The organism is Mesorhizobium sp. Cs1299R1N3 (assembly GCF_037179625.1).
Classification (GTDB): domain Bacteria; phylum Pseudomonadota; class Alphaproteobacteria; order Rhizobiales; family Rhizobiaceae; genus Mesorhizobium; species Mesorhizobium salmacidum.
This window is the reverse complement of sequence record NZ_JAPYKQ010000006.1, coordinates 1-110,548: the sequence shown is the minus strand read 5'-3', so window position 1 is coordinate 110,548 and position 110,548 is coordinate 1. Positions and strand designations below refer to the sequence as shown.

Sequence of the window (110,548 nt, the reverse complement as noted above, 5' to 3'; positions counted from 1 at the left end):
AAGGTGGTGCGGCTCAAGTTCAAGGACGGCAAGCCGACCGGCGAATATGAGGATTTCATGACCGGCTTCGTCGTTTCCAATGGCGAGGTCTGGGGCCGGCCGGTTGGCGTGGCAGTGGCCAAGGACGGATCGCTTGTCGTGACCGAGGACGGCAGCGGCACGATCTGGCGCGTGACTTACGGTGACGGCCGGTCCTGATCCCTTGCGAACCGGACATTGCTGCCTGGTGCAAGCGAATCCCGCGCTCAGGGCGTTCTCCCGGAGGCCGCCTCGTGCGACAAGGGCGTGACCGCCCTTGGACGCCAACGCCATGACCCTCACCGGCTTTCTCGCCTACAGCGCCGCTCTCGGCGTCGCCGCCGCCATCCCAGGCCCCGGCGTCACGGCGCTCGTCGCACGTGCGCTGGGCTCCGGCTTTCGCTCTTCGCTCGCCATGTCCTTCGGACTGATGCTTGGCGACCTCACTTATCTGACCGCCGTGGTGCTGGGCCTGGCCTTCGTCGCGCAGGAGTTCGGCATGGTTTTCCTGGCGATCAAATGGGCCGGCGTCGCCTATCTCGCTTTCCTCGGCTGGCGCTTCTGGACCGCCGGCATCACGCCCGAAACCATCGAGGCCAGGAAGGGCAAGGGCGGCTTGCTGTCGAGCTTCATTGCCGGCCTCACGGTGACTCTCGGCAATCCAAAGACGATGATCTTCTATCTCGCCATCACGCCGACCATCGTCGACCTGAAGACCATCACGCTTGCCGACTACGGCATTCTCGTCGCGCTGACGGTCGTCGTCCTGTTCGTCGTGCTGGTGCCCTACCTGGCGCTGGCGGCCAAGGCGCGCTGGTTCCTGAAGTCGCCGCGCGCGCTAAAGGTGCTGAACCGCACCGCCGGCGCCTTCATGGTTGGCGCGGCGGCGGCGATCGCTGCTCGCCAGTAGGACGTTTCTGCCAAACCATTCCCTGGCCCGGCTGTTTCGAGAAATGCTTTTCCGAGGGCCAGGCGTTTTCAGCACAGGCCCCACTCGGATATTTTCCAGCCGCAGCCTATCTTGCGCGGCTGAAAGCCCTATTCTGTCGGCTACTGCCAATTGCCTGAAATCCAGGGAGCGAAACCAATGAACAAGCCCGTCACTTCAGCCCGCGTGCCCGGCCGTGGCCGTATCTACAATTCCATCACCGACACGATCGGCGATACGCCCCTGGTACGGCTCGACAAGTTCGCGAAGGAGAAGGGCATCGTCGCCAATCTGCTCGCCAAGCTCGAATTCTTCAATCCGATCGCCTCGGTCAAGGACCGTATCGGCGTGTCGATGATCGAAGCTCTGGAGGCAGCCGGCAAGATTACCCCCGGCAAGACCACGCTGATCGAACCGACATCCGGCAATACCGGCATCGCGCTTGCCTTCGCCGCCGCCGCCAAGGGCTACAAGCTGATCCTGACCATGCCGGAGACGATGTCGGTCGAGCGCCGCAAGATGCTGGCGCTGCTCGGCGCCGAGCTGGTGCTGACAGAGGGGCCGAAAGGCATGAAGGGCGCCATCGCCAAGGCCGACGAACTGGCCGCGACGATCCCCAACGCCATCATTCCGCAGCAGTTCGAAAACCCGGCCAATCCGGAAATCCACCGCAAAACGACAGCGGAGGAAATCTGGAACGATACCCAGGGCGAGATCGACATCTTCGTCGCCGGCATCGGCACTGGCGGCACGATCACCGGCGTCGGCCAGGTCTTGAAGAAGCGCAAGCCCGCGCTGCATGTCGTCGCCGTCGAGCCGGATGCCTCACCGGTGCTGTCGGGCGGCCAGCCCGGCCCGCACAAGATCCAGGGCATCGGCGCCGGCTTCGCGCCCAAGATCCTCGACACCACGGTCTATGACGAGATCGTCAAAGTCTCCAACGAGGATTCCGTCGCCAATGCGCGCCTGATTGCCCGCCTCGAGGGCGTGCCGGTCGGCATCTCGTCGGGCGCGGCCCTGCAGGCGGCAATCGTCGTCGGCTCGCGGCCCGAAAACAAGGGCAAGACGCTGGTGGTGGTCATCCCCGACTTTGCCGAGCGGTATTTGTCGACGATCCTGTTCGAGGGGCTGGGGGCTTAACCCTCGCATTCTTCCCTTCTCCCCTTGTGGGAGAAGGTGGATCGGCGCGTAGCGCCGAGACGGTTGAGGGGTGTTCCAGCGGAGTGAGGCGTTGGTGTTCCCTGGAGCACCCCTCATCCGACCTCGCTTCGCGAGGCCACCTTCTCCCACAAGGGGAGAAGGAAAGGTCCCGCGAGCGCCTGGCCCGCTGAAAAACTCCTCGTGGCCGTCGGCGCGCAGCTTGAGCCGACCCCTACTTCCGGTTCATATCACCCCCGGCCCGCGCACGACTGGCCGGGGAGGATTTCATGTACAAGCTCTATACACGTCCCGGCAGCGGCGGCTTCGTCGTCGAGGCGGCGCTGGCGCTGATCGATGCGCATTTCGAACAGATCGACGTGCCGAAGACCGAGGCGCCCGATCCGGCCTTCCTCGCCATCAGCCCGTTGAACCAGGTGCCGGTGCTGACCTTGCCGGACGGACGCTCGATCACCGAATCGGCGGCGATCTGCATCCTGCTCGCCGAGCGCCACCCGCGGGCCGGCCTGGCGCCGGCGGCCGATGAACCGGCGCGCGCCGAGTTCCTGCGCTGGATGGCGTTCATGTCGTCGGCCCTCTATCCGGCGATCCTGCGGTTCTACTATGCCCATCGCTACACGGCGGATGCCGAAGGTACCAAGGCGGTGAAACAGGCGGCGGTCGCCGAGATGGACCGCGGTTTTGCCGTCGTCGATGCCGCCTTGCGCGGCCGTGACTGGCTCGCCGGCGACAAGATGTCGGTGGCCGACATCTATCTCGTCATGCTGGTGGCCTGGCATCCCGACATCGACAGGGCGCGGGCGGCCTGGCCTGATATCGAGCGCCTCTGGGCGCGATTGCGGGAGCATCCGCTTATGAAGACGCTCAACACATCGCACGAGATGTGGCCGGCCTGAACGGACGGACCGAAAAGCCGGCCGCGCTCCGGGATCTCACTGCACGAGCGCGGTGCGTTTTTCCTGCAGGAACCGGCGCACCGCCGGATCGCGCTCCAAGCCGATCGCGCGATCATAGGCTTCGACAGCCTGCGGTCCCTGGCCGAGCCTGGCCAGCAGGCCGGCACGCGCGGCCCAGTAGGGCTGGTAGTCATCGAGCCGCTTGTCGTCACCCAGTACGTAAAGGGCCGCCAATCCCGCCACCGCGCCCTCGGTCTCGGCGATCGCCACCGCGCGGTTGATCGCCACCACCGGCGACCCCGCGATCGAAAACAGCGCGTCGTAGAGCTCGCGGATCGCGATCCAGTCGGTGCGGCCGGTCAGCCGCCGCGCCGTATGGACGGACTGTACCGCCGCCTCCAGTTGGTAGCGGCCGATGACGCCCTTGGTCGCGGCGCCGCGAAGACATGCTTCGGCCTCGTCGACCAGGGCATGGTCCCACAATGCATGATCCTGCTCGGCAAGCGGCACATAATCTCCGGCCGGGTCGCGCCGCGCCGCGCGGCGCGCCTCCGCGAACAGCATCAGCGACAGCAGGCCCAGCGCCTCGGGTTCGTCCGGCAGCAGCGAGGCAACCAGCCGGCCGAGCCAGATCCCTTCGGTGGCGAGGTTGCGGCGCCGCGTCTCGGTACCGGCCGGGTCGGACCAGCCCTCCGCGAAAGCGGCGTAGATCGCCTCCAGCACCGCGTCCAGCCTTTCACCGAGTTCGGTCCGCTCCGGCACGCGGAACGGAATGCCGGTCTCGCGGATGCGGCTCTTGGCGCGCACCAGGCGCTGGCCCATCGTGGCCGGCGAGAGCAGGAAGGCGGAAGCGATCGTCGCGGCATCGAAGCCGAGGATGGTCTGCAGGATCAGCGGTGCCCGCACGCCGGATTCGATCGCCGGATGGGCGCAGGCGAACATCAGCCGCAATCGTTCGTCCGGCAGGTCCTCGTCGGTCATGCGTGCCTCCGCTTCCTCGGCAATCAGCTTGAGATGGTCACGGCCGGCTTCGCTGGTCAGCCGCCGCCGCACCGCATCGACACGCCGCCGCCTGGCTACGGCGAGCAACCAGGCTCCCGGCTTTTCCGGCACGCCGGTGCGCGGCCAGCGTTCGAGCGCCGCCGCAAAGGCGTCGGCCAGCGCATCCTCCGCGGCGGCCACGTCGCGCGTGCGCGCGGCGAGCCAGGCGACCAGCTTGCCATAGCTTTCCCGGGCGGCGGCCTCGGCGGCCGCCCGGGCGATATCCGGGCGACTGTCCATCACGCCGTCATTTCTTGGGCATATAGTCGGCCATTTCCCAGATCGGCCGCAACTCGACCGTGCCGGTGCTGGCCGCCGGACAGCGCGCCGCCCAGTCGATGGCGGTATCGATATCGGCCGCCTCGATCATGTAGAAGCCGGCAAGCTGCTCCTTGGTGTCGGCATAGGGACCGTCGATCACGTTGGTTTTGCCATCGGCGATCCGCACCGAGGTCGTCGCCTGGGTCGGGCGCAGCCTTTCGCCGGCCAGCCACGCACCGGACTTCTTCAACGCTTCGGTATAGGCGGCATAGGCCGCGCTCATCTGCTGGGCTTTCTCGACCGGCGTGTTCGCCAGCGCGGCTTCATCGTTGTTGATCAAAAGCATGTATCGCATGGGTCTTCTCCCGTGGTTTGGAAGGCCGCTTCGTTGCGGGCCGAACGTATGTCGCGCGTCGGCGACCGATTTCGACAGGTTGCGGAAAAAACTTTCGGCTCCGGCCGCGCCTTGCGCAAGCGGGTATGTGTTTGGCGACCTCTCAACCATTCGTCTAACGCGTGGAATTGCGGGTTGGCATTTCTCTTTCGCTGCCTAAACTCGCCTCTGTCCGTGTCAGGGAGGTGATGCGGCCACTATTTCAGGGAGGAAACCAGATGTTGAATTTCAGAACGAAATTCGTTGCTGCCGGCGCGATGGCGCTCTCACTTGGCCTTGGTGCGGTGTCGGCCAAGGCGCAGGAATTCATCAATGTGCTGACCGGCGGCACTTCGGGCGTCTATTATCCGCTCGGCGTGGCGCTGTCGGAAATCTACGGCAAGGGCATCGAGGGTGCCCGCACGCAGGTGCAGGCGACCAAGGCCTCGGTCGAGAACCTCAACCTCCTGCAGCAAGGCAAGGGCGAGATCGCGTTCGCGCTCGGCGATTCCGTCAAGATGGCCGCCGAAGGCAACGCCGAGGCCGGCTTCCCCGGCAAGCTCGACAAGCTGCGCGGCATCGCCGCCATCTATCCCAACTATATCCAGATCGTCGCCAGCCAGGAGTCCGGCATCAAGACGCTCGCCGACCTCAAGGGCAAGAGCCTGTCGGTCGGCGCGCCGGCCTCCGGCACCGAGCTCAACGCGCGCGCCATCTTCGCCGCCGCGGGGCTGAAATATGAGGACCTCGGCCGCGTCGAATACCTGCCCTTCGCCGAATCGGTGGAGCTGATCAAGAACCGCCAGCTCGATGCCACGCTGCAATCGGCCGGGCTGGGCGTCGCCTCGATCCGCGACCTCGCCACCTCGGTGCCGATCAATGTCGTTGCCGTGCCGCCCGAAGACGTCGCCAAGATCGGCTCGCCCTATCTGTCGGTGGTCATTCCCAAGGGCACCTATGAAGGTCAAAGCGAGGATGTCGCCACGGCCGCCGTCGGCAATTTCCTCATCACCCGTGCCGATGTCTCGGATGAGACCGCCTACCAGATGACCAAGCAGCTGTTCGAGCATCTCGACCAGCTCGCCGCCGCGCACGCCGCCGCCAAGGCGATCGATCCGGCCAAGGCGCTCGACGGCATGCCGGTGCCGCTGCATCCGGGAGCCGAGCGCTATTACAAGGAAAAGGGGCTGTTGAAGTAAGGTATCGCGGCAATCCGACATGTCTTCGCGAGGCATTGCAATTCGCCTGCTTGGGAGCGCATCCAATGAGCGAAACACCGTCTGGAGCGATAGCCGACGGCAAATCGTCCCTCTCCCATCTCCCCCCGGGCGAAGAGCAGGTCGAAGGGTTGCCGCCGGGCTTCGGCGACGGCATCGCCGGCAAGGCGGCGTTCGCCATCGCGGTCGCCTTTTCCGCCTTCCAGATCTACATCGCCGCCTATGGCAGCCTTCCGAGCCAGGTGGTGCGGGCCATGCATGTCGGCTTCCTGCTGCTGCTCGGCTTCGCCCTGATTGCCAATCTGCGCGCCACCAGCCTGCCGGCCAAGGCCGCGTTCTGGGCGCTCGGTGTGCTCGGCTTCGGCACCGGCCTCTATAACTGGGTGTTCTATACCGACCTCATCCGGCGCTCCGGCTTTCTGACCACGCCGGACCTGATCGTCGGCGCGGTGCTGGTGGTGCTGGTGTTCGAGGCGGCCAGGCGGCTGATGGGCCTGCCGCTGGCGGTCATCGCCTTCATCTTCCTTGCCTATTGCTTCGTCGGCAACCATCTGCCGCCACCCTTCATCCATCGCGGCTATGATTTCGCCCAGCTCGTCGACACCTTCGCCTACGGCACCGAAGGCATTTACGGCACGCCGATCTATGTCTCGGCCGCCTATATCTTCATCTTCGTGGTATTCGCCGCCTTCCTCGAACGCGCCGGCATGATCGCGCTGTTCAACGATTTCGCTCTCGGCCTGGTCGGCACCTGGCGCGGCGGCCCGGCGCAGGTCTGCGTGCTGTCTTCGGCGCTGATGGGCACAATTTCCGGCTCCGGCGTCGCCAATGTGGTGGCGAGCGGCCAGTTCACCATCCCGCTGATGAAGCGCTTCGGCTTCCGCTCGGCCTTTGCCGGCGCCGTCGAGGCGACGTCCTCGATGGGTGGCCAGATCATGCCGCCGGTGATGGGCGCGGTCGCCTTCATCATGGCCGAGACGCTGAACATCCCCTATGCCGACGTGGTCAAGGCAGCGATCATCCCGGCGCTGCTCTATTTCGGCGCCTGCTTCTGGCAGGTGCATCTGGAGGCCGGCAAGGCAGGCCTGCGCGGCATGGCCAAGGCGGACCTGCCAAACCCCTGGGACGCGGTGCGACAACACTGGCCGCTGGTGCTGCCGCTCGCGGCACTGATCTACCTGCTGTTCGCCGGCTACACGCCGGTCTTCGCCGGCACGATGGGCCTCGCGCTGACCATAGTGCTGATCCTCGGTACGCCGCTGGCAGCGCTGATCGGGCCGCTCGCCTTCCGCGTCGTCTTCTGGCTGGCGCTCGGGCTTGCCGCCGCCTCCTTCATGAAATTCGGCATCAACATCCTCAGCCTTGTCATCGCGGCACTCGTCATTGCCTGCCTTGCCTTCAAGGGCGGCCGCGAGACGCTGCAAATCTGCATCGACTCTCTTGCTGAAGGCGCAAAGAACGCGCTGCCGGTGGGCATCGCCTGCGCCATCGTCGGCATCGTCATCGGTACGCTGACGCTGACCGGCGTGGCCTCCACCTTCATCGGCTGGATCATCTCGATCGGCGAGAACAATCTGTTTCTGTCCCTGGTGTTGACCATGTTGACCTGCCTGGTGCTGGGCATGGGCATCCCGACCATCCCCAACTACATCATCACCTCGTCGCTGGCCGGGCCGGCGCTGCTGTCGCTCGGCGTGCCGCTGGTGGTCAGCCACATGTTCGTCTTCTATTTCGGCATCATGGCCGACCTGACGCCGCCGGTGGCGCTGGCCGCCTTCGCCGCGGCGCCGATGGCCAAGGAGAGCGGCCTCAAGATCGGCATCCAGGCGACCAAGCTTGCCATTGCAGGCTTCGTCGTGCCGTTCATGGCGGTCTACACGCCGGCTTTGATGCTGCAGGACGCCGGACCGATCGCCGCGCAGTTCGGCTATCCCGTCGAGGTCGCCTACATCGTTCTCAAGGCGTGCATGGGCATCGTGCTGTGGGGCGCCGCGGCGGTCGGCTTCCTTTCCACGCGCATGGCCTGGTGGGAGCGGCTCGTCGCCTTCGCCGCCGGCGTGCTGCTGGTGGCGGCGGTGCCGTTGACCGACGAGACCGGCTGGGCGCTGTCGCTGGCCTGGGTCGGCTGGCATGTCTGGCGTGCGCGGCAGGCGCCGGCCAGGGCATGATCCCGAACCGAAGGTCAGCGAACGCAAAAAACGGGGCCCGGTTTTCGCAGGAGATCCTGCTCAAACGAGGAACCGCATGAGCCTGTGCATCCTCGCCGCCGGCAAGACGGTGACGCTTGGCGTTGCCGCCTTCACGCTGGCCTGGACCCATTCGGTGGAACGGACGCGCTGGGAGGAGGACTGGACGGTGCAGCCCTCCGGCCTGCAGGTGATAGAAGCCCGCATCAAGGGCTCGGGGGCCGGCATGGAGCCGCCGGAAGGTGCCGAACTGCGCGACGGCTGGTGGGTCTATGCGCCCAAGGTGGGCGCGCAGCGTCGCATCCTGCTCGCAGCCTCCGGCGCGACCGGCGATGGCTGGACGCTGTGCACGGTTCAGGGCTGCCTGGCACTCGGCAAGACGGCGGGCGAGACGATCTCGCTTGAGCCATGCGAACCCACAGGCTTCAGCCAGCCGCGATAGCGCACGATCAGGCCGGTGAGCGGGTGTGAAATCTCGACATGGAAGCGGAATTTTCCGTCCTCGACGGTCTCGAAGGAGGTCGAGCGCGGGCAGAGCCACATCGGCAGTGGCAGGCCGAGAATGCTCCAGCGCCGCAGGATCAGCTTCAGCTTGTGGCCTTCGGCCACCAGCGCCATGGCGAAGGTCAGCGGGCCGAAGCGCTCGCATAACAGGCGCTCAGCAAGCCCACGTCCCGCGAACTGGCGGCTGGAGAAGCTGCGCGCGCCGAATGTCCGCGTCCAGGTTTCTCCATCCGGGTCGACGTCGAAACGGACACGAACCGGGATGTCGGCGGCAGGCCCTGGGAACCCGACCAGCCATGCCGTTAGCCGACCAAGAATGTTGCGTCCGCGCTCGACGCGGGCACGGCCTTCGGCCATTCCAGCCCGATCATGCATGGCTTGGATTTCGCCGGGCAAACCTTGCCAGGCGTCGCCGAGCAGATCGGCATAGAGCGGCCTGTCGGTATCGCCGCTGTCGTCGCGAAAGCCGGGATAGATCGCCCTGCCGGCGAACAGGGCCTCGTAGTCGGCAAGCTCGAGGTCGTTGACGGCGGCCCTTGCTCCGGGCGCCGGCGGATGTCCGTCGAGCGCCTTGCGAACCAGCGCCTCGACAGCCATTGACGGGATCAGCGGCCCGTCATCGCCTTCCGCCAGCAGATGCCAGGAGCGCTTGACCAATGCGCCGGTCGGGTCGGCACCCTCGACGGCCACGAACATGCCGCCGCGATGCTCGCCCCAGCGCAGGCGATTGGACGCCCAATGCATCAGCGGGGCGAGCGGCGACAGCGAGCGGACCAAGCCGATGCGCGCCAGCCAGGCAAGGCCGATCAGGGCGCGGTGCAGGGTTTCGGGAACCGGGCCGGCGCCCATCCAGATGGTTTTGGTCTGCGGCCACAATTCGCCCAGCGCGCGCAGGTCCGGCACGTCGACCAGCGAGAACAGCGTGTTCCCCAGCGGCACGCGTCCCGGCGGCGCGATGGTGGTGCGCATCTGTTCGGTCAGCGGATGGCCCCGCGCCTTGACGCCGCCGCGCAGCAGCGTGACCGGCTGTCCGGCGTAACCCGCGATGGCGCGGATGACGTTTTCGCCGACGCCGGCATAGGGCGACGGCGCGATGCCGCCCCTGATCGTGTCGACCCGCGCCATCCCGGATGAGAGCCGGCGCACCACCGCAGCGGTGAGCACCGGGAAGCTGGAGACGCCGGACAGCACGAACAGCCCTGCCCGTATGGCGGCCGCGTCGAAGGCCGGCATGCCGGCGACGAAGTCCGACCCGTCGGCGAGATCGAGATAATTGACGCCTTGTTCGATACAGGCCTCGACCAGCCGGTAGCAGCCCTCGCCATAGGCCTGGAACGGGCCGCTAGCGTCGACCAGCGTGTCGGGGCGCAGCGACGCCAGTTGCGCGGCGAGATCGCCATCGCGATCGAACACGGCCGGCATCAAGCGCGCGGTGACTGAACCGCGGTGTCCGCACCAGGCCGCGGCCTTCGCCAGCGAACGGCCGGCGACCATGATGATCAGCCGGGGCTCATTCTCCAGGAGCTGGACGATGCGGCCGCCGAAGGTGCCGTAGCCGCCGACGATGAGAAGCTTCATGCGCTTGCCCCCAAGCCAGTCTTACTTACAGCTTCTGATTTCATGCATGTCGTTGTCCCGGAACCGAAGACGCTTCCGGGCGACATGCATTAGCCGATCAACCGCCCGCGCAGTTCGGCCGGCGGGACGTCGCAACTGTCCTTCCTGCCGAACAGGGCATAGCGATTCCTGGCGATGCGATCGTAGAGCCAATCGCGCAGCGGGCGCGGCAACAGCAACAAAGCCCTAGCCGCCCGCCAAGGCCAGCCAAGCTCGGCCATCACGGCGACAAAACTGTCGAGACGGGTGAAGGGAACGCCGCCGACAAGGACGAGATTGGTTTCGTAGCTGTTGGTCGTCAGGTTGTATTTGCGGAACAATGCCTCGCCGAGCGGCGATTGCGCGGTGGCGAAACGGAAGCGCGCCTTGCGGTCGAGGCGCACCACCATGCGCACGAAGCCTGAACAGAACACGCAGGCGCCGTCGAAGACGATCAGCGGATGGCTTGCATCAAAGGCTAGGGAAGGCGGCTTGGGACGGTCGGTCACGCTGGCCTCGGCTGCTTATGTCCCCAGGACACTAAGCCAGCCGATGGCGACGTCAAAGACGCGGCGATGTCGCACGCCGTCTGTCGGCGAAAGTCGGGCGATAGGCGGTGGCGCGGGTCTCGACGCCCGGCCTGCAGATGCGGCTGTTGTGGCGGCTTTCGAAGGTCATGGTCAGTGCGCGCCCAGCGACGTGCCGCGACGGGCGCAGGCCGGACCCGGGCCGCGCATGTAATAGCGCTCGGGCCGATAGGTCGGCGCGACGAATTCGCGGATGGCGGCGACATAGCCGATGAGGTGCGTGAGGAAATTCATTTTACCTGGTCCCTGTCCCGATTTTCGGATGTCCCTTCCGAATTGCGAGAACGATAGCATCGAGGCGTGAATACTCAGTGAACGTGATGTTAATTTCTGGTCGAAAACCCGTCGCTTCGTGGCCGGAATGCGGCTGATTCGGGGTGTTTCGGTGCCTTTTGTCGCCATTTCGTCCGGTGTGACTTTTGCATCACATATGTTTCGTTTGAATGTCGCCTTGGCGCGCTTGTGTTTCAACTTTCGTGCCGCCCTTGGAATTTCCTTACCGGTTGGCCGGCAGGCCCGGAACCGCCCCGCGCAGCGGACGTTGGGATCACAGGACCGGCATTGCCGGCTTAGAGGCATTGCCACTGGCAGGCCGCAATTCTGGACACAAGCAAGAGCAATGGAAAGGCTGAAATCATGGGTTTCTTTTCGAAGGACATCAAAACGCTGGACGATCTCTTCGTGCACACGCTGCGCGACATCTATTATGCCGAGAAGCAGATCGAGAAGGCGCTGCCGAAGATGGTCGGCAAGGCAACCGATCCGCAATTGAAGGCCGGCTTCGAAAAACACCTCGAACAAACCAAGGGCCATATCGAACGCGTCGAAGAGGTGTTCGAGCTGCATGGCGTAAAGGCCAAGCAGGTGAACTGCCCGGCCATTGACGGCATTCTCGAGGAGGCCGACGACGTCAGTGGCGATGTCGACGACAAGGATGTTCTCGACGCCGCGCTGATCGCCTCCGCGCAGGCGGTCGAGCACTATGAGATGACCCGCTACGGCACCCTGATCGCCTGGGCCAAGCAGCTCGGCCGCAGCGACTGCGCCAATGTGCTGGCCAAGAACCTTAGGGAAGAGCAGGCGACGGATCGCAAGCTGACCGAAATAGCGGAAAGCAAGATCAACCTGCAAGCCGCCGAATAGGGGCTGACAGCCGGGGCCGGCGGCAACCGCGCCGGCTCCAGCCGGGCAGGATTGGAACCCATCGGGGTGGTCGTCCGTTGCAGCTGATCTTTGTCAAGGGAAATCATCATGGCGCCGCGCCCGGCCTGGAAAGGCTATCTGAAGCTCTCGCTGGTCACCTGCGCCATCGAACTGACCAATGTCGTCACCCATGCCGATAAGGTCTCATTCCACATCCTGAACCGCAAGACCGGCAACACGGTGAAGCGTATCTATGTCGACGCAGAGACCGGCAAGCCGATCGAGGAGGGCGACGAGATCAAGGGGTACGAGATCGACAAGGGCGATTTCGTCCATATAGAGGAGGACGAGATCGAGGCGGTGCAGATCGAAACCTCGCACACGATGAGCCTCGACGGCTTCGTCGACAAATCCTCGATCCGGCAGATCTATCTCGACACGCCCTACTATGTCGCGCCGGCCGACAAGGTTTCGGAAGACGCTTTCGCCGTCATCCGCGACGCCATGGCGGGCAAGAAGATGGCCGGGCTGGCGCGCATCGTTCTCTACCGCCGTGAGCGTCCGGTGGTCATCGAGCCGCTCGGCAAGGGCATGGTGCTGACCACGCTGCGCTACGACAATACGGTGCGCCAGCCGGAGACGGTCTTCGGCGACATCGAGGCGGTGAAGACCGATCAGGAGATGACCGACCTTGCCGAGCTCATCATCGACAAGAAGAAGACGAAGTTCGATCCTTCGAAATTCGACGACAAATATGAGGAAGCCCTGCTCGAACTGATCCGCGCCAAGAAGGCGGGGCACAAGGCGCCGAAAGCCAAGGCGGCGCCCAAACCCTCCAACGTCGTCAACCTGTTCGACGCGCTGAAGAAGAGCCTGTCGTCGGATTCAGGACCGACGAAGCCATCCTCGGCGAAAGCCAAGCCGGCGGCCAAACGCGCCAAGGCGAAAAGCGCTGCGCCGAAGCGCAAATCGGCCTGAGGATACGAGATGGCCAGCAGCCTCGAACAGTACCATTCGAAGCGCGACTTCAAGAAGACGGCCGAGCCGGCCGGCAAGGTTGCGCGCGGGAAGAAGCACGGCGGCATCTTCGTCATCCAGAAGCATGCCGCCACAAGGCTGCATTACGATTTTCGCCTAGAGCATGACGGCGTGCTGTGGAGCTGGGCGGTGACGCGCGGTCCCAGCCTCGACCCGCACGAAAAGCGGCTGGCCGTGCATGTCGAGGATCACCCCATCGACTATGCCGGCTTCGAAGGCACCATCCCCAAGGGCGAATATGGCGGCGGCTCGGTCCTCGTCTGGGACGAGGGCACCTGGACTCCTGAGGGCGATCCGGCCCAGGCGATGAAGAAGGGGCATATCAATTTCGCGCTCGAGGGCCATAAGCTGCGTGGCAAATGGCATCTGGTGCGGCTGCGGCCGCGCCCCGGCGAGAAACGGGACAACTGGCTGCTGATCAAGTCCGACGATGCCGCCGCACGCCCCGGCGAGGACATTCTGAAGGACGAGCCGAAGTCGGTGAAATCAGGCCTGACGATCGAGGAGGTCGGCGAAGGCAAGGCGGCCAAGGGCGAGAAGCCGAAGGTCTGGCACTCGAACAAGCCGGCCGCCAGCAAGGCGAAAGGCACGGCCAGGAAGCTCGACTTCATCGAGCCGCAGCTGGCCACGCTGGAGCGGGACGCGCCGCCCGGCCAGGACTGGCTGCATGAGGTGAAGTTCGACGGTTATCGCATGCAGGCGCAGATCGCCGGCACCGAGGTGCGGCTCTTGACCCGCACCGGCCTCGACTGGACGGAAAAATTCGGCGGCGAGATCGCGGCCGAGCTCGCTGGGCTGAAATGCAGCGATGCCATCATCGACGGCGAGATTGTCGTGCTGGCCGACAGCGGCGTGTCGTCCTTCGCGCTGCTGCAGCAGGATCTGTCGGCGAAGCGGACAAACCGCTTCCTCTACTATGTCTTCGACCTGATGCGGCTCGACGGCAAGGATTTGCGCCGTGAACCCCTGGTCGAGCGCAAGCACGCCTTGCAGGACCTGCTCGGCGAGCAGGCCGACAATGCGGCGGTGCGTTTCTCCGACCATTTTACCGAACCCGGCAAGATCATGCTGGAACATGCCTGCCGCATGGGGCTGGAAGGCGTCGTCTCGAAACGCGCCGATGCGCCCTACCGCGGCGGACGCGGTCCGACATGGGTCAAATCGAAATGCACGGCACGGCAGGAATTCGTCATCGGCGGCTATCTGCCGTCGGACAAGACCGGACGCGGCCTGCGCTCGCTGCTCGTCGGCTATTTCGAAGACGGCAGCCTGCACTATGCCGGCCGTGTCGGCACCGGCTTCTCCACCAAGGGCGCCAACGACCTGAAGAAGAAGCTCGACGCGCTGAAGGCAGACGCCTCGCCTTTCGATGCGGCCGTGCCGAAGGGCAAGGGCCTGGTCTGGGTCAAGCCGGAGCTGGTCGGCGAAGTGGAATTTCGCAGCTGGACGTCGGACCGTATAATACGCCATGCTTCGTTCCAGGGGCTGCGCGAGGATAAGCCGGCGGAGGAAGTCGTGCAGGAAAAGCCGAAGCCAGCGACAGATAAGGCAGCGACAGGCAAGGTCCCAGCCAAGGCCAAGCCGGCGGCAAACGCCAATACGGCGGGAACGGCGGCGAAAACCACCGTGAAGCTGTCCCACCCGGACAAGCTTCTGTGGCCCGACGAAAAGATTTCCAAGCAGGCCCTGCTCGATCATTACGCGCTGGTATGGCCGCGCATGAAGCAGTTCGTGGTCGAGCGCCCGCTCAGCCTGGTCAGGGCGCCGGATGGCGTCGGCGGCCAGCGCTTCTTCCAGAAGCATGCCTCGGCCGGCATGCATGCGAAGATCGAGAAGACCAAGGATCCCACGGATGGCGAGGAAATCCTGTTCATCCGCGATTTCGACGGCATCGCGGCGCTGGTCCAGCTCGGTGTGGTCGAGATCCACATCTGGGGCTGCACGATCGACAAGCTAGAACAGCCGGACCAGATCGTCTTCGACCTCGATCCCGACGAAGGCGTCGATGTGAAAGCGGTTCGCGAGGCGGCGCTCGACATCAGGGGCAAGCTCGACGAGCTGTCGCTGCCCAATTTCGTCAAGACATCGGGCGGCAAGGGCTTTCATGTCGTCGTGCCGCTGAAACCGGCGGCGGATTGGGCCGAGGTCAAAGGCTTCGCCCATGATTTCGCCAGGGCGCTTGAGCAAGGCGCGCCGGACCGCTACACGGCGACGCTGTCGAAGAAGGCGCGCACCGGAAAGATCTTCGTCGACTATCTGCGCAACGGCAGCGGCGCGACCACCATCGCACCATACTCGTCGCGGGCCAAGAAGGGCGCGACGGTGTCGATGCCGGTGACCTGGGCCGAGATCGAGGCCGGCCTGCCGCCAAACGCCTTCCCGATCGGCGACAAGACGACGCTGAAGCGGCTTTCGGAAGCCGATCCGTGGGCGGATTTCTTCAAGAAGGGCAAGGTGCTGAAGCGGGGGTAATTCGACTTCGACGCCGTGGGGCATCACTCCTCTGGCCTGCCGGCCATCTCCCCTCAAGGGAGATCGATGTCACGATGGCTTTCGCTAATTTCCAACATCGGAAAGAAGGTGCCGGCATCGAAACTGCCAATCTCCCCCCTCGAGGGGGAGATGCCCGGCAGGGCAGAGGGGGGCGCTGTCCCGCCGGCATCGCGAAAGGACCGTCGCCGGCCTCCTCTCACCCCAAAAACACCCTCTCGAACGCCTGCTTGCCCGGCGGCGAAAACACCACGGCGCGGCTGTCCTTCTCGCGGCGCGCCCATTTCTCGGCAAGGATCTTGTCGAGGATGGCGGCGCCCAGCGTCCCGGCGAGGTGCGAGCGCCGCACGCTCCAGTCGAGGCAGGCGCGGCACACCGGCCGCCGCGGCTTGGTGTAGACATCGATGCCTATCGCCGCGAAGTGCGATGCGGCGGAGGGTCCGAGCCTGATCTCCTTGTCGTCGCGGACCAGGATGTTTTTCTCGACAAGGCGATCCAGCATCGCAACGGCCTGCTCGCCGGCAAGGTGATCGTAGCAGACGCGCGCGATGCGCATCGCGCCGTCGCGAGGACCCGGCCGCACGCGCTTGGGGCCAACGGCTTCGGCCACGCCGGTGATGGCTTCGATCATGCCGGCCACTTGCGGGCCAGCCAGCCCGTAATAACGATGCCGGCCCTGGCTGGCCAAGGTCAGCAACCCGCCCTCCATCAGTTTGGACAGATGCGAGGAGGCGGTCGGCAGCGACACGCCGGCCTCCAGCGCCAGTTCGCTCGCGGTCAATGCCGTGCCGCCCATCAGGGCGTTCAGCATGTTGGCGCGGGCCGGATCGCCGATCAGGCTGGCGATGCGGGCAATATCTGGTCCTTCACGCATGGTTTGATCCTCATCGAAGCATTCTTGTCAGGTAAACATTATTCTCCGACCAGATCAAGGAGACGACGATGGCCGCACGAACCGCTTTCACCCCCGCACCGTTGCCCCGCCGCCAATCGTTCCCGTTCATCAGCTGGGTCCGCTCGCGGCTGCCGGCCCGCTGGTATGACCGCCACTTGCAGCGCCGCGACCTCCGCGAGATCGACGACCATCTGCTGCGCGACGTTGGCCTGACACGGGAAGATGTACGCCGCGAATGCGCGAAGTCCTTCTGGCAGGCGTGATGTCAGGACATTTGCCTAGCAGATCGGACGACACAACGGTTCGACGCCGCTCGAACCATCGACGCGATAACACTCTTCAAGGAGAGACCGAGATGACCATAACCTGCTTCATCCGCTATGAGATCGACCCGTTCGGCAAGGCCGCCTTCGAGGAATATGCCCGCAACTGGGGCCAGGCCATTCCGCGCTGCGGCGCCGATCTGATCGGTTATTTCGCGCCGCATGAGGGCTCGGCCACGACGGCCTATGCCGCCTACAACATCGAGAACCTGGCCGCCTACGAAGCCTATCGGGCCCGGCTTGCCGCCGACCCCGCCGGCAAGGCAAACTACGAGTTCGCCCGCCGTGAACGCTTCATCCTCAGGGAGGACCGCATGTTCCTGAAACTGGCTTCCGGCCCGCACGCGCCACTGGTGAAGCTATGATCGCCGTCATCTTCGAGGTGCAGCCCGCACAGGGCCGGCGCGAGGCTTATCTGAGCATCGCCGCCGATCTGCGGCCGCTGCTCGACGGCATCGATGGGTTCATCTCCATCGAGCGCTTCCAGAGCCTGGCCGACCCGAACCGGATCCTGTCGCTGTCGTTCTGGCGTGACGAGGAGGCGGTCAAGGCCTGGCGCAATACCGAAGAACACCGACAGGCGCAGAAGGCAGGGCGGGGCGGCATCTTTGCCGGCTATAGATTGCGGATCGCGCATGTGGTGCGGGATTACGGGCTGACGGAAAGAGACGAGGCGCCGGCGGACAGCCGGGCGGTGAATGGGTAGCGCGACGCTTCTTCCTTCTCCCCTTGTGGGAGAAGGTGGCCTCGCGAAGCGAGGTCGGATGAGGGGTGTTCCAGCTTGGCTCGTAAATTTCGTCCAGCACGGACGCATAGCGAGAACTTCACAAGCGTCTCACTCCGCTGGAACACCCCTCATCCGTCTCGGCGCTACGCGCCGATCCACCTTCCCCCACAAGGGGGGAAGGGAGGCAAGGGCAGCGCTCAAGCATTCCCGATCAGCACACCCGCCGCGAACACCAAGGCACCGCCGAGAACCACCTGGAAGGCGGCGCGCAGGAACGGGGTCTGCATGTAGCGGTTCTGGACGAAGGCGATGGCCCACAATTCGAAGAACACCACCACCGCGGCAACGCCGGTCGCTGTCCAGAAATGCGGGATGAGGTAGGGCAGCGCGTGGCCGAGGCCGCCCAGCGTCGTCATGACGCCGACGGTCAGGCCGCGCTTGATCGGCGAGCCCCTGCCCGACAGTTTGCCGTCGTCGGAGGCCACTTCGGTGAAGCCCATCGAGATGCCGGCGCCGATCGAGGCGGCGAGACCGACCAGAAGCGTCTGCCACGTATCATGCGTTGCAAAGGCGGCGGCGAAGATCGGCGCCAGCGTCGACACCGATCCGTCCATCAGCCCGGCCAGACCCGGCTGCACATAGGTGAGAATGAACTGGCGCTGCTCGGCGGTCGCCTCCTCGACCCTGACTTCGCCCGGGACATGTTTCTGCTCCAGCGCATGCGCCGAGCTTTCATGGCCCTGTTCGGCCGCGGCCAGGTCGTTGAGCAGTTTTCGCGTCGAGGCATCGCTGGTGCGCTTGGCCGCCTCGACATAGAACAGATAGGCTTGCCGCTCCATCGCCTCGACCTGGCCGCGCACGGCCTCGATGCCGAGCGGCCGCACCAGCCAGTCGGGCTTGCGCTCATAGTAGCCCTTCACATGGTCACGGCGGATCAGCGGAATGCGCTCGCCGAAGCGCTTGCGATGGAGCTCGATCAACGAGTCGCGATGGCCGTCCTCCTCCTTGGCCATCGCCTCGAACAGTTTGGCCGATTGCGGGAAAGTCTCGGCCAGTCCGTCCGCATAGGCCCGGTAGATGCGCCCATCATCTTCCTCCGATGAAATGGCCAACGCCAGGATCTCTTGTTCGGAGAGCGATTCGAAGGAGCGGCGGCCGAAGCCGAAAACACGGGAAAGCATGAGGAAATCACCCTAGTTTAGAATCGTTCTAAACTAAGGTTTACGGCGCCCGTGGTCAATCACGCGCTTGGCCACGGTCAAGAATAGTTGAAGCCCGGCCTTGGGCATCGCCCTTCAGTATTGCCGAATGTTCACCTATATATGGCACCAAGCCAAAGAAAAGGAAGAGCTGATGACGGCCAAGAAGCCTCCGCACGCCTATGACCCGAAACCGGCCCTCGATCTCATCGCCAGCATCGAGGCCGACCTGCAGCGCCTGAAGGGGCTGGTCGAGCAGCAGGTCGAGAAATTCGACCCCGCCAATCCGCACAACAAGGCGCCCGACGGCAAGCTGACCGAGGAAGGCGTCGAGTGCTGCTACCGCATGTTCGATGAAGGCAAGTCGCGCTATTCGGTGGCCCAGCAGATGAAGATCTCGTTTGCCGCCGCCACGCATCGGTTCAACAGCTGGCGCAAGGCGGGTGGGGCCAAGCGGCAGCGGACGTTGCTTGGCTAGGATGGGCAGAACGGCCCGGCAGGCAGGTGAGGGGCAGCGCCGCCCGTGGGGTTATGGCCCGTCAACTTGTAATGGTCACATTTTTCCATTGGTGCGCCACGTGTCTTTACGGGCATTATAAGAGGATATCGCCCCTCTTGCTGGACCTCGCATGACCGCTACCACCCCTCCCGGCATCGCCGATATCCACGCCGCCGCCGCGCGCCTCTCGGGGCTGATCGTCGAGACACCGCTGATCGAATCGCAGGAGCTGAACAGGCGCTTCGGCGGCCGCATCCTGTTCAAGCCGGAGACGCTGCAGCGCACCGGCTCGTTCAAGTTCCGCGGCGCCTACAACAAGCTGTCCTCGCTGACCGAGGCGGAACGCAGCCGTGGCGTCGTCGCTTTCTCCTCGGGCAACCATGCGCAAGGCGTGGCGGCTTCGGCCGCGATGTTCGGCGTCAAGGCGGTCATCGCCATGCCGGCGGATGCGCCTGACATGAAGATCGCCAATGTCCGCAGGATGGGCGCCGAGGTGGTGCCCTTCGACCGTTTCAAGGACGACCGCATGACGGTGGTTCGCCCGTATCTCGACAAGGGCATGGCGTTGGTGCCGCCCTTCGACGATCCGGCCATCATCGCCGGCCAGGGCACGATCGGTCTGGAATTGATGCGCCAGGCAAAGGCGATCGGCGTCAGCCTCGACGCGGTCGTCATTCCCTGTGGCGGCGGCGGCCTGACCAGCGGCATTTCCGTCGCGGTCAAGGATGTCTCGCCCGCCACCGCGATCTGGGCGGTCGAACCCGAGCATTTCGACGACACCCGCCGCTCGCTGGCGGCGGGTGCCAGGGTTTCGAACGAGCCGGGCCACAGTTCGATCTGCGACGCCATCCTGACCGCCGAGCCGGGCGTCATCACCTTCGAGATCAACCGCCGCAACCTCACAGGCGCCATCGCGGTTTCCGACCAGGCGACCGCGCAGGCGATGCGCGACGCCATGGCCCATCTGAAGCTGGTGGTAGAGCCCGGCGGCTGCGTCGCGCTGGCGGCGCTGTCATCGGGCGAGATCGAGCTGTCAGGCAAATGCGTTGCCGTGGTGCTGTCCGGCGGCAATGTCGATTTCGGCACTTATGCCGGGATCATGGCGGTCGCGTAAATCGGCTTCATCTGCGATTGGACAAGCTGAAGGCGCTCGATTACTTTGGCAGGTGCTAGCATTGCGGCGATGTTCAGCGCGGCGAACGCGGTTTCGAGTAATTATGGCCCTTTCGATCTACCTTGCCACGAGGCGGAAACTGACACTCCGTGGCGTAAAGAATACATACGATAGCAATCCCATCCTTATCGACAAAGATCTATTCCTACTGTTCGTCACACTTGAGCGAGCACTGCGCTCGAAATCTTTTGACGCCGTTCAGGCGGCAGTCCAGGCCATCGAGAGTTATGCAACCTCCATCGGCAAGCGATATCTGGTCCTTTTTGCGTATTGGTATATCCGGTTTTCGGATGGAACGCCGAAAATGACCACAATCGACAATGGCTTGGAGGGCGGAGGTATGAGGATAACAATGGAATACAGGCGCGCGGTCACGGACGAAGAGATCGCTATCGCTGCTTGGGCCAAGGTCAAGTTCAGCCGATACGGGGATAGTTTCTTCCGCGTGTTGTATTCCAATCAACTTTAATCCAGCGTGCGCCTGAACCGCACCAGGGCCACGCCGGCGAACAGCGCCACGAACGCCGCCAGCCAGCCGATCTCGATCGCCACCGCCGGCAGCTGGGCTCCCTTCAGCATCACCGCGCGGGTGATGCGCAGGAAATGCGTCAGCGGAAAGATTTCGCCGAAGGTCTGCGCCCAGCCCGGCATGCCGCGATAGGGGAACATGAAGCCCGACAGCATGATCGAGGGCAGGAAGAAGAAGAAGGTGAGCTGAAGCGCCTGCATCTGCGTGCGCGCGATTGTCGAGATCGTGTAGCCGAGCAGCACCAGGGACAGCACGAACACCAGCACCGCCGACAGAAGCAGCGTCATCGAGCCGGTGAAGGGGATGGCGAACAGAAGCTTCGACGCCGCCAGCACCACCACCACCTGCACCGCGCCGACCGCCAGATAGGGCAGCACCTTGCCCATCATGATCTCCAGCGGGCTCGACGGCATCGCCAGGAGATTCTCCATCGTGCCACGCTCGGTCTCGCGCGTCAGCGCGATCGAGGTCATCATCACCATGGTCATCTGCAGGATGACGCCAAGCAGGCCGGGCACGATGTTGTATTGCGAGATGCCTTCGGGATTGTAACGCCGGTGCACAACGACATCGAGCTGGCCCCTGGCGGCCTCGGCGGCGGCTTCCTGCATGCCCTGCGCTCTCAGCAGCGCCTGGCCGGCGATGGTGCCGAGCGTCGATATCGCGCCGCTGGCGACCGCCGGATCGGTGGCGTCGGCCTCGATCAGGATCTGCGGCTTGTCGCCGCGCTCGACACGCCGGGCGAAATCGGCGGGGATGGTGACGACGAAGGCGACGTCGCCGCGCGCCATCAGGAACTCGGCCTCGTCAGCGCTTTGCGCGACATTGTCGAAGCGGTAATAGCCCGTGGTCTGCAGCGCCGAGACCATGGCGCGGGTATAGGGATCGCTGCTGGTCGCCACCAGCGCCGCCGGCAGGCTTTTCGGGTCGTTGTTGATGGCGTAGCCGAACAGGACGAGCTGTATCAGCGGCACGCCCAGCATCATGGCGAAGGTGATGCGGTCGCGTCGCATCTGGATGAACTCCTTGATCAGCAGGGCGCCGAGCCTGGCGAAGGAAAAGACGCTGTTCATGCCATATTGTCCTTCGATCCCGACATGAACTGGATGAAGACATCCTCCAGGCTGGTTTCGCCCGGCATCACCGTCACGCCCTTGTGCTCTCTCTCGATATCGCCAAGCGCTGCTTCGAGCTTCTTGCGGTCGGAACCGACGACATGTAGCGTGGCGCCGAACGGCGCCACCTGGTCGACGCCGGGACGGCCTTGCAGCGCTTGGGCCACCTCGTCGAGCCGCGGACCCTGCAGCACGAAAGTGGTCAGGCCCGCATTCTTCACCACCTCGGCGACGGTACCGGTGGCCAGCATCTTGCCGTAGGAGATATAGCTGATGCGGTGGCAGCGCTCGGCCTCGTCCATGTAATGAGTGGAAACCAGCACGGTGAGCCCGCCGCTGGCCAGGCGATGGATCTCGTCCCAGAACTCGCGCCGCGCCTTCGGGTCGACGCCGGCCGTCGGTTCGTCGAGCAGCAGCAGTTTCGGCTTGTGCATGATGCAGGCGGCCAGCGCCAGACGCTGCTTCCAGCCGCCGGACAAGGTGCCGGCCAGCTGGTTGCGGCGCGTCGCCAGGCCGAGGTCCTCCAGCGTGCGCGCGACATATTCCTCGACCGGCTTCAGCCGGTAGAGCCGAGCCACGAATTCCAGATTCTCGCCAATCGTCAGATCCTCGTAGAACGAGAATTTCTGCGTCATGTAGCCGACTTCACGCTTGATCCTGAGCGCATCGGTGCGGATGTTGAAGCCCAGCACCGTGCCTTCGCCCTCGTCCGGCGTCAGCAGGCCGCACATGATGCGGATGGTGGTGGTCTTGCCCGAGCCGTTGGGGCCGAGGAAGCCGACGATCTCGCCCTCGGCGACCGACATCGTCACATGGTCGACGACGGTCTTGTCGCCGAAGCGCTTAACCAGGCCGTGAACGTCGATGGCGTTCATTTTCCCATATCCGCGAGATCGACATCGACGATCTGGCCGGGCTGAAGCGGCCCCGCATCGCCCTCCGGCCGCGCCTCGACGAGGTAGACCAGCTTCTGCCGGTTCTCGAGCGAATAGATCACCGGCGGGGTGAATTCGGGATCGGGCGAAACGTAACTGACGCGCGCCTTCACGTCCGGGCCGCAGCCGTCGCAACGGACGCTGAGCAGGCTGCCGACCTTGACCGAGGAGAACGCGCTTTCCGGAATATAGACGCTGAGCTTCACCGCGCCGTCGGGAAGCACCGAGATGACAGGCGCGGTCGGGCCCGCCGTGTCGCCGGGATTGCGGATGACGTCGTTGACGCGGCCGGGCGAAGGGGCTGCGAGCGTGCGCTTGGACAGGCGCCATCGCGCCTGTTCCAGTTCCGCCTGCGCCTGCTTGACCTGGTTGTCGGCGGCCTTGATCGTCTCGGGCCGCGCCGGCAGGCCGCCGACGGCGAGATTGGCCTCGGCCTGGCCAACCTGGGCATTGGCGGTTTCCAGCGTCGCCGAAGCGGTGTCATAGTCCGCTTGGGTGCCGGTACCGCGCTTGAACAGATCGGAGGCGCGGTCGTTCTTTCGCTTGGCGTCGGCGGCCTGTGCCTTGGCCATATCGACCTCGGCCTTCAGCACGGCGATCTCTTCCGCCCGTTTGCCGACCTGGAGGTCGGCAAACTGTGCCTGCGCCTGTGCAAGGGCCGCCTGCGCCTGCGCCACCGCGATCTTGGCGTCGGCATTTTCGAGTGTCACCACGGTGGCTCCCGGCGTGACGCGATCGCCGCGCTTCACTGTCACCGTCTCGACCTGCGCCACCTCGATCGGCGCCAGGAGCACATAATCGCCCTCGACATAGCCGACGGCGAGCGGTGCCGCCGGGGCGCAGGCAGCGAACAGTTGGGCAGCGAGCGGCAGCGAACACAAAATGCTCATTGTCTTGATCCCTTCATCCCTGCCTCTTTCGGGCGGCCAGTATGGCGCCGAGGTTGTCCGCTGTGACCGCCACCACCTTGGCGGCCTCGGCGGCACCGATGTCGTGCCAGCCCATGCGGCGCATCACCGCCTCGCGGCCGATGCGGAAATAGATGACCTGGCCGATCAACGTGAACACGGTGAGCCGGGTCCGTTCGCTCTCGGCCGGCTCGCCGGTGGCCTGCTCCCAGAGCAAACACAAACGACGATGCGCCGGATCGAAGACGCCTTCATAGATGCGGTCGAGCGCCGCCGTCGGATGCGACAGTTCGCGCAGAACGAACTGCACGATCTCTCCGGCCTGCGGACTGGCAACGACAAAGCCGACCATCCGCTCCAGGGCCGCGAAGAGCTGCGCGCGCGCCGCCTCCGGATCGCCAGCCGTCGCGACCTGTTCATTGAGCGCCTGACCGGCGACGGCCTGAATGGTCTCGACGATAAAGTCGGCGGCAGCTGCGCGAAGACCTTCCTTGCCGCCGAAATGATAGGCGATCGAGCCGATATTGGCCCCCGCCTCGGCCGCGATCTCGCGCGTCGAGGTGCCGTCGAAGCCTTGCCGCCCAAACAGTTTCAGCGCCGCCCGGACGAGCGCGGCGCGCGTCAGCTCTGCCGGGGATGTCTCGCGGCGGGGCGTCTTGGCATCTGGCAGTTTGGTCATGCTGAATACGTTAATCAATCGATTGATTAACGTCAACTTCCGCGCGGCTCAGTCTTGCCATCGCGCGCGGCAAACGCTTTAGTGCGCGGCCATGGGCAAGGAAGTCGAGCGTAAATTCCTGGTCTCCAGCACCGCATGGCGGGATCTGGTGGAAGCGGACATCCGCATCCTCCAGTTCTATCTCGCCATGGCACCCGGACGAACCGTCCGCATCCGCATCAGCGACGGAGCCTCGGCCAAGCTGACGCTCAAATTCGGCAGCAGCGCGCGCGAGCGCGACGAATTCGAATATCCGATCCCGCTGGCGGAGGCGGTGGAGATGCTGGACTTCGCCATCGGACGTGTCATCGAGAAGACACGTCACCATGTTAGGCATCGCGGCTATCTCTATGAAGTCGATGTCTTTGGCGGTGCACTGGCGGGACTTGTGGTGGCCGAACTCGAGACTCCGGAAGACGTTCCGGATGAAATGCTGCCGGACTGGCTCGGCCATGAAGTCACCGGCGATCAGAAGTTCTACAACGCGTCGCTCGCCCTCGGGGGGATACCGGAGATCGCCGCATGAGCTTTCGCATAGACCCGCGCATGCCGCTGACCGGCGAGGTCAGACGCATCCTTGCCGAGGAGATCGGCAAGGCCCTGCTGCATCTGGATGCGGCGCGCACACGGCCGGACCAGGGGCTGCACAAATGCCGCAAGCGGCTGAAGAGCGTGCGTGCCTTGCTGCGCCTCGTTCGTTCCGGCGACGAAACATTCTGTGCCACGGAAAACCAATGCTATCGCAATGTGGCGGCGCTGCTTTCCGGCGCGCGTGAAGCGACGGCGCTGATCGAGACCATCGACCGGCTGGCGGCGCGTTTCGCGAAGGAGAGCGCCGATGGCGGGCTCGATGCCGTGCGCGACAGGCTGTTCGCGCGCCAGCATGATTTGCACGAAGGCGCCGGGCTGCAGGCGGCGATCGGCGCGGCGACCGCCGCGTGCGAAGACGGCATGAGGCGCATCGAAACCCTTGCCCTGCCCGACCAGCCGGAACAGGCCGCCGACGTGCTCGCCGAAGGCGCGCGCGCCACCTTGCGCCGTGCCAGGAAGGCGCTCGACAAGGCCGGCGCTCATGGCAAGGCCGACGATTTCCACGACCTGCGCAAGGCGGCCAAGACGCATGGCATGCACTTGTCGCTGCTGGGCAGGCTGTGGCCGACCCCGATCAAGGCGCGGCGCAAGGCCGTCGATGAACTGGGCGAGCAGCTTGGCGAACTGCATGACGTGTTCGTCATGCGCGCGCTGCTCGAGGCGGACAGCGAGCCGCTTGGACCACCCGAGGACACGAAACTTCTCGGCAAGCTGCTCAAGCGCTCGGAAAAGAGCCTGAGGAAGGCGTGCCTTGCCGACGCGGCCGAACTGTTCGGCGACAGCCCGAAGCGCTCGACGAAGAGGCTTGCCCGCAAGGCCCGCGACGATCTTGCCGGCTCGGCCGAAGACGCCGGCGCACTTGCGGCCACCGGCTGATCCGGACCGAGCATGCTTTGCCCTCGGGCACCGGCCTCTGGTAATCGCCATAGCCGATGACCGAGCCTGGCGACATGCTTCTGGATCGACTGGGCCGCTGGCTTGCCGGTCGGCTGCAGGAAGAATGCTCGGGATACGAGCCCTACACGCCTTCCGACGCCGAAACACTGCGCCGCACGCTGGGGCGAGCGGCCTGGCGCCCGAAGACCGCGACAAGGTCGTCCCCTTCATGATCGGCAAACTCGGCCTGAGATACGATCTCAAGAACATCTTCGACATGCTGCGCTATTTCATGCCGACGCCGTCGGTGCCGGTGCGCTGGCGCCGCCGCATGCTGGCCTTCGGCTCCGGTGACCTGACGCGGGCGATCTGCTCGACGCTTATTGCCGAGGCTTACGGCCAGATCCGCTACCCGATCCTGCCCGAGATCACCCGCGCCCCCGGCCGTGCTTCGGGCAGTCGACCTATATGCCCAAGGAAATCCTGCACATTCGTCACCACTCGCTCTACACGCCGCGCGATTTCGACCTGTCGCCATCGTCAAGCCGACGCTGGAATATGGTTTCGGCTACCGGCAAATGATCTGGGACGACAAGGCAAGCACAGACGCCGCAGCCGCAAAGGCTGGCGCAACCGCGACGGACACGTGATGGCATTCAGCCTAGGTCAGGACATGCCCCTATGGCGCGGCCTACCGCTATCCCGCCGAGGTGCGGGCGTTTCACATGGCGGCCTACATCACGCCGGAACCGCAATAGCACCCTGGTTTTCGGCTCTGTGTTCGACCCAGACATGGACCGGTTCGTCCCGGCCGCGGATGCTCATCGGTCCATGATCGCGCGCATTCAACGGTGTCGTGGGCGATTCCGCCTTCGCGGCCTCAATCAGTCGTGACCCAAAGCAAATATTCGCCTGAAGCTCACGGCAGAGCGATTGCAAACGGCTGGCGACGTTGACGGTGTCGCCCACCACCGCGAAGGACAGATTGCGCTCGCTGCCGACCGCGCCGATGACCACTGCACCATATTGTGCACCGATCCGAACGTCCAGCGGCGGGTATCCCCTGGACACCCGCTGTACATTCCAGTCTTCGAGAGCGGCGATCATCGCTTCAGCGCATTGGATGGCCCGAGTCGCGTCGTCATGGCTGGCTTGCGGAACCCCGAATGTCGCCATGATGCAATCGCCGATATAGTTATCGACGGTGCCATGGTGGTCGAAAACGACTTGTTCCATGCGACGGTGGAACTGACGCAGAAGTTCGAACACTGCTTCGGCCGGATGATCCTCGGAATAGTGTGTGAAGCCGACGATGTCGGCGAACAGCACCGCGATATCCTGCCGGCGGACCGGGCCGAAGGGCTCGTCATCGGTGGCGAGCTGGTCGACGACATTGGGCGAAAAATGCCGGGCGAGATTGGCGCGGGCGCGCTCTGCCTTGACATAGTCTTCCGACAGATGTCGGGAGCGAAAGACGACCAGCGCCATGATCGCGCCGATAATCAGCACAACCAACACGTTGGTCGCCTGCGCAAATGTATCGACGAAATTGGGGTTGAGATAGAGGTTCAATCGCTCTGTCATTGGCAGCGAATAGAGGTTCGTCGCCGGAATTACGGTTCCCGGATGAGAAATCACCCAACCCACCCCGATCGCCCATGTCAGGGCCGCGAGCGCGCCAAGATAGAGTGCCAATCGTGTTGAAAGGGTCAGAGCGCCAAGGCATACGAAAATCAGCAGGAATTTAAAGCTGCCCTCGCGCAGTTGCATCGCGGCCGGCGTGACCTCCAGGGAAAACGGGTTGGGCGTTACCAGCAGAACGGTCAACAGAATGATGTCCAGCGTACCGGCGAGGTAACCGATCCACCATCGCGCTGTGCGACGGCGAGCAAAGAGAAACTGGATCAGGCCGACGAGCTGAAACAGCACGAGGCCCCCCAGCACGAAGAGCAGCGAAGCATCCCAGCGGCTGGTCAATGAAAAAAAGCAAGAGATCACGGCGAGCGATGCCGTACGCGCCCAGAACTGTAATGCAGCCCCCTGGCGTTCTGCGCGCGCCCGCAAATTTTTCAGGCGCGAGTAACGGCGAAGTTCAAGTGTTGGCGCGGTCGGCATAGGATCACTTCGATTTCACGGGGACGTGTCACGCATTCGGCAAATCCGCCTTCTCAATCTGGCAAATCAGTGCGCGAACTATATCATGAATGTGATTTCATTTTTGAAACGCGGCCGCAAAGAGCAAAAATGTCCGGACAAAAGATCATGGTGAAAACCGAAGCAGGACAGGCGGAGGCTTCTCTCTTCAGGTCACCAACAAACCGCACGCCCGGCGTCATTCTCCACATGGATGCGTTCGGCCCGGCCGGCGCTGGGCGGCATGGCGGAAGCTTGGCTGCAGAGGGCTATACCGTGTCGGGGCCGGATCTGTTCTATCCCAACGCGCCCTATCCTGCTCGGGATGATTGGCCGTGTCAGGCTGGTAACGGGCGGCGTCCCTTTGCAGGAGCGGCGGGCCGATCGAACGCGCCGGCGTCGCGCGGATGCGGGCCGATCGGCATGATCGCCTCGAACGGCGTCGCGCCAAAGGCAAACGTCCATTTGTAGCCGACCAGTCCGTCCTCGGGCGTGGTGTGCTGGTCGTGATGGGCCAGCAGTTTCGCGCGGTCGGCCAGTTCCTCGGCCTCGCGCCGCACCATCTCCGCCGTCTCCGGCCGCATCCGCCTGGAGAAGCTGACGAAGGTCGCCTCCCGTTCGAGATGGGTGATCGCCCAGCCGATGAAATTCTTGTTGGTCATCTCGAACAGCGGCCTCAGCGGCCCCTCGAAATTCCACTGGATGGGCGTTTCGACCAGCAATTTCGCCGACAGGCCACGACCGAGCTCGATCAGGCCGAGTTCCTCGAGGTCGCGCAGATAGAGGAACATCGAGGCCTCGCTCAGTCCCTGCGAGCGCATGATGCCTTGCGGCGTGAATTTTTCCGACAGCATGACGAAGACGAAGAGCAGCGCCGGCCGGCCGGCGAGCCTGCGCTCGATCCCGGGCGCGATGTGGTTGACCGGCCCCGGCCCCCGGTTCATCGAGCCGAGCACGTTTTCCAGCTCGACGCCGGCGGCGGCGCAGATCTCCACCAGCCGGTCGAGCTTGCAGTTCTTCTCGTGGAAGATGCGCTTCACCGTCGGCTCGGAAACGCCCATCCGCTCGCCAAGCTCGCGATAGGTGACCCCCTTCGCCTTCAGTGTCCGTTTCAGCGCCTCGAAGATCGGGCCGTTCATGGCATGCACCTCATTCCGGCAGTTTCGTATCGATATTCGATACTAGCGCCAATCACTCTTTCCGAAAAGTATCGAAAACCATAGGTCTCCGCCGTCATCACAGGAGACCGGACATGAAACGCATCATCACCTCAGCCTTCATCGCCGCCATCGGCATCGCGGCTCCCGCCCAGGCCGGCGAGCTCTGGCGCGCAAGCGGCCTCGAACAGCCGGAATCGGCGCTGTTCGACGCCGCCAACAACCGCATCATCGTCTCCAACATCGACGGCAATCCGGGCGATGCGGACGGCAATGGTTATCTCAGCGTGCTGTCCCTCGACGGCAAGGTCGTAACCCAACACTGGACCGACGGCATGGACGCGCCCAAGGGCATGGCGATATCGGGCGGCAAGCTCTATGTCGCCGACATCACCAAGGTCCGTGTCGTCGACCTCGCCAGCGGCAAGCTCATCGCCAGCATCGCCGTACCGAACGCGGTCTTCCTGAACGACATGACATCAGACCAGTCCGGCAAGGTCTATGTCACCGACATGCTGGCCGACGCGATCTATCGCATCGATGGCGACAGGCCGGAGCTGTTCGTGAGGGATGCGTTGCTGGCTTCGCCCAACGGCGTCTTCGCCGATGGCGACAGGCTGATCGTGGCCTCCTGGGGTAAGGGCATCAAGGCCGACTTCAGCACCGCCGAGCCGGGCGGGCTGCTGGCGGTCGACCTCGCCAGCAAGGCGGTGACGCCGCTGGCGGGCGCCCAAAGGTTCGCCGACCTTGATGGCGTCGTCGCCATTGGCGGCACCCTCCATGCCACCGCCTACATGACCGGCACGCTTTACCGATACAGGACCGGTGGCACGCCGGAAGCGGTTGCGCAGTTCAAGCCCGGCAGCGCCGACATCGGCACCGACGGCAAGTCGATCCTCTATGTGCCGCTGATGAACGAGGGCGAAGTGGCGGCGCTGAAGCTCGACTGAGAGCCGGCGTCGCGAGGCCGATCCGCACGACCTTCGCTGACAGCCGTGGATGGCCCGTGGTAGGACGGTCCATCCACGGCGATGGTCAAGGAGGTTTGCCATGGAAGACCGGGAGATCAGAGCGGCCCTGGATCGCCATTGGGCCGCCTCCGACCGTCACCGGTGCCGGTGATGCGGCGCACGGTGAAGCACCTGACCTATGACGGGCAGCCAACCTACACCGTCAGCATCAGGGCGTTTCTCGACGGCAAGGTGGCCCACGAGACCCAGTATTTCGGCGATCCGTTCGAACCCGTACCTTCGCGCGTGCAACGGGTCGAGCGGATATCGTGAGCCACAGCGACGATCATCCGCCGCTCGCGCGAGAAGAACTGCCCGACGATACGGCCGCCCTCGCCCGCTATCTCATCGGCAAGCTGGTGGTGCGCGACTTGCCTGAAGGCAGGATCAGCGGCCGCATCGTCGAGACCGAGGCCTATGTCGTCGGCGATGCCGCAGGGCATGGCTTTCGGGGAATGACGCCACGCAACCGGTCGCTGTTTCTCGAGCGCGGGCACGCTTATGTCTATCTCGCCTATGGCATCTCGTTCATGCTGAACGTTTCGAGCGAGACGCGAGGCACCGGGACCGGCGTGCTGATCCGGGCGCTGGAGCCGCTGGAAGGCATCGCGATCATGCGGCTGAACCGCGGCGTCGAGCGCCTGCGCGACCTGGCGCGCGGGCCGGGAAGGCTGGCTGCGGCATTGCGGATCGATCGTTCGCTCGACGGGCTCGACCTTTGCCGGGAAGGCCCACTATGGCTCGCTCGGGATGGCACTGAAACCGGCGCGATCGGGCAGAGCATCAGGATCGGCATTTCGAAGGATGCCGAGCGCCCGCTGCGATTTTATCTTGTGGGAAGTCCGTTCGTCAGCGGCCCGGGATCGCTCAATCGATGACGGACGGCTGTTCCACCTCCTGTTTTCCCGCCAGTTGCGCCCGCGCATCACGGATCGAAGCGGCATAGGTCACCAGCGGCCGCTTGACGCCGTGGTTGATCAGCATGCGCCGTATCTGCGGCGAGGCGCCCGAAATGATGAAGCGCACGCCAGCGCGCCTCGCCTTGCGGGCCGCGCTTTCGATGACATTGGCCGCCGTCGAATCAAAAAGCGGCACGGCCGAACAGTCGAGGATGAAGTTGCGGCGCTGGTCGGCGATGCGGTCGAGCACGCTGCCGACGGTGGAGGCGGCGCCGAAGAAGAAGGCGCCCGAGATGCGATAGACGACGGTTTCGGCGTCAGCGGCCTCGCTGGAATCATAGGCGCCGGCGCCGCTGTCGGCAACATCCTCCTGCGCCAGATCCGCCTCGACGGCGACGGACTTCGCCATGCGATCGATGAACAGGATCGAGCCGAGCGCGAAGCCGACGACGATGCCTTCGGTCAGGTCGCGGAAGACGACGATCAGGAAGGTCGCCAGCAGCACCAGCGCATCGCCGCGCGATGCCCTGAGCAGCGTGGCGAACGCCTGTTTCTCGAACATGTTCCAGCAGACCACCGCCAGCACGCCGGCAAGAGCCGAGAGCGGGATGTAGCTGGCTAGCGGCGCCGCCACCAGCATCAGCACCAGCAGGATAGCCGAATGGACGATGCCCGAAACCGGGCCGTGCGCGCCGGCCCGCACGTTGGTGGCGGTGCGGGCGATGGTGCCGGTGGCGCAGATGCCGCCAAACAGGGCGGATCCGATGTTGGCGAAGCCTTGCGCCACCAGCTCGCAATTCGAGCGGTGCCGCCGGCCGGTCATGCCGTCGGCAACGACGGCCGACAGCAGTGATTCGATCGCGCCAAGCAGCGCGAAGGCGGTCGCGTCCGGCAAGACGTCGAGCATCCTGCCGAGACTGACCGGGGGCAGGCCAGGCCATTGCAGGCTGCGCGGGATGCCGCCATAGCGCGTGCCGATCGTCTCGGCCGGCAGCGCAAACAGCGCCACGACGAGCGAGGCAAGCCCGATGGCGATCAGCATGGAAGGCCATTTCGGCCGCCAGCGCTTCAGGAAAACGATGGTTGCGATGGTCAACACCGCCACCAAGGTCGCGGCGGGGTTGATCGTGCGGGCCGCTTCGCCAAGCGCGATCAACTTAGGCACGAACGGTCCGGGTTCCCTGCCCGGCAGGGTCAGCCCGAACAGTTCGACGATCTGGCCGGAGAAGATGATGACGGCAATGCCGGCGGTGAAGCCGACGGTGACCGGATAGGGAATGAATTTGATGTAGGTGCCGAGGCGGAGGTAGCCGATCGCAAGCAGGAACACACCGGCCATCATCGTCGCCAGCAGCAGGCCATCGACGCCGACGCGGGCGACCGTCGCCGCCACTAGCACGATGAAAGCGCCGGCCGGGCCGCCGATCTGGAAGCGGCTGCCGCCCAGGGCCGAGATGATGAAGCCGCCGACGATGGAGGTGTAAAGGCCGCGTTCCGGCGTCATGCCCGACGCGATCGCGATTGCCATCGACAGCGGCAGCGCGACGATGGCGACGGTCAGGCCGGACATGAAGTCGGCCTTGAATTGCGGCAGGTGGTAGCCCTCGCGCCAGACTGTCACCAGCTTCGGCGTGAACAATTCGGAAAATGTCGGCTTCACCGGCTGATGGGCCGGTTGATGCACTGCCTGACGCGCTTGATCCATGGGCTGCCTTCCGCACCTGCAAAGGCGGCGGGATCGTCGGCAGGACTGTCGGCGGTCGCCGTCGCGACTTATGCCGGCTCAGCCTAGGGATCCGGCGGCACGGCGGGCTTGATGCGCACGCCCCTGCCGCCGCGCTCGCTGGGCTGGTTCTCGCCGATCAGTTCCACCCCGGCACCATCGAGAGCCTGGATGACCTTCATCAGCGTATCGACCACGCCCCTGACCACGCCGTCGCTCGCTTCCATGCGCTGGATGGTCGGAAGCGAGACGCCGGCGCGCTCGGCGAGGGTCTTCTGGTCGATACCGGCCAAGGCCCTTGCGGCACGCATTTGCGCGGCAGTGATCATCGACCGGAACCCATGTCTGAGTCTGCGGAGATAATGTGTAATACCATCATTGTGATGTTTCAAGCATCATTGTAAATGCGTTAGACATAATCGTTGTCACCTGATTGCCCATTTTCTTCGATACTCCGCGAGACTTTCAAGCTAGGGTGGCATGCATCCGGGGCAGGGGTATACGCGGTTGAGACTTTTCAAGACTTTGACGATATCGGCAGGTTTGCTGTCGCTGGTTTTGGCGCTGGCGGGCTGTGGTGGGCACCTCATCAACAGATTGATCTGACGGCGAGGTCAGGTGTCGTCGCTCACCGCCTGGCGCCGCTGCAGAAGCCTCGCCACCAACCAGCATAGCATCGCCCAGGCGAAGCCGGCGCACCAGCCCGCCAGCACGTCCGACGGCCAGTGGACGCCGAGATAGACGCGGCTGACGCCGACCAGCACCGCCGTCAGCACCGCCAGGAACAACACGTAGACCTGGGTGGTGCGGCCCGGCAGGAAGCGTGCCGCCAGCGAACCGAGCGTGAGATAGGTCACCGCCGACAGCATGGCATGGCCGCTCGGGAAGGAAAGCGAGGTCTCGTTGACCAGATGCGAAACCAGTTCCGGGCGGGGCCGGTCGACGCCGACTTTCAGCAGGCTCGACAGCAGCTGGCCGCCCGCCACCGCAACGAAGATGAGAAGCGCCGTCGCCGGGCGGCGGATCAACAGCAGATAGATGATCGTCGCCGTGGTGATCAGCACAAGCACGCTGATACTGCCAAGGCTGGTGATGTCGCGCATCGCCCCTTCGAGCCATGGCGGGCCGATGGGAACGCCGGGCTGGCCCGGCTGGCGGAAGGCAAGCAGGATTTCGGTATCGAAGGCGTGCGGCGTGGTGGCCCGTGCCACCTCCATCAATTCCTCGAACGCCCACAGCCCACCGGCGATGACCAGGCCGGCCAGCAGCACCGGGAATTCGACCCGGTTGAGCAGAGCTTTCGCAGCGTTCTTCATCGGCACCGTTACAACCGCCCTTGCAGATAGGGTCCAAGCGTGATCAGCGCCACGGCGGCGATCGCCAGCGCGATGCCGGCGGCCTGCAGCGCGTTGACGCGCTCGCCGAAGAACACCAGCGCCACGACGTTGACCGAGACCAGCTGGATGACCGCCGAGAGGCTGAAGGACACCGACATGCCGAACTCGCGGATCAGCCGCAGCATGATCAGATTGCCAAGCGAATAGAGCGCCAGCGTCAGCAGGATCCTGCCCAGGCTCGGTGCCAGCCCCCATTGCTTGGCGGCGGTCGCCGCCAGCAGGAAGATCACCGTCGAAAGGCCAAGCTGCAGCAGTCCCGAAAAACTCAACGTCCGTCTCCCTCGATGCGGCTTCGCCAGATGTCGCGGACCATGTTTCCGAAGCGCGCCGAGACGTCAAGCGACGTCGTTTCCAACGAAGGTCTTGGCAACGGCGAGACTGAAGCTCAATGTGCTGGAATCGCCCGGCATGTCGATAGAAGGGCGGTCAGGGGACCATGATTCGTATTCTTCAGAACTTGGCGCGACGCTGGAGCGAGCTTTCCCTTGCCCTGCAATTCGTCGTTGCCGGCGGCTTTGGGCTTCTGGTCGTCATGCTGGTCGTAGGGACCTGGGTGACGACGCAGATCCGGGACGGCATCATTCGCAATTCGGCTGCCACGACGGCGCTTTATGTCGACAGCGTGATTGCGCCGCTGCTGCCCGACCTGCGCAAGAGCGAGGAGCTTAGCGATTCCGTCAAACAGGCGCTCGACGAGACGCTCGGCCAAGGCGCGCTCGGCAAACGCCTGGCATCGTTCAGGCTCTGGCGCCGCGACGGCACGGTGCTCTACGCCAAGGACGCGGATTTGATCGGCCGCCGCTTCGACCTGAACAAAAATCTGCGTTCCGCCTTCCAGGGCAGTGTCGTTGCCCAGTTCGATACGTTCGACGAGAACGAAGACAAGGAGCGGGCCGCGGGCGTGCCGTTGCTCGAGATCTACAATCCCGTGCGCGAACCCTGGTCCGGCGACGTGGTCGCCGTCACCGAATTCTACGAGATCGCCAGCGATTTCAAAGCCACCTTGGCCTCCGCCCTGCTGTCGAGCTGGCTTGTGGTGGCCGGAACCACCTTGACGGCATTCCTGCTTCTGTCGAGCATCGTCCTGCGCGCCAGCCGCACCATCGACGACCAGCGCGGGGCGCTGCGCCGCCAGGTGTCGGAGCTGCAAGGGCTGGTGACGCAGAACAGCGCCTTGCGGCAACGCGTGCAGCGGGCGTCCCGCCGCGCCACCGCACTCAACGAAAGATACCTGCGCCGGATCGGCGCCGACCTGCATGACGGCCCGGCCCAGCTCGTGGCCCTGGCGGCGCTGCGCATGGACAGTCCGGTGTTCACCGGCGACGGCCATGGCAGTGAAGGCCGCTCGACCGAGGTCGCCATGATCCGCAAGACGCTGGAGGACGCGATGCGCGAAATACGCGGCATCTGCACCGGCCTGGTGCTGCCGCAGATAGAAACGGCGGCGGCCGCGGACGTGTTGCGGCTGGCCGTCGAGGAACATGAGCACCGGACGGGCACGTCGGTGAGGCTCACCCTGCCCGGACATTTGCCCGAACCCGGCGCTTCTGAGAAGATCAGCATCTATCGCTTCGTGCAGGAGGGGCTGAACAATGCCTACCGCCACGGGCGGGGCAAGGATCAGGCGGTGCATGCAGGAATGAAAAACGGCAGGCTTTTCGTTGAAGTGTCGGATGGCGGGCCGGGCTTCGATCCGGCGCGGGCCGAGGGGTTGGGGCTGGCCGGCCTCAGGGAGCGCGTTGAAAGCATCGGCGGACAGTTCGAAACCCTGACCGGGCCGAAAGGCACAAAGCTGGTGATCCGTCTTTCAGTCGAGGAGCAAGCATAATGGACGCCATTCGCATCGCCATTGTCGACGACCATCCGCTGTTCCGCGAAGGCGTGACGCGCAGCCTGTCGGAGATCGGAGGCTTCGAGATGGCCGGAGAAGGCGCGACCGCGCAGGACGCGGAACGCATCGTCTCGACCATGCAGCCCGACATATTGCTGCTCGATATTTCGATGCCGGGCGGCGGCCTCGCCGCGGTTACAAGCATCCTTGCCGACCATCCCGCCCAGAAGATCGTCCTGTTGACCGTTTCAGAGGCCAATGGCGATGTGACCAAGGCCCTGAACGCGGGCGTGCGCGGCTATGTCCTCAAAGGCGTCGGGTCGCGCTCGCTTGCCGATATCCTGCGCAACGTGGCGGCTGGCGAAAGCTATCTTTCGCCGATGTTGTCGGCCCGGCTGCTTTCCGATGTGCAGTCCCTGCAGCCTGCCAACGGCGTGGCGGACCGGCTGCGGCAACTCACCGGCCGGCAGACCGAAATCCTGCGGTTGGTGGCGGAGGGACTGAGCAACAAGGAAGTTGCCTTGCGCCTGGAACTGCAGGAGAAGACCGTGAAGCACCACATGACGGGGGTGCTGTCGAAACTCAGCGTGCGAAACCGCACGGAAGCAGCCCTCATGATGCGCGAGTTTCGCGACCGCGAGACGGACCGCTCATAGAGCGGTTCAGCGTCTGCGTATTTCCGCCAGGAGAAAGCGCTGCGCGCTTTTCGCGGGAAAACCGTTTTTCCTGGAATAAGTCCTCGGGGCATTTGGAACGCCGCAAAAGGAGGTCACCTCCGCCGGGGGGCGGCGGAGGTGACGTGTGAGGCTGGTCGTTGCCTGTTGACCAGCTTCACAAGGCCGAAATTCACAAACCCGAATTCACAGGGCCGAAATTCACAGCGCCTTGAGACGGCTGACATCGGCCGGTGTGGCCGGGCGGTCGATGATGGTGCGGCCGAGCGCATCCTTCATCCTGAAACGGCCGTTCTCGATGTTTTCCGTCATACCGTCGGGGTGCTGAACTGTAATCTTGTTGCCGTCCACGTCGACCTCGTCGCCGGTGGTGGCGTTGACATGGCTGCTCTTGTCGCGCTGGCCCTTGCCATTTCCGTTGTTCCCGCCGCCGCTATTCCCGTTACTGTTCCCGCTATTCCCGTTGCCGCCACTGTTACCGCCGCCGTTGCCGCCATTACCGCCGTTGCCGCCGCCACCATTGCCACCGCCACCACCCCTGTCGGCATGTGCGGTCGCGGCATCGATTCCAGGCACGAATCCATGGAAGGCAATTCCATAGGGAGCGACGGTCAGCGCCAGAAGCGCCGCCGATCTCAGAGCCAGGCGACAACAACGGGCCGTAATCGATCCGCGCATACTGATCTCCGTCGATTGAGCCGGCGCGCTCACCCCAACGTTGCAGTGCAACGAACATCGCCGAAAGACGTGGTGACCGAAAGCGGCCTCCGACCGTTGCGTTTGTCCCCCAGGACCTTTGCAGGCGCAAGATTGGACTAAAGTCCCAGGCCCCGGCGTGAAAACCGGTATCGTAAGGGAGCGGCAGCGCGGTTACGATGTCACGAAAATGTGATCAGTCGACTGTAAGGCGGTCGAACAGGCAACAAAATCCAGCCAAATCCAAGCCAGAGGCTCCCATGACCGAACATCGCTCCACCGATGCCCGATTCCGCACCAGCCTGCTCGAGGAAAACGAAGGCCCGGCCAACAATCCCAGCGAAAACCGCACGATGGGCGAGATTATCGCCGCGCGGTTCTCGCGCCGTGGCTTCCTCAAGGGTTCGCTTGCCGTCTCGGCGATCGCCGCCACCGTCGGCCCGCTGGCGATGATCGCCGCCGACGATGCTCGCGCCGCGGAAGGCTCCGCCTTCACATTCGACGAGCTGGAGGCCGGTATCGACGACAAGCACCATGTCGCGCCGGGCTACGACGCCGACGTCTTGTTGCGCTGGGGCGATCCGCTGTTTGCCGATTCGCCGGCATTCGACCCGACCAGGCAGTCGGCGCAAGCCCAGGCCAGGCAGTTCGGCTACAACAACGACTATGTCGGCTATATCGCGATCGATGGCTCGGCGGAACACGGCCTGCTGGTCATCAACCACGAATACACCAACCCGCATCTGATGTTCCCGGGCATCGTCAAGATCGTCGAGAAGGACGGCAAGAAGTCGGCCGAGGTGGCGCCGCTCTCGAAGGAGCAGGTCGATGTCGAGATGGCCGCCCACGGCGGCACCATCGTCGAGATCCGCAAGGACGGCGGCAAATGGCAGGTGGTGCGTGACGGCAAGCTCAACCGCCGCATCACCTCCAACACCGAGATGGCGCTGTCCGGCCCGGTCGCCGGCCATGACCGCGTCAAGACCAATGCCGATCCGTCCGGAACGAAAGTCTTCGGCACGATCAACAACTGCGCCGGCGGCGTCACGCCCTGGGGCACCTATGTGATGGCCGAGGAGAACATCCACGGCTATTTCTCCGGCGAGTTGCCGGAAGGCCACAAGGAAGCCGCCAACTACAAGCGCCTCGGCATCCCGGAAGGCGCCTATGAATGGGGCGCGCATTATGACCGCTTCAACCTCGCCAAGGAGCCGAACGAGCCCAACCGCTTCGGCTGGATCGTCGAGGTCGATGTCAACGACCCGAATTCGGTACCGCGCAAGCGTACCGCCATGGGCCGTTTCAAGCATGAGGGCGCCGAATCGATCATCGCCAAGGACGGCCGCGTCGTCGTCTATCTCGGCGACGATGAGCGCTTCGACTATGTCTACAAGTTCGTCACCAAGGGCATGTTCAACGCCGGCGACCGCGCGGCCAACAAGGACCTGCTCGACGACGGCACGCTGCATGTCGCCAAATTCGCCGAGGACGGCTCGGTCGAATGGATGCCGATCGTGTTCGGGCAGGGTCCGCTGACGGCGGAAAACGGTTTTGCCGGCCAGGCCGACGTGCTGATCGAGACGCGCCGCGCCGCCGACCTGCTTGGCGCCACCAAGATGGACCGGCCGGAAGACATCCAGCCCAATGCCGGCAACGGCAAGGTCTATGTCATGCTGACCAACAATTCCAAGCGCAAGGCCGATCAGGTCGATGCCGCCAACCCGCGCGCCGGGAATGCCTTCGGCCACATCATCGAGATCGTCGAGGACGGCGGCGATTTCGCCGCCACGAAGGGCAAGTGGGAAGTGCTGCTGAAATGCGGCGATCCGGCGGTGGCCGATGTCGGCGCCACCTTCTCCACCGCGACGACGGCCCATGGCTGGTTCGGCATGCCCGACAATTGCGCGGTCGATTCGGCCGGGCGCCTGTGGGTCGCCACCGACGGCCAGGGCCCGAAGGCCACCGGCCGCACCGACGGCCTGTGGGCGGTGGACACGGAAGGATCGGCCCGGGCGACCTCGAAACTGTTCTTCCGGGTGCCGATCGGCGCCGAAATGTGCGGCCCGCTGTTCGCGCCGGACGACCAGACCGCCTTCGTCGCCGTCCAGCATCCGGGTGACGGCGGCGAGGACTGGGAGGCGTTCGGCCGGCCCTCCTACTACGAGGACCCGTCGACCCGGTGGCCCGATTTCAAGCCGGACATGCCGGTGCGGCCGGCGGTCGTGGCGATCACCAAACAGGGCGGCGGCAAGATCGCCGTCTGACGCAGGGCTAATGCATGTCACCCGGAACTGTGCTCGGTTCCGGGACGACGACATGCATAAAATCAGAAGCTTACAGCGGGTCGGGCGAATCCTATTCGGCGCGACATGCTGTAGACAAAACAAGAGGGGCTCCGGGAATCCGAAGCCCCTCTTTTTGTGCGCTGCCTGCATTCAAGCCTTGGGAAAGATCGGCAATTCACACATGGCGCCCTGGATCGCGACCAGGAGATCATCGCCATGCCCAAGTCGATCTACGACCGCGGCCGGCTCAAACCTGACGAAGTGGCCACCTTGCAACGTGTCTTCCAAAATGCCGGCATGGTCGACGAGGAGATGCTGACCGAGGCTGTCGGTTTCCGGCGGCTGGAGCCGAAGTCAGCGTGAGGTGCCCGGCCGACCGGGACCGGCGATCCGCCCAGCGATCGCCCTGGCCAATATGGCGGCATTGGCGAAGCAGCCGCGGATGCTCGGCCGCATGCCGGTAAACCACAGGCCGGGCAGTTTCGGATCGGCCTGGCCGCCGTTGAAGAGCGGAACGCCCTTCTCGTCGAGCACGCCGAGATCGCCGACCATGCGCTCCAGCCCGGTCCGGTAGCCCGTCGCGGCAATGACGATGTCGGGAGCAACCATGCTGCCATCGGCCAGGATGACGCCATCGCGGGTGAACTCCCGTATCGCCGGCACGACCACGGTCCTGCCCGATTTGATGGCATCGACGGCGCCGTCGTCCGCGGCGATCGCGGTATAGTCCGAAGTCAGGCGGCTGGCGCCGCCGGCGGGTGCCGGCGGCATGCCGAATTTGGTGAGATCGCCGAAAACCAGGCGCTGCGTCACCGCCATAACCGCATCGGCGACGCGCAGCGGCAAGCGCGCCATGATCGGCGAGAGCCGGTGTACGGCGATCTTGCCGACGCGCTTGGGCAAAAGGGCGGGACCGTTGCGAGCCGACAGCCAGACAGCGGCGGTATCGACGCCCGCCAGGTGATTGAGGGCGTCGAAGCCCGAATTGCCGGCGCCGACAACCAGCACCTTCTTGCCCGCATAGGCCCGGGCGTCGCCGAAATCGGCCGAATGGATGATCCGGCCCGCGAACGCCTGCATGCCCTTCCATTGCGGCGTGTAGGGCTCCCTGTCGCGGCCTGTGGCGACAACGACGTGACGCGCCAGGCGCGAGCCGGCGCTGGTGCGCACGATCCAGTGGTCGCCCGCGAACATGATGGCCTCGGCGGAAACGCCAAACTCCACCGGCAAACGGTTCGCCTCATGGAAATCGTTCATATGGCGGATGACGACATCCCGGTGCGGAAAGGCGGGGGTCCCCTTGGGATAGGCAAGGCCGGGCAGCGCCGAGAGATCGCGGTGGGTGTTGAGGTGCAGCTGCTCGTGGCGCCGGCGCCAGGGCTCGGCGAGCCGGCTTTCCTTCTCGAGGACCGCCGTCGCCACGCCGGCCTTCATCAAAGCCCGCGCGACAGCCAGCCCGGCGACGCCAGCGCCAATGACGATCGCCGGCTCGATCGCCACCATCTGCTCCATCATCGTCCCGGGTGTCGTATCAGCCATTCACTCTCGAATCCCATTCGCCCTTGCGGCAACCCCGAAAGGCTCGCAGGCCGTTGTAACCGTTTGATCGCGCACAGACCCGAACGGCAACTCGATGCCGATCGTCGATGGCCCCGCGCCGAGGCGCGATCTCGCTCCGGAGCATTCCACCGCCCGGTGGAAACTGCCGGTCGCGGAACCGCGGCCAAAACAACGACATGGAGCGGATTACCCGCTTCTGTCCGAATACATCCAGCCCTATATGGCATATCGGCGGCATCGGCGATAATCAGGTCGCGGCAAAGTGATTGATTCGAGGTCCGGGGGCTGGGGATCTCGTCACAGACGTGGGCATTCGAAACCGGCAATCGATTTCGGCTACCCGCGAGAAATCAAGACGCCGTGGCGCGTCTTGCGTGTCGACCGGCACGTCGCGCCACAAACGGCACGCGGAATCTCGACCATGCCCTCCTTGCGGATCTATTTCGACAACATCCTCGAGGGGGCCTCGCCCAAGGTCGAGCGCCAGGCGCTGGCGCATGTCGAGCGGCTGGCGCTGGTGCGCCGCCATGGCGACTTCTCGCTCGCCTATTCCACCGCCGTGCAGCACAAGCTTTCCTATTTTGGCGACGCCGACGGCTACATCGCCTTCGGCACCAAGATGAAGCATCATTTCGCGCTCGGCGATCCGGTGGCGGCGCCGACGCAGCGGCCCGATTATATCAGACGCTTCGTCGAGAGTGCCGGCGGCCCATGGTTCGTGCAGATCGGCGAACAGACCGCCCAGGTCCTTGCCGGCCTCGGCTACAAGATCAACCGGCTGGGCATCGATACCCGCCTGCCGCTGCCCGACCATGATTTTTCCGGCAAGCGAAACGAGACGGTGCGCTATTCCGAGCGCTGGCTGCTGAAGAAAGGCTTTTCGTTCGAGGAGGACAAACGCACGATCAACCTCGACGAGATCTCCCGGCTCTCGCAAAATTGGCGCGGTGACCGTATCGTCAAGCGCTGGGAGATGGGTTTCCTCAACCGTCCGTTTTACGATCAGCTCGGCAGCGACATGCGCCGTTTCGTGCTGCACGGTCCCGATGGCGACCTGGTCGCCCTGCTCGACTTCGATCCGATGTTCGCCGGCGGCAAGGTGATCGGCTACACCACCGCCTTCAAGCGCAAGCATATCGATGCCTCGCCGCATGCCGAGATCGGCCTGACCAAATTCGCCGTCGACCGGTTTCGCGAGGAGGGTATCTCGGTGGTGACGCTCGGCCTGTCGCCGCTCGTCGATGTGGGTCCCAGCGGATTTGCCGAAAGCGACTTCTGGCGCAACACCTTCCAGCGCGCCTTCGATTCGCCCTGGGTCAACCGCCGCAGGTTCAACCTGCAGGGCCAGGCGGCATTCAAGCGCCGCTTCCACGGTGCCGAGGAGCCGGTCTACATCGCCTTTCGCAAGGGGACCTACATCGAGATGCTGGGGTTGCTGCGGCTGATCAAGGCGATTTGAGATCTGCCCTTTCCTCGCCCCGCGGAGCGGGGAGCAACCAAGTCCCAGCCGATCAGTTCCGCAGCCGGTAGCCGGTCCGGAAGATCCAGGCGACGATCGCGATGCAGACGGCCAGGAACACCAGCGTCATGCCGAGGCTGATGCCGACCGAGACGTCGGCCTTGCCGTAGAAACTCCAGCGGAAACCGCTGATCAGGTAGACCACCGGGTTGAACAGCGTGATCGTTTTCCAGATGCCGGGCAGCATGTGGATCGAATAGAAGCTACCGCCGAGGAAGGTCAGCGGGGTGACGATCAGCAGCGGCACCAGCTGCAGCTGCTCGAAGCTTTTCGCCCAGATGCCGATGATGAAGCCGAACAGGCTGAAGGTCACCGCCGTCAGGATCAGGAAGGCGAGCATCCAGAACGGATGTTCAATGTGCAGCGGCACGAACAGCGAGGCCGTGGCCAGGATGATCAGGCCGAGGATGATCGACTTGGTGGCCGCGCCGCCGACATAGGCGATGACGATCTCCAGATAGGAGACCGGCGCCGATAGAAGCTCGTAGATCGAGCCGACGAATTTCGGGAAATAGATGGCGAAAGAGGCGTTGGATATCGACTGCGTCAAGAGCGACAGCATGATCAGTCCCGGCACGATGAAGGCGCCGTAGCTGATGCCGTCGATCTCGGTGATGCGCGAGCCGATGGCCGAGCCGAAGACGACGAAATAGAGCGATGTCGAGATGACCGGCGAGATGATGCTCTGCAGCACGGTGCGGAACGCACGCGCCATCTCGACCCGATAGATTGCCCACACCGCACGTAAATTCATGGCCGCGCGCGGGTTCATGGCTCTTGCCTCAGGAGATTGACGAAGATCTCTTCGAGCGAACTGTTCTTGGTGTCGAGATCGCGGAATTGAATGCCGGCCGCCTCGAGATCGCGGATCAGCGAGGCGACGCCCGGCCGGTCGCTCTGGTTGTCATAGGTGTAGGTGAGCTGGTTGCCGTCCGGCGACAGTTCGAGCGCGTAGTTCGAGAGCCCGTTGGGCACGCTGCCGAGCGGCGCGCGCAGCTCCAGCCTCATCTCCTTGCGGCCGAGCTTGAGCATCAGTTCGGCCTTGTCCTCGACCAGGATGATCTCGCCGCGGTTGATGACGCCGACGCGGTCGGCCATGGCCTCGGCTTCCTCGATGTAGTGCGTGGTGAGGATGATGGTGACGCCATCCTCGCGCAGCCGGCGCACCATCGCCCACATGTCCTGGCGCAGTTCGACGTCGACGCCGGCGGTCGGCTCGTCGAGGAACAGGACGCGCGGCTCGTGCGACAGCGCCTTGGCGATCATCAGCCGCCGCTTCATGCCGCCCGACAGCGTGATCGCCTTGGCGTCCTTCTTGTCCCACAGCGACAGATCGCGCAGCACCTTCTCGACAAAGGCCGGATTGGCCGGCCTGCCGAACAGGCCGCGGCTGTAATTGACGGTTGCCCAGACGCTCTCGAAGGCGTCGATGGTGAGTTCCTGCGGCACCAGCCCGATCAGGCTGCGCGCGGCGCGGTAGTCCTTGTTGATGTCGTGGCCGTCGACGGTGACGGTGCCCGACGAGCGGTTGACGATGCCGCAGACGATCGAGATCAGCGTCGTCTTGCCGGCGCCGTTGGGACCGAGCAGCGCGAAGATCTCGCCGCGCGCTATGTCGAGGCTGACTTCCTTGAGCGCGGTGAAGCCGGTGGCGTAGGTCTTGGAGACCCCGGAAATGGAAAGAATGGAGGGCATGGCTGAAAACGGCTGCTTGAAAGAGGTGACTTGATATAGGCCTGTTGTCGCCCAGTGCAACTGCAAGTCAATGCCCTGCTGCCAGTTCTCGACATTGAAGCCGGGGGCCGGTTGGAAATGGGTGGCTTCTATTCGGTAAAATTGTCCTGTGGCGTTCAGCCTCGCGGCGGGACGCCGCTTTGACCTGACCTGGCTTCGGGCCTATCCTTCGCCAGTATTGGAGCAATTCCAGGAAAAGTGTGAAGCGGTTTTCCCGGGAAAGGCGCATAACGCTTTCCCTAGGGAATTGCGTCTAAATGAATAATAAGCAGCCGGAGCCCGCCATGGACCCGCTTATTCTCTCGCGCATGCAGTTCGGCGCGAATATCTCGTTCCATATCCTGTTTCCGACGATCACCATTGCCCTTGGCTGGATGCTGCTGTTCTTCAAGCTGCGCTACAACGCGACCAATGATTCCGCCTGGATGCGCGCCTATTTCACCTGGGTGAAGGTGTTCGCGCTGTCCTTTGCCATGGGCGTGGTTTCGGGCGTCACCATGAGCTTCCAGTTCGGCACCAACTGGCCGGGCTACATGCAGCATGTCGGCAACATCGCGGGACCGCTGCTCGCCTACGAGATCCTCACCGCCTTCTTCCTCGAAGCGGCCTTCCTCGGCATCATGCTGTTCGGCTTCCGTCGCGTCTCCAACCGCGTCCACACGCTGGCGACGGTGCTGGTCGCCGGCGGCACCACGCTATCGGCCTTCTGGATCATCGCGCTCAATTCCTGGATGCAGACCCCGGCCGGTTTCGAGATGCGCGATGGCGTCGCGCATGCCGTCGACTGGTGGGCCATCGTCTTCAACCCGTCCATGCCCTACCGGCTGGTGCACATGCTGCTCGCCTCGGGGCTGACGGTGTCGTTCCTGATCGCTGGCCTGTCGGCGCTACGCTACCTCAAGGGCGACCGTTCGGAATCGATGTGGAAGGCGCTGCGCACCGGCGTCTTCACCGCCGCGATCCTGATCCCGATCCAGATCCTGGCCGGCGACCAGCATGGGCTGAACACGCTGGAGCACCAGCCGCAGAAAATCGCCGCCATGGAGGCCAACTGGAACACCGGCCCCAACGTGCCGCTGGTGCTGTTCGCGCTGCCCGACGAGGCGGCCAGGGAAAACAAGTTCGAGGTCGCGATTCCCGACGGCGCCAGCCTTATCCTGCGGCACAGCATCGACGGTGTCGTGCCGGGGCTGAACGATTTTCCGGGCAACCACCCGCCGGTCTTTCCGCTCTTCTGGAGTTTCCGCATCATGGTCGGCACCGGGCTTTTGATGCTCGCCGTCTCGTGGTCGGCCGCCTTCTTCCTCAAGCGCCGGCATTCGCTGCCGAAGCCGCTCGCGCTGCTGATGGTGCCGATGGCGCTGTCGGGCTGGCTGGCGACACTGGCCGGCTGGTACACGACCGAGATCGGCCGCCAGCCCTGGCTGGTGACCGGCGTGCTGAAGACCGCCGACGCCGTCGGTCCGGTGGCCGGCAGCCATGTCGCGCTGACGCTCGCCGTCTATCTTCTCCTCTACGTGCTGTTGCTGATCGCCTATCTCGGCGTGCTGGTGCACCTGGCGCTGAAGGCGGCCAAGGATGGCGACACCTCGCCGCTGCCGGGTGTGATGAAGACGGCCATGTCGCAACCGGCGGCGGGGGAGTGAAAAAATGAGCTACGACTGGCCGACCCTGCTCCCCCTCATCTTCGCCGGCCTGATGGGCCTTGCCATTCTGATCTACGTCATCCTCGACGGCTTCGACCTCGGCATCGGCATGCTGTTCGCCGCCGCCGAGGACACCGAGCAGGATACGATGATCGCCGCGATCGGCCCGTTCTGGGACGCCAACGAGACCTGGCTGGTGCTGGCCGTCGGCCTGCTGCTGGTCGCCTTTCCGCTGGCGCATGGCGTCATCCTCACCGCGCTCTACATTCCGGTCTTCGTGCTGCTGGTCGGACTGATCCTGCGCGGCGTCGCCTTCGATTTCCGCGCCAAGGTGCCGGCCGGCCGCAAGCACCGCTGGAACCGTATCTTCTTCCTGGGCTCGCTCACCGCCTCGCTGGCGCAGGGCTACATGCTGGGCGTCTATGTGCTCGGCCTCGATGTCGGGCCGGGCGGCATGGCGTTCGGCGTGCTGGTGGCGTTCTGTCTTGCTGCAGCTTATGCCGCGATGGGCGCTGCCTGGGTGATCTACAAGACCGAGGGCGAGTTGCAGAAGAAGGCGGTGCTCTGGCTGCGCACGGCGCTGGTGCTGACCGCGCTCGGCATGGCCGCCGTGTCGCTGGCGACACCCTTCGCCAGCCCGCGCATCTTCGCCAAATGGTTCGTCTGGCCGCAGATGCTCTATCTGTCGCCGCTGCCGATCCTGTCGGCGCTGCTGTTCCTCTGGCTGTGGCGGCAGACCTTCCACCTGCCGCGGCCCGGCGACCGCCATTCACTGACGCCGTTCCTGACGCTGGCCGCCATCTTCGCGCTCGGCTTTGCCGGCCTTGCCTGGTCGTTCTATCCCTATGTGGTGCCCGATCGCCTGACCATCTGGCAGGCGGCATCGGCGACCGAAAGCCTGGCCATCATCCTGGCCGGCACCGTGGTGGTGCTGCCGGTGATCATCTTCTATTCGTTCTACGCCTACCGCGTGTTCGGCGGCAAGGCGACGGATTTGACGTACGATTGAGGGTGGGTAGAGCGGTTGATTTCGAGGTCACGGCGAGGCGCCCCCCTCTGGCCTGCCGGCCATCTCCCCCTCAAGGGGGGAGATCGGATGTCATGATTGCTTTCGCCAATTTCCGACGTCGCAAAGGCGCGGGGTCGACGCTGCCAATCTCCCCCTTGAGGGGGAGATGTCCGGCAGGACAGAGGGGGGCGCTGCCCCGCCGGCCTATCGCGCTCTCGCGCCCCGCCGAGAACCTCAATTGCTCGCCGACAGCACCAGCACCGGCTTTTCGCTGTAGAGCGACGGGAACAGCGTCTTCAAATTCGCCACCTTGGGCAGGTCGTTGTAGACGATGTAGGGGTAGGTCGGGTTCAGCGTCAGGAAATCCTGGTGGTAGTTTTCGGCCGGGTAGAAGGTCTTGCCGGTCTCCAGCGTGGTGACGATGGGTTCGGAAAACACCTTGGCCTTGTCGAGCTGGGCGATATAGCTCTGCGCGATCTTCTTCTGGGCGTCGTTTTCGGCAAAGATCGTCGAGCGGTACTGCGTGCCCGAGTCCGGACCCTGGTAGTTGAGCTGGGTCGGATTGTGGGCGACCGAGAAATAGACCTGCAGCAGCTGGCCATAGGTCACCTTGGACGGATCGTAGGTGATTTCGACGGATTCGGCATGGCCGGTGCGGCCGGTGCCGACCGTCTCGTAGACGGCGTCGTCCTTGGCGCCCCCGGTGTAGCCCGAGACCGCCTTGCTGACGCCCTTGACGTGCTGGAACACGCCCTGCACGCCCCAGAAGCAGCCGCCGGCGAAGATGGCCTTTTCGCTGCCTGGGGCCGCCTTTTCGTCGATTGCCGGCGGCGGGATTTTCACCGCGTCCTCGGCGGAGACGGCGGGCGTCAGCCAGAAGGCGGCGCCCGCGACGGCAAGGGCGAGTGCGGCGAGCCCGCCCCGGACAAAGCCGGTCGAACGATTGTTGGTATTGGTCATGGTTGCACTCCTCATGGCTTCCCCTGGGATCAGTCCATTGGGGATCAGTCTATTGGATCGGCTACCGTGGCGCGATGCGCGAGTTGCGGCGGAGGCTCACATTCGCGTGCGGCCCGGACTTTTTGCTTTGACGTCATTCCCGACGCATAACCGCTTCAAGCCTTTCCGGCTTGCTCCGGCAACTGTCCCCGGCTGGACAGGGAGCCCGCCAGGGACAGAAGGCCACGCACCAATATCAATTGGCGGTGGCATCCGTTGCCGGCTTCATGGCGTCGGTCGCCGGCTTCATGGCATCGGTCACCGGTTTCATCGCATCCGTCGCAGGCTTCATCGCATCGGCGGCGGGCTTCATGGAGTTGGTGGCCATCGGGTCGGCCGGCTTCATGGCATCGGTTGCCGGTTTCATGGCGTCCGCGGCAGGCGCCATGGCGTTGGCGGCGGGCTTCATCGCATTGGTGGCGTCGTCGGCGCGCGCGATGCCGCCGGCAAACAGCGCCGTCGAGCAGAGAGCAAGCGCGAGCGCCGGCAGCGTCAGGCGGGAGAAATTGGTCATGATAGGCTTCCTTGCGGGGTTGATGGCACGCCCTTTCTGGGCGGCCGGGCTCTTGCGCCGCCGCCCGTGCGGCGGCGCAAATCTCTGCTTGGCAAATCTCTGCTCGGCAAATCTCTACTTGGACGCGATCTAGTTGGCGGCGGCGGCCAGGATCGGCCCGCCGCCGGGCGACTGCACCAGCACGGCGGTGCTGAGGCCGCCCGAGGCTGCCGGCAGACCGAACGTCTTGGCCTCGCCGGTCCAGCTGCCGAGTTTTGTCAGCGCGTGCACGACATTGGCGTGCGGCAAGGTGCGGCCGGTGTTTTCGCCACGCGCCACCGGCACCTCGACGACACCGTTGGTGTAGCGCACCAGCCAGACATCGGCCTTGCCGCCAGGCGCCGAGCCGGCGCCGATCGCGACCTTGCCGCCCTCGAGCGACAGCGAGGGACCGCCGGTCTTGGCCGTCGCGGCGATCAGATGTTCGATCTCGCCGGGCGCGGCGCCGACGACGTCGGCATGGCCGTTGACCACCACCTGCGGCGTGAACGGTCCGTCATGGCCGAGCGGGCGCTCGTAGGAAACCTGGCGCTGGGTGAACTCCTGCTTTCCGAACGTGTCCTTCCAGCCGAGATAGTCCCAATAGGTGACGTTGAAGGACAGCGCCAGCACGCCGGGCCGGTCCTTGACCTTGATGAGGTTGGCATTGGCCGGCGGGCAGGACGAGCAGCCCTGGCTGGTGAACAGCTCGACCACGGTGAGCGGCTGGGCGACGGCGCTGGCGAGGGAGGCGGCGAGGCCGGACAGTGCGAGGAACCTGCTTGATATGACTGGCGACATCGGCGTGCTCCGTGGGGACGGCGCCACGATGCGCCCGTCATGTCCCCACTTCGCCGCCACCACGAGCTTCGTTACAGCGCTCACCGCTTTGTGATTGGGGCGCCTGCGCCTCTTTCCTTCTCCCCTTGTGGGAGAAGGTGGATCGGCGCGCAGCGCCGAGACGGTTGAGGGGTGCGTGACGGATTGCCGTCCTTGCCAAGCTGGAACACCCCTCATCCGACCTCGCTTCGCGAGGCCACCTTCTCCCACAAGGGGAGAAGGAAGAAGCGTCGGCGCCGCTAACGCCAGGGCTGCAGACTGGTATCCCGCACATAGGCGATGATCGTGTCGCAGACGGCGTTCATGTCTCTCAGGACGTCGTCATTCCAGAAGCGCAGGATGCGAAAGCCCCTCGCCTTCAGGTCGGCGTCACGGCTCCGGTCCGAATCCGAATCCGCGTGCTGGCTGCCGTCTATCTCGATGATCAGGCCAGCTTCGATGCAAACGAAATCCGCGATGTATTTTCCAAATGGCGCTTGGCGCCGGAATTTTATCCCGTCGAGCCTGCGGTCGCGCAATTCTTGCCAGAGCCTGTCTTCAGCCTCCGTCATGGCACGGCGAAGCGAGCGAGCAAAATTGCGTTTGGCGGGGCGGACGGGTTGATGCGGCATGACGTGAGGTTAGTCGAACGCCGCGGTCCGTCTACAGCCCCGGTGGCAAAAGGCACGCATTTCCTTCTGGGCCGAAGGGCGGGCGAGGCGCGTCTTCCTTCCCCCCCCTTGTGGGGGAAGGTGGATCGGCGCGACAGCGCCGAGACGGGTGTTCCAGCGGAGTGAGACGTTGGCGTTCCCTGGAACACCCCTCATCCGTCGCCTTCGGCGACACCTTCTCCCACAGGGGGAGAAGGAAGACGCGTCTACGTCACTGCGTCAGCGCAGTGTCCGAGGGCCGCTTGTTGAAATCGCATTTGCCGGTGACGTTGTAGAAGAAGTCGGCGTTGCCGACAGGCGCCGGAACCGGGTTGCCGCCGTCTTCCCAGGCCTGATAGGCTGTCGAGCCGCAAGGCACGAGGCCGAAAATATCGACGACCTGGCCGGTCGCGGTCTCATTATAGGTGACAGTACCGGTCTGCGGATCCTTGACCCCGCTGTAGAGGCGGTTCGAGGTGAGCGGATCATTCGTCTTGAGGTCTTGCGGGTTCCCTGATGGCACATGCATCTGGAGACTGAGGCCACCCATCTGGCTGACATCGATGGACGCGCCGGTGCCATTGGCGGGATACATCGTGTCGACACAGTAAAATCTCGTCTGAAACTTGTCGGTCTGGATCACCGCACCGGCGGGCGGGTTGGAGCCGGCGAGCTTGCAGACCTGCGTCTGGGCCACCGTGCTGACGGTCTTGCCGGTTGAATCAGTCGTAAGGATGCTGGCGGTGGTGGTGCCATAGCCCTTCGGGTCCCCAGTACCGCCATAGACGTAAGCGATCGTCATCAGCGGCTTGGCAGGCGGCGCCGCCCCGAATTGCGTGCCGTAGAGCGTCATTGTCTTGTTCCAGTAGCCCGACACCCCGGTGACCTTGAAGTCCGCCTTGACCAGCGCCGGCGGCTTGCTGACCGCCGACGCGACGGCGATCGGTACGGTGTCAATCCTGGCGATGGTCATGAAGACGGTCGGCATGGCGAAACTTGCCGTGGCCCGCGCGGTGGTGGCGGCGGTGGCGGTGCCACCCACGAAGTTGGTCAGCGTCGCGCTGCCTTGTCCGCCGTTGGCTATGAAGGAATCCTGCAGCATCGTCTGTCGCTGCGAAAGCGTCGCCGTGGTGTCCATGGTGGTGATCGTCAGGATCGCGGCATCCAGCGCCTGCTGCTGGTTGGACTTGGTCTGGACCGCGCTGGTATAGTCGACCGAGAAGCCGACGGCCGCGATCAGCGGCATCAGCATGACCAGGAAGAGCGGCATCATCGACCCGCTGCGGGAACGGGCAAAGCCGCGCAAAATCCTGAACATTTCGACCCCCAACAGACATTAGCGTTCGAGCATTTACCATACAGCCGGCAAACCAAGGTCTAATGTGATCGATCAAAGTTTACGCATTCTTCGCCCGCGGGCCGGTTTTCCCGGTTTTTCGACCGATGTCACCGCTTTGTGACCCGCAAGGCAGCCCTTGCGCCGCAAGCCTTGCCGCCGATTGCCGCCCCTGCTAAAGCGCGCGGCATGAGCACGCCCCTCGACCACATCCGCAATTTTTCCATCGTCGCCCATATCGACCATGGCAAATCCACGCTTGCCGACCGCCTGATCCAGTCCACCGGCGGACTGGAACTGCGCGACATGAAGGAGCAGGTGCTGGACTCGATGGACATCGAGCGCGAGCGCGGCATCACCATCAAGGCGCAGACGGTGCGGCTGAAATACCGCGCCAACAATGGCGAGGACTATATCCTCAACCTCATCGACACGCCCGGCCATGTCGACTTCGCCTATGAAGTGTCGCGGTCGCTGGCCGCCTGCGAGGGCTCGCTGCTGGTCGTCGACGCCTCCCAGGGCGTCGAGGCGCAGACGCTCGCCAATGTCTACCAGGCGATCGACAACAACCACGAGATCGTCGTGGTGCTGAACAAGGTCGACCTGCCGGCCGCCGAGCCCGAGCGCATCCGCGAGCAGGTCGAGGAGGTGATCGGCATCGACGCCTCGGGCGCCGTGCTGATCTCGGCCAAGACCGGCCTCGGCATTCCCGACGTGCTCGAAGCCATCGTCCACCAATTGCCGCCGCCGCGCGAGGGCGATGCCTCGGCACCCCTCAAGGCGATGCTGGTCGACAGCTGGTACGACGCCTATCTCGGCGTCATCGTGCTGGTGCGCATCATCGACGGCGTGCTGAAGAAGGGCCAGACCATCCGCATGATGGGCACCGGCGCCAAATATCTGGTCGAGCGCACCGGCGTGTTCACGCCCGCCCGCATCAATGTCGAGGAGCTCGGCCCCGGCGAGTTCGGCTTCTTCACCGGCTCGATCAAGGAAGTGGCCGATACCCGCGTCGGCGACACCATCACCGAGGACAAGCGCCAGACCGCGCATGCCCTGCCCGGCTTCAAGCCGGCGCAGCCGGTGGTGTTCTGCGGCCTGTTCCCGGTCGACGCCGCCGATTTCGAGGACCTGCGCGCCGCCGTCGGCAAACTGCGCCTCAACGATGCTTCTTTCTCCTATGAAATGGAAACCAGTGCGGCGCTCGGCTTCGGCTATCGCTGCGGCTTCCTTGGCCTCTTGCATCTGGAAATCATCCAGGAGCGGCTGGAGCGCGAGTTCAACCTCGACCTGATCGCCACCGCGCCATCGGTCGTCTACCGGCTGCTCCTCAATGACGGCTCGGTGAAGGAACTGCACAACCCGGCCGACATGCCCGACGTGGTGAAGATCTCCGCGATCGAGGAGCCATGGATCCGCGCCACCATATTGACCCCCGACGATTATCTCGGCGGCATTTTGAAACTCTGCCAGGACCGGCGCGGCATCCAGGCCGACCTGTCCTATGTCGGCAAACGCGCCATGCTGACCTACGACCTGCCGCTCAATGAAGTCGTCTTCGATTTCTACGACCGGCTGAAGTCAATCTCGAAAGGCTACGCCTCCTTCGACTACCACCTGACCGACTACCGCGAGGGCGACCTGGTGAAGATGTCGATCCTGGTCAACGAGGAGCCGGTCGACGCGCTATCGATGCTGGTGCACCGCACGGCGGCCGAAAAGCGCGGCCGGCAGATGTGCGAAAAGCTGAAAGAACTGATCCCGCACCACCTGTTCAAGATCCCGATCCAGGCCGCCATCGGCGGCAAGGTCATTGCCCGCGAAACCATCTCGGCGCTGCGCAAGGACGTCACCGCGAAGTGCTACGGCGGCGACGTGAGCCGCAAGCGCAAGCTCCTCGACAAGCAGAAAGAGGGCAAGAAGCGGATGCGGCAGTTCGGCAAGGTCGATATTCCGCAGGAGGCGTTTATCCAGGCGCTGAAGATGGGCGATTGAGAAGCTGGTTGGCGCGTAGCGCCAAGACATCGATCCGGTGGATCGATGGCAGGCTTCGAAAGCGGGGGAGCTGCCGGAGGCAGCGGGCCCACCGCCAGCGCGGCGGTGAAGCTACGCGGTGGAGATTGTCCGCTACCTGAGAGGCGATATTCGGGCGCAGCATCGGAGCAGTAATCTACATGTTGCCTCATGCTGCTGCCGCGGCGATCCTGAAACCTCCCGCCTTGTGCATCTTTCCGCCTTCGTGGAATCCGCGACAGCAAGTTCAGCAATGCTTTCTAGGTAATCGCCCCGTTTGTCAGCGTGGCCGGTTACCGTCGTGCAAGCGGTCTGGGACCATTCGCATCACGCCGCCGGGCGGGCCAGGGCTAAGGGCTCCCTTTGAGAACGTCCTTTACCGGCGTATCCTCCTCCTGACTTGGGGGCATCAAATGCGCACCACTCTGGACACCACCGCCTCTCTCGGCCTCGCTATCGGCGGCATTTTCGGCCTTGCCGGCACCTTCGTGGTGAGCGATGCGCTGCGCGAGACGCTGTGGGCGATCGATGGCGTGGCACTGGTGGTGGCGACGGCACTTCTCACCATGAAATACCAGCGCCTCGGCAATGATTGCGTTGCCGCGGGCTTCCTGACCTTCCTTGCCGGCGAGAGCCTGCTACTGGCCGGCAACGCGGCGGGCTTGCCAGCCAGCGTGCCATCCTATGTCGGCGGCATCTCGCTTTGGGCGGCGGCGCTGATCATGGTCAGCGTGCCGAACACATTCGCGCTGTGGATGCGGCTGACTGCGTTCATCGCCGCCGCGCTGTTCCTAGTGACGGTGGGCATGGTGCTGTGGGGCGCGCCCTTGCTGCCGACCTCGGCGCCGCTGCCGGCGGCAGGCTATCCTTTCCTCGTGGCGACCTTCGCCGGCTGGATCTGGACGCTGCTGAGGCCTGCACGGTGAGCGGGGTCGAGCGCGGCGCCTCTTCCTTCCCCCTTGTGGGGGAAGGTGGATCGGCGCGCAGCGCCGAGACGGATGAGGGGTGCGTACAGAGTGAGAGCGTGGTGTTTTCGCGCCGATTTGGTGCGGTCTTTGATGGTGCCGCCAAGCTGGAACACCCCTCATCCGTCTTGCCGCTTTGCGGCAATCCACCTTCTCCCACAAGGGGAGAAGGAGGGCCAGCGCCACTGCCGGCGGCAGGCTATCCCTTCCTGGTGCTGACCTTCGCCGGGTGGATCTGGACGCTGGTGAGGGCGGAGAGGCGCGACGCCTCTTCCTTCCCCACTTGTGAGGGAAGGTGGATCGGCGCGTAGCGCCGAGACGGATGATGGGTGCGTACAGAGTGGGGCGGTGACGTATGTCGTGCCGATTTGGTGCGGTCTTTGATGATGCCGCCAAGCTGGAACACCCCTCATCCGTCTTGCCGCTTTGCGGCAATCCACCTTCTCCCACAAGGGGAGAAGGAAAGGCCAGCGCCACTGCCGGCGGCCGGCTATCCGTTCCTGGTGCTGACCTTCGCCGGCTGGATCTGGACGCTGCTGAGGCCGGCACGGTGAGGGCGGAGGGGCGCGGCGCCTCTTCCTTCCCCCCTTGTGGGGGAAGGTGGATCGGCGCGCAGCGCCGAGACGGATGAGGGGTGCGTACAGAGTGGGGCGGTGACGTATGTCGTGCCGATTTGGTGCTTTGATGATGCCGCCAAGCTGGAACACCCCTCATCCGTCTTGCCGCTTTGCGGCAATCCACCTTCCCCCACAAGGGGGGAAGGAAGACGTGTCCAGTGTCGGTCTGCCCTCACTAGAGACGTTCACCTTTTCCCGAGAGGGGTAAGCCTGTCGCCAGCGGTCGCTCTGCCGCGATAAATCCCGGATTGGTACGAATTCATACCAACTGCCCGGCTCGGTTGATCGCGCGGCATAGGCCCGGTACATAAATCGGGCGGCGGACCTTCATCAGGTCGCTAGTGGCCGGCGCGGGGCTCAGGCAATTGTCTCACCGGCATGCGCGCCGGCCATCTTCCCCAATGATATGAGTGTGGGCCAAAGGCGCTTCGCATGGCTCCGGGGTTCCTGATGATGACCTTCGCAGGCTGGATCCGGACGCCGAACGCATGTTGCCAAGCTGGAACACCCCTCATCCGACCTCGCTTCGCGAGGCCACCTTCCCCCACAAGGGGGGAAGGAAGAGGCGCCGCATTCGCCTCAGCTTTCAATCCAGACCTTCTCGAAATGCTGCTCGAGCGCCTGGTGCTGTTCGCAGCCTTCGATGCCTTTGCGGTAGGTGCGGTAGACCGAGCGCCAGTAGGGCTGGATGATGATGCCTGAATCGCGCAAATTCTGCTCGATCTTGGCCATGATCTCCTTGCGGGCCTTGGGGTCGGGCATGGCCAGCGCCTTGTCGAGCAGATCGTCGAATTCCTTGCTGGCATAGGCGCTTTCGTTCCACGCGGCGCCGGATTTGTACGCCAGCGCCAGCACCTGGACGCCGAGCGGGCGGCCGAGCCATTCGGTGCAGGAATAGGGGAACTTGCTCCAGTCGTTCCAGAAGGTGGCGGCGGGCAGCACGGTGCGCTTGACCTTGAGGCCGGCCTCGCGGATCTGCGCGGCGATGGCGTCCCCCGTGTTCTTCTGCCATTCGACGTCGACCGAGATCAGCTCATATTCATGGTCCGCCTTGCCGGATTCGGCGAGCAGCTTCTTCGCCTCATTCACATCGCGTTTGGCCGGGCCGATATCGGCGTATTCGGGGTGCATGGGGCCGACATGGTGGTTGTCGGCGGGCTTGCCGCGACCGTCGAGGCCGAGCTTCAGCACGGCCGAATTATCGACGGCGAGCTGGGCGGCGCGGCGCACCTTGACGTCGTCATAGGGCGCATTGCCGACATTGAAGCGGGCGACGATCGTCGACCCCGTGGCGATCTCGGAATTCTTCAACCCCATCTTGTCGGTCTGCGAGACGGCATCGGAAGCGGTCTCGTGGTCGGTGTCGATCTCGCCGGATTCGAACGCCGACAGCATGGCGTTGGGGTCGGAGCCGTAGTCGATCCACTGGATGCCGTCGAGGTAGAACTCGCCCTTCCACCACGGCTTGTCCTTGCGCTTCACCTCGGCGCCGGTCTCGGCGTCCCATTTGACCAGCTCGCAGGGGCCCGTGGTGATCGCCAGAGCCTTCATCGGGTCGCCGTCGCCATCATAGGAGCGGTGCATGATCAGCGCGGGATAGTCGGCCATGCCGGCGATCAGCGAGATGTCGGGTTTTGGCAAGTTGAGTTTTATGGTGAAGTCGTCGACCTTCTCGATGCCGCCATCGACCACCTTCTTGGTGTCGGCATTGACCAGCGCGCCCATGCGCGCGGCGACCGAATTGCCGGCAACGCCGGCCTCGCACCAGCGGGTGAGGTTGTGGACGACATCGTCGGCATTGAAGGCGTCGCCATTCGACCAGGTGATGCCCTTGCGCATATGCAGCGTCAGCGTCCTGGCGTCGTCGCTCATCGCCCATTTTTCCAGCAGCCAGGGCTCGAACGAAAAATCGGTGTTCCAGCGCACCAGATATTCGTTGCAGTGGCGCGCGACGTTGGACATTTCGACACCGTCGAAGGTGCGCGGGTCCTTGAAGCCCTTGACGTTCATGGCGACGCGCAAGGTTCCGCCCTTCTTCGGCTCGGCGGCGCGGGCCGGCGTCGCGGCGATGCCGCCCAGGGCAAAAGCGCCGGCGGCGCTGACGCCGAGCCCGGCCATGAGCGCCAGATATTCACGGCGGCTGATGCCGCCCGTCCTGAAATCGTCGGCGACGGGTTTGGCCCGTGGGTGAAGCTTGCGGTCGGTCAGCATGAATTTCATCGACGTTCCCTCTTTTGTTGGTGCATGCCGCCCAAAAGTGCCAAGCGATCATGCACAGGCTCGCCAACGCAGGGGCGGCTGCGACCGCCGGGGCGCCATTGCTGAGGGAATGATAAAGCGGGGTAACGTGGCGAAATGTTCTGGAATCCGCAGGAGTTGTGCGGCGCTCCGCAGGGTTGGCAGGGGAGCCGGACGGTTCAGAACTGGTCGACCGCCGAGTTCCTTCACACCCCCCTCTGTCCTGCCGGACATCTCCCCCGCAAAGGGGGAGATTGGCGGCTTCAGCGCTCCGCCGACTTTGACGCGTTGGAGATCGGCGAAGGCAAAACACGACATCCGATCTCCCCCCTTGCGGGGGAGATGGCCGGCAGGCCAGAGGGGGGTGCTGTCCCGCCAGCGTTGCCGAGGATATAACGCCCACAAAAAACCCGGCGCGAGGCCGGGTTTCTCAAGCTATTCCGATCAGCCGAGCCTCAGCTCACCTTGGTCTGCGACGCCGCCTGGTCTTCGGCGATCTTCTGCTGGAACATCTGCGCGAAATCGATCGGGTCGAGCATCAATGGCGGGAAGCCGCCATTGCGCGTCGCCTCGGCGATGATCTGGCGGGCGAAGGGGAACAAAAGGCGCGGGCATTCGATGAACAGGATCGGCAGCATGTGCTCCTGCGGGAAGCCCGAAATGGCGAAGACGCCGCCATAGACCAGCTCGACGTTGAACAGCACTTCCTGGTCGAAGGAGGCCTTGGCGTTCAGCGTCAGGTTGACGTCGAACTGCTTGTCGGAGAGCGGGTTGGCATTGACGTTGACGTTGATGGCGATGCCGGGCGCCTTGTCGCGGCCGCGCAGCGAGTTCGGCGCGCCGGGGCTTTCGAAGGACAGGTCCTTGACATACTGGGCCAGGACGTTGAGCGAGGGCTGCGTCGCGTTGCCGTTGCCATTGGCGCCGACCGGCGCGTCATCATTGCTGGCCATGAGCCGATATCCTTTTTCCCCTGGGCAGTCTCGCTCACCGAATGATCGGGGCTGACCGAATTGAAATCGGGCGTTCGCTACCATGGCCGGCATGACAAGACAAGGTTTGCCGCCTTGCGGTTCCAGGCAATCGCCGCCGACGCTTTGTGAGCGGGAAGATCATCGCCCGAGGCAGCGCCGCCCCTCACCTGCCTGCCGGCATTCTCTCCCCGTATAGTGACGGGGAGAGGGGTGCTGTCATCAATGGTTTCGCCAATCGCCAACGCTGCACGGCGCCGGCGTCGCGGCCAGCCACTTTCTCCCCGTCACTATACGGGGAGAAATGCCCGGCAGGGCAATGAGGGGCGGCGCCGACCTCGGGAACGGGGCGGCACACCCGCCTCAGTCGTCCTTCAGCCGCCGCCAGGGCGAATTGTGGTCCGGGCCGCGCTTCAGGTCGTCCTCGCGCGAATAGTCGCCGTCTTCGAGGTCGATGACCTTGTCGCGCTGGCGGCGGAAGCCGCCGGTGGAGAAATCGGTGGCCACGACGATGCGGCCCTTCAGCCTACTCCAGGCAAGGTCGCGCACCGGCGGCAGGAACAGGAGCAGGCCGATGATGTCGGTGATGAAGCCGGGGATGATCAAAAGGATCGCCGCGACGACGATCATGGCGCCATGGGCGAGCTGGCCGCTGGGGTCGCGGCCGGCGGCCATCTCGGCGCGGATGCGGGTCATGACGCCGAAACCCTGGTGGCGCAGCAAAAGCACGCCGGCGAAGCTCGAGGCCAGCACCAGGCCGACCGTGGCCAGCGCGCCGACCTCGCGGCCGACGACGACGAAACCGGCGATTTCCAGCAGCGGCAGCGCGAGGAGAAAGAAGGGAAGCAGCGAAATGCGCAAGTCTTTACCGACCATTCGATTGTTTTGTCCCGCCGGCGACCAATCGCCGCTGGCACGGAGGCTGTTAGATAGGTATGCCTGCCTTTGATTTGAATGATTGCGCCTTGCGTTCTATATGCTTTGAATGGTGAACGCTATGCGACCGCGGCCTGTCGGCTGGGACGGTCCGGCCTAGAGGCAGGGATTGATTGGCGGAAAATATGGGCTTCTTCGACTTCGGCACGATTTTCTTCCTGATCGCGGCGGTGGTGATCTTCTTCCAGCTGCGCAACGTGCTGGGCCGTCGGACCGGTAGCGAACGGCCGCCCTTCGATCCCTATACGGCGGCGCGCACCGACAAGGACGCCACGCAGAAGCCCGAAAACGTGGTTTCGCTGCCGCGCAAGCGGGGGCCCGGCGAGCCGGCGCCGGCCGACACCTATACGGCCATCGACGCCTTCGCCAAGCCAGACACCGATCTCAACAAGGGCCTGCGCGCGATCAAGGACAATGACCCGTCCTTCGACCCGAAGGGGTTCGTCGACGGTGCCAAGATGGCCTATGAGATGATCGTCATGGCCTATGCCGACGGCGACCGCAAAACGCTGAAGAACCTTCTGTCGCGCGAGGTTTATGACGGCTTCGTCGCGGCGATCGGCGAGCGCGAGGCCAAGTCGGAAAAGATCCAGTCCTCCTTCGTCGGCATCGACAAGGCCGATATCGTCTCGGCCGAGATGAAGGGCGGCGAGGCGCATGTGACGCTGCGCATCATCAGCGAGCTGATCTCGGCGACGCGCGATCAGGCCGGCACGGTCATCGACGGCGACCCCGAAACGGTGGCCGAGGTCAAGGATGTCTGGACATTCGCCCGCGACACGCGCTCGCGCGATCCGAACTGGAAGCTCGTCGCCACCGAAGAAGAAGACTGAGTCCGGAACAGGCGGGCTCCGGTGTCGCTGTCGCCTCTCCTTGTTGAAAGGTCTTTCGGCGATCTCCCCGGCTGGGGTGACGACGACCATCTGCCGGCCTTCGAGGCCTTTGCCCGCTCCGCCTTCCATGTGCCGGTAAAACCCTATCGCAGCGGTGCGCTGGGCGTCGATTTCGGCGCCTTCGCCGAGGCCTATGCGCACGCGCGCGGCGCCGCGCCGGCGAACCGATCCGAGGCCCGCGCCTTCTTCGAGCGCCATTTCGTGCCAATGCTGGTCCGGCCGGAGACCGGCGCCGGCCTCGTCACCGGCTTCTACGAGCCGCAAGTCGAGGCCTCGCCGGTGCGGAGCGAGCATTTTGCCGTGCCGCTGCTGTCGCGTCCGGCCGACCTCGTCGATGTCGACGATGCCAATCGGCCCGCCGGGATGGATCCTTATCTTGCCTTCGCCCGTCGGACCGCCGACGGGCTGACCGAATATCCCGACCGTGGCGCGATCGAGCGCGGCGTGCTCGCCGGCCAGGGGCTGGAGATCGCCTGGCTGGCCGACAAGGTCGACGCCTTTTTCATCCATGTGCAAGGCGCGGCGCGGCTTGCCATGACCGATGGCCGGCTTTGCCGCGTCACCTACGCCGCCAAATCCGGCCAGCGTTTCACCGGGCCGGGCAAAATCCTGAGCGAGCTGGGGGAAATCCCGCTCGCCGACGTGACGATGCAGTCGATCCGCGGCTGGTTCAAGGCGCATCCGGAGCGCGTCGACGAGATCCTGTGGCAGAACCGCTCCTATATCTTCTTTCGCGAGGCCGCGGTGGATGACGCGGCGCTGGGGCCGATCGCGGCCGCCAAGGTGCCGCTGACGCCGGGCCGCTCGATAGCCGTCGACCGCCTGCTGCACACATTCGGCACGCCTTTTTATATCGACGCGCCGACGCTTGCCGCCTTCGACAAACGGCCGTTCCGTCGGCTGATGATCGCGCAGGACACCGGCTCGGCCATCACCGGGCCGGCGCGCGGCGACCTGTTCGCCGGCTCGGGCGACGCCGCCGGCGAGATCGCCGGGGTGGTGCGCAACGCCGCCGATTTTTACGCGCTGGTGCCACGCGCGCTGGCCAGGGGCGCAAAATGAGCAAGCGCCCGGATAAACTCAGCGAGGATGACCGGGTGCTGTGGAACCTGGTGGCGCGCACCGCCAAGCCGCTCAAGGGCCGCGCCGCCGTCGACATTCCAGACATGGCCGTCGATGCCAGGCCAACGCCCTCGCAACCGGCACAGCCCGTTGCCGACGCGTCGGGCGCGGCAAAACCGAAGGTCCAGCATGTCACGCACCGGCTCGACGAGCCGACGCTGGACAAGCTGCAAAAAGGCCGGCTGCCGATCGAGGGCCGCGTCGACCTGCATGGCATGACGCAGGACGAGGCCTATTCGCTGCTGTTCTCGTTCCTGCACCGGGCGCATGCCGGCGGCGTCCGCTATGTGCTGGTCATCACCGGCAAGGGGTCGTCCTCGGGCGGCGATGGCGTCCTGCGGCGCGCCGTGCCGGCCTGGCTGTCGACACCGGCGTTCCGGCCGCTGGTCTCCAGCCACGACCATGCCGCCCGCAACCATGGCGGCTCGGGCGCGCTCTATATCAGGCTGCGGCGGGCACGCTCATGAGGGCTCCCAGGAGGCCGGGCGCATGACGCCGTTCGGCGAGAAGCTGCGGACGCTGAGGGCCGAGCGCGGCGTCAGCCAGAAAGACATGGCGGCGGCGATCGGCGTCAGCGCCGCCTATCTGTCGGCGCTCGAGCATGGCAGGCGCGGCGCGCCGACCTGGACGCTGATCCAGAAGATCATCGGCTATTTCAACATCATCTGGGACGACGCCGAGGAACTGGCGCGGCTGGCCGAAACCTCGCATCCGCGCGTGAAACTCGATACGTCGGGTCTTTCCCCCGCCGCCACCGAACTTGCCAATCTTCTGGCCGAGAACATCGAAAAGCTGGATGAGGCCGCGCTTCTGCGCATCACCGCGTCGATCCGCGCGGCACTCGGCCGGCGATCCTAGACTCGGGTTTCCGCCCGGACTTTGCGGCGGCCGGGCGATCGCCCGATCGCAAAACAGCGCCCGCCGGCGAGCAGCCGGCGGGCAGCCGTGGTGAGATCATTTCTTGCCGGCCGTGCTGCCACCATTGCCGCCGCGACCATGGTCGCCATGATTCTGGCCGCCATGTCCGCCGCCCAGGCAGTCCGACGCGCCGGCGGCGCCGCAACAGCGGCCGGCCCACAGGTCGTTGAGGTTGGTGTTGGCGCAGCTTGGAATGGTCTGGCCGGCCAGAGCGGATCCGGTCAGGGCCGAAACGGCAGCGGCGACGAGAAGGGTGTTGCGCAGAAAAGCAGTCATTTGAAGCCTCCATGATTTGGGTTTCTATCGTCCACGGCTGTGTGTCGCCGGGCGAACGGAAATGGTTCATGGAGAGGTGCGAATTTTTGGACGGAGATGCGCGGCGGAGCCTCCTCGTCTTCGTCATCCACGGGCGGAGCGGGAGCGAGGCGGACGCGTAGACCCGAGGATGACGAAGCGCTGAGAGTGCGCAGCCCTAACTGGGCGGCCGCGGCTGCAGTCCCTACTGTACCGAGCCGACCAGAACCTGCTGGCCGCCGCGGATCGAGACCCAGCGGCCGGTGTTGTCGATCGCCTGGCGCTTGAGGAAGCGGTAGCCGGTCTCGTCCCAGGGCTTGACCTTGTCGGTCAAATTGTCGAGCACATAGTCGCCGCCGTCCGTGCGCACGGTCAGCACGGCGTGGCCTTCCCCGTCGGGCTTGCGCACCACGGTCATCAAGAGATCGGCGAGCGACATGCCCATGCGGGACAACTGGCGCCGCTTCTCCAGCACGTAATCCTCGCAGTCGCCGACGCCCTTGTCGGGATAGGCCCAGACCTCGTCCTTGCCGTAGATGTCCATGTCGCTCATCGGCTTGACGGCGGCATTGACCCTGGCGGTGACGTTGACTAGCTTGCGCATCAACCCGTCGGTCAGGGCCGCCGGCGCGAGGTTGGCCGGGCGGATCGAGCATTCGCCCGGACGCTGCTTGCAGAAATCGTAATGGCCGATCGGCTGCGAGGTGAGGCCCCCGGTCGCCATCGCGTCCGAAGCCCAGGCCGGTGTCATCCAGCCCCCCGTTAACGCCAGCCCGGCTGCCGCGCATACGCGCAGCCTTCGCGTGATTGAGGAATTCATTGTCCCCGCTCGCCCTGTTGTTAACGAAACGTTAAGGGCGATTTACACTCCGTGTCAATTAAGACATCGAGTTGATTTGCGGCATGGTTACCCGCGGGGAGGGACAGCGGCACTTGCGCAACAGAATCGGACCCGCGGCCGGCTCTGTTTCAAAACCGCCTACCGCTTGGCGGTGCGGACCAGTTTCGGCTTCACCGCCACCCGGGTCTGGCGGCCATAGCTGGTGATGAAGTCGACGATACGCGGCACGATCTCGGAGCGGAAGCGCGAGCCGTTGAAGACGCCGTAATGGCCGACCGCCGGCTGCACATAGTGCGCCTTCTTGTCGGCGGGGATGTTGACGCACAGGTCCTGCGCCGCCTTGGTCTGGCCAAGGCCCGAAATGTCGTCGTTCTCGCCCTCGACCGTGAACAGGGCGACGTTGCGGATAACGGACGGATCGATCCTGGTGCCGCGATGCGTCATCTCGCCCTTGGGCAGGGCATGGCGCACGAAGACGGTATCGACCGTCTGCAGGTAGAACTCCGCCGTCAGGTCCATCACCGCCAGATATTCGTCATAGAAGTCACGGTGCTTTTCGGCGTTGTCGCCATCGTGCTTCACAAGGTGCATGAAGAACTCCTTGTGAGCGATGATGTGGCGGTCGAGGTTCATGCTCATGAAACCCGAGAGCTGCAGGAAACCGGGATAAACCTCGCGGCCGAAGCCCGGCACCGGCCAGGGCGCGCGCATGACGACGTTGTTGCGGAACCAGTCGATGCCCTTTTCCTTGGCCAGCAGATTGACGGCGGTCGGGTTGCGGCGGGTGTCGATCGGCCCGCCCATCAGGGTCATCGTCGAAGGGACGAAGGGGTCGCCCTTCGCCTCCATCAGCGCCACGGCCGCAAGCACCGGCACGGAAGGCTGGCACACGGCCATCACATGCGTATCCGGACCCAGCGTGTGCAGCATGTCGATGACGTAGTCGATATAGTCGTCGAGATCGAAGCTGCCATCGGCCAGCGGCACCATGCGGGCATCGACCCAGTCGGTGATATGGACATCGGCATAGGGCAGCATCGCCTCGACCGTGCCGCGCAGCAGCGTCGCGTAATGGCCCGACATCGGCGCCACGATCAAAAGCTTCGGGTCGGCCTTGCGTCCGGCTGGAACGGCGCGCTCGAAACGGACGAGATTGCAGAACGGCTTCGACCAGACTGTCTTTTCGGTGACCGCGACGCTCTTCCAGTCGACCACGGTCTTGTCCAGGCCGAATTGCGGCTTGCTGTAGCGGCGCGTGGTGCGCTCGAACAGTTCGGCGCCCGCCGCGACCGAACGGCCCCAATGCGTATGCGAAACCGGGTTGAGCGGATTGGAGTAGAACAACCGGACCGCATCGGCATAGAGCCGTGCCGGCTGCAGGGCGGCGTGGTTCATTTCGTAGAGCTGGTAAAACATCCGTTACCCCGCGACCGAAGGGACGGCGAACAGCGCCGATCCCTAGATGTCTCGCGGGGAAGTTAACAACTAATTGCTGCGATGCAATACGTCACGTGGCGTGACTAATGCTAATTTCGTCCAAAGCCTTGAAAACCGGCGCCGGACGGCACAGCCGGCTCAATGTGCAGTGCCGAAATGTGTAGGATATGTGTCAGGCCTTCGCGCCGGACACCCGACCATGATCTTGGAAAGTTCCCGTTTTGCTCCGCTGGCCCGCGGTGCGGGAGAGATCATGGCCAGGAGACGATCAGATCAGACGCGCGCCATGCAGACGGAAGTCTGACCGGAGCCGATGAAGCCGAGCTGGCCGGCGGCGCCCTTCGACAGGTCGAGCACGCGGCCCTTGATGAAGGGACCACGATCGTTGATGCGCACCACGACGCTGCGGCCGTTGTTCTTGTTGGTGACCCGCAATTTGGTGCCGAAAGGCAGCGTGCGATGGGCGGCGGTCAGCGCCGAGGGGTTCATACGTTCGCCCGACGCGGTTTTCGAGTGCAGCGCGTACCAGGAAGCGCGGCCACACTGGCCGGCGGCGGCGGTTGCCGAAGTGGCGGAGGCGCCGACCATCAGGCCAGCAGCGATCGTTACCGCGACAAGCGCAGTCTGTTTTGGGGTCTTCATATTTGGGGGATGGCTCCGTTTTTTGACAGACCCCAGCCGTTAGGAAAGGAATAAGGCACGAAATGCGGCAGTGATCTGGCGGTTCCATGGCAAGATCACACGTTTGGAGTCATCGGGTAACAGTCTGTCAGGGACTTTTTGGCGCGCCGAAACCAATTTCGATCATGTTTTATCGGCACGGAGGACTTTTATGACAAGATCGAGCGTTGATCTTCAAATAAAAGTCTGCACGATCTGGCCACTTCCTTCAGCTCTTTCATCACGGCAATAGCGCCGCAATCGATCGACTTGAAAAACGGGATCCGACAATGAGACTGACCAAAAAGCTGCTGGCCAAAAATCTGCTGGCCTTGATCGTTCTGGCCATGGGCGCCGTGTGGTCGCTGCAAGGCATCGGCGCGATCGGCGGCAGCTTCATGACCGGCCAGTCGCAATGGCTCTATATCGGTCTCGCCGCCATGCTGGCCGGCCTGGCCGGGCTGGTGTGGGCGAACCGTTCGCCCTGAAACTCTTGTTTGGCGCGATCCCGGACGGAAAAGTCGTTTCATACTTTTCCGAAATGATCTTAGCCGAACAGCTGGTCGAGAATCCTGCCTTCGAGACGGGCAAGCTCGGCGGAACCGCGGCGGCGCGGCCGTTCCACCGGCACATCCAGATCGAGCGCGATCTTGCCGCCGCTGATCACCACCACCCGGTCGGCGAGCGCAACCGCTTCGGCGACATCATGCGTGACCAGCACGGCGGTGAATTTCTGGGCAATCCAGATACGCTCCAGCAATTGCTGCATCTCGATGCGGGTCAGCGCGTCGAGCGCCCCGAGCGGCTCGTCTAGCGCCAGGACCTGCGGGTGACCGACCAGCGCGCGAGCCAGCGCCACGCGCTGCTTCTGGCCGCCGGACAGCACCGAGGGCCATTCATCGGCTCGGTCGGCGAGGCCAACCTCGCCGAGAATGCCGAGCGCGCGTCGCCTTGCTTCCGTGCCGGAAGCGATGCCGGTCAACCCGACCTCGACATTTTTCACCACGCTGGCCCAGGGCAGCAGGCGCGGCTCCTGGAACATGAAGCGCGTGCGGCTGTGGCCCTCTTCCTCGGCTCCCAGCGTCAGCGATCCCGATGTCGGCCGGTCGAGCCCTGCGAGCAACCTGAGCAGCGTGCTCTTGCCGCAGCCGCTTTTGCCGATGACGGCGACGAACTGCCCGACCGGCACGTCGAGGTCGATCCCATCGAGAACGGTCTTGTCGCCAAAGCGTTTCCCCACGCCCTTGAAGGCGAAGGCGCGCCGGCCTTCGACCGATCTCGCCGGGCGCGCGGGCGCTGGCGTGGTGACAAAGGAGCGGACGGAGGTCAGACTGGCGGCTGGCATCGAATACTCATCCGTTCTGAAAGGCGGGATGCCAGCCGAGCGACAGGCGCTCGAGCAGGCGGGCGAGACTGTCGGCGAGCTTGCCGAGCAGCGCGTAGATCAGGATCGACAGCACGACGACATCGATCAGCAGGAATTCGCGCGCCTGCATGGCCATGTAGCCGAGCCCGGAGCTGGCCGAGATGGTTTCGGCGACGATCAGCGTCAGCCACATGATGCCCAAGGCGTAGCGCAGGCCGACGAAGATCGCCGGCAGCGCGCCGCGCAGGATGACGCGGAAGAACAGCGCGCGCCGGTCCATGCCGTAGACGCGGCCCATCTCGACGAGTTGCGGGTCGACGCTCTGGATGCCGAGCAGCGTGTTGACATAGATCGGAAAGAACACGCCGAGCGCCACCAGGAACAGTTTTGCTTCTTCGTCGATGCCGAACCAGAGGATGACCAGCGGGATCAGCGCCAGGTGCGGAATGTTGCGGATCATCTGCAGCGTGGTGTCGGTCAGGCCGCGGCTGAGCGTCGACAGCCCGGTGGCAAGGCCGAGCGCAAAGCCGATCGAGCCGCCGACGGCGAAGCCGGCAAGGGCGCGCGCCGTCGAGACGCCGATGTTCCGGATCAGTTCACCCGACAGCGTCAACCGCCAGAAGGCCTCGGCGACGGCACTTGGTGCCGGAAGCACGTTGGCCGGCATGACGCCCGCGCGGGAAGCCACCTCCCAGCCGGCAATCACCAGCACCGGCAATAGCCAGCCGATGCCATTCCCGCGCAGGCGTGCGGAAAAGCTCATGACGCCGCCTGCAGGCGGGCCGCGCCATGGAAGCCGACCGAGAATTCGTTGGCGATGTCGTCGCGCGGCTTGAGCCGCCTGGTGCCGAGCCCGAGCTTGGGGAAGAGCAGTTCGGCGACGCGATAAGCTTCCTCGAGATGCGGATAGCCGGAGCCGATGATCGTATCGATGCCGATCGCCTGGTACTCGCGGATGCGGTCGGCGACCTGCTCCGGCGTGCCGACCAGCGCGGTGCCGGCGCCACCGCGCACCAGCCCGACGCCAGCCCACAGATTGGGCGAGACGACCAGCCTGTCGCGGCGGCCGCCATGCAGGTCGGCCATCCGGCGCTGGCCGACCGAGTCCATCTGGTTGAGGAACCGCGCCTGTGCGTTCTCGATCTGGGCATCCGTGACATGGCTGATCAACCGGTCGGCGGCACGCCAGGCTTCGTCCTCGGTTTCGCGAACAATGAAATGCAGCCGGATGCCGAAACGCAATTCGCGGCCGCGCGATGCCGCTTTCGCGCGCGCCGATGCCAGCTTCTCGGCGACCTGCGCCGGTGGCTCGCCCCAGGTCAGGTACATGTCGACCAGATCGGCGGCGAGATCCTGCCCGGCATCGGACGAACCGCCGAAATAAAGGGGCGGCCGTTCCTGTGATGGCAGAAGGTCGAGGCGGCCATTCTCGACGCGGTAATATTTGCCGTCGAAATTGACACGCTCGCCGGACACCAGGCCGCGCCAGATGGTCAGGAACTCCTGCGCCTGCGCATAGCGCTGGTCATGCGGCAGGAAGACGCCATCGCCGGCAAGCTCGGCCGGATTGCCGCCGACCACGACATTGAGCAGCAGTCGGCCGTTGCTCAGACGGTCGAGTGCCGCAGTCTGCCGCGCCGCGAAGGTCGGCAATGTGACGCCCGGCCGCAACGCGACGAGGAATTTGAGCCTTTCGGTCAGCGTCGCCAGTCCAGTTGCGGTGATCCAGGAATCCTCGCAGTTCTGCCCGGTCGGCAACAGCACACCGGGGAAGCCGAGGCGGTCGACTGCCTGCGCGATCTCCTTGAAATATCCGAACTCCGGCGGCCGCTGCTGCTGCTCGGAGCCGAGATAGGAACCGTCGCCATGGGTCGGGATGAACCAGAAGAAATCGAGTGGCTTGGCTGGCGTGGTCAAGGCGGGCCTCCTGGAGGTCAAGGCATAAAAGGCAACGGCGCCGGGCGTTTCTCCACGCGGCGCCGCTTGACGAAAAATCAATTGCCCGGCGCCGTCCAAACCGCGTCGGAAATCCGCACCGCATTGGGGATCAGGCCGAGCTTGTAGAAGCGGTCGGCGGTAGCCTGCTGGCCGGCAACGATCTCGCCGGTGATCGGAAAGACGCCGAACTTGGTGCGGTTGGCGGCGATGGTCTGTGCGTCGAGCGGCACCCCGGTCACCTCATGCAGCGCTTGCGCCACCTTGTCGCGATTCTGCTCCGCCCATTTCGCCGCCTCGCCAAGCGCGGCGATGGTCGTGGTGACGATTTCGGGATGCGCCTTGGCGAAATCCTTGTTGGCGAGGAAATAGGTGTTGACCTTGAGCACCTCGCTGGAGCGGGCCAGCACACGGGGCTGGTAGCGGGTTTCGGCGATGGCAAAGAACGGATCCCAGACCGCCCAGGCATCGATCTGGTCGCTGGCGAAGGCGGCGGCCGCATCCGCCGGGCTGAGATAGACCGGCGTGATCTGGTCGAAGGCAACGCCTGCCTTTTCCAACGCGGCGACGAGAAGGTTGTGCGCACTGGTGCCCTTGCCGACACCGACGCGCTTGCCCTTGAGATCGGCGACCGACTGGACCGGCGAGGCCGGCTTGACGAAGATCGCCTCGCCATCGCCATTGGACGGCAGTGCCGCGGCATAGACGATGTTGGCGCCCGCCGATTGACCAAAGATCGGCGGCGCGTCGCCGGTCCAGCCGGCATCGATGGCGCCGACATTGAGCGCTTCGACCAATGGCGGCCCGGCGGTGAACTCGACCCACTTCACGGTGACGCCCTTGTCGCCGAGCGCCTTCTCGATCACCTGCTGCTGCCTGGCGATCACCGGCAGGCCGGTCTTCTGGTAACCGATGCTGAACTGCTTCAGGTCCTGCGCGGCGGCGCCGAACGACAGCACGACCGTCGCGGCCAGGAGGCCGATGCCGAAAACGCGTCTCGTCGGATTGAACATGATCCCTCTCCTTCAATGCGCGGGCAGCGCCGAGAAACTTCCGATCGATCGGAGTGGGACTTAGGCTAGGTATGTCTATAAATTTAGTAGAGAAAGAATTTTGCGAGATGAATCGGCAGGAGGAAATTGTTTTCCACGTCTCGATCGAGCGGCAAGGCCATTGCAACTCTCTCTTCCCTACACGGGAAGGGACCTGTCATCGACGGTGCGCCACCCGTCAGCCACTCACTGCGACCAGTACTGCCAGGCCCAGTAAAAACTCTCGTCGCGCGGTGGAAGGCGATCGCGCCCGGCCAGGAACTGGACGGGCGTCGGCGATCGCGGGCGGTCGTCTCTTGCCGCTTTCTCGTCGGAGGCAAGGCCGAGCAGCCAGGAGCCGACATGGGCAAACAACACGGCGGTCGAATGGGTCATCGTCATTCTCCTTTTCCGATCATTCTCGTCCGGCCCACGGGACGAGCACGCGCTCGATCCGGCGGATGGTGAATTCGAGCACGAAGGCGATGGCGGCGATCACCAATATGCCCATCACCACCACGTCGGTGACGAGGAACTGAGCCGCGGACTGGATCATGAAGCCAAGCCCGCGCGTCGCCGCCACCAGTTCGGCCGCGACCAGTGTCGACCAGCCGGCGCCGAGCGCGATGCGCAAGCCGGTCAGGATCGAGGGCAGGGCGCTAGGCAGGATCACATGGCGGACCACTTGCACTCGCGTCGCGCCAAGCGAACGCGCGGCGTTGATGCGCTCCTGGGAGACGCCGCGAACACCGGAGGCGGTGGACAGGGCGACCGGCGCCAGCATGGCGATGGCGATCACCAGGATTTTCGACGGCTCGCCGATGCCGAACCAGATGATGACCAGCGGCAGATAGGCCAAAGGCGGTATCGGCCGCAGGAATTCGAGCAGCGGATCGAAGATGCCGCGCCCCACCGTGCTGATGCCGATGGCGAGCCCCACCGGCACGCCGACCAGGATGGCGGCGACCAGTGCCGCGAACACGCGGCCCAGGCTGGCGACGACGTGCTGCGGCAGCGTCGCGTCGACGAAGCCGTCGCTGGTAACCACGTCGAACTTGTTCCACACGGCAAGCGGCGAGGGCAGGAACACCGGAGATACCAGCTGCAGGCGGGCCGACAGCGTCCAGAGTGCCAGCACCGCCAGGATGGTGACGGCGCTGACCATGCGCGCCGAAACGCCGGTCCGTTTCGCCCGTGGCCTGGACCAAGGCACCGACAGGCCATCGGTTTCATCTGTCCTTGAAACGGGCCGTTCCGTGTAGAAGGAAATGGTCATGCCGCCTCTCCCTCGAAGATCGCGTCGGTCAGTTCGCCGCGCGCCGCCGCGAAGGCCGGATCGGCCTTGATGGAGCGGATGGCTTCGCCCGACGCGTAGCGCCGGGAGAAACCCGGCTCGAAGGTTCGCACCACGCGGCCAGGGCCGGGCGCCAGCACGACGACGCGGGTGGCGAGCACCAGCGCCTCCTCGATGCCGTGCGTCACCATCAGCACGCCGGCATGGCTTGCCGTCCAAAGGTCGAGCAGCGTCGTCTGCATGCGTTCGCGCGTCAGCGCGTCGAGCGCGCCGAGCGGCTCGTCGAGCAGCAGGAATTCGGGTTCGGCGGCGAGCGCGCGGGCAAGGCCGACACGCTGGCGCATGCCGCCGGAAAGCTCCCAGATGCGCTTGTCGCCGGCATCGCCGAGCTTGACCAGCGCCAGCAGTTCATCGGCGCGCCGCGCCCGCTCGGCTGGCCTGACACCGCGCAGCCTGAGCGCGAAGGCGACGTTTTCGCGCGCCGTCAGCCAGGGAAACAGAGCATCGTTCTGGAACACCACCGCCCGATCCGAACCGGGCCCGCTGATCGGCTGGCCGTTCACTGAAGCAGTGCCGCGCGCAGGCACGACAAGGCCGGCGGCGACATTGAGCAGCGAGGTCTTGCCGCAGCCCGAGCGGCCGACAAGAACGACGAAATCGTCCTTGCCGACACCGATCGAGACATGCTCGACGGCGGGTGCCGGCTGGCCGTCATAATGGATGGAGATCTTGTCGAGCACGAGATGCGGCATGGGCACTCGCCGATTAGAGGGAAATCCGCCTGCCCCGAAACCGCGCCTGTCAGCGGCTTTTGGGGCAGGCAACACACGGCGTCAGGGAGGGTGACCCGCGTGTGCGAGACGTCAGTTCGAGGCCAGCGCCTCGGTGACGTATTTCGATGTCACGTATTTCGAATAGTCCGGCAGCACGGCGTCGACCTTGCCTTGCTCCTTGAGGAAGGCGGATGCCGCCGCGATCGCCTTGACCGTGCCGCCGCCGAGGAATTTGTCGGAGGCCTGCTCTTCCAGGGTGGGGAAGGCATAACCCTTCAGCAGCTCCGGCACCTCTTCGAGCCTGGCGCCGGTCAGCCTGGCGATCTCAGCGGCCTGCGGCGACGACACCGACCAGGCGTCGGGCTTGGCGAGATACCCTGCATAGGCCGCACCCGTCACCTTGACGAAGTCGCGTACGGCTTCCGGGTTCTTTTCGGCGAAGTCGGTGCGCACGATCCAGGCGTCGAAGGTCGGCGCGCCCCAGGCGGCGACTTGCGCGGAATCCAGCACCACCTTGCCCGATGTCTTGATCTGGCCCAGCGCCGGATCCCAGACATAGGCGGCGTCGATGTCGCCACGCGCGAAGGCAGCGGCGATTTCCGGCGGCCTTAGATTGAGGATCTCGACCGATTTCGGATCGACATTCTCATGCTTGAGCGCGGCAAGCAGGCTGTAATGCGTCGTCGACACGAAGGGCACGGCGACCTTCTTGCCGGCGAGGTCGGCGACCTTCCCAATGCCGGCGCCGTCGCGGGCGACCAACGCTTCCGACGGTCCGATCAGGCCAACCACGAAGATGGCCTGGATCGGCAGTTCGCGGCTGGCGGCGGCCGCCAGCGGGCTCGATCCGACATAGCCGATATCGGCCGAGCCGGAGGCGACGGCGGCGATGACATCGGCCCCGGAATCGAACTTGCGCCAGTCGATGCTGGCCTTGGTGGCCTTTTCATAAGCACCGTCGGCCTGCGGCACTTTCGAGGGCTCGACCACCGTCTGGTAGCCGATGGTGATCTTGAGGCCGTCGGCCATCGCCGGGCCGAGGAAGGCGGCGCCGGCAAGGGCAGCGGAAGACAGGAGGATGACGCGGCGTGAAATGCTGGACATGAAAGGCTCCTTGAAAAAGGGGAAAACCGGATCGCCCGTTCATAGTCAGCTAATTCTATGGTTCTTGTAGAGTTAAATCCTTCCAAGGAAGAACGGCATGTTGGAAAAAAGCCACTGGCGGCGGGCCGCCGTGGCGGACAGGGCGGCTGCCCTGGCTCAGGAGCGGCGAGGCCACCAGCTTTGCCCCGGGCTCGATACCTCGACCGTTCCCGATACCGACAGGGGTGAACGAGAATTCCGATTTGGCACCTCCTCCAGCAAATCTATGCTTCAAATTGGGAAGAATTTAAAATCACGTTCCGCGCATCGGTGGTTAAGTATAGTAACCTTATCGACATAGGAGTGAGTGACGATGACAGGCCATACGTCGTCGGATCCCGGCTGCAAGCCTCCGTGCAGGCAAGCCACGCTCCTGTGTCCCTGGCGTCACAAGGCGGGCCTAAAATCGCCGCAACGGCTTGAAAACCAAGCAAGATCAACCGCAATTGGCTTGTATATCATGTCACTAGAATTTATGTGTCATGGATGCTTCGGCGCGGCGGGGAGGCACGCCAGGCGTTTCGTAACGGATGGCCTAGGGCCATCGCATGACAGAGAAACGTTCGGTTCATGCTCACCAAAAAAGGCAAGTACGGCCTCAAGGCGCTCGTCCATCTCGCGCGGATGCCGGCCGGACAGCTCGCCTTCGTCGGCGATATCGCGACCGGCAACAACATCCCGAAGAAGTTTCTCGACGCCATTCTCGGCGAGCTGCGCAATGCCGGCTTCGTCCAGAGCCGCAAGGGCAAGGAGGGCGGCTACCGCCTGGCACGGCCCGCCGACGAGATCAAGGTCGGCCACGTCGTGCGCGTCCTCGACGGGCCGCTGGCCCCGATCCCCTGCGCCAGCCGCACACAATATCAGCGCTGTGAAGACTGCAACGAGGCGACATGCCAGGTCCGACATCTGATGCTCGAGGTCCGGCAGGCGATCGCCGAGGTGCTCGACCAGCGCAGCCTCGCCGAGATGCGCGACATCGCCGACGATCTTACGATCGCGAGGGACGCCGACGATCTTACGATCGCGTCGGGCATGAGCGACCTCCCGGTCGCGCGGGACGACCTGCCGGTCGTGGTGAAGGTCCAGGCCTGAAGCCGACGCCTGGCACGGGGCTCGCTTGCGCATGACCGGGCGGATCGATTCCATCACCCCCAGTTCCATCATCATCGTCGGCGGCGGCGCCAGCGGCGTCGTGCTGGCCGCCCATCTGCTCAAATCGCCCAATCCGGACCTGCGCGTCACACTGATCGAAAAGCGCCCGCATTTCGGCCAGGGCATAGCCTATTCGACGCTGCTGTCGGCACATGTGCTGAATGTCAGCGCGGCCGGCATGAGCGCCTATGCCGACGATCCCGGCAATTTCTGGCGCTGGCTGCTGGAACGGGGGCTGGCGACAGCGGAGCAGGCTCCGGTCTACGCGCCGCGCAGCCTCTATGCGCGTTATCTCAAGGAATTGCTCGACGATCTGGAAACGCGCGAGCGCGAGACCGGCCGGCTGCGCCTGATCCGCGAGGAGAGCCTGTCGATTTCGCCCACCGGATCCGGGGTCGAGGTGGCGCTCGCCAACGGCACCAGCGTGGTTGCCCATCTTGCCGTGCTGGCCACCGGCCATGACGAACAGCCCGCGCAGGGCCATGCGATCCGGATGGGCTCGGAGGCCGATACCGCGCTCGATCAGGACAACCGGATCCTGGTGCTGGGCACCGGGCTCAGCATGGTCGATGCCTTCCTTTCCCTGGAGCAGCGCGGCCATCGCGGCGACATCATCGCGGTGTCGCGGCGCGGCCTGCTGCCCTCGCCGCACCGCAAGGGCAACCCGATCAAGCTCGACGTCGCCGATATCCCGCTCGGCACCCAGCTCTCCTATTTCGTCGGCTGGTTCCGCGACCTCATCCGCGAGAACCAGAAGGCCGGCGTCGACTGGCGCGACGTCGTCGACGGCCTGCGCCCCTTCAACCAGAAGATCTGGCAGAACTGGCCCGCCTCGGCCAAGCGCCGCTTCGTCGAACACACCAAGGCCTGGTGGGACATCCATCGCCATCGCATGGCACCCGAGGTCTACGCCAGGGTGACGGAGGCCGTGCAATCGGGACGCATCCGGCCGATCGCCGGGCGCGTCGTCGGCGTCACGCCGGGCGACGGCTTCGCGGTCGAGGTCCAGTCGCGCCACACACAGCGTCTCGAAACATTCGACGTCGCCCGCATCTATGATTGCTCCGGCATCGTGCGCGACATCTCGACCTCGTCGAACAGCGTGGTGCGCTCGCTGGTCGACCGCGGCCTGGCGCGTCCCGATCCGCTGCGCATCGGCCTCGACGTCTCGGCCAATTGCGAGATTATCGCCGCCGACGGCACCATCTCGCGAAAAATCCTCGCCGTCGGGCCGCTGACGCGCGGCACTTTCTTCGAGATCGACGCCATTCCCGATATCCGCGTCCAGTGCGCCAGACTGAGCAAGCTGTTGCTGGGATAGAGCAATTCCGGCGGCGATCGTATATTTGGCAGACCCGCATCCGGCTCAACCCGAAAGCGTCTTCCGCGATCGCACCATGGTCGGCTGAGTGCAGTCTGGTATTTAGCCCAGGTGGCCCTATCTGGGGCCGAACAACTTCCGTTCTTAGCTATAAGACGGCAGGACTAAAGTCTTGCGCACCGGTAGGCCTTGGTCCGAGGGGCCTTCAAACGTTCCGGACTTGTCCATTGGACGTTCCGCACTTTAGCCAATTAAGATATTCACGGCTTGACGCAGACCTCTTGCGAGGGGAGCGCGATGCTCCCGCCTTCGACTGGATTTCCTCCCCGAAGTGGCGACATCGCGCCCCTAGGTTGCGATTTCAAGCTGGCCATCGGCTACCCAACGGTGAAAAGAATGGCCGGTGCGGGGATGCTTGGGTTGAAAGCGGGTCGCACCGGCCATTGCGGGTTAGGTTTCGATTTGGGATCGTCTCCCGCATGACCAAGCTATAGGTACATTAGCTATTGCTCAACTAAGACTGAAGTCCCTCCCGCTACCAGCCGGACGATAGGGTTCAGCCGCCCAATGCCTCACACACGGCGCGCGCGGTCTCGGCGCCGGAAAAGTTCTGCTGACCGGTGATCAGGTTGCCGTCGCGCACCGCAAAGGCGCGCCACAAGCCGGCCTGGATGTAGTTGGCGCCGATCGCCTTGAGCTCATCCTCTATCCGCCATGGCATCAAATGTTTTCCGCGCTCCAGCGCGCCCATCCGCCAGGTCGCATTGTCGGCAAAATCCTCCTCGATATTGGCGAACCCGGTCACCGTCTTGCCGGCGGCGAGCAGCGATCCGTCGGCGCCCCTGGCATAGCGCAGCAGCGCCGTGCCATGGCAAAGCGCTGCCGCCACCTTGCCCGCTTCATGGAAGGCGACGAAGGTCCGCTGCAGCGTTTGCGCCCGATCATAGCTGAACATCGGCGCCTGGCCGCCGGCGACGACGATCGCGTCGAAACTGTCGAGCTCGATCTCCGCCACCGGCCTTGTGTTGTCGACCAGGCTCGCCAGTTTCGGGCTCGAGATGAAGCCGAGCGAGATGAGGTCGGTTTCGGAATAGCCCGAGGGATCACGCGGATCGCTCAGCGCGTCGGCCTCGCATCGGCCGCCATCGGGCGAGAAGATCTCGACATCATAACCACGCTCGGTGAAAGCGAACCACGGGTGCGTCAGCTCGCTCCACCAAAAGCCGACCGGCCAGCCGGTCGTGGTCGAGACGGCCGGATTGGCGATGACGATCGCCACGCGTTTCGGCTTGCGGGCATTGACCGAATTGGCGTCCCGTACACTCATCCTGGCTCTCCTCTATAAGCTGTCGCCGATAAAGCCTAACGCTGCAATCTGGCCATATGGCCGGGCAAAAGATGCTTCCGTCGCCGCCGGGCGTTGCCTACGATGGCGGCATGGCACAACGCGGAAGACTTTACGGCTGTCCGGTCGAGTTCGCGCTCGACGCACTCGGCGGCAAATGGAAGACGGTGATCCTGGCCCGGATCAAGCAAGGACCGCTGCGCTATTCCGAGTTGCGCCGATCGATCCCTTCGCTTTCCGACAAGATGCTGACGCAGCGCCTTGCCGATCTCGTCGAGATCGGGTTTGTCGCGCTGGAAGCGTCGCCGGACGGAAAGGGACGCTATGTCTTGACCGAGCGTGGCCGCGATCTGGCCGCGGCGCTTGAGGCGCTCTACGACTGGGGCAAAGTGCACGGACGCGCGGACGGCGTCCGCTTCCGCACCGATATCGAGACCCGACAAGGCGCCTAGCTCCCGGCGCCGAGCGCACCGCGGAAACCCGCGACATCGGTGATGACAGCCTCGCCGAGGAAGCCAAGCGTGGCCATCGAGCGGTCGCGGGCCTGCCGGTTGCCGAAGCCGCAGGCATCCTCGATCACCACGGCGACAAAACCATTGTCGGTCGCCTGGCGAACGGTCGGCTCGATGCCGATCTCCATCGCCACGCCGGCGAGCGCGACGGCGCGCACACCGCAATCGTGCAAGGCAAAGCTCAACGCCGTGGAATCGAAGGCCGACATGGTCAGCTTGTCGAACACCGCCTCGTCGGCGCGTGGCGCGAGTTCGGGAACGATCGCCGTTGCCTCGGCGTCGCGCGGGAACCAGGGCTCGACCGCGTCGGGACTGTCGCGCCGCTGCCAGGCCATTGCGGTACGCAGCTGGGTGGCGCCCATCCACTTGCGCGGCAAGGAGAGATGGCGCGTGAACGCCACCCGCATGCCGGCCGAGCGGGCGGCTTCGAGAACGCTGCCGGTGGCCTCGACAATGTCGGCCGCGCCGGCGATCTGGCGGCAGATGCCGACCTGCATGTCGTAGACCACCAGAGCCATGCGGCGCGGATTGCACCACTCCGCCAGGCTGGTCGGGATCTCCATCCCTTCGCTCGACCGGATCATGCCGCTGTCCGGTCCCAGGGTTTCGCGAGATCGACCGTTGGATCGAAGAGGTATTCGAGCGGCAACGGCGCGGAATCGAAGGCAAGAAAATGCCATTCCAGCAGCCCGGCCTTCGACAGCGGGAAGTCGTCGGTGTAGTTTCTGGCTTCTTCGACAGTGCCGAGCTCGAAAACGATGATGACGCCGCCGACATCGGCGCGCGCATAGTTTTCGCGCACTATGCCCGCCTTCCACAGCCGCCAGACATTCGAGACTTCATCGCGCAGATAGGGCTTCAAGTCGTCGAGGGTGACGCCGGGCTTGAAGTTGTCATAGGCGAGGATCTTCATCGGCCGTCTCCTTGTGCTGGTATGGCGTATGTTCGGCTAGCACGGCCAAATCGGCGGCTTCAACGAACGAGATGGTTCGTTGGACGGGCCTGAGGGCGCGGCGCTTGGGCGTTAAGGTCGGCGCTCTTCGGCGCCCCCCTCTGGCCTGCCGGCCATCTCCCCCTCAAGTGGGGAGATTGCTGTTCCGACGGCCTTCGCCAATACTCGACGTTGTAAAGATGGCGTGGCCGGCGAAGCTGCCGATCTCCCCCCTGGAGGGGGAGATGCCCGGCAGGGCAGAGGGGGGCGCTGTCCCGCCGGCGTCTCGATGCGGCACCGCACTGCTTCGCCCGATGGGCCGCTGGAATTTCATTCCCCGTCTGGCCGCCGGATTGGCACGATCTATCTTCTTTCCAACTGCGATCGGCTGGAAAAGACGCTAGGTTGATCCATGGAGGCTCCGACATGAGCGAGCACAGAAAAGCCACTGCCGACAGCGCCCCGTCGGACACCGCCACATCCCGCCTGCGTCCGCCCTATGCGTCGGTGCTCGATCTCATTGGCCAGACGCCCATCGTCGAGCTGACCAAGTTCGACACGGGAAAATGCCGGCTGTTCATCAAGCTTGAGAGCCAGAACCCGGGCGGCTCGATCAAGGACCGCATCGCGCTGTCGATGATCGCGGCGGCCGAGAAGGATGGCAGGCTGAAGCCCGGCGGCACCATCGTCGAGGCGACCGCCGGCAACACCGGCCTTGGCCTCGCCCAGGTCGGCATCCCCAAGGACTACCGCATCATCCTGGTGGTTCCAGACAAGATGTCGCGCGAAAAGATCCAGCATCTGCGCGCGCTCGGCGCCGAAGTGCACATGACGCGCTCCGATGTCGGCAAGGGCCATGCCGAATATTACCAGGACATGGCGGAGAAGATTGCCGCCGAACTGCCCGGCGCCTTCTATGCCAACCAGTTCGCCAACCCGGCCAACCCGCTGGCGCATGAGACGACGACCGGCCCGGAGATTTTCGCGCAACTTGACGGTGATGTCGACGCGGTGGTGGTCGGCGTCGGCTCGGGCGGCACGCTGACCGGGCTTGGCCGCTTTTTCGCCAAGGCGTCGCCGAAGACGGAGATGGTATTGGCCGATCCGGTCGGCTCGGTGCTGGCGCCGCTGATCAAGACCGGCAAGATGGAAGAGGCGGGAAGCTGGACCGTCGAAGGCATCGGCGAGGACTTCGTGCCGCCCAACGCCGATTTGTCGCTGGTCAGGAAAGCCTATTCCATCACGGACAAGCAGAGCATGCTGGCCGTGCGGGATCTCCTGTCACGCGAAGGCATCCTGGCCGGTTCTTCCTCGGGCACGCTGCTGTCGACCGCCCTGCGCTATTGCCGCGAACAGACGGTGCCCAAGCGCGTCGTCACCTTCGTCTGCGACAGCGGCAACAAGTACCTGTCAAAAGTGTTCGACGATTTCTGGCTGGCCGAGCAGGGGCTGGCCGAGCACGAGCAGCATGGCGACCTGCGGGACCTCGTCATGCGCACCCACCGTACCGGCGACACGGTTTATGTCGGCCCGGACGAAAGCCTGCTCAACGCCTATGGCCGCATGCGCCGCTCCGACGTCTCGCAGCTGCCGGTGCTCGACAATGGCAAGCTGGTCGGCATCGTCGACGAAAGCGATATCCTGGCCCATGTCGACGGTCCCTATGACGGACGCTGGGAGCGCTTCAGCGGCCCGGTGAGAACGGCCATGACCTCCAACCTGCACACGCTGCAGGCCAGCCAGACGCTGGACGCGCTGCTGCCGGTGTTCGACCGCAACGAGGTCGCCATCATCTTCGACGGCGACGAGTTCGTCGGCCTGATTACCCGGATCGACCTGATCAACCATCTGAGGCGCCGCGCAAAATGACCACATCCGGCAAGAACCGTCTGGCCTTCTCCACCCGCACCATCCATGGCGGCCAGAGCCACGATCCGCTGACAGGTGCTGTGATGGTGCCGATCTACGCCACCTCGACCTATGGCCAGCAATCGCCCGGCGTGCACAAGGGTTTCGAATACGCCCGCAGCCAGAACCCGACGCGCTTCGCCTTCGAGCGCGCGGTGGCGGACCTGGAAAGCGGCTCGGCAGCCTTCGCTTTTGCCTCCGGCCTGGCGTCGATCGCCACCGTGCTGGAACTGCTCGATTCCGGCGCGCATATCGTCGCCACCGACGACATCTATGGCGGTTCGTTCCGGCTGATGGAGCGGGTGCGCAAGCGCTCGGCCAATCTGCAGGTGAGCTTCGTCGACTTCACCGACCTTGCGGCGGTCGAGGCGGCGATCCGGCCGGAGACCAAGATGCTGTGGGTCGAGACGCCGACCAATCCATTGCTGCGCATCGTCGACCTCGAAGGCGTCGCGGCGCTCGCCAGGCGCAAAGGGATCTTGTCGGTCGCCGACAACACCTTCTGCAGCCCCTACATCCAGCGGCCGCTGGAGCTCGGCATCGACATCGTCGTCCACTCGACGACCAAATATCTGAACGGCCATTCCGACATGGTCGGCGGCGTCGCCGTCGTCGGCGACAACAAGGATCTCGCCGACCGGCTGAAATTCCTGCAGAATGCCATCGGCGCCATATCGGGCCCGTTCGACAGTTTCCTGGCGCTGCGCGGGCTGAAGACCCTGGCACTCAGGATGGAGCGTCATTCCGCCAACGGCCTGAAAATCGCGCAATGGCTGGAAGCCCGCAGGGATGTGCGCCGCGTCATCTATCCAGGCCTCGCCAGCCATCCCCAGCACGCCATAGCAGTCCAGCAGATGCATGCCTTCGGCGGCATGATATCAGCCGTGCTGGATCGCGACCTTGCCGGCACCAAACGCTTCCTCGAACGCACGCAGCTGTTCACGCTGGCCGAGAGCCTCGGCGGGGTGGAGAGCCTGATCGAACACCCGGCGCTGATGACGCATGGCTCCATTCCCGCCGGGAAGCGGGCGGAGATCGGCATATCGGATTCGCTGGTGAGATTGTCGGCGGGCATCGAGGACGGCGACGATCTTATTGCCGACCTGGATCAGGCACTGGGGGGTTGAGTGGCTCTCGGCACGGCCGAGAAGCGTCGGTGGTAACCTGCACCGCGAGGTTGGGGTTCTTTCACGGCCATGACACGCGCCTCAACGGTGAAGATCAGCAGCCGCATCGAGCAGCGGTCGGCCAAACACCGTTGACCACAAGCACCATCTGCCCGAGATGTAGCGCCCATGGCCACGCGCGAACCACCCACAGACGCAACCCTCACCTTCGCGGTGCTGGTGTTCCCCGGCTTTCCGATGATGGCGTTCAGCTCGGTCATCGAGCCGCTGCGCGCCGCCAACATACTGGCGAAGCGGGAATGCTACCGCTGGATCATCGTCGGGGCGATGCAGGGTCCGGTCGAGGCCTCCAACGGCGTCGTCATCCAGCCGGGGTTTTATGCCGAGGCGGCGCCCAAGGTCGACCGCATCGTCGTCTGCTCGGGCGGCGACGCCGATCACCTTGTCGCCGAGGACGCGGCGAGCTGGATCCGCCGCAGCCTGCGCGCCGGCGCCCACATCGGCGCGGTGGCGGACGCGGCGTTCTTCCTGGCGCGGGCCGGCCTGCTCGACGGCCATGCCTGCACCTTGCACTGGACCAGCCAGGCCGCCTTCACCGAAGCCTTCCCCAACATCGAGCTTAGACGCGACCTCTATGTCATCGACCGCAAGCGTTTCACTTCGGCCGGCGGCGTCGGCAGCCTCGACATGATGCTGGAGATCATCACCCGCGATTACGGCGCCGAGCTTGCCGCAGGGGTCGCCGAGTGGTTCGTGCACAGTCCGTTGCGATCGAGCGTCGACCGCAAGCTGATGCCGCTGCGCCTGCGCACCGGGGTGCAGAACGAGCTGGTGCTGTCGGCCATCGCCATCATGGAGGACGCGGTGGAGGAACGGCTCGGCATGGCCGAGCTGACCGAGCGGCTTGGCGTGTCGTCCGACAAGCTCGAACGCAGCTTCCGCTCCGAACTCGCCATCTCGCCCAACGGCTATTACCGGCGGCTCAGGCTGAAGCGCGCCGCCGATCTGCTGGCGCATTCGACATTGGCCGTGCGCGACGTGGCGCTGGCCTGCGGCTTCGCCTCGATGTCGAGCTTTGCCCGGGCTTTTCGCGAGGAGCATGGGCATGCGCCGAAGATGGCGCGGAGGCATTAGGACTTTCGAATGCTGGCGGGACAGCGCCCCATCTTCAGCGGCATCCCGCACAACCTACGCGGTTTTCCGCACAATTCCCGCGCCCCGCCTGCGCCATGGTCACACCTTGCAACTCACCCAAGGCCAGGCACCCCCATGAGCATCGTCGTATTCGACCCCGACAGCACCGAGGACGTCGATTTCAAGGACCGCATGCGCCACCCCGCCGCCGCCGATCCGGCGGGCGGCATGTGGCTGTCGGATACGGAACCGTCCTTCATCGGTGCCGACGCCTTGCGAAAAGGCCGGCTCAACAAACTGCGCGGCTGGATGCGCGAGGCCGGTTATGGCGGCGTGGTGCTGTTCGACCCCTATAACCAGCGCTATGCCACCGGCTCGCGCAACATGTTCGGCTATTTCCTGCGCAACTCGACCCGCTATTTCTTCATTCCGGCCGATGGGCCGATCGTGCTGTTCGAATATCCGCAGAGCTACCATGTCTCCATGGTGCTCGACACGATCGACGAGGCGCGTCCGTCCAAGCTTGTCTGGTCTTCCGTGTCGGGCCGCGACGACGAAACCGCGGGTCCCTTCGCCGACGAGATCGCCGAACTGTTGAAGAAGCATGGCGGTGGCTCGATGAAGCTCGGGCTCGACCGCTGCAGCCACCTGCAGGCGCTGGCGCTGGAAAAGCGCGGCTGCGAGGTCCGCGACTGCCAGGGCGAAATCCTGGCGGTGCGCGCGGTGAAGACGCCTGAGGAGGTGAAATGCCTGCAGGTGTCGATGGCCGGCGCCGAGGCGGCGGTCTATGCGGTGCGCGAGGCGATCAAGCCCGGTGTTTCCGAAAACGAGCTGTTCGCCATCATGTATGGCGAGGTCATCCGCCAGGGCGGCGAGTTCATCGAGACCCGGCTGCTGACCTCGGGCCAGCGCACCAATCCCTGGTTCAACGAAGCCAGCGGCCGCAAGATCAGACCCGGCGAGTTGCTGGCGCTCGATACCGACACGATCGGCTGCTATGGCTATTACTCGGACTTCTCGCGTACCTTCCGCTGCGGGCCGGGCAAGCCGACCCCCTATCAGAGGTCGCTCTACCGCATGGCGCACGACCAGGTTCAGCACAACATTTCGATCGTCAAACCCGGCATGGCCTTCCGCGAGATCGCTGAGAAGGCGTGGAAAATCCCGGACCGTTTCGTCGACCAGCGCTACACCTCGGTCATGCACGGTGTCGGCATGCATGGCGAGACACCGTTCATCGCGCATGCCATGGATTACGAGACCTATGGCCGCGACGGCCATATCGTGCCAGGCATGGTGGTGAGCGTGGAAAGCTATATTGGCGAGAAAGGCGGCCGCGAGGGCGTCAAGCTGGAGGACGAGATCCTGATCACCGACACCGGCACCGAGCTTCTGTCGCGCTTTCCCTACGAGGACGAATTTTTGGAGAAAGAGGTTTGATGCTGGTTGCTCACCTCAGCGACGTATCGCAGCTGAAGAACGAGCGCCTCAGTTGGCGCCCCCCTCTGTCCTGCCGGACATCTCCCCCTCTAGGGGGGAGATCGGCAGCTTCGCTTGCAGCGCTTTTTCCTGCAACGCTGGTGATTGGCGAAAGCATTCGCAACCGCCAATCTCCCCCCTCGAGGGGGAGATGCCCGGCAGGGCAGAGGGGGGCACTGTCCCTCCAGCGTTTGGAAATATCTTGGGGCAAAAGCGCATCCGCATGAAAGCCCCTGTCTCGATCAAGCGCGGCACGGTGGCCGCCATCTTCATCGACCTGCAGGAAGAGCACCGGCAGGACCCGCGCTATCTCGTCGAGGGCTATGAAAAAATCCTCGCCAACGTGCAGCGCCTGCAGGCCGCGGCGCGGCAAAACCATGTGCCGCTCCATCACTGGGCCTATATTGTCGATCTCGACAGCCAGGACCGGCCCTTTCATCCGGTCGGCGAAGACGGCAAGTCGGCCTTTTCCGACAAGAGCGACCCGCTGACCGAAATCTGCCGCGAGGTGGCGCCGGCGGATGGCGAGGCGCTGCTGATCAAGGCGGAGGCCAGCGCCTTCCGCTCCGGTCCGGCGGGCGACCGACTCAAGGCTTCCGGCGTCGAATGGCTGGTCGTAGCTGGCGTGTGGACCGAGGCCTGCATCGACGCGTCGGTCAAGGACGCGGTGACGAGGGGCTTTCGCGTGCTGCTGGTCAAGGATGCCTGCGGCAGCGGCAGCGCGGCCATGCACCAGACCGGCATCCTCAACCTTGCCAACCGGCTCTATGGCGGTGCCGTCACCGACACCGACGGCGCCTGCCGGCTGCTGGCCGGCGAGACAGTCACCGTCTGGCAGGTCGAGGGCTCGGTACCGCTGCGCTTCACCTTCGAAAACGCCGCCCGCCTCTATGCCGAGCTTTGACGTGCCCCTCGGACCGAGATGACCAGCCGCGGCAAATACGGACCTTGGCTCGACCCGGCGCTCTGGGCCTATATCGACAGCGTCAACGCCTGGTACCCGCCCGAGATCGCCGGCCTGCCGGTCGACAAGCAGCGCGCGGTCTATGCCAGGATGTGCCGGGCTTTCCACCAGGGCCGTCCGCCCGGGGTCAAGGCCAGCGACAGCCTGGTCGCCGCTTCGAAGCATGGCATCCCGGTCCGCCGCTACCGGCTCGCCGGCGCGGCGCCGCGTGCGACGGTGCTCTATTTCCACGGCGGCGGTTTCATCCTCGGCGGGCTCGAAAGCCATGACGACATCTGCGCCGAAATCTGCGCCGGCACCGGCTTCGACGTGCTGTCGATCGACTACCGGCTCGCACCCGAGCACCTTCACCCCGCCGCCTTCGACGATGCGCTGGCGGCTTTCGAATGGGCGGCTGCAAGCAGCGACCTGCCGCTCGTGCTCTGCGGCGAAAGTGCCGGCGGCAACCTGGCGGCGGCGGTGGCACAGGCCACGCGTCACCATCCGCGCGCCGCGATCGGGCAGGTGCTGATCTATCCCGATCTCGGCGGCAACGAGACGATGGGCTCCTATGTCGAACACGCTGACGCGCCGCTGCTGTCGACAAGCGATGCCGCCTTCTACCGCGACGTCAGGTCAGCCAGGAAGCAATCGCCCGACGATCCGACCTTCTCGCCATTGCGCGACCGCGATTTTTCCGGCCTGCCGCCTACGGTGATCATCACGGCCGAATGCGACCCACTGTCGTCGGATGGCGAGGCCTATCGCGACCATATCCTGGAGGCCGGCGGCAAGGCCTGGTGGCATGAGGAACCCCGCCTCGTGCACAGTTTCCTGCGCGCCCGCACGACCGTGCCGGCTGCGGCGGAAGCCTTTGCGCGCATCATCGCGGCGGTTGCCGCGCTGGGCCGGGGGGAGTGGCCCTACTGAGGCCGCTTTCACTGACGGCTTTATGAGGACAGCGCCTGGGCTGCTTCCTGGGGGGAGGCTTTCAGCCACAGCGCCTTTTCGCCGAGCGTGGCGACCATGGCGGCATGCGCCGCGCGCTCCGCCTCGGTCAGACGCGGCAGCAGTGGCGCCGGGCGCTCGGCGACGATAATCTCGATCTGGCGGACATTGTCGCCGCCCCGCGCCGGTGCGCTTGCGCTGTCGAGGATCAGCGCCGCCTGCTTGCCGCCGATCAGCTCGATATAGACCTCGGCCAGCAATTCGGAATCGAGCAGGGCGCCGTGCTTGGTGCGCTTCGTGTTGTCGATGCCGTAGCGCCGGCACAGCGCGTCGAGCGAATTGGGACCCATCGGGTGCTTGCGGCGCGCCAGGGCCAGCGTGTCGACGACAAGCCCGTTATCGACCGGCGGGTGGCCGAGCCGGCCGAATTCGACATTGAGGAAGCCGATATCGAACGTGGCGTTGTGGGCAACCAGCTTGGCGCCTTCCGTGAACTTCAGCCATTCCTCGGCGATTTCGGCGAAGCTCGGCTTGCCCGCGAGGTCGGCCGCGCTGATGCCGTGCACGGACTGCGCCTCGGCGTGGATCGCACGGCCTTGCGGGTTGATATAGTGATGGAAGGTCCTGCCGGTCGGAAAACGATTGACCAGCTCGACGCCGCCAAGCTCGATCACGCGGTCGTCGCGCGAATCGAGGCCGGTGGTTTCCGTATCGAAAATAATCTCACGCATCGAATCAGGTCGCTCCTGGCAGCAGAATCGTCAGACCGGAACAAAATGGCAATGGGCAATGCCTCTTTTTCCTTCTCCCCTTGCGGGAGAAGGTGGCCGCGAAGCGGCCGGATGAGGGGTGCTCCAGCTTGGCGCCGACGGCACTCCGTCACCCACCCCTCAACCGTCTCGGCGCTACGCGCCGATCCACCTTCTCCCACAAGGGGAGAAGGAAGAAGCTAGCGGCCAGAACCCCCGGTGAGTTCGGCGATAATCGAGGCGACCGCAGCGCGCGCGGCGTCCAGCCCCTCACCGGTATCGATGACGAAATCGGCCAGCCGGCGCTTTTCGGCATCCGGCACCTGCTTGGCCAGGATCGACGCCAGTTTTTCCTCGCTCATGCCCGGCCGCGCCAGCACGCGCTGGCGCTGGACTTCGGCCGGCGCGGTGACGACGACGACCTTGTCGACCCGGCCACGGCCGCCGGTTTCGAACAGCAGCGGGATGTCGAGAACCGCGATCGATTCGCCCGCGTTACGATGCTTGGCCAGGAAGGCATCGGCATCGGCGCGGACCAGCGGATGGATGATGGCCTCGAGCCTTTTCAAGGCCGCCGCATCGCCGAACACACGGCCGCCGAGTTTTGCGCGGTCGACGCTTCCGCCAACGGTGGTGCCGGGAAAGGCGGCCTCGACCAAGGGGGCCGCCTTGCCGGCATAGAGGCGGTGCACCGTCTCGTCGGAATCATGCACCGGCACGCCGGCCTCGGCGAACATCTTGGCCGTCGTTGACTTGCCCATGCCAATCGAGCCGGTGAGGCCGAGCACGATCATGGTTTCGACGCCGGAGACTTGGGCATAAGATCGGCAACGATGAGCGCGCGGAGTTCAGCGGTAACCTTCGGCCTGACGCCGAACCAGCGCTCGAAGCCGGGCACCGCCTGGTTGAGCAGCATGCCGAGCCCGTCGACCGTCTTCAGCCCCCGTGCCCGCGCGGCGGCGAGCAGCGGGGTTTCGAGCGGCACATAGACGATGTCGTTGACCACGGCATGGTCGGGCAGCAGCGTGGGGTCGGCGGGCAGACCCTCATTGCCCTGCATGCCCAACGCGGTGGTGTTGACCAGCAGGCCGGCGTCGCCAAGCAGTTCGGCGGTGGCGGCCAGTTCGTGCGCCGAAACGCCGGCGCCAAAGCGGTCGCGCAATTCGATCGCCCGGGCGAGCGTGCGGTTGACGATACGGATGTCGCCGACGCCGCGCTCCTTCAACGCGTGGACAACGGCACGGGAAGCGCCGCCGGCACCCAGCACCACGGCCGGGCCATTGGCCGCCCAGCCCGCGGCGTAATCGTCGAGATTGGCGGCAAAGCCATGGCCGTCGGTATTGCCGCCCCACAAAGTGCCGTCCTCGAGCCATAGCGTGTTGACGGCGCCGATCTCGTCCGCCGCATGGTCGCGGCGCGAGACCCGGGCAAAGGCCGCCTCCTTGTGCGGGATGGTGACGTTGCCGCCGCGATAGCCATTGGCCTGCATGCTCGCCAGGAAATCGGCGAAGTCCGGCGGCGCCACGTCAATCGCCTGGTAGCTGCCGTCAATGCCGTGCTTGGCCAGCCAGTGGCCGTGGATCATCGGCGAGCGCGAATGTTTTATCGGGTGGCCGGTGACGAAGGCCTTCTTCATTGCCTCAGCCATCGATGGCTCCCAAGGTACGGAGCTCCGCCAGCAACGGCAGCAGTGGCAGGCCGACAATGGTAAAATGGTCGCCTTCGATTTTTTCGAACAGCTGGACGCCTTCGCCTTCGATTTGGTACGCGCCGACGCTCGACAATGCCTTGGCGCCCACCCTGGCGAGATGCCGGCCGATGAAGGCGGGGTCGAGCGTGCGCATGGTCATCGAGGCGATGCCGACATGGCGCCACAGCACCTTGCCGTCGCGCACCAGCACTGCGGCGCTGTTGAGCTGATGGGTCCTGCCCGACAGCGCCAGGAGATGGCGGCGCGCGCCCTCCATGTCGGCGGGCTTGTGGAACACCTCGTCGCCCAAGGACAGCGTCTGGTCGCAGCCGAGCACCAGCGCGCCGGGCCGGCGCTCGCTGACTTCGGTGGCCTTGGCTTCGGCGAGCACCAGGGCGACGTCCTCGGGCGAGGCGCCGCTGTCCTGCAAAGGGGCTTCCAGCACCCGCTCGTCCAGCGTCGCGGGAACCGCCTCGATGTCGACGCCGGCATCGGCCAGCATCGCCTTGCGGAACGGGCTGCCCGAAGCGAGGATGATTTTTTCTGTCATGCTGATTCACCGGGGTTGGTGTTCCGTAGCGCACCCCTCATCCGTCCGAGCTGCGCTCGGCCACCTTCTCCCGCAAGGGGAGAAGGGAAGTCCTGCGCGGGCGCCGCTGCAAATCGCCACCTGGCGGTATTTGCGGGTACGGTGGCGCCGCGTTCTTCCTTCTCCCCTTGTGGGAGAAGGTGGCCTCGCGAAGCGAGGTCGGATGAGGGGTGCGCTACGGGATGCTCACTTCTCTTGTCTGCCCTAGCGCGTCTTCCCCCGCAGGGCAACGATCGCCGCCGCCGTCTCCTCGATCGAGCGGCGGCTGACGTCGATCATCGGCCAGCCATGGCGGGTGCAGATCTGGCGGGCATAGGCGAGCTCCTCGTTGATGGCGGCGCGGTCGACATAGTCGGTCGGCACGTAGCTGCTCGAATTGCCGAGGATTCGGTTCTGGCGCACATGCGATATGCGCTCGGCGGTGGCGATCAATCCGACGATCAGTGGCGTCCTGGCGTTGACCAGGCTTTCGGGCACCGGCACGCCGAGCACGATCGGGATGTTGGCGGTCTTGATGCCGCGGTTGGCGAGATAGATGCTGGTCGGCGTCTTCGAGGTGCGCGAAATGCCGATCAGCACGACATCGGCGTCATCCATGTTTGCCGGCAGCTGGCCGTCATCATGGTCCATGGTGAAATTGAGCGCATCGATGCGCCGGAAATATTCGGCGTCGAGAACATGCTGGGCGCCGACGCGGCGGCCGGCCGGCGTCCCGAGATAGGACTGGAAGACGGTGAGCACGGGCTCCAGCACCGACACGCAAGGCAGGCCCATGGCCGCGCAGCGTTCGTCGATGCCGTGCGCCAGCTTCTGGTCGACCACCGTGTAGAGGATGATGCCCGGCTCCTCCTCTATGTCCTCGAACACCTTGGCTATCTGCTTTTCGGTGCGGATGAGCGGGTAGATGTGTTCGATGGCGCGCGCATCCTTGTACTGCGCCGAAGCGGCGCGGCCGGCGGCGAGCAGCGTTTCCCCGGTGGCGTCGGAAATCAGATGCAGGTGGAAGAAGCTTTGGGGTTTGTTCACAGGGATCACCTGGGGCTGTGGGCGGATGTGGATAAGATCGAACGGGCAGGCATGCCGGCGAAAGGCGACTGTATCAGATGCCGGTTTGTCCACAATTCGATGCGCTGTCAGCTTCGCCGGACGGTTGGGGACAAGTCCGTGGACGAAGCGCTTTGCCTTTCGTTCGTCCACAGGGCAGGTCTCGAGGGCGGTCGATCTAGCGCATTGACTCCCCTGCGAGATTCCTGATTGTCCCCAGAACCCTGCAAACCGCGATCGGCAGTGCGCGACAATATGCTTGCTGGCGTTTTGGCGGCCAAAGCGGGACAGGTGACAACCACCACAACCAACAGACTCTTAGAATCAGAAGACTCTTTTAAAATAAGATATTTGATTAAGAGGAAGCCGGGAGAGGCGAGCGCCCAATGCCTGCAAGACGGATCATGCTGGATGTCCTGAAGGGCAAGACGGTGTTTCCTCCTCCGCTCTGGATGATGCGCCAGGCAGGGCGCTATCTGCCGGAATATCGTGAGACGCGAAGGCGTGCCGGTTCGTTCCTTGATCTCTGCTACGACCCCGACCTTGCCGTCGAAGTGACGCTGCAGCCGATCGAGCGTTTCGGCTTCGACGCTTCGATCGTGTTCTCGGACATCCTTGTCGTTCCCCATGCGCTTGGCCGCGACGTGCGCTTCGAGGAAGGGCGCGGACCGCTGCTGACACCAATTTCAGCGGCGGAGATCGCGGCGCTGGGAAGCGACATGTTTCACGTGAATCTCGAACCGGTCTACGAGACGCTTCGCCGGCTGCGGGCGAAATTGCCCGACGAGACGACGCTGATCGGCTTTTGCGGCGCGCCTTGGACGGTGGCGACCTATATGATCGCCGGCCACGGTACGCCGGACCAGGCGCCGGCGCGGCTGTTCGCCTACCGCGAGCCGGCGGCGTTTCGACAGCTGCTGAAAGTGCTCGCCGATCATTCTGCTTCCTACCTGATCCGCCAGATCGAGGCCGGCGCGGATGTCGTGCAGATCTTCGATTCCTGGTCGGGGGTGCTCGACGATGCTACATTCGAACAGTTCTGCGTCGAGCCGGTCGCAGAGGTCGTCAGGCAAGTTCGGGCCGTCCACCCCGACGTGCCGATCATCGGTTTTCCCAAGGGCGCCGGAGCCCGCTACCAGAGTTATCGCGAGAAGACCGGGGTGACGGGGCTCGGCATCGACTGGACGGTGCCGCTCGAGGCAGCGAAGGCATTGCAGCGGCAAGGAGCCGTCCAGGGCAATCTCGACCCGTTGCGGCTGGTCGCCGGCGGCCAGGCATTGACCGACGGCGTCGGGGCGATCCTTCGGGCGTTGGGGGACGGGCCGCTGATCTTCAATCTCGGCCATGGCATCACGCCCGACACGCCGGTGGCGCATGTCGAGGCGATGGTGAAACAGGTGCGGAGCGCGGCACGCTGATGACTGACAGAGGCAACACCAATAGCACCGGCCAGGCGATGAAGCGCATGGTCATCGGCATCGCTGTCCTGATCGTTCTCACCGCGCTTTTGTTTTTCTTCGCACCGGAAAGCTTCTACCCCTGGGCAAAGGCGATCCATATCCTCGCCGTCATCTCCTGGATGGCCGGAATGCTTTATCTGCCGCGCCTGTTTGTCTATCACGTCGACGCGGAGAAGGGCTCCGTTCAATCCGAGACGTTCAAGGTGATGGAGCGGCGTCTGCTGCGCGGCATCATCAATCCGGCGATGATCCTCACCTGGGTGTTCGGGCTGTGGCTGGCCTGGAAGATCTTTGCGTTCCAGGGCGGCTGGCTGCATGCCAAGATCGGCCTGGTGCTGATTTTGTCTGGCATTCACGGCTATCTGGCCGGCGCGGTGCGCAAATTCGCCGAGGACCGCAACGAAAAACCGGCAAGACACTGGCGGATCGTCAACGAGATCCCCACATTGCTGATGATCGCAATCGTGATCCTGGTCGTCGTGAAGCCGTTCTGAGGCTTCATCGGACCCCTCAAAAGGCGGCTTGCTCTTTCAGCCGACCGACGATACAAGACGGGTCTTCCTTCCCGTCATGCGCCGCCCGTCATTGCTTTCGGCCGCGCCCGGCATTTGTCGCATCCCGCCGATCTTTTCCCCAAAGCCTACCCAGAGTCCGTCTAATGCAAGAAATGAAACTCACCGAGTTCAAGAACAAGAAGCCGCCAGAGCTGATCGCTTATGCCGAATCGCTCGAGGTCGAGAACGCCAGCGTCATGCGCAAGCAGGAGCTGATGTTCGCGATCCTGAAGAAGCTCGCCGCCCAGGACATCGAAATCATCGGTGACGGTGTGGTCGAGGTGCTGCAGGACGGTTTCGGCTTCCTGCGCTCCGCCAATGCCAACTACCTGCCGGGTCCCGACGACATCTACATCTCGCCGTCGCAGATCCGGCGCTTTTCGCTGAAGACCGGTGATACGGTCGAAGGACCGATCCGCAGCCCGAAGGAGGGCGAGCGCTATTTCGCGCTACTCAAGGTCAACACGATCAATTTCGACGACCCCGAAAAGATCCGCCACAAGATCCACTTCGACAATCTGACGCCGCTCTATCCGACCTCGCGGCTGAAGATGGAGGTCGACAATCCGCCCAGCAAGGACATATCGCCTCGCGTGATCGACCTGGTGGCGCCGATCGGCAAGGGCCAGCGCGCGCTGATCAACGCACAGCCGCGTACCGGCAAGACGGTGCTTTTGCAGAACATCGCGCACTCGATCACCGCCAATCATCCGGAATGCTATCTGATCGTGCTTCTGATCGACGAGCGTCCGGAAGAAGTGACCGACATGCAGCGCTCGGTGAAGGGCGAAGTGATCTCCTCGACCTTCGACGAACCGGCGGTGCGCCACGTCCAGGTCGCCGAAATGGTCATCGAGAAGGCCAAGCGCCTGGTCGAGCACGGCCGTGACGTGGTGATCCTGCTGGATTCCATCACGCGCCTCGGCCGCGCCTACAACACCGTCGTGCCGTCCTCCGGCAAGGTGCTGACCGGCGGTGTCGACGCCAACGCGCTGCAGCGCCCGAAGCGCTTCTTCGGCGCCGCCCGCAACATCGAGGAAGGCGGCTCGCTCACCATCATCGCCACGGCGCTGATCGACACCGGCAGCCGCATGGACGAAGTCATCTTCGAAGAGTTCAAGGGCACCGGCAACTGCGAAATCCAGCTCGACCGCAAGGTGGCCGACAAGCGCATCTATCCGGCGATCGACATCCTCAAGTCGGGTACCCGCAAGGAAGACCTGCTGGTGTCGCGCCAGGACCTGCAGAAGATCTTCGTGCTGCGCCGTATCCTGGCGCCGATGGGAACCACCGACGCGATCGAGTTCCTGATCGACAAGCTGAAGCAGACCAAGACCAACGGCGATTTCTTCGATTCGATGAATACTTGAGTTCGGAGGGGCATCTCGCCCCTCCTCTCTTCGTGATGGTTCTGCGCCGTGTGGCGCCCTGCTCCACCATCAAAGGACGGTTCAGGTTCGCCGCAACAACCCTTCCAGCTCATCGGGATCCGTAACCATCGGCAGGCAGACCTGGCCGGTGCACAGCCAGGCGCCGCGCCGGTTGGTCGGCGGCAGAATTCCGCCAGGTAGCAAGGGTCGATTCGCCGCCGTACCGATCGGCACGACAATATCGACGCGGCGAGGATCCGGGTTTCGATTGACGACCGGAACGAGTTTTTGATCTTCCGGCTCGTCGACGACGACCAGTTTCAGCGGTTCGATGGCAAGCGCGCAGGCATTGACGATGCCCGCCTGGCCATAGGCCTGGTGCGCGGCTCGGCCGGCGGCGTGCTCGGCGGTTTTCCACGCCTTCTCCTGTAGATCGAGATTGCCGGTGACCGAGGCTAGCCGCAGCTGCGCCTCAATGATCTGGCTGGTGGCTGACGGAACGGCCTCATCGACATCGCCCCTGATGCGGATCGGCACATCGGTGCTGTCCGAGGCGGTCAGATAGTAGCCGGTGCCTTGCGCGTCGGCGTGCCAATGGTCGAGCTGTTCGAGGAACCGGCTGGCCTTGTCGACATAGCTCCAATCGCCCGTTGCTTCGAACAGTGAGGTCGCGGCGTTGGTCATGGCGGCATAGTCGCTCGATAGAGCGGGAAACAATTTCCGGATACCAAGCATGGAATGCGGCAAGCGATTGTCGCGGCTGGCGGCGCTGATATGGGCAAACGCCTTTGCCGCGGCCTCGATCCAATCCGGCCGTGCCAGCGAGCGGCCGGCCTCGGCGAGTGCCGCGATCATCAGGCCGTTCCAGTCGGCAAGGGTCTTTGCGTCCAGGCCAGGCCTGACGCGCTCCTCCCGGACGGCGAGAAGCCTTGCCTTGAGCGGCACCAGCTGTTCGCGGTCGGTCACCCCAAGCGCTTGCTGGGAGAGGGTTTGATGGACAACCGGCTTGCCCTCCCAGCCGGGTGGGCTGGAAAGCGTGACGTAGTTGAAAAACAACGCTGAATCATCGCCAAGGACAGATTCGATCTCCTCCCTGCTCCAGGTGTAGAACAGGCCCTCCTCGCCCTCGCTGTCGGCGTCGAGGCTGGCGGCAAAGGCGCCGCCATCGACGCGCATTTCGCGCAGCAGCCAGTCGACCGTGTCTTCGATTCGTACCCGGAACAAATCATTGCCGGTCGCCGCAAGCGCCCAATTGCAGAAGCGGATGACCTGGGCGTTGTCGTAGAGCATCTTCTCGAAATGCGGCACCAGCCATTCGGCGTCCGTCGAGTAGCGGCTGAGCCCGCCACCGATGTGATCGTAGATGCCGCCGCTCAGCATATGTTCGAGGCCGATGAGCACGTCGTCGCGATGCGCGGCGTTGCCGTCGCGCAGCCAGGACAGCCACAGCGTTTGCATGAACGGCGCGTTCGGGAATTTCGGCGCGCCGGCGAGGCCGCCGCGATCGCGGTCGATCATGCCACTGACGCGGCCGGCGAGATCGGACAGCGTATCGCGATCGAGAAGCGCCTTGGAATGCGCGGCGGAGAGCCGCGCCTCGACGTGGGAGGTCAGGCCGTCGGCGCTCTGGTGCAGGCTCGCCCTCTTTTCGCGCCAGGCCTTGTCGACCGCTTCCATCACCTGGATGAACCCCGGCCGGCCATAGCGCGGCTCGCGCGGGAAATAGGTGCCGCCCCAGAACGGCTTGCCATCGGGCGTCAGGAACATGGTCAGCGGCCAGCCGCCTTGCTCGCCCATCGAGGACAGTGCGGCCATATAGATCTGGTCGATGTCGGGGCGCTCCTCGCGGTCGACCTTGATATTGACGAACAGACGGTTCATGACGGCGGCGACGTCGTTGTTCTCGAAGCTTTCATGGGCCATGACATGGCACCAATGGCAGGCGGCGTAGCCGATGGAGAGCAGGATAGGCCTGTCCAGCGCCTTTGCCTCTTCCAGCGATGCCGGTGACCATCCCCGCCAATGTACGGGATTGCCGCTGTGCTGCCGCAGATAGGGGCTGGCCTCGTCGGCAAGCAGGTTTTGCGCGGGCAATGTCACAATGGCCGACTTTCGAGGCACTCGGGATGGGTGATGACACGATAGCTAGGGCGGTTCGGTAGAGCGGGCAAATGATTTCAGGCGATTCGATTGTGGCGTTGTCGAGCGGCCGGCTTCCGGCCGGGGTCGCCGTGCTGCGGATCTCCGGCCCACGGACTCGATTCGTTATCGAAACGATTGCTGGCGGCATGGTTAAGGAGCGCACGGCGGTGCTGCGCAGGTTCAAGGCGACGGATGGAGCGGTTCTCGATACCGGGTTAGTTGTCTTCTTCCCCGGGCCGGCCAGTTTCACCGGTGAGGACGTCGCCGAGTTCCATGTTCATGGCGGCCGCGCCGTGGTGGCCAGAATGTTGGAGACAATCGCTGGATTTGACGGCGTCAGGCACGCGGAATCCGGAGAATTCACGCGCCGCGCCTTTCTCAACGGCAAGGTCGACCTGGTCGAGACGGAGGCGCTGGCGGATCTCGTCAACGCCGAGACCGAAGCGCAACGGCGCTTCGCCGTCCAGAATGCCGAGGGCGCGCAGAGTGAGCTTTACCTCGGCTGGCGTCGGCGCCTGATCCATTGTCGGGCGATGATCGAGGCCGAGATCGACTTTGCCGATGAGGACGATGTGCCGGGTTCCGTTTCGGATACGGTCTGGTCCGACGTGCGGTCGATGATATCAGAGATTGACGATCACATAGGCGGATTCCATGCCGCCGAAGTCATCCGCGACGGCTTCGAAGTCGTCATTCTCGGCGCGCCCAATGCCGGCAAGTCCAGCCTGTTCAACGCCTTGGCGCGCCGCGATGCGGCTATTGTAACGGATGAACCCGGCACCACCCGCGACCTGCTGGATGTCGTGCTGGATCTCCAAGGTCTGCGTGTCAGACTGACCGACACGGCGGGGTTGCGGGAAGCGCCCGGCAAAATCGAGGCGATCGGCATCGAGAAGGCGAAAGCCAAGGCGGGTCGCGCCGATCTTTTGCTGTTGCTCGAGGACGCCGCGGACCCCAGGGACGCCGGTCCGCTTCCTGTTACGATATCGGCATTGCGCGTCGGCACCAAGCTCGACTTGCTTAATGGGGGAGCGGCCGACGATGCGGCCGGGCGCTACGAGTTCGGCATATCGGTGGTCGAAGGGACGGGTGTGGATGAATTGTTGGCCGAGATTGGGCACCGCGCCGCTCAGGCGGCGGGCGGTGCCGGCGATGTGCTGCCGTCACGGCTGCGCCATGTCGAGTTGCTCGGGGCAGCGAACCGACATCTGCATCGCGCCGCCGATCACGGGACACCACAGGAGCTACGCGCCGAAGAGTTGCGCCTGGCAGCGGATTGCCTGGGGCACATCGTGGGTGCGGTGGACGTCGAAGACTTGCTCGACGTGATTTTTTCCCAGTTCTGCATTGGGAAATGACTCACGTGAAACACGCATGGTCGCTGGCAGGGACTCCGATTGACTCACGTGAAACATCTTGGGGCGTGATTCACGTGAAACGCGGACAGAAGCAGGGTTTCCCTGTTTCACGTGAAACGTCGTGCGGAAGTTTTCTTGACAGTCCCGTCTCGCGGGGACATGTGTCGCTGATCTCTTTTGAGTCCGGGACTTATGTAAGATGACCGATCACTATGATGTGGTTGTGGTGGGCGGCGGCCATGCAGGTTGCGAGGCGGCCAGTGCCGCGGCGCGCGCCGGCGCCAGCACCGCGCTGGTGACGCTGCGTTTCGACACGATCGGTGTAATGTCGTGCAACCCTGCCATCGGCGGGCTCGGCAAAGGGCATCTCGTACGCGAAATCGACGCCATGGACGGGCTGATGGGCCGCGTGGCGGACGCCGCCGGCATCCAGTTTCGTCTGCTCAACCGCCGCAAGGGTCCGGCGGTGCGTGGACCGCGCACACAGGCCGACAGAAAACTCTATCGCCTTGCCGTGCAGGAAGCGATTCGGCAGCAGAACGATCTTGAGGTTGTCGAGGGCGAAGTTCTCGACTTTGAGATTTCCGATGGGAAGATAGCAGCGGTTCTCCTGGCGGACGGCCGCCGGCTTGCCTGCGGCGCCGTGGTGCTGACCACAGGAACCTTCCTGCGCGGGCTCATTCACATTGGCGAAAAGAAGATTGTCGCCGGCCGCATGAACGAGAAGGCCAGCATGGGATTGTCGGCGACAATGGACCGCGCCGGTTTCAGACTCGGGCGGCTCAAGACAGGCACGCCGCCGCGCCTGGACGGGCGAACGATCGACTGGGCTTCGCTGGAAAGCCAGGCGGCGGACGAGAACCCGGTGCCGTTCTCTCTGATGACCGACCGCATCGCGACGCCCCAGATCGATTGCGGCATTACGCGCACGACCACGGCCACGCATGAGGTGATTCGCGCCAATCTTGGCCGTTCGGCGATGTATTCCGGCTCGATCGAGGGCGTTGGGCCGCGTTATTGCCCGTCGATCGAGGACAAGATCGTCAAGTTCGGCGACCGCGACGGGCACCAAATCTTTCTCGAACCGGAAGGGCTCGACGACCACACCGTCTATCCCAACGGTATTTCGACCTCGTTGCCGGAAGATGTTCAACTCGACATCCTGAAGACCATTCCGGGGCTGGAGCGCGCCGTCATGCTGCAGCCGGGCTATGCCATCGAATATGATCATGTCGATCCGCGCGAACTGCATCAGACGCTGGAGACCAAGCGCGTTGCCGGACTTTTTCTCGCCGGGCAGATCAACGGCACGACCGGCTATGAAGAGGCCGCCGGGCAGGGCCTGCTCGCCGGCCTCAACGCAGCGCGCCGCGCCGCGGGCGGCGAACAGGTCGTGCTCAGCCGCACCCAGGCCTATATCGGCGTGATGGTCGACGATTTGACCAGTCGCGGCATCAGCGAGCCCTACCGGATGTTCACCTCGCGGGCCGAGTTCCGGCTGTCGCTGCGCGCCGACAACGCCGATGAGCGGCTGACACCGTTGGCGCAGGCGCTGGGGATCGCTTCGGCGCGGCGGCTGCAGCGCTATGGCGATGTCGCGCGGCGGCTCGATCAGGCGCGCCAACTGGCGCTTTCGCTGACCATGACGCCGAACGAGGCGGCACGGCACGGCCTGGAGATCAATCGCGACGGCGTGCGCCGGTCCGGCTTTGAATTGCTGGCTTATCCCGGTGTCGATATTGCCTGGCTAAGCCGGGTCGAGCCTAGATTTGGCGACATCGACGCCAGGACCGCGGAGCGCCTCGAAACGGAAGCGAAATATTCGGTCTATCTTGACCGCCAGAGCACGGATGTCGCGCAGATTCGGCATGAGGAGAGCCGGCTGATCCCGGACGCCATTGATTTCGCCGGCGTGCCCGGCCTGTCCAATGAATTGAGGCAGAAGATGCAGGCGCGGCGGCCGCGCTCCGTTGCGGATGCACAGCGCATGGAGGGCATGACGCCCGCGGCGCTGGCGATCATTGTCGCGCATGTCCGTCATTGGGAAACCGCGCAGAGGGGGGAAACCGCACAGAAGGGGGAAACCGCTGAAAAGGCCGAGCAGAGGGACCTTGCGTGAGGTCTTTCTCCCGCGACAGCCTGCAGGCGGCCGCCGGCCCGGTTTCACGTGAAACATTCGATCGCCTGGTGGCGTTCGAAGAGATGTTCCAGAAATGGAACCGCAGCATCAATCTCGTCGCGCAATCGACCTCCGGTGATGTCTGGCAACGCCACATCCTGGACAGTGCGCAGCTTGCACGGATAGAGCCCGAAGCCACGCGTTGGGTCGATATTGGTTCCGGCGGCGGATTTCCCGGGCTTGTCATGGCCTTTCTGCTCGCCGAGCGCCCGGGGGCCAGCATCGATCTGGTCGAAAGCAACCGCAAGAAGGCCTCGTTCCTACAGACCGTCATCGGCCAGTTCGGCTTGCCGGCGCGGGTCGTGGCGCGCCGCATCGAGGACAGCCATGTGTTTGTTTCGACGCCGCAAATCGTCACGGCGCGGGCGCTGGCCCCGCTTTCGGTCCTGCTGGACCTGACCGCGCCATGGCTGACCTCGGGGGCGCGCGCGCTGTTCCACAAAGGCCGGGATTACCGCGCCGAAGTGCAAGAAAGCGTTAACCGGTGGACTTTCGATCTGGTAGAACATCCAAGCGTGACCGACGCCAGCGGCGTCATCCTCGAATTGTCCCATGTGCGACCCGTCTGAACCGAGACCGGTCTGATTATTCGGCGACCCAAAGATGAATTTCTGGCATAAACCCATGATGAAGAACGGCCCTCGAATCATCACCGTAGCCAACCAGAAGGGCGGTGTCGGCAAGACCACCACCGCCATCAACCTGGCCACCGCGCTGGCGGCAATCGGCGAAAAAGTGCTGATCGTCGACCTCGATCCGCAAGGCAATGCCAGCACCGGCCTCGGCATCGACCGCAAGGATCGGACGGTCTCCTCCTATGATGTGCTGACGGGCGAACTGGAGCTGGAAGCCGCCGCCATTCCGACCGCGGTGCCCGGCCTGTCGATCGTGCCCTCGACGCTCGACCTGCTCGGCATCGAGATGGAGATCGCTTCGGCGCCGGACCGGGTGCTCAAACTGCGCAATGCACTGCGCGCGGCGACCGAGCGCGGGGCGCCCTTCGGCTACGTGCTGATCGATTGCCCGCCCTCGCTCAATCTTTTGACTTTGAATTCAATGGCGGCAGCCGATTCCGTTCTCGTGCCGCTGCAATGCGAGTTCTTCGCACTGGAGGGTCTCAGCCAGCTGCTTGAGACGGTCGAGCAGGTGCGTCGCTCGATCAATCCGGATCTCACCATCCAGGGCATCGTGCTGACCATGTATGACGGCCGCAACAACCTCGCCAACCAGGTGGTGCAGGATGTGCGCGAGCATATGGGCGACAAGGTCTACGAGACCATCATTCCGCGCAATGTGCGGGTGTCGGAGGCGCCATCCTATGGCAAGCCGGCGATCCTCTACGACCTGAAATGCTCCGGCAGCCAGGCCTATCTGCAACTGGCCTCCGAAGTGATCCGCCGCGAGCGTAAATTGCGCGCTGCTTGATTAGATTGGCCGCATAATCAACAGCCGATTCGATACCGAAACGATCTTGAAATAGACGTGGAATAAAGATGAGCGAAGATCTATCGAGGAAAAGACTGGGACGCGGACTGGCGGCACTGATCGGCGAGATCGATCGTCCGGCCGCACCGGAAAAGCCCGGCATGAGCGCCGACGGCAAGGTGCCGATCGAGTTTCTCAGCCCAAACCCGAGAAATCCGCGCCGGCATTTTGGCGATGCCGAACTGACCGACCTCGCCCAGTCGATCCGCGAGCATGGCGTGGTGCAGCCGGTCGTGGCGCGGCCGTCGCCGACGCAGGCGGGCCGCTACGAGCTCATCGCCGGCGAGCGGCGCTGGCGTGCGGCGCAGCGTGCCGGGCTGACCGAGATCCCGGTCATCATCCGCGAAGTCAACGACCGCACGGCGCTCGAACTGGCGATCATCGAGAACGTCCAGCGCGCCGACCTCAATCCGGTCGAAGAGGCGCAGGGTTACCAGCAACTCATCGACGACCATGGCTACACCCAGGCCGATCTCGGCCAGGTGATCGGCAAGAGCCGCAGCCATGTCGCCAACACTTTGAGATTGCTGAAGCTGCCCGACGTGATCCGCGACATGCTGGTCGACGGCGCGCTGTCGGCCGGGCATGCCCGCACGCTGGTCACGGCGGAGGATCCGGCCGGCCTTGCCAAGCGCATTGTCGAGGAGGGCCTTTCCGTGCGCCAGGCCGAGGCGCTGGCGCAGATGCCGGCCGGCACCAGTTCCAACGGCACCAAGTCAGCCGCGCCGGCCATCGAAAAGGACGCCGACACGCTGGCCCTGGAAAAGCTGCTGACCGATACGACCGGCATGATCGTCACGGTCGACCACAAGGGCAAGGGTGGTGTGCTGCGGGTTGCGTATCGAAGCCTGGAACAGCTGGACGAGCTGTGCAGGCGGTTGAAGCAGGATTAGAGCGGCCCGGCGATTCATAGGCTGGTATTTAGCCGGCGAATGTTTCGCGCAATCTTCCCTTCTCCCCTTGTGGGAGAAGGTGTCGCCGAAGGCGACGGATGAGGGGTGCTCCAGGGAAAACCAGCGTCTCACTCCGCTGGAACACCCCTCATCCGTCTCGGCGCTTCGCGAGGCCACCTTCTCCCACAAGGGGAGAAGGAAGAGGCGCCTACCTTTGCGCCAGCCGCGCGCTTTCCACGGCGATCCCCAGCAGCGCCTGCCTTGCCAGCGCCACCGACAGGTCCGGCCGGCGCCGCGTCTGCAGCACGGCTGACTGCAGGCGGGTCAGCGCGCGGCCGAGCGCTTCGCTGTTCCAGCGCTCCAGTGTCCTCTCCACCAGCTTGCGGCGCGCGAAAAAGACCGGCGGCCGCGCGGCGGCAACGACGGAAGCGGCGTTGCGGCCGCCGGAGTCCATCTGGCCGCGCATGACCTGTATCTGCTGTATCTGCCGCATCGCCGAGGACAGCACCAGGAAGGGCTGGCCGCCGCCCTGGCAGTGCCGCGTGAAGGCGGTGTCGAAGTCGCCGATCTTGCCTTCGAGCAGCGCGTCGACGGCATCGTCATAAGAGGCGCCGGACACGTCGCCCGACATGGCTCTCACCTCTTCCAGCCCGATTTCCTTCTGGCCGTGGGCGTAGAGGATGAGTTTTTCGATCTCGCCGCGCGAGGCCAGCCGGTCGCCGCCGAGGTTGCGGCGCAGCGCCTGTCGGGCCTCCAGCGTCATCGACATCCCGGCCTTGCGCAGCTCGTCGTCGATGACCGCGTCGATGTCCCTGGCCTCGTCGGCATAGCAAGGCAGCGCCATGGCGTTGTCGGCGCCCTCGACCACGGCGCGTAATCCAACGCCTTTCTTCAAGTCGCCGGCCTCGATCAGGATGATGGCGTCCCGTACCGGCTCCGCCGTCAGCGCCTTGATGTCGTCGGCCAGTGCCTTCTGGCCGCTGGCGTTGCGCACCCAGAGCAGCCGCCGGTCGGAAAACATCGGCACGGTGCGGGCTTCGTCGAGCAGCCGGCCCTCGTCGCGGTCGACCTCCGAACCCTCGAGCCTGACCACGGAGAACGGATCGTCGAGCGGCAGACCGGTCTTTCCGGCAAAGGCCTTCGCCCGCTCCGAGACAAGGCCGCGATCGGGGCCATAAAGCAGGACGATCGAGATGCGCGGATCAGGCCGCGCGAGCCAGGAATCGACCTCGAAAGCTTTCTTCTGTGCCATGGAGGGTGGTTAGCATGATGCGCGGGTGGAGTGAACGTTTTCCGGTTCGAGTTCCTCTCTCGGAGGGATCCGATCGCGGACAGGGGAAAAGCGTCGGGTTTGCCAACCCTGGCGCCCTTCCTCTCCCTCTGGAGGGGGGAGAGGTGGCGCTGCGAAGCAGCGACGGAGTGGGGGAAGCCGGTCCTCAAATCCGCCGCCGCTGGCATTTATCACAGAGCCTCAATCAGGGCGAGACGTCGTCCCGGCTCGAGATAACAACGCCCGAGCAAGGTCGACCCCCGCTCCGTCGAGCTTCGCTCGCCACCTCTCCCCCGATCGACGGGGGAGAGGAAGGCGCCAAGGTTGGCGAACTCCACTTTTCCTCGCTTTGCGGAGGCGCAAAAGGAGGCGAGGAACCAAGTCATGCCCCCAATCACCTTATCTGGCGACAAACACCGCGCAACCTTGCGCCAAATTGCGTGCCGCTGCTCAACATCGACAAGAAATTTCGCGGACATATCTTCATCTTGAGCGCGGGAGGCTGGGATCGGCCGGCGCGGCCGGAACCAATACCCGGAAGACTTGCCTGGCGAATTCGCACTGGTCTGGGCGCGCGAATGTGCAAATATCCGCACCCAGGCAACATTGGAGGAGTTTTGGTCATGGCCGATGCTGGGATGTTGCGTTTTCACGTTCCGGAGCCGGAAGTGCGGCCGGGCGGCACGCCTGATTTCTCCAACGTGACCATCGCCCAGGCCGGCTCGGTGCCGCGTCCCGACATCGATGTCGATCCGCGCACCATCCGCGACATGGCTTTCTCGATCATCCGCGTGCTGAACCGCAATGGCGAAGCCGTCGGGCCTTGGGCCGGGCTGCTTTCCAGCGAGGAATTGCTGGAGGGCCTGCGCAACATGATGACGCTGCGCACCTTCGATGCGCGCATGCAGATGGCGCAGAGGCAAGGCAAGACCTCTTTCTACATGCAGCATCTGGGCGAAGAAGCGGTGAGCTGCGCCTTTCGCAAGGCGCTTGCCCCGGGCGACATGAACTTCCCGACCTATCGGCAGGCCGGCCTGCTGATCGCCGACGGCTATCCGATGGTCACCATGATGAACCAGATCTATTCCAACGAGGCCGATCCGCTGAAAGGCCGGCAGCTGCCGATCATGTATTCGTCGAAAGAGCACGGCTTCTTCTCGATCTCCGGCAATCTGGCGACGCAGTATATCCAGGCGGTCGGCTGGGCGATGGCCTCGGCGATCTCGAACGATTCGCGCATCGCCGCCGCCTGGATCGGCGACGGCTCGACGGCCGAATCCGATTTCCATTCGGCGCTGGTGTTCGCTTCCACCTACAAGGCGCCCGTAGTGCTCAACGTCGTCAACAACCAGTGGGCGATCTCGACTTTTCAGGGCATTGCGCGCGGCGGCTCGGGCACCTTCGCAGCACGCGGCCTCGGCTTCGGCATTCCGTCGCTGCGCGTCGACGGCAATGACTATCTGGCGGTCCATGCGGTGGCCAAATGGGCGGCCGAGCGAGCCCGCAACAATCTCGGGCCGACGCTGGTCGAATATGTCACCTACCGCGCCGGCGCCCATTCGAGTTCGGACGATCCCTCCGCCTACCGGCCAAAGACCGAATCCGATGCCTGGCCGCTCGGCGATCCGGTCGTGCGGCTGAAGAACCATCTGATCAAGCTCGGCGTCTGGTCGGACGAGCGGCACGCGCAGGCCGAGGCGGAAATCCTCGACACGGTGATCGCGTCGCAGAAGGAGGCGGAAAGCCACGGTACGCTGCATGCCGGCGGCAAGCCGTCGACGCGCGACATGTTCGAGGGCCTCTATGCCGAGATGCCGCCGCATCTCAGGCGCCAGCGCCAGCAGGCGGGAGTCTGAGCCATGCCAAGGCGGACCATGATCGAAGCCATCCGGGATGCCATGGACGTTTCGATGGAGCGCGACGGCAAAGTCGTCGTGTTCGGCGAGGATGTCGGCTTCTTCGGCGGCGTTTTTCGCGTCACCCATGGCCTGCAGGCCAAATACGGCAAGAGCCGCTGCTTCGACGCGCCGATCAACGAATCCGGCATTGTCGGCTCGGCCATCGGCATGGCCGCCTATGGGTTGAAGCCGTGCGTGGAGATTCAGTTTGCCGACTACATGTATCCGGCCTACGACCAGCTGACGCAGGAAGCCGCAAGGCTGCGCTACCGGTCGAACGGTGATTTCACCTGCCCGATCGTGGTGCGCATGCCGACCGGCGGCGGCATCTTCGGCGGCCAGACACACAGCCAGAGCCCGGAAGCGCTGTTCACCCATGTGTCGGGCCTGAAGACGGTGGTGCCATCCAACCCGCATGACGCCAAGGGCCTGCTGATCGCCGCTATCGAGGATCCCGACCCGGTGATCTTCTTGGAGCCGAAGCGGCTCTATAATGGCCCGTTCGACGGCCATCACGACCGGCCGGTGACGCCGTGGTCGAAGCACGAACTCGGCGAGGTCGCCGACGGCCACTATACCGTGCCGCTCGGCAAGGCGGCGATCCGCAGGGCGGGTTCCGCCGTCACGGTGCTCGCCTACGGCACCATGGTCTATGTCGCCCAGGCCGCGGCCGAGGAGACCGGCATCGATGCCGAGATCATCGACCTCAGGACGCTGCTGCCGCTCGACCTCGACACGATCGTGGCCTCGGTGAAGAAGACCGGGCGCTGCGTCGTCGTGCACGAGGCGACGCTGACGTCGGGCTTCGGCGCCGAACTGTCGGCGCTGGTGCAGGAAAACTGCTTCTACCATCTGGAAGCGCCGGTGGTCCGCGTCGCCGGCTGGGACACGCCCTATCCGCACGCGCAGGAGTGGGACTATTTCCCCGGCCCGGCCCGTGTCGGCCGCGCGCTTATCGAAACATTGGAAGCTTAGAGAGGCCTGAAATGGGCGAACACATCATCAAGCTGCCCGATGTCGGCGAGGGCGTCGCCGAAGCCGAACTCGTCGAATGGCATGTGAAGATCGGCGACATCGTGCGCGAGGACACGTTGCTGGCCGCCGTGATGACCGACAAGGCGACGGTGGAAATCCCGTCGCCCGTCGATGGCGAGATCCTGTGGCTGGGCGCCGAGATCGGCGACACGGTGGCGATCGGGTCGCCCATCGTGCGGCTGAAAGTGGCGGGCGAGGGCAATGTGAAGGCCGCCGGGCAAGGGACGGCACCGGCCGCCGAAGCCGAAGCACTCGCCAAGCCGGCGAGCCCAAAGCCCGAAACCGCACCGGCCCCCAAGGCAAAGCCCGCCGAGGCACCGGCGAAACCCGCACCGTCGCCGGCTGCCGCCAAGACCATCGCACGGCCCTCGGCCTCCGGCGCACCACGCCCGGAAGGCGAAAAACCGCTGGCCTCGCCAGCTGTCCGCTTGCGCGCCAAGGAGGCCGGCATCGATCTCAGGCAAGTGGCAGGCAGCGGCCCGGCCGGCCGCATCGGCCACGAAGACATCGAGGCTTTCCTGGCGCGCGGGCCGCAAGTGGCCAAGGCATCGGGCCTCGCCCGCAACGATGCCATCGAGGACATCAAACTGGTCGGCCTGCGGCGCAAGATCGCCGAGAAGATGACGCTGTCCAAGTCGCGCATCCCGCACATCACCTATGTCGAGGAGATCGACGTGACGGCGCTGGAGGAATTGCGCGCCGCGCTCAACAAGGAAAAGCGCGCCGCCAAGGGAGGCGCGGAGAGGCCGAAGCTGACGCTGCTGCCGTTCCTGATGCGGGCGATGGTCAAGGCGATCGCGGACCAGCCCCAGCTCAATTCGCTGTTCGACGACGAGGCCGGCATCATCCACCAGCATGGCGGCATCCATATCGGCATCGCCGCGCAGACGCCGTCGGGGCTGGTGGTGCCTGTCGTCAAGCACGCCGAGGCGCGCGACATCTGGGAGTGCGGCGCCGAGGTCGCCAGGCTGGCCGAGGCGGCCAAGTCGGGCACGGCGACGCGTGACGAGCTGTCCGGCTCGACCATCACCATCACCTCGCTCGGCGCCATGGGCGGCGTCGCCACGACGCCGGTCATCAACCACCCGGAAGTGGCGATCATCGGCGTCAACAAGATGATGGTGCGGCCGGTGTGGGACGGCACGCAGTTCATCCCGCGCAAGATGATGAACCTGTCGTCGAGCTTCGACCATCGCGTCATCGACGGCTGGGACGCCGCGGTGTTCATCCAGCGGATAAAAGCGCTGCTGGAGACGCCGGCGCTGATTTTCGTGGATTAGAGGGGATGATGGGGTCGGTCTCGAACGGAAATCAATGCGCGGCGGGCGGATGTAAGCTCCCCCTTCTCCCCTTGTTGTGGGAGAAGGTGTCGCCGCAGGCGACGGATGAGGGGTGTTCCAGGGAACGCCGACGTTTCACTCCGCTGGAACACCCCTCATCCGTCTCGTCGCTGGCGCGCCGATCCACCGCCCTGGGGCGAGCCACTGGTCTCGCCCCGTCCTTCGGACCCCACAAGGGGAGAAGGCAAAAGCGCGCGGCGGCCTTCGTCCAAGGGAAGCCGACGCCATGAAAGAAATCTCCTGCAAGCTGCTCGTCATCGGCGCCGGGCCCGGGGGGTATGTCTGCGCCATTCGTGCCGGGCAGCTCGGCGTCGATACGGTTATCGTCGAGGCGGGCAAGCCCGGCGGCACCTGCCTCAATGTCGGCTGCATCCCCTCAAAAGCGCTGATCCATGCGGCGGAGGAATTCGAGAAGGTGTCTGATATGGCCGGCGGCAAGAGCCCGCTCGGCATCTCGGTCACGGCACCGGTGCTCGATCTGGCCAGGACCATCGCCTGGAAGGACGGGATCGTCAGCCGGCTCAACAGTGGCGTCGCCGGCCTGCTCAAGAAGGCCGGGGTGAAGACCGTGCATGGCTGGGCGAGGTTTCGCGACGGCAAGACCGTCGAGGTCGAGACCGAGACCGGAAGCCAGGTGATCCGCGCGGAAACGATCGTGATCGCGACGGGCTCGGCACCGGTCGAACTCCTGCCCTTCGGCGGACCGGTGATTTCTTCCACTGAAGCCCTGGCGTTGAGCGAAGTGCCGAAGAGGCTTGCGGTCGTCGGCGGCGGCTATATCGGCCTGGAGCTCGGCATGGCGTTCGCCAAGATGGGCGCCAAGGTGACCGTGGTCGAGGCCTTGCCGCGCGTGCTGGCGCAATATGATGCCGAACTGACACGGCCGGTGGTCAAGCGGCTCGCCGCACTTGGCGTCGAGGTGATGACAGGCGCCAAGGCCAAGGGACTGTCGACGAAAGGCGATGCGCTGCTGGTCGAGACATCCGACGGCAAGAGCGGCAAGGTCGCGGCGGACAAGATCCTGGTGACGGTCGGCCGCAAGCCGGTGACCGAGGGTTGGGGGCTCGAGCAGATCGATCTCGACAGGGCCGGAAAGTTCATCAGGATCGACGACCAGTGCCGGACCTCGATGCGCGGCGTCTTCGCCATCGGCGACGTCACCGGTGAGCCGATGCTGGCGCACCGGGCGATGGCGCAAGGCGAAATGGTCGCCGAGATCGTCGCCGGCCACAAGCGCAGCTGGGACAAGCGCTCGATCCCCGCCGTTTGCTTCACCGATCCCGAGCTGGTGACGGCGGGTCTGTCGCCTGAAGAGGCCAAGGCGCTCGGCGAGATCAAGATCGGCCTGTTCCCCTTCGCCGCCAATGGTCGCGCCATGACTAAGCTCGGCGAGGATGGCTTCGTTCGCGTCGTGGCGCGTGCGGACAATCATCTGGTGCTCGGCATCCAGGCGGTCGGTCAGGGCGTGTCGGAGCTGTCGGCGGCGTTTGGGCTGGCGCTGGAGATGGGGGCAAGGCTGGAGGACATCGCAGGCACGATCCATTCGCATCCGACGCAAGGCGAAGGGTTCCAGGAAGCCGCGCTGAAGGCGCTGGGGCACGCGCTGCATATTTGAGGAGGCGCGCCGATGCAGAACGGAAATGCCGGCGGGACAGCGCCCCCCTCTGCCCTGCCGGGCATCTCCCCCTCAAGTGGGGAGATCGGCAGTTCGGCGCCGCCAGTTACTTCGCCACCGAAATTGGCGAAGGCCGCAGTGAAGTCCAATCTCCCCCCTCGAGGGGGAGATGTCCGGCAGGACAGAGGGGGGCGCTGTCCCGCCAGCGTGTCCGGAAGGGCTCACCCCGCCAGCCGGCTTACCATCTCATGTTGGGCATAGGCGCGGCCGAAGCGGTTGGCGAGGAAGGCTTCGAGCGCGATTTCCTCCTGCTTGACGAAGCCGGTCGCCGGCAGCGAGCCATCGGCCAGCATGTCGAGCACGGCGCAGATGCCGGAGGCGGTGGTGATCTGGATGGCGCTGCGCACCGTCTGGCCGACTCGCCTGGAATAGATCTTGTTGGCGTAGGTCTCCTGCAGCAGGCGGCCGTTCTTGCGGCCGGAAACGGTGACGAAGACGATGACGACGTCCTGCAGCGTCGCCGGCAGGGCGCTTTCGAAAATGTCCTTCAGCACATCGCGGCGGTGGCGCAGGCCAAGGTCGTTGAGCAGCGCCTTCATGATCGCGGCATGGCCGGGGTAGCGGATCGTGCGGTAGTTCAGCGTGCGCACCTTGCCCTTCAGCGTCTCGGCCAAGGTGCCCAACCCGCCCGAGGTGTTGAACGCCTCGTAGGTGACGCCGTCGAGCGAGAATTCCTCGCGCTCTTCCAGCGGCGGCACTTCGACCAGCTCACCCTCGACGATCGCCTCGCAGGGCTCGCAATATTCGTTGATGACGCCGTCGGTGCTCCAGGTCAGATTGTAGTTCAGCGCGTTGGACGGGTATTGCGGCAGCGCGCCGACGCGCATGCGCACGCTTTCCAGCGTGTCGAAGCGGCTGGCGAGATCGTTGGCGACGATCGAGATGAAGCCCGGCGCCAGTCCGCATTGCGGGATGAAGGCGCTCTTGGCGGAACGTGCCAGCTCCTTGACCCGCCTGGTCGAGACGACATCCTCGGTGAGATCGAGATAATGCACGCCCGCGCTGGCCGCTGCTTCGGCGATGCGCGTGGTGAGATGGAAGGGGGCGGCGCTCAGCACCGCGAACTTGCCGGCGAGTGCGGCTTCAAGCGCACCGACCGCCGCGATGTCGAGTACGAGCGTCTCGACGCCATCGGGCACTTCGGCGGCAATGAGTTGCGCGGCCGAGCGGTCGACGAGGGTGACATGGTAGTCACCCGTTGCGGCGAGCATTTCGGCGATGGTCGAGCCGATCTTGCCGGCCCCGACGATAACGATGTTGTTCATGGTCAAATACCCCTGCCATCTGCGTTCGCCGGAATCATCGCAGCTTGCCTGTCGAAAGGAAGCGTGAGATCTTGCAAACCGCACCCTATCTTTAGTTAATTTGCCGAAGAGTCTCGTCGAAATGCTCAGTGATGCCGAACAGGCCCTGCTTTCCCTGCTGCGCGCCAACGCGCGCGCCTCGACGGCCGAACTGGCGCGGCAGCTCGGCGTCTCGCGCACCACGGTGCAAAGCCGGATCGAGCGGCTGGAGCAGCGCGGCATTATTAGAGGCTATGGCGTCAGGCTGGCGCCGGACTATGAGCAGGGGCTGGTCAGGGCGCATGTGCTGCTCACCGTCACGCCCAAGCTGGCGGATAGGGTGGTGCGCAGCCTGCAGGCGTTGCCGCCGGTCAGGACGCTGCACTCCGTCAGCGGCAATTTCGACATGATCGTCATCGTCGACGCGCCGTCGATCCGCGACCTCGACACGCTGCTCGACCAGATCGGCGCCATGGACGGGGTCGAACGAACCGCGTCGTCGATCATCCTGTCGACACGGATCGACAGGTGAGTTGATACAGCCTATCTCCCCCCTTGCGGGGGAGATGGCCGGCAGGCCAGAGGGGGGTGTGAAGGATCGCCAGCCTCGGCCGGTGTGGCGGTGTGGTAGTGTGCTGAGAGTTCTGCAAATTCGCTGAGAGAGGGCGGTCATGGCAGGCTGGTGATGTTCAACGTCACCTGATTCCCGCGAAGGAACGCCACCATGACCAAGATTGAGAGTAAGACCGCCAG

109 protein-coding genes and 1 pseudogene (1 of these 110 cut by a window edge) are annotated in these 110,548 nt (G+C 64.5%); 58 read left to right on the top strand and 52 right to left on the bottom strand.

Annotation, left to right across the window (positions count from 1 at the left end; translation table 11 throughout):
• The 4 genes from O7B34_RS15705 to O7B34_RS15690 all read left to right on the top strand — a co-directional run.
• Positions 1-198, top strand: partial view of a PQQ-dependent sugar dehydrogenase gene (locus O7B34_RS15705; RefSeq protein ID WP_337146898.1) — the 3' end only. The gene continues 1,149 nt to the left of window position 1, outside the view; 198 of the gene's 1,347 nt are visible here — the last part of the coding sequence; its start codon lies off the left edge, out of view; its stop codon occupies positions 196-198.
• Between the two features lie 112 nt (positions 199-310).
• Complete coding sequence (locus tag O7B34_RS15700; protein WP_337146896.1) at positions 311-928, top strand: LysE family translocator; 618 nt, start codon at positions 311-313, stop codon at positions 926-928.
• A gap of 177 nt (positions 929-1,105) precedes the next feature.
• Entirely contained in the window at positions 1,106-2,086 is a 981-nt protein-coding gene (gene cysK, locus O7B34_RS15695; protein WP_337146894.1) for a cysteine synthase A, read from the top strand.
• Between the two features lie 287 nt (positions 2,087-2,373).
• Positions 2,374-3,000, top strand: a complete 627-nt coding sequence (locus O7B34_RS15690; RefSeq protein ID WP_337146893.1) for a glutathione S-transferase family protein — start codon at positions 2,374-2,376, stop codon at positions 2,998-3,000.
• A 36-nt stretch (positions 3,001-3,036) separates the two neighbouring features.
• Here the strand turns inward: O7B34_RS15690 and O7B34_RS15685 are convergent, their stop codons facing one another.
• Both O7B34_RS15685 and O7B34_RS15680 read right to left on the bottom strand, forming a co-directional pair.
• The gene (locus O7B34_RS15685) at positions 3,037-4,281 is read right to left on the bottom strand and encodes an RNA polymerase sigma factor (RefSeq protein ID WP_337146892.1); all 1,245 of its coding nucleotides are present in this window, start codon (positions 4,279-4,281) and stop codon (positions 3,037-3,039) included.
• 7 nt (positions 4,282-4,288) lie between these two features.
• On the bottom strand, positions 4,289-4,657 hold the full coding sequence (locus O7B34_RS15680; RefSeq protein WP_027142565.1) for a YciI family protein: 369 nt from the start codon (positions 4,655-4,657) through the stop codon (positions 4,289-4,291).
• A 257-nt stretch (positions 4,658-4,914) separates the two neighbouring features.
• Here O7B34_RS15680 and O7B34_RS15675 point away from each other — a divergent pair, with 257 nt between their 5' ends.
• The 3 genes from O7B34_RS15675 to O7B34_RS15665 all read left to right on the top strand — a co-directional run bounded on the left by O7B34_RS15675 (position 4,915) and on the right by O7B34_RS15665 (position 8,520).
• Positions 4,915-5,874, top strand: a complete 960-nt coding sequence (locus O7B34_RS15675) for a TAXI family TRAP transporter solute-binding subunit (RefSeq protein WP_337146891.1) — start codon at positions 4,915-4,917, stop codon at positions 5,872-5,874.
• 65 nt (positions 5,875-5,939) lie between these two features.
• The gene (locus tag O7B34_RS15670) at positions 5,940-8,060 is read left to right on the top strand and encodes a TRAP transporter permease (protein WP_337146890.1); all 2,121 of its coding nucleotides are present in this window, start codon (positions 5,940-5,942) and stop codon (positions 8,058-8,060) included.
• Between the two features lie 76 nt (positions 8,061-8,136).
• Positions 8,137-8,520, top strand: coding sequence for a DUF1850 domain-containing protein (locus tag O7B34_RS15665; protein ID WP_337146889.1), 384 nt, complete (start codon positions 8,137-8,139; stop codon positions 8,518-8,520).
• Here O7B34_RS15665 and O7B34_RS15660 read toward each other — a convergent pair.
• From O7B34_RS15660 to O7B34_RS15650, 3 genes are all read right to left on the bottom strand, one after another.
• Positions 8,433-10,160: an SDR family oxidoreductase gene (locus O7B34_RS15660; protein WP_337146888.1), complete on the bottom strand. Its 1,728-nt coding sequence runs from the start codon at positions 10,158-10,160 to the stop codon at positions 8,433-8,435. The two genes, O7B34_RS15665 and O7B34_RS15660, sit on opposite strands and share 88 nt — an antisense overlap.
• Before the next feature lie 89 nt (positions 10,161-10,249).
• On the bottom strand, positions 10,250-10,687 hold the full coding sequence (locus O7B34_RS15655) for a thiol-disulfide oxidoreductase DCC family protein (protein WP_337146887.1): 438 nt from the start codon (positions 10,685-10,687) through the stop codon (positions 10,250-10,252).
• Between the two features lie 171 nt (positions 10,688-10,858).
• Entirely contained in the window at positions 10,859-10,999 is a 141-nt protein-coding gene (locus O7B34_RS15650; protein WP_084636462.1) for a hypothetical protein, read from the bottom strand.
• A 402-nt stretch (positions 11,000-11,401) separates the two neighbouring features.
• Here O7B34_RS15650 and O7B34_RS15645 point away from each other — a divergent pair, with 402 nt between their 5' ends.
• The 3 genes from O7B34_RS15645 to ligD all read left to right on the top strand — a co-directional run bounded on the left by O7B34_RS15645 (position 11,402) and on the right by ligD (position 15,418).
• The gene (locus O7B34_RS15645) at positions 11,402-11,908 is read left to right on the top strand and encodes a YciE/YciF ferroxidase family protein (RefSeq protein ID WP_027142569.1); all 507 of its coding nucleotides are present in this window, start codon (positions 11,402-11,404) and stop codon (positions 11,906-11,908) included.
• A 108-nt stretch (positions 11,909-12,016) separates the two neighbouring features.
• A complete protein-coding gene (ku, locus tag O7B34_RS15640) occupies positions 12,017-12,886 on the top strand; it encodes a non-homologous end joining protein Ku (protein WP_337146886.1) in 870 nt (289 codons plus the stop codon).
• A gap of 9 nt (positions 12,887-12,895) precedes the next feature.
• Complete coding sequence (gene ligD / locus O7B34_RS15635; protein WP_337146885.1) at positions 12,896-15,418, top strand: DNA ligase D; 2,523 nt, start codon at positions 12,896-12,898, stop codon at positions 15,416-15,418.
• 217 nt (positions 15,419-15,635) lie between these two features.
• On the opposite strand, the gene O7B34_RS15630 is transcribed toward ligD, so the two are convergent.
• Positions 15,636-16,310 (bottom strand): ArsR/SmtB family transcription factor, encoded by a 675-nt coding sequence (locus O7B34_RS15630; protein ID WP_337146884.1) that lies wholly within the window; start codon positions 16,308-16,310, stop codon positions 15,636-15,638.
• A gap of 68 nt (positions 16,311-16,378) precedes the next feature.
• Between O7B34_RS15630 and O7B34_RS15625 the strand changes: the two genes are divergently transcribed.
• From O7B34_RS15625 to O7B34_RS15615, 3 genes are all read left to right on the top strand, one after another.
• Positions 16,379-16,594: a DUF1127 domain-containing protein gene (locus O7B34_RS15625; RefSeq protein ID WP_337146883.1), complete on the top strand. Its 216-nt coding sequence runs from the start codon at positions 16,379-16,381 to the stop codon at positions 16,592-16,594.
• Between the two features lie 92 nt (positions 16,595-16,686).
• Positions 16,687-17,019 (top strand): NIPSNAP family protein, encoded by a 333-nt coding sequence (locus O7B34_RS15620; RefSeq protein WP_140749876.1) that lies wholly within the window; start codon positions 16,687-16,689, stop codon positions 17,017-17,019.
• Positions 17,016-17,360 carry an antibiotic biosynthesis monooxygenase family protein gene (locus O7B34_RS15615; RefSeq protein WP_337141080.1) on the top strand — a complete coding sequence of 115 codons (345 nt, stop codon included), beginning with the start codon at positions 17,016-17,018 and terminating at the stop codon, positions 17,358-17,360. The genes O7B34_RS15620 and O7B34_RS15615 overlap by 4 nt, the downstream gene beginning before the upstream one ends.
• Before the next feature lie 218 nt (positions 17,361-17,578).
• On the opposite strand, the gene mbfA is transcribed toward O7B34_RS15615, so the two are convergent.
• Positions 17,579-18,562, bottom strand: coding sequence for an iron exporter MbfA (gene mbfA, locus O7B34_RS15610; RefSeq protein WP_337141081.1), 984 nt, complete (start codon positions 18,560-18,562; stop codon positions 17,579-17,581).
• Between the two features lie 172 nt (positions 18,563-18,734).
• Here mbfA and O7B34_RS15605 point away from each other — a divergent pair, with 172 nt between their 5' ends.
• The 3 genes from O7B34_RS15605 (at position 18,735) to O7B34_RS15595 (ending at position 20,722) form a co-directional block, all read left to right on the top strand.
• Positions 18,735-19,058 (top strand): hypothetical protein, encoded by a 324-nt coding sequence (locus O7B34_RS15605; RefSeq protein ID WP_337146882.1) that lies wholly within the window; start codon positions 18,735-18,737, stop codon positions 19,056-19,058.
• Positions 19,059-19,209: 151 nt separating this feature from the next.
• Entirely contained in the window at positions 19,210-20,193 is a 984-nt protein-coding gene (locus O7B34_RS15600; protein WP_337146880.1) for a threonine/serine dehydratase, read from the top strand.
• Between the two features lie 103 nt (positions 20,194-20,296).
• Positions 20,297-20,722, top strand: a complete 426-nt coding sequence (locus O7B34_RS15595) for a hypothetical protein (RefSeq protein WP_337146879.1) — start codon at positions 20,297-20,299, stop codon at positions 20,720-20,722.
• On the opposite strand, the gene O7B34_RS15590 is transcribed toward O7B34_RS15595, so the two are convergent.
• The 4 genes from O7B34_RS15590 to O7B34_RS15575 are packed head-to-tail and all read right to left on the bottom strand — an operon-like array spanning position 20,719 to position 24,419.
• On the bottom strand, positions 20,719-21,855 hold the full coding sequence (locus tag O7B34_RS15590) for an ABC transporter permease (protein ID WP_337146878.1): 1,137 nt from the start codon (positions 21,853-21,855) through the stop codon (positions 20,719-20,721). The two genes, O7B34_RS15595 and O7B34_RS15590, sit on opposite strands and share 4 nt — an antisense overlap.
• Positions 21,852-22,772, bottom strand: coding sequence for an ABC transporter ATP-binding protein (locus O7B34_RS15585; RefSeq protein ID WP_337146877.1), 921 nt, complete (start codon positions 22,770-22,772; stop codon positions 21,852-21,854). Before O7B34_RS15585 ends, O7B34_RS15590 begins: the two co-directional genes overlap by 4 nt.
• Complete coding sequence (locus tag O7B34_RS15580) at positions 22,769-23,722, bottom strand: HlyD family secretion protein (protein WP_337146875.1); 954 nt, start codon at positions 23,720-23,722, stop codon at positions 22,769-22,771. Before O7B34_RS15580 ends, O7B34_RS15585 begins: the two co-directional genes overlap by 4 nt.
• 13 nt (positions 23,723-23,735) lie before the next feature.
• The gene (locus O7B34_RS15575; protein WP_337141088.1) at positions 23,736-24,419 is read right to left on the bottom strand and encodes a CerR family C-terminal domain-containing protein; all 684 of its coding nucleotides are present in this window, start codon (positions 24,417-24,419) and stop codon (positions 23,736-23,738) included.
• Positions 24,420-24,510: 91 nt separating this feature from the next.
• Here O7B34_RS15575 and O7B34_RS15570 point away from each other — a divergent pair, with 91 nt between their 5' ends.
• The 3 genes and pseudogenes from O7B34_RS15570 (at position 24,511) to O7B34_RS15560 (ending at position 26,575) form a co-directional block, all read left to right on the top strand.
• Entirely contained in the window at positions 24,511-24,984 is a 474-nt protein-coding gene (locus O7B34_RS15570; RefSeq protein ID WP_140749851.1) for a CYTH domain-containing protein, read from the top strand.
• Positions 24,981-25,925: a CHAD domain-containing protein gene (locus tag O7B34_RS15565; RefSeq protein WP_337146874.1), complete on the top strand. Its 945-nt coding sequence runs from the start codon at positions 24,981-24,983 to the stop codon at positions 25,923-25,925. Before O7B34_RS15570 ends, O7B34_RS15565 begins: the two co-directional genes overlap by 4 nt.
• Positions 25,926-25,981: 56 nt before the next feature.
• A pseudogene (locus tag O7B34_RS15560) lies at positions 25,982-26,575 on the top strand (hypothetical protein).
• Between the two features lie 88 nt (positions 26,576-26,663).
• Here O7B34_RS15560 and O7B34_RS15555 read toward each other — a convergent pair.
• Together O7B34_RS15555 and O7B34_RS15550 are read right to left on the bottom strand one after the other, a co-directional pair.
• On the bottom strand, positions 26,664-28,040 hold the full coding sequence (locus O7B34_RS15555) for an adenylate/guanylate cyclase domain-containing protein (RefSeq protein WP_337141091.1): 1,377 nt from the start codon (positions 28,038-28,040) through the stop codon (positions 26,664-26,666).
• 356 nt (positions 28,041-28,396) lie between these two features.
• Positions 28,397-29,197, bottom strand: coding sequence for a helix-turn-helix domain-containing protein (locus tag O7B34_RS15550; protein ID WP_337146873.1), 801 nt, complete (start codon positions 29,195-29,197; stop codon positions 28,397-28,399).
• Between the two features lie 113 nt (positions 29,198-29,310).
• Between O7B34_RS15550 and O7B34_RS15545 the strand changes: the two genes are divergently transcribed.
• The 3 genes from O7B34_RS15545 (at position 29,311) to O7B34_RS15535 (ending at position 31,103) form a co-directional block, all read left to right on the top strand.
• The gene (locus O7B34_RS15545; RefSeq protein ID WP_337146872.1) at positions 29,311-30,165 is read left to right on the top strand and encodes an SMP-30/gluconolactonase/LRE family protein; all 855 of its coding nucleotides are present in this window, start codon (positions 29,311-29,313) and stop codon (positions 30,163-30,165) included.
• A 138-nt stretch (positions 30,166-30,303) separates the two neighbouring features.
• Complete coding sequence (locus O7B34_RS15540) at positions 30,304-30,498, top strand: hypothetical protein (RefSeq protein WP_442920966.1); 195 nt, start codon at positions 30,304-30,306, stop codon at positions 30,496-30,498.
• The gene (locus O7B34_RS15535) at positions 30,495-31,103 is read left to right on the top strand and encodes a DNA-3-methyladenine glycosylase (protein WP_337146871.1); all 609 of its coding nucleotides are present in this window, start codon (positions 30,495-30,497) and stop codon (positions 31,101-31,103) included. Before O7B34_RS15540 ends, O7B34_RS15535 begins: the two co-directional genes overlap by 4 nt.
• On the opposite strand, the gene O7B34_RS15530 is transcribed toward O7B34_RS15535, so the two are convergent.
• The 4 genes from O7B34_RS15530 to O7B34_RS15515 form a co-directional block, all read right to left on the bottom strand.
• Positions 31,093-32,829 carry a SulP family inorganic anion transporter gene (locus tag O7B34_RS15530; RefSeq protein WP_337146870.1) on the bottom strand — a complete coding sequence of 579 codons (1,737 nt, stop codon included), beginning with the start codon at positions 32,827-32,829 and terminating at the stop codon, positions 31,093-31,095. The two genes, O7B34_RS15535 and O7B34_RS15530, sit on opposite strands and share 11 nt — an antisense overlap.
• Before the next feature lie 83 nt (positions 32,830-32,912).
• On the bottom strand, positions 32,913-33,176 hold the full coding sequence (locus O7B34_RS15525) for a helix-turn-helix domain-containing protein (protein WP_337146868.1): 264 nt from the start codon (positions 33,174-33,176) through the stop codon (positions 32,913-32,915).
• 285 nt (positions 33,177-33,461) lie between these two features.
• Positions 33,462-34,163, bottom strand: a complete 702-nt coding sequence (locus O7B34_RS15520; RefSeq protein WP_337147111.1) for a phosphatase PAP2 family protein — start codon at positions 34,161-34,163, stop codon at positions 33,462-33,464.
• Positions 34,164-34,171: 8 nt separating this feature from the next.
• Positions 34,172-34,513, bottom strand: coding sequence for a hypothetical protein (locus O7B34_RS15515; RefSeq protein ID WP_337108543.1), 342 nt, complete (start codon positions 34,511-34,513; stop codon positions 34,172-34,174).
• A 167-nt stretch (positions 34,514-34,680) separates the two neighbouring features.
• Here O7B34_RS15515 and O7B34_RS15510 point away from each other — a divergent pair, with 167 nt between their 5' ends.
• Positions 34,681-36,072, top strand: coding sequence for a sensor histidine kinase (locus tag O7B34_RS15510; RefSeq protein ID WP_337141097.1), 1,392 nt, complete (start codon positions 34,681-34,683; stop codon positions 36,070-36,072).
• Positions 36,069-36,731, top strand: a complete 663-nt coding sequence (locus O7B34_RS15505) for a response regulator transcription factor (RefSeq protein WP_337147110.1) — start codon at positions 36,069-36,071, stop codon at positions 36,729-36,731. Before O7B34_RS15510 ends, O7B34_RS15505 begins: the two co-directional genes overlap by 4 nt.
• Before the next feature lie 219 nt (positions 36,732-36,950).
• Here the strand turns inward: O7B34_RS15505 and O7B34_RS15500 are convergent, their stop codons facing one another.
• Positions 36,951-37,427 carry a hypothetical protein gene (locus O7B34_RS15500; protein WP_337147108.1) on the bottom strand — a complete coding sequence of 159 codons (477 nt, stop codon included), beginning with the start codon at positions 37,425-37,427 and terminating at the stop codon, positions 36,951-36,953.
• A 278-nt stretch (positions 37,428-37,705) separates the two neighbouring features.
• On the opposite strand from O7B34_RS15500, the gene O7B34_RS15495 reads away from it, so the two are divergent.
• Both O7B34_RS15495 and O7B34_RS15490 read left to right on the top strand, forming a co-directional pair.
• Positions 37,706-39,709 carry a PhoX family protein gene (locus tag O7B34_RS15495; protein ID WP_337146867.1) on the top strand — a complete coding sequence of 668 codons (2,004 nt, stop codon included), beginning with the start codon at positions 37,706-37,708 and terminating at the stop codon, positions 39,707-39,709.
• Between the two features lie 237 nt (positions 39,710-39,946).
• Positions 39,947-40,093 carry a hypothetical protein gene (locus O7B34_RS15490; protein WP_337146865.1) on the top strand — a complete coding sequence of 49 codons (147 nt, stop codon included), beginning with the start codon at positions 39,947-39,949 and terminating at the stop codon, positions 40,091-40,093.
• Here the strand turns inward: O7B34_RS15490 and O7B34_RS15485 are convergent.
• Positions 40,085-41,269, bottom strand: coding sequence for a flavin-containing monooxygenase (locus tag O7B34_RS15485; protein ID WP_337146864.1), 1,185 nt, complete (start codon positions 41,267-41,269; stop codon positions 40,085-40,087). The two genes, O7B34_RS15490 and O7B34_RS15485, sit on opposite strands and share 9 nt — an antisense overlap.
• A 442-nt stretch (positions 41,270-41,711) precedes the next feature.
• Here O7B34_RS15485 and O7B34_RS15480 point away from each other — a divergent pair, with 442 nt between their 5' ends.
• A complete protein-coding gene (locus O7B34_RS15480) occupies positions 41,712-42,749 on the top strand; it encodes a phosphatidylglycerol lysyltransferase domain-containing protein (protein ID WP_337146863.1) in 1,038 nt (345 codons plus the stop codon).
• A 52-nt stretch (positions 42,750-42,801) separates the two neighbouring features.
• Here O7B34_RS15480 and O7B34_RS15475 read toward each other — a convergent pair whose 3' ends face one another.
• Complete coding sequence (locus tag O7B34_RS15475) at positions 42,802-43,563, bottom strand: ABC transporter permease (protein ID WP_027146438.1); 762 nt, start codon at positions 43,561-43,563, stop codon at positions 42,802-42,804.
• A gap of 14 nt (positions 43,564-43,577) precedes the next feature.
• A complete protein-coding gene (locus O7B34_RS15470; RefSeq protein ID WP_337146861.1) occupies positions 43,578-44,504 on the bottom strand; it encodes an ABC transporter ATP-binding protein in 927 nt (308 codons plus the stop codon).
• Between the two features lie 323 nt (positions 44,505-44,827).
• Here O7B34_RS15470 and O7B34_RS15465 point away from each other — a divergent pair, with 323 nt between their 5' ends.
• Both O7B34_RS15465 and O7B34_RS15460 read left to right on the top strand, forming a co-directional pair.
• Positions 44,828-46,189 (top strand): cytochrome ubiquinol oxidase subunit I, encoded by a 1,362-nt coding sequence (locus O7B34_RS15465; RefSeq protein WP_337146860.1) that lies wholly within the window; start codon positions 44,828-44,830, stop codon positions 46,187-46,189.
• Positions 46,190-46,193: 4 nt separating this feature from the next.
• The gene (locus tag O7B34_RS15460; RefSeq protein ID WP_337146858.1) at positions 46,194-47,198 is read left to right on the top strand and encodes a cytochrome d ubiquinol oxidase subunit II; all 1,005 of its coding nucleotides are present in this window, start codon (positions 46,194-46,196) and stop codon (positions 47,196-47,198) included.
• A 234-nt stretch (positions 47,199-47,432) separates the two neighbouring features.
• On the opposite strand, the gene msrA is transcribed toward O7B34_RS15460, so the two are convergent.
• The 5 genes from msrA to O7B34_RS15435 all read right to left on the bottom strand — a co-directional run bounded on the left by msrA (position 47,433) and on the right by O7B34_RS15435 (position 51,516).
• Positions 47,433-48,158, bottom strand: coding sequence for a peptide-methionine (S)-S-oxide reductase MsrA (msrA, locus tag O7B34_RS15455; protein WP_337146857.1), 726 nt, complete (start codon positions 48,156-48,158; stop codon positions 47,433-47,435).
• 235 nt (positions 48,159-48,393) lie between these two features.
• Positions 48,394-48,711: a hypothetical protein gene (locus O7B34_RS15450; RefSeq protein WP_337141112.1), complete on the bottom strand. Its 318-nt coding sequence runs from the start codon at positions 48,709-48,711 to the stop codon at positions 48,394-48,396.
• Positions 48,712-48,840: 129 nt separating this feature from the next.
• Positions 48,841-49,530, bottom strand: a complete 690-nt coding sequence (locus O7B34_RS15445; RefSeq protein ID WP_337146855.1) for a DUF1223 domain-containing protein — start codon at positions 49,528-49,530, stop codon at positions 48,841-48,843.
• A gap of 278 nt (positions 49,531-49,808) precedes the next feature.
• A complete protein-coding gene (locus tag O7B34_RS15440; RefSeq protein WP_337146853.1) occupies positions 49,809-50,180 on the bottom strand; it encodes an endonuclease domain-containing protein in 372 nt (123 codons plus the stop codon).
• Positions 50,181-50,430: 250 nt separating this feature from the next.
• Positions 50,431-51,516 carry a TadE/TadG family type IV pilus assembly protein gene (locus O7B34_RS15435; RefSeq protein WP_337146852.1) on the bottom strand — a complete coding sequence of 362 codons (1,086 nt, stop codon included), beginning with the start codon at positions 51,514-51,516 and terminating at the stop codon, positions 50,431-50,433.
• Between the two features lie 207 nt (positions 51,517-51,723).
• On the opposite strand from O7B34_RS15435, the gene lepA reads away from it, so the two are divergent.
• Both lepA and O7B34_RS15425 read left to right on the top strand, forming a co-directional pair.
• Positions 51,724-53,529 (top strand): translation elongation factor 4, encoded by a 1,806-nt coding sequence (gene lepA / locus O7B34_RS15430; protein WP_337146851.1) that lies wholly within the window; start codon positions 51,724-51,726, stop codon positions 53,527-53,529.
• Between the two features lie 431 nt (positions 53,530-53,960).
• Positions 53,961-54,473: a hypothetical protein gene (locus O7B34_RS15425; RefSeq protein ID WP_337146850.1), complete on the top strand. Its 513-nt coding sequence runs from the start codon at positions 53,961-53,963 to the stop codon at positions 54,471-54,473.
• A gap of 1,235 nt (positions 54,474-55,708) precedes the next feature.
• Here the strand turns inward: O7B34_RS15425 and O7B34_RS15420 are convergent.
• From O7B34_RS15420 to O7B34_RS15410, 3 genes are all read right to left on the bottom strand, one after another.
• Positions 55,709-57,349: an ABC transporter substrate-binding protein gene (locus tag O7B34_RS15420; RefSeq protein ID WP_337146849.1), complete on the bottom strand. Its 1,641-nt coding sequence runs from the start codon at positions 57,347-57,349 to the stop codon at positions 55,709-55,711.
• 473 nt (positions 57,350-57,822) lie between these two features.
• Positions 57,823-58,320 carry a protein-export chaperone SecB gene (gene secB / locus O7B34_RS15415; protein ID WP_027145705.1) on the bottom strand — a complete coding sequence of 166 codons (498 nt, stop codon included), beginning with the start codon at positions 58,318-58,320 and terminating at the stop codon, positions 57,823-57,825.
• Positions 58,321-58,701: 381 nt separating this feature from the next.
• Entirely contained in the window at positions 58,702-59,199 is a 498-nt protein-coding gene (locus O7B34_RS15410) for an FxsA family protein (RefSeq protein ID WP_027145706.1), read from the bottom strand.
• Positions 59,200-59,399: 200 nt separating this feature from the next.
• Between O7B34_RS15410 and O7B34_RS15405 the strand changes: the two genes are divergently transcribed.
• The 4 genes from O7B34_RS15405 to O7B34_RS15390 are packed head-to-tail and all read left to right on the top strand — an operon-like array spanning position 59,400 to position 62,147.
• Positions 59,400-60,107: a Tim44/TimA family putative adaptor protein gene (locus O7B34_RS15405; protein WP_337141258.1), complete on the top strand. Its 708-nt coding sequence runs from the start codon at positions 59,400-59,402 to the stop codon at positions 60,105-60,107.
• A 21-nt stretch (positions 60,108-60,128) separates the two neighbouring features.
• Positions 60,129-61,229: a murein transglycosylase A gene (gene mltA / locus O7B34_RS15400; RefSeq protein WP_337146848.1), complete on the top strand. Its 1,101-nt coding sequence runs from the start codon at positions 60,129-60,131 to the stop codon at positions 61,227-61,229.
• Positions 61,226-61,756, top strand: coding sequence for a Smr/MutS family protein (locus tag O7B34_RS15395; RefSeq protein ID WP_337146847.1), 531 nt, complete (start codon positions 61,226-61,228; stop codon positions 61,754-61,756). The genes mltA and O7B34_RS15395 overlap by 4 nt, the downstream gene beginning before the upstream one ends.
• A gap of 22 nt (positions 61,757-61,778) precedes the next feature.
• The gene (locus tag O7B34_RS15390; protein WP_027145710.1) at positions 61,779-62,147 is read left to right on the top strand and encodes a helix-turn-helix domain-containing protein; all 369 of its coding nucleotides are present in this window, start codon (positions 61,779-61,781) and stop codon (positions 62,145-62,147) included.
• Positions 62,148-62,243: 96 nt separating this feature from the next.
• Here the strand turns inward: O7B34_RS15390 and O7B34_RS15385 are convergent, their stop codons facing one another.
• The 4 genes from O7B34_RS15385 to O7B34_RS15370 form a co-directional block, all read right to left on the bottom strand.
• Complete coding sequence (locus O7B34_RS15385) at positions 62,244-62,483, bottom strand: hypothetical protein (protein ID WP_337146845.1); 240 nt, start codon at positions 62,481-62,483, stop codon at positions 62,244-62,246.
• Positions 62,484-62,706: 223 nt separating this feature from the next.
• Positions 62,707-63,321, bottom strand: coding sequence for a transglutaminase-like cysteine peptidase (locus O7B34_RS15380; RefSeq protein WP_337109322.1), 615 nt, complete (start codon positions 63,319-63,321; stop codon positions 62,707-62,709).
• Positions 63,322-63,480: 159 nt separating this feature from the next.
• Entirely contained in the window at positions 63,481-64,758 is a 1,278-nt protein-coding gene (locus O7B34_RS15375; protein ID WP_337146844.1) for a polyhydroxyalkanoate depolymerase, read from the bottom strand.
• A 294-nt stretch (positions 64,759-65,052) separates the two neighbouring features.
• Entirely contained in the window at positions 65,053-65,421 is a 369-nt protein-coding gene (locus O7B34_RS15370; protein WP_337109320.1) for a septal ring lytic transglycosylase RlpA family protein, read from the bottom strand.
• A 308-nt stretch (positions 65,422-65,729) separates the two neighbouring features.
• On the opposite strand from O7B34_RS15370, the gene O7B34_RS15365 reads away from it, so the two are divergent.
• Positions 65,730-65,927: a hypothetical protein gene (locus tag O7B34_RS15365; RefSeq protein WP_337146843.1), complete on the top strand. Its 198-nt coding sequence runs from the start codon at positions 65,730-65,732 to the stop codon at positions 65,925-65,927.
• A 59-nt stretch (positions 65,928-65,986) separates the two neighbouring features.
• Here O7B34_RS15365 and O7B34_RS15360 read toward each other — a convergent pair whose 3' ends face one another.
• From O7B34_RS15360 to tauA, 8 genes are all read right to left on the bottom strand, one after another.
• On the bottom strand, positions 65,987-66,784 hold the full coding sequence (locus tag O7B34_RS15360) for an ATP-binding cassette domain-containing protein (RefSeq protein ID WP_337146842.1): 798 nt from the start codon (positions 66,782-66,784) through the stop codon (positions 65,987-65,989).
• Between the two features lie 7 nt (positions 66,785-66,791).
• Positions 66,792-67,568 carry an ABC transporter permease subunit gene (locus tag O7B34_RS15355; protein WP_337146841.1) on the bottom strand — a complete coding sequence of 259 codons (777 nt, stop codon included), beginning with the start codon at positions 67,566-67,568 and terminating at the stop codon, positions 66,792-66,794.
• Entirely contained in the window at positions 67,565-68,722 is a 1,158-nt protein-coding gene (ssuD, locus tag O7B34_RS15350) for an FMNH2-dependent alkanesulfonate monooxygenase (RefSeq protein WP_337146840.1), read from the bottom strand. The genes O7B34_RS15355 and ssuD overlap by 4 nt, the downstream gene beginning before the upstream one ends.
• Positions 68,723-68,799: 77 nt before the next feature.
• The gene (locus O7B34_RS15345) at positions 68,800-69,753 is read right to left on the bottom strand and encodes a sulfonate ABC transporter substrate-binding protein (RefSeq protein WP_337146838.1); all 954 of its coding nucleotides are present in this window, start codon (positions 69,751-69,753) and stop codon (positions 68,800-68,802) included.
• Between the two features lie 225 nt (positions 69,754-69,978).
• A complete protein-coding gene (locus O7B34_RS15340) occupies positions 69,979-70,167 on the bottom strand; it encodes a hypothetical protein (RefSeq protein ID WP_337146837.1) in 189 nt (62 codons plus the stop codon).
• A 19-nt stretch (positions 70,168-70,186) separates the two neighbouring features.
• Positions 70,187-71,047: an ABC transporter permease subunit gene (locus O7B34_RS15335; RefSeq protein WP_337146836.1), complete on the bottom strand. Its 861-nt coding sequence runs from the start codon at positions 71,045-71,047 to the stop codon at positions 70,187-70,189.
• Complete coding sequence (locus O7B34_RS15330) at positions 71,044-71,817, bottom strand: taurine ABC transporter ATP-binding protein (RefSeq protein WP_337146835.1); 774 nt, start codon at positions 71,815-71,817, stop codon at positions 71,044-71,046. Before O7B34_RS15330 ends, O7B34_RS15335 begins: the two co-directional genes overlap by 4 nt.
• A 111-nt stretch (positions 71,818-71,928) precedes the next feature.
• Positions 71,929-72,942, bottom strand: coding sequence for a taurine ABC transporter substrate-binding protein (gene tauA, locus O7B34_RS15325; RefSeq protein WP_337146834.1), 1,014 nt, complete (start codon positions 72,940-72,942; stop codon positions 71,929-71,931).
• A 609-nt stretch (positions 72,943-73,551) separates the two neighbouring features.
• On the opposite strand from tauA, the gene O7B34_RS15320 reads away from it, so the two are divergent.
• Both O7B34_RS15320 and O7B34_RS15315 read left to right on the top strand, forming a co-directional pair.
• Entirely contained in the window at positions 73,552-74,073 is a 522-nt protein-coding gene (locus O7B34_RS15320; protein ID WP_027145724.1) for an RrF2 family transcriptional regulator, read from the top strand.
• Between the two features lie 31 nt (positions 74,074-74,104).
• Complete coding sequence (locus tag O7B34_RS15315; RefSeq protein WP_337146833.1) at positions 74,105-75,454, top strand: FAD/NAD(P)-binding protein; 1,350 nt, start codon at positions 74,105-74,107, stop codon at positions 75,452-75,454.
• Positions 75,455-76,010: 556 nt separating this feature from the next.
• Here the strand turns inward: O7B34_RS15315 and O7B34_RS15310 are convergent.
• Positions 76,011-76,781 carry a type 1 glutamine amidotransferase domain-containing protein gene (locus O7B34_RS15310; protein ID WP_337146831.1) on the bottom strand — a complete coding sequence of 257 codons (771 nt, stop codon included), beginning with the start codon at positions 76,779-76,781 and terminating at the stop codon, positions 76,011-76,013.
• Between the two features lie 110 nt (positions 76,782-76,891).
• Here O7B34_RS15310 and O7B34_RS15305 point away from each other — a divergent pair, with 110 nt between their 5' ends.
• The gene (locus tag O7B34_RS15305; protein WP_337146830.1) at positions 76,892-77,251 is read left to right on the top strand and encodes a winged helix-turn-helix transcriptional regulator; all 360 of its coding nucleotides are present in this window, start codon (positions 76,892-76,894) and stop codon (positions 77,249-77,251) included.
• Here O7B34_RS15305 and O7B34_RS15300 read toward each other — a convergent pair.
• Both O7B34_RS15300 and O7B34_RS15295 read right to left on the bottom strand, forming a co-directional pair.
• The gene (locus tag O7B34_RS15300; protein WP_337146828.1) at positions 77,248-77,895 is read right to left on the bottom strand and encodes a cysteine hydrolase; all 648 of its coding nucleotides are present in this window, start codon (positions 77,893-77,895) and stop codon (positions 77,248-77,250) included. The genes O7B34_RS15305 and O7B34_RS15300 overlap by 4 nt on opposite strands.
• Positions 77,892-78,224: a hypothetical protein gene (locus tag O7B34_RS15295; protein WP_337146827.1), complete on the bottom strand. Its 333-nt coding sequence runs from the start codon at positions 78,222-78,224 to the stop codon at positions 77,892-77,894. Before O7B34_RS15295 ends, O7B34_RS15300 begins: the two co-directional genes overlap by 4 nt.
• A gap of 444 nt (positions 78,225-78,668) precedes the next feature.
• Between O7B34_RS15295 and O7B34_RS15290 the strand changes: the two genes are divergently transcribed.
• The 6 genes from O7B34_RS15290 to O7B34_RS15265 all read left to right on the top strand — a co-directional run bounded on the left by O7B34_RS15290 (position 78,669) and on the right by O7B34_RS15265 (position 85,763).
• Positions 78,669-80,111, top strand: a complete 1,443-nt coding sequence (locus O7B34_RS15290; protein ID WP_337146826.1) for a pyridoxal-phosphate dependent enzyme — start codon at positions 78,669-78,671, stop codon at positions 80,109-80,111.
• A complete protein-coding gene (locus O7B34_RS15285) occupies positions 80,108-81,277 on the top strand; it encodes a trans-sulfuration enzyme family protein (RefSeq protein WP_337146825.1) in 1,170 nt (389 codons plus the stop codon). Before O7B34_RS15290 ends, O7B34_RS15285 begins: the two co-directional genes overlap by 4 nt.
• A 168-nt stretch (positions 81,278-81,445) precedes the next feature.
• The gene (locus tag O7B34_RS15280; protein WP_337146824.1) at positions 81,446-82,411 is read left to right on the top strand and encodes a GlxA family transcriptional regulator; all 966 of its coding nucleotides are present in this window, start codon (positions 81,446-81,448) and stop codon (positions 82,409-82,411) included.
• Between the two features lie 135 nt (positions 82,412-82,546).
• On the top strand, positions 82,547-83,851 hold the full coding sequence (locus O7B34_RS15275) for a M24 family metallopeptidase (RefSeq protein ID WP_337146823.1): 1,305 nt from the start codon (positions 82,547-82,549) through the stop codon (positions 83,849-83,851).
• 262 nt (positions 83,852-84,113) lie between these two features.
• Complete coding sequence (locus O7B34_RS15270) at positions 84,114-84,794, top strand: isochorismatase family protein (protein ID WP_337146822.1); 681 nt, start codon at positions 84,114-84,116, stop codon at positions 84,792-84,794.
• Positions 84,795-84,812: 18 nt separating this feature from the next.
• On the top strand, positions 84,813-85,763 hold the full coding sequence (locus tag O7B34_RS15265) for an alpha/beta hydrolase (protein WP_337146821.1): 951 nt from the start codon (positions 84,813-84,815) through the stop codon (positions 85,761-85,763).
• Positions 85,764-85,783: 20 nt separating this feature from the next.
• On the opposite strand, the gene dnaQ is transcribed toward O7B34_RS15265, so the two are convergent.
• The 5 genes from dnaQ to O7B34_RS15240 form a co-directional block, all read right to left on the bottom strand.
• On the bottom strand, positions 85,784-86,512 hold the full coding sequence (gene dnaQ / locus O7B34_RS15260) for a DNA polymerase III subunit epsilon (protein WP_337146820.1): 729 nt from the start codon (positions 86,510-86,512) through the stop codon (positions 85,784-85,786).
• A gap of 218 nt (positions 86,513-86,730) precedes the next feature.
• The gene (gene coaE, locus O7B34_RS15255; protein ID WP_337146819.1) at positions 86,731-87,324 is read right to left on the bottom strand and encodes a dephospho-CoA kinase; all 594 of its coding nucleotides are present in this window, start codon (positions 87,322-87,324) and stop codon (positions 86,731-86,733) included.
• Complete coding sequence (locus O7B34_RS15250; protein WP_337146818.1) at positions 87,321-88,178, bottom strand: shikimate dehydrogenase; 858 nt, start codon at positions 88,176-88,178, stop codon at positions 87,321-87,323. The genes coaE and O7B34_RS15250 overlap by 4 nt, the downstream gene beginning before the upstream one ends.
• Positions 88,171-88,770 carry a Maf-like protein gene (locus O7B34_RS15245; RefSeq protein ID WP_337146817.1) on the bottom strand — a complete coding sequence of 200 codons (600 nt, stop codon included), beginning with the start codon at positions 88,768-88,770 and terminating at the stop codon, positions 88,171-88,173. The genes O7B34_RS15250 and O7B34_RS15245 overlap by 8 nt, the downstream gene beginning before the upstream one ends.
• A gap of 243 nt (positions 88,771-89,013) precedes the next feature.
• Entirely contained in the window at positions 89,014-89,835 is an 822-nt protein-coding gene (locus O7B34_RS15240; RefSeq protein ID WP_337146816.1) for a pyruvate, water dikinase regulatory protein, read from the bottom strand.
• Between the two features lie 404 nt (positions 89,836-90,239).
• Here O7B34_RS15240 and hemE point away from each other — a divergent pair, with 404 nt between their 5' ends.
• The 3 genes from hemE to rho all read left to right on the top strand — a co-directional run bounded on the left by hemE (position 90,240) and on the right by rho (position 93,237).
• Positions 90,240-91,271 carry a uroporphyrinogen decarboxylase gene (gene hemE, locus O7B34_RS15235; RefSeq protein WP_337146815.1) on the top strand — a complete coding sequence of 344 codons (1,032 nt, stop codon included), beginning with the start codon at positions 90,240-90,242 and terminating at the stop codon, positions 91,269-91,271.
• Positions 91,271-91,807, top strand: coding sequence for a protoporphyrinogen oxidase HemJ (hemJ, locus tag O7B34_RS15230; RefSeq protein ID WP_337146814.1), 537 nt, complete (start codon positions 91,271-91,273; stop codon positions 91,805-91,807). The genes hemE and hemJ overlap by 1 nt, the downstream gene beginning before the upstream one ends.
• Positions 91,808-91,971: 164 nt before the next feature.
• Positions 91,972-93,237, top strand: coding sequence for a transcription termination factor Rho (rho, locus tag O7B34_RS15225; RefSeq protein ID WP_027145740.1), 1,266 nt, complete (start codon positions 91,972-91,974; stop codon positions 93,235-93,237).
• A gap of 81 nt (positions 93,238-93,318) precedes the next feature.
• On the opposite strand, the gene O7B34_RS15220 is transcribed toward rho, so the two are convergent.
• Positions 93,319-95,337, bottom strand: a complete 2,019-nt coding sequence (locus O7B34_RS15220) for a thioredoxin domain-containing protein (protein WP_337146813.1) — start codon at positions 95,335-95,337, stop codon at positions 93,319-93,321.
• A gap of 71 nt (positions 95,338-95,408) precedes the next feature.
• On the opposite strand from O7B34_RS15220, the gene mnmE reads away from it, so the two are divergent.
• The 5 genes from mnmE (at position 95,409) to O7B34_RS15195 (ending at position 101,294) form a co-directional block, all read left to right on the top strand.
• Complete coding sequence (gene mnmE, locus O7B34_RS15215) at positions 95,409-96,737, top strand: tRNA uridine-5-carboxymethylaminomethyl(34) synthesis GTPase MnmE (protein WP_337146812.1); 1,329 nt, start codon at positions 95,409-95,411, stop codon at positions 96,735-96,737.
• 199 nt (positions 96,738-96,936) lie between these two features.
• Entirely contained in the window at positions 96,937-98,856 is a 1,920-nt protein-coding gene (gene mnmG, locus O7B34_RS15210; protein WP_337146811.1) for a tRNA uridine-5-carboxymethylaminomethyl(34) synthesis enzyme MnmG, read from the top strand.
• The gene (rsmG, locus tag O7B34_RS15205) at positions 98,853-99,485 is read left to right on the top strand and encodes a 16S rRNA (guanine(527)-N(7))-methyltransferase RsmG (RefSeq protein WP_337146810.1); all 633 of its coding nucleotides are present in this window, start codon (positions 98,853-98,855) and stop codon (positions 99,483-99,485) included. Before mnmG ends, rsmG begins: the two co-directional genes overlap by 4 nt.
• A 55-nt stretch (positions 99,486-99,540) precedes the next feature.
• Positions 99,541-100,341 carry a ParA family protein gene (locus tag O7B34_RS15200; RefSeq protein ID WP_031240355.1) on the top strand — a complete coding sequence of 267 codons (801 nt, stop codon included), beginning with the start codon at positions 99,541-99,543 and terminating at the stop codon, positions 100,339-100,341.
• Positions 100,342-100,409: 68 nt separating this feature from the next.
• Positions 100,410-101,294: a ParB/RepB/Spo0J family partition protein gene (locus O7B34_RS15195; protein WP_337146809.1), complete on the top strand. Its 885-nt coding sequence runs from the start codon at positions 100,410-100,412 to the stop codon at positions 101,292-101,294.
• A 208-nt stretch (positions 101,295-101,502) separates the two neighbouring features.
• On the opposite strand, the gene holA is transcribed toward O7B34_RS15195, so the two are convergent.
• Entirely contained in the window at positions 101,503-102,546 is a 1,044-nt protein-coding gene (holA, locus tag O7B34_RS15190) for a DNA polymerase III subunit delta (RefSeq protein ID WP_337146807.1), read from the bottom strand.
• 641 nt (positions 102,547-103,187) lie between these two features.
• On the opposite strand from holA, the gene O7B34_RS15185 reads away from it, so the two are divergent.
• The 4 genes from O7B34_RS15185 to lpdA all read left to right on the top strand — a co-directional run bounded on the left by O7B34_RS15185 (position 103,188) and on the right by lpdA (position 108,452).
• Positions 103,188-104,420, top strand: coding sequence for a 3-methyl-2-oxobutanoate dehydrogenase (2-methylpropanoyl-transferring) subunit alpha (locus O7B34_RS15185; protein ID WP_337146806.1), 1,233 nt, complete (start codon positions 103,188-103,190; stop codon positions 104,418-104,420).
• A 3-nt stretch (positions 104,421-104,423) separates the two neighbouring features.
• On the top strand, positions 104,424-105,437 hold the full coding sequence (locus O7B34_RS15180) for an alpha-ketoacid dehydrogenase subunit beta (protein WP_337146805.1): 1,014 nt from the start codon (positions 104,424-104,426) through the stop codon (positions 105,435-105,437).
• A gap of 11 nt (positions 105,438-105,448) precedes the next feature.
• A complete protein-coding gene (locus tag O7B34_RS15175) occupies positions 105,449-106,777 on the top strand; it encodes a dihydrolipoamide acetyltransferase family protein (protein WP_337146804.1) in 1,329 nt (442 codons plus the stop codon).
• A 286-nt stretch (positions 106,778-107,063) separates the two neighbouring features.
• Positions 107,064-108,452: a dihydrolipoyl dehydrogenase gene (gene lpdA / locus O7B34_RS15170; RefSeq protein ID WP_337146802.1), complete on the top strand. Its 1,389-nt coding sequence runs from the start codon at positions 107,064-107,066 to the stop codon at positions 108,450-108,452.
• A gap of 221 nt (positions 108,453-108,673) precedes the next feature.
• On the opposite strand, the gene O7B34_RS15165 is transcribed toward lpdA, so the two are convergent.
• Complete coding sequence (locus O7B34_RS15165; RefSeq protein ID WP_337146801.1) at positions 108,674-109,777, bottom strand: saccharopine dehydrogenase family protein; 1,104 nt, start codon at positions 109,775-109,777, stop codon at positions 108,674-108,676.
• 121 nt (positions 109,778-109,898) lie between these two features.
• On the opposite strand from O7B34_RS15165, the gene O7B34_RS15160 reads away from it, so the two are divergent.
• A complete protein-coding gene (locus O7B34_RS15160; protein WP_337146799.1) occupies positions 109,899-110,327 on the top strand; it encodes an Lrp/AsnC family transcriptional regulator in 429 nt (142 codons plus the stop codon).
• Positions 110,328-110,548 lie beyond the last annotated feature (221 nt).

What these genes read in the sequence shown, in the direction of transcription:
- O7B34_RS15375 (WP_337146844.1), bottom strand. Translation starts at nt 64,758, where the DNA reads ATGTTTTACCAGCTCTACGAAATGAACCACGCCGCCCTGCAGCCGGCA.
- O7B34_RS15370 (WP_337109320.1), bottom strand. Translation starts at nt 65,421, where the DNA reads ATGAAGACCCCAAAACAGACTGCGCTTGTCGCGGTAACGATCGCTGCT.
- O7B34_RS15485 (WP_337146864.1), bottom strand. Translation starts at nt 41,269, where the DNA reads ATGGCTGATACGACACCCGGGACGATGATGGAGCAGATGGTGGCGATC.
- O7B34_RS15270 (WP_337146822.1), top strand. Translation starts at nt 84,114, where the DNA reads ATGAAAGCCCCTGTCTCGATCAAGCGCGGCACGGTGGCCGCCATCTTC.
- O7B34_RS15545 (WP_337146872.1), top strand. Translation starts at nt 29,311, where the DNA reads ATGAAACGCATCATCACCTCAGCCTTCATCGCCGCCATCGGCATCGCG.
- O7B34_RS15685 (WP_337146892.1), bottom strand. Translation starts at nt 4,281, where the DNA reads ATGGACAGTCGCCCGGATATCGCCCGGGCGGCCGCCGAGGCCGCCGCC.
- O7B34_RS15585 (WP_337146877.1), bottom strand. Translation starts at nt 22,772, where the DNA reads ATGAACGCCATCGACGTTCACGGCCTGGTTAAGCGCTTCGGCGACAAG.
- O7B34_RS15160 (WP_337146799.1), top strand. Translation starts at nt 109,899, where the DNA reads ATGCTCAGTGATGCCGAACAGGCCCTGCTTTCCCTGCTGCGCGCCAAC.
- O7B34_RS15645 (WP_027142569.1), top strand. Translation starts at nt 11,402, where the DNA reads ATGGGTTTCTTTTCGAAGGACATCAAAACGCTGGACGATCTCTTCGTG.
- hemE (WP_337146815.1), top strand. Translation starts at nt 90,240, where the DNA reads ATGCCTGCAAGACGGATCATGCTGGATGTCCTGAAGGGCAAGACGGTG.
- O7B34_RS15605 (WP_337146882.1), top strand. Translation starts at nt 18,735, where the DNA reads ATGACGGCCAAGAAGCCTCCGCACGCCTATGACCCGAAACCGGCCCTC.
- O7B34_RS15670 (WP_337146890.1), top strand. Translation starts at nt 5,940, where the DNA reads ATGAGCGAAACACCGTCTGGAGCGATAGCCGACGGCAAATCGTCCCTC.
- O7B34_RS15315 (WP_337146833.1), top strand. Translation starts at nt 74,105, where the DNA reads ATGACCGGGCGGATCGATTCCATCACCCCCAGTTCCATCATCATCGTC.
- O7B34_RS15680 (WP_027142565.1), bottom strand. Translation starts at nt 4,657, where the DNA reads ATGCGATACATGCTTTTGATCAACAACGATGAAGCCGCGCTGGCGAAC.
- O7B34_RS15570 (WP_140749851.1), top strand. Translation starts at nt 24,511, where the DNA reads ATGGGCAAGGAAGTCGAGCGTAAATTCCTGGTCTCCAGCACCGCATGG.
- O7B34_RS15575 (WP_337141088.1), bottom strand. Translation starts at nt 24,419, where the DNA reads ATGACCAAACTGCCAGATGCCAAGACGCCCCGCCGCGAGACATCCCCG.
- O7B34_RS15275 (WP_337146823.1), top strand. Translation starts at nt 82,547, where the DNA reads ATGAGCATCGTCGTATTCGACCCCGACAGCACCGAGGACGTCGATTTC.
- O7B34_RS15555 (WP_337141091.1), bottom strand. Translation starts at nt 28,040, where the DNA reads ATGCCGACCGCGCCAACACTTGAACTTCGCCGTTACTCGCGCCTGAAA.
- tauA (WP_337146834.1), bottom strand. Translation starts at nt 72,942, where the DNA reads ATGTCCAGCATTTCACGCCGCGTCATCCTCCTGTCTTCCGCTGCCCTT.
- O7B34_RS15280 (WP_337146824.1), top strand. Translation starts at nt 81,446, where the DNA reads ATGGCCACGCGCGAACCACCCACAGACGCAACCCTCACCTTCGCGGTG.
- O7B34_RS15310 (WP_337146831.1), bottom strand. Translation starts at nt 76,781, where the DNA reads ATGAGTGTACGGGACGCCAATTCGGTCAATGCCCGCAAGCCGAAACGC.
- O7B34_RS15195 (WP_337146809.1), top strand. Translation starts at nt 100,410, where the DNA reads ATGAGCGAAGATCTATCGAGGAAAAGACTGGGACGCGGACTGGCGGCA.
- O7B34_RS15425 (WP_337146850.1), top strand. Translation starts at nt 53,961, where the DNA reads ATGCGCACCACTCTGGACACCACCGCCTCTCTCGGCCTCGCTATCGGC.
- O7B34_RS15450 (WP_337141112.1), bottom strand. Translation starts at nt 48,711, where the DNA reads ATGACCAATTTCTCCCGCCTGACGCTGCCGGCGCTCGCGCTTGCTCTC.
- O7B34_RS15335 (WP_337146836.1), bottom strand. Translation starts at nt 71,047, where the DNA reads ATGACCATTTCCTTCTACACGGAACGGCCCGTTTCAAGGACAGATGAA.
- O7B34_RS15630 (WP_337146884.1), bottom strand. Translation starts at nt 16,310, where the DNA reads ATGCGTGAAGGACCAGATATTGCCCGCATCGCCAGCCTGATCGGCGAT.
- O7B34_RS15465 (WP_337146860.1), top strand. Translation starts at nt 44,828, where the DNA reads ATGGACCCGCTTATTCTCTCGCGCATGCAGTTCGGCGCGAATATCTCG.
- rho (WP_027145740.1), top strand. Translation starts at nt 91,972, where the DNA reads ATGCAAGAAATGAAACTCACCGAGTTCAAGAACAAGAAGCCGCCAGAG.
- O7B34_RS15380 (WP_337109322.1), bottom strand. Translation starts at nt 63,321, where the DNA reads ATGAATTCCTCAATCACGCGAAGGCTGCGCGTATGCGCGGCAGCCGGG.
- O7B34_RS15615 (WP_337141080.1), top strand. Translation starts at nt 17,016, where the DNA reads ATGATCGCCGTCATCTTCGAGGTGCAGCCCGCACAGGGCCGGCGCGAG.
- O7B34_RS15445 (WP_337146855.1), bottom strand. Translation starts at nt 49,530, where the DNA reads ATGTCGCCAGTCATATCAAGCAGGTTCCTCGCACTGTCCGGCCTCGCC.
- lepA (WP_337146851.1), top strand. Translation starts at nt 51,724, where the DNA reads ATGAGCACGCCCCTCGACCACATCCGCAATTTTTCCATCGTCGCCCAT.
- O7B34_RS15530 (WP_337146870.1), bottom strand. Translation starts at nt 32,829, where the DNA reads ATGGATCAAGCGCGTCAGGCAGTGCATCAACCGGCCCATCAGCCGGTG.
- O7B34_RS15305 (WP_337146830.1), top strand. Translation starts at nt 76,892, where the DNA reads ATGGCACAACGCGGAAGACTTTACGGCTGTCCGGTCGAGTTCGCGCTC.
- O7B34_RS15595 (WP_337146879.1), top strand. Translation starts at nt 20,297, where the DNA reads ATGGCCCTTTCGATCTACCTTGCCACGAGGCGGAAACTGACACTCCGT.
- O7B34_RS15470 (WP_337146861.1), bottom strand. Translation starts at nt 44,504, where the DNA reads ATGCCCTCCATTCTTTCCATTTCCGGGGTCTCCAAGACCTACGCCACC.
- O7B34_RS15320 (WP_027145724.1), top strand. Translation starts at nt 73,552, where the DNA reads ATGCTCACCAAAAAAGGCAAGTACGGCCTCAAGGCGCTCGTCCATCTC.
- dnaQ (WP_337146820.1), bottom strand. Translation starts at nt 86,512, where the DNA reads ATGCGTGAGATTATTTTCGATACGGAAACCACCGGCCTCGATTCGCGC.
- O7B34_RS15290 (WP_337146826.1), top strand. Translation starts at nt 78,669, where the DNA reads ATGAGCGAGCACAGAAAAGCCACTGCCGACAGCGCCCCGTCGGACACC.
- O7B34_RS15300 (WP_337146828.1), bottom strand. Translation starts at nt 77,895, where the DNA reads ATGATCCGGTCGAGCGAAGGGATGGAGATCCCGACCAGCCTGGCGGAG.
- O7B34_RS15360 (WP_337146842.1), bottom strand. Translation starts at nt 66,784, where the DNA reads ATGCCAGCCGCCAGTCTGACCTCCGTCCGCTCCTTTGTCACCACGCCA.
- O7B34_RS15625 (WP_337146883.1), top strand. Translation starts at nt 16,379, where the DNA reads ATGGCCGCACGAACCGCTTTCACCCCCGCACCGTTGCCCCGCCGCCAA.
- O7B34_RS15440 (WP_337146853.1), bottom strand. Translation starts at nt 50,180, where the DNA reads ATGCCGCATCAACCCGTCCGCCCCGCCAAACGCAATTTTGCTCGCTCG.
- O7B34_RS15565 (WP_337146874.1), top strand. Translation starts at nt 24,981, where the DNA reads ATGAGCTTTCGCATAGACCCGCGCATGCCGCTGACCGGCGAGGTCAGA.
- mbfA (WP_337141081.1), bottom strand. Translation starts at nt 18,562, where the DNA reads ATGCTTTCCCGTGTTTTCGGCTTCGGCCGCCGCTCCTTCGAATCGCTC.
- O7B34_RS15460 (WP_337146858.1), top strand. Translation starts at nt 46,194, where the DNA reads ATGAGCTACGACTGGCCGACCCTGCTCCCCCTCATCTTCGCCGGCCTG.
- O7B34_RS15385 (WP_337146845.1), bottom strand. Translation starts at nt 62,483, where the DNA reads ATGACTGCTTTTCTGCGCAACACCCTTCTCGTCGCCGCTGCCGTTTCG.
- O7B34_RS15510 (WP_337141097.1), top strand. Translation starts at nt 34,681, where the DNA reads ATGATTCGTATTCTTCAGAACTTGGCGCGACGCTGGAGCGAGCTTTCC.
- O7B34_RS15480 (WP_337146863.1), top strand. Translation starts at nt 41,712, where the DNA reads ATGCCCTCCTTGCGGATCTATTTCGACAACATCCTCGAGGGGGCCTCG.
- O7B34_RS15520 (WP_337147111.1), bottom strand. Translation starts at nt 34,163, where the DNA reads ATGAAGAACGCTGCGAAAGCTCTGCTCAACCGGGTCGAATTCCCGGTG.
- hemJ (WP_337146814.1), top strand. Translation starts at nt 91,271, where the DNA reads ATGACTGACAGAGGCAACACCAATAGCACCGGCCAGGCGATGAAGCGC.
- O7B34_RS15390 (WP_027145710.1), top strand. Translation starts at nt 61,779, where the DNA reads ATGACGCCGTTCGGCGAGAAGCTGCGGACGCTGAGGGCCGAGCGCGGC.
- O7B34_RS15355 (WP_337146841.1), bottom strand. Translation starts at nt 67,568, where the DNA reads ATGAGCTTTTCCGCACGCCTGCGCGGGAATGGCATCGGCTGGCTATTG.
- O7B34_RS15340 (WP_337146837.1), bottom strand. Translation starts at nt 70,167, where the DNA reads ATGACCCATTCGACCGCCGTGTTGTTTGCCCATGTCGGCTCCTGGCTG.
- O7B34_RS15665 (WP_337146889.1), top strand. Translation starts at nt 8,137, where the DNA reads ATGAGCCTGTGCATCCTCGCCGCCGGCAAGACGGTGACGCTTGGCGTT.
- O7B34_RS15405 (WP_337141258.1), top strand. Translation starts at nt 59,400, where the DNA reads ATGGGCTTCTTCGACTTCGGCACGATTTTCTTCCTGATCGCGGCGGTG.
- O7B34_RS15185 (WP_337146806.1), top strand. Translation starts at nt 103,188, where the DNA reads ATGGCCGATGCTGGGATGTTGCGTTTTCACGTTCCGGAGCCGGAAGTG.
- O7B34_RS15700 (WP_337146896.1), top strand. Translation starts at nt 311, where the DNA reads ATGACCCTCACCGGCTTTCTCGCCTACAGCGCCGCTCTCGGCGTCGCC.
- ligD (WP_337146885.1), top strand. Translation starts at nt 12,896, where the DNA reads ATGGCCAGCAGCCTCGAACAGTACCATTCGAAGCGCGACTTCAAGAAG.
- ku (WP_337146886.1), top strand. Translation starts at nt 12,017, where the DNA reads ATGGCGCCGCGCCCGGCCTGGAAAGGCTATCTGAAGCTCTCGCTGGTC.
- cysK (WP_337146894.1), top strand. Translation starts at nt 1,106, where the DNA reads ATGAACAAGCCCGTCACTTCAGCCCGCGTGCCCGGCCGTGGCCGTATC.
- O7B34_RS15600 (WP_337146880.1), top strand. Translation starts at nt 19,210, where the DNA reads ATGACCGCTACCACCCCTCCCGGCATCGCCGATATCCACGCCGCCGCC.
- O7B34_RS15180 (WP_337146805.1), top strand. Translation starts at nt 104,424, where the DNA reads ATGCCAAGGCGGACCATGATCGAAGCCATCCGGGATGCCATGGACGTT.
- O7B34_RS15550 (WP_337146873.1), bottom strand. Translation starts at nt 29,197, where the DNA reads ATGAACGGCCCGATCTTCGAGGCGCTGAAACGGACACTGAAGGCGAAG.
- O7B34_RS15435 (WP_337146852.1), bottom strand. Translation starts at nt 51,516, where the DNA reads ATGTTCAGGATTTTGCGCGGCTTTGCCCGTTCCCGCAGCGGGTCGATG.
- O7B34_RS15675 (WP_337146891.1), top strand. Translation starts at nt 4,915, where the DNA reads ATGTTGAATTTCAGAACGAAATTCGTTGCTGCCGGCGCGATGGCGCTC.
- O7B34_RS15495 (WP_337146867.1), top strand. Translation starts at nt 37,706, where the DNA reads ATGACCGAACATCGCTCCACCGATGCCCGATTCCGCACCAGCCTGCTC.
- O7B34_RS15660 (WP_337146888.1), bottom strand. Translation starts at nt 10,160, where the DNA reads ATGAAGCTTCTCATCGTCGGCGGCTACGGCACCTTCGGCGGCCGCATC.
- O7B34_RS15490 (WP_337146865.1), top strand. Translation starts at nt 39,947, where the DNA reads ATGCCCAAGTCGATCTACGACCGCGGCCGGCTCAAACCTGACGAAGTG.
- O7B34_RS15245 (WP_337146817.1), bottom strand. Translation starts at nt 88,770, where the DNA reads ATGACAGAAAAAATCATCCTCGCTTCGGGCAGCCCGTTCCGCAAGGCG.
- O7B34_RS15580 (WP_337146875.1), bottom strand. Translation starts at nt 23,722, where the DNA reads ATGAGCATTTTGTGTTCGCTGCCGCTCGCTGCCCAACTGTTCGCTGCC.
- O7B34_RS15175 (WP_337146804.1), top strand. Translation starts at nt 105,449, where the DNA reads ATGGGCGAACACATCATCAAGCTGCCCGATGTCGGCGAGGGCGTCGCC.
- O7B34_RS15330 (WP_337146835.1), bottom strand. Translation starts at nt 71,817, where the DNA reads ATGCCGCATCTCGTGCTCGACAAGATCTCCATCCATTATGACGGCCAG.
- O7B34_RS15250 (WP_337146818.1), bottom strand. Translation starts at nt 88,178, where the DNA reads ATGGCTGAGGCAATGAAGAAGGCCTTCGTCACCGGCCACCCGATAAAA.
- mnmE (WP_337146812.1), top strand. Translation starts at nt 95,409, where the DNA reads ATGATTTCAGGCGATTCGATTGTGGCGTTGTCGAGCGGCCGGCTTCCG.
- O7B34_RS15500 (WP_337147108.1), bottom strand. Translation starts at nt 37,427, where the DNA reads ATGCGCGGATCGATTACGGCCCGTTGTTGTCGCCTGGCTCTGAGATCG.
- O7B34_RS15395 (WP_337146847.1), top strand. Translation starts at nt 61,226, where the DNA reads ATGAGCAAGCGCCCGGATAAACTCAGCGAGGATGACCGGGTGCTGTGG.
- O7B34_RS15475 (WP_027146438.1), bottom strand. Translation starts at nt 43,563, where the DNA reads ATGAATTTACGTGCGGTGTGGGCAATCTATCGGGTCGAGATGGCGCGT.
- O7B34_RS15620 (WP_140749876.1), top strand. Translation starts at nt 16,687, where the DNA reads ATGACCATAACCTGCTTCATCCGCTATGAGATCGACCCGTTCGGCAAG.
- O7B34_RS15295 (WP_337146827.1), bottom strand. Translation starts at nt 78,224, where the DNA reads ATGAAGATCCTCGCCTATGACAACTTCAAGCCCGGCGTCACCCTCGAC.
- O7B34_RS15285 (WP_337146825.1), top strand. Translation starts at nt 80,108, where the DNA reads ATGACCACATCCGGCAAGAACCGTCTGGCCTTCTCCACCCGCACCATC.
- holA (WP_337146807.1), bottom strand. Translation starts at nt 102,546, where the DNA reads ATGGCACAGAAGAAAGCTTTCGAGGTCGATTCCTGGCTCGCGCGGCCT.
- mnmG (WP_337146811.1), top strand. Translation starts at nt 96,937, where the DNA reads ATGACCGATCACTATGATGTGGTTGTGGTGGGCGGCGGCCATGCAGGT.
- msrA (WP_337146857.1), bottom strand. Translation starts at nt 48,158, where the DNA reads ATGACCAATACCAACAATCGTTCGACCGGCTTTGTCCGGGGCGGGCTC.
- O7B34_RS15165 (WP_337146801.1), bottom strand. Translation starts at nt 109,777, where the DNA reads ATGAACAACATCGTTATCGTCGGGGCCGGCAAGATCGGCTCGACCATC.
- O7B34_RS15265 (WP_337146821.1), top strand. Translation starts at nt 84,813, where the DNA reads ATGACCAGCCGCGGCAAATACGGACCTTGGCTCGACCCGGCGCTCTGG.
- secB (WP_027145705.1), bottom strand. Translation starts at nt 58,320, where the DNA reads ATGGCCAGCAATGATGACGCGCCGGTCGGCGCCAATGGCAACGGCAAC.
- O7B34_RS15590 (WP_337146878.1), bottom strand. Translation starts at nt 21,855, where the DNA reads ATGAACAGCGTCTTTTCCTTCGCCAGGCTCGGCGCCCTGCTGATCAAG.
- O7B34_RS15420 (WP_337146849.1), bottom strand. Translation starts at nt 57,349, where the DNA reads ATGAAATTCATGCTGACCGACCGCAAGCTTCACCCACGGGCCAAACCC.
- O7B34_RS15200 (WP_031240355.1), top strand. Translation starts at nt 99,541, where the DNA reads ATGATGAAGAACGGCCCTCGAATCATCACCGTAGCCAACCAGAAGGGC.
- O7B34_RS15365 (WP_337146843.1), top strand. Translation starts at nt 65,730, where the DNA reads ATGAGACTGACCAAAAAGCTGCTGGCCAAAAATCTGCTGGCCTTGATC.
- coaE (WP_337146819.1), bottom strand. Translation starts at nt 87,324, where the DNA reads ATGATCGTGCTCGGCCTCACCGGCTCGATTGGCATGGGCAAGTCAACG.
- O7B34_RS15345 (WP_337146838.1), bottom strand. Translation starts at nt 69,753, where the DNA reads ATGTTCAATCCGACGAGACGCGTTTTCGGCATCGGCCTCCTGGCCGCG.
- O7B34_RS15650 (WP_084636462.1), bottom strand. Translation starts at nt 10,999, where the DNA reads ATGAATTTCCTCACGCACCTCATCGGCTATGTCGCCGCCATCCGCGAA.
- lpdA (WP_337146802.1), top strand. Translation starts at nt 107,064, where the DNA reads ATGAAAGAAATCTCCTGCAAGCTGCTCGTCATCGGCGCCGGGCCCGGG.
- O7B34_RS15525 (WP_337146868.1), bottom strand. Translation starts at nt 33,176, where the DNA reads ATGATCACTGCCGCGCAAATGCGTGCCGCAAGGGCCTTGGCCGGTATC.
- O7B34_RS15690 (WP_337146893.1), top strand. Translation starts at nt 2,374, where the DNA reads ATGTACAAGCTCTATACACGTCCCGGCAGCGGCGGCTTCGTCGTCGAG.